Origin of the sequence: Paralimibaculum aggregatum (genome assembly GCF_030270585.1) — a bacterium.
In the GTDB taxonomy this organism is placed as follows: Bacteria; Pseudomonadota; Alphaproteobacteria; order Rhodobacterales; family Rhodobacteraceae; genus Thermohalobaculum; species Thermohalobaculum aggregatum.
On record NZ_BSYI01000008.1, the window covers coordinates 1 to 113,111 of the forward strand.

At 70.8% G+C, this 113,111-nt stretch carries 103 protein-coding genes (1 of these 103 running past the window's edge); 42 read left to right on the top strand and 61 right to left on the bottom strand.

The annotated features are described in order from the left end of the window. Positions 1–129: 129 nt before the first annotated feature. The 3 genes from QSJ97_RS06410 to QSJ97_RS06420 are packed head-to-tail and all read right to left on the bottom strand — an operon-like array spanning position 130 to position 5,047. Positions 130–1,254: an ABC transporter permease gene (locus QSJ97_RS06410; RefSeq protein WP_285670839.1), complete on the bottom strand. Its 1,125-nt coding sequence runs from the start codon at positions 1,252–1,254 to the stop codon at positions 130–132. Between the two features lie 7 nt (positions 1,255–1,261). Next, complete coding sequence (gene rbbA, locus QSJ97_RS06415) at positions 1,262–4,015, bottom strand: ribosome-associated ATPase/putative transporter RbbA (RefSeq protein ID WP_285670840.1); 2,754 nt, start codon at positions 4,013–4,015, stop codon at positions 1,262–1,264. A gap of 15 nt (positions 4,016–4,030) precedes the next feature. After that, positions 4,031–5,047 (bottom strand): HlyD family secretion protein, encoded by a 1,017-nt coding sequence (locus QSJ97_RS06420; RefSeq protein WP_285670841.1) that lies wholly within the window; start codon positions 5,045–5,047, stop codon positions 4,031–4,033. Positions 5,048–5,720: 673 nt separating this feature from the next. Between QSJ97_RS06420 and QSJ97_RS06425 the strand changes: the two genes are divergently transcribed. From QSJ97_RS06425 to QSJ97_RS06440, 5 genes are all read left to right on the top strand, one after another. Further along, complete coding sequence (locus tag QSJ97_RS06425) at positions 5,721–7,466, top strand: PHA/PHB synthase family protein (protein ID WP_285670989.1); 1,746 nt, start codon at positions 5,721–5,723, stop codon at positions 7,464–7,466. Positions 7,467–7,554: 88 nt separating this feature from the next. Continuing rightward, positions 7,555–7,791, top strand: a complete 237-nt coding sequence (locus QSJ97_RS24965; protein WP_434220893.1) for a Rossmann-fold NAD(P)-binding domain-containing protein — start codon at positions 7,555–7,557, stop codon at positions 7,789–7,791. Then, positions 7,791–8,078 carry a MaoC/PaaZ C-terminal domain-containing protein gene (locus tag QSJ97_RS06430; protein WP_285670842.1) on the top strand — a complete coding sequence of 96 codons (288 nt, stop codon included), beginning with the start codon at positions 7,791–7,793 and terminating at the stop codon, positions 8,076–8,078. The genes QSJ97_RS24965 and QSJ97_RS06430 overlap by 1 nt, the downstream gene beginning before the upstream one ends. Continuing rightward, entirely contained in the window at positions 8,075–8,698 is a 624-nt protein-coding gene (locus QSJ97_RS06435) for a hypothetical protein (RefSeq protein WP_285670843.1), read from the top strand. Before QSJ97_RS06430 ends, QSJ97_RS06435 begins: the two co-directional genes overlap by 4 nt. Further along, on the top strand, positions 8,695–9,060 hold the full coding sequence (locus QSJ97_RS06440) for a phosphate acyltransferase (RefSeq protein ID WP_285670844.1): 366 nt from the start codon (positions 8,695–8,697) through the stop codon (positions 9,058–9,060). Before QSJ97_RS06435 ends, QSJ97_RS06440 begins: the two co-directional genes overlap by 4 nt. A 59-nt stretch (positions 9,061–9,119) precedes the next feature. Here the strand turns inward: QSJ97_RS06440 and QSJ97_RS06445 are convergent, their stop codons facing one another. Then, positions 9,120–9,491 carry a hypothetical protein gene (locus tag QSJ97_RS06445; RefSeq protein WP_285670993.1) on the bottom strand — a complete coding sequence of 124 codons (372 nt, stop codon included), beginning with the start codon at positions 9,489–9,491 and terminating at the stop codon, positions 9,120–9,122. On the opposite strand from QSJ97_RS06445, the gene QSJ97_RS06450 reads away from it, so the two are divergent. Further along, positions 9,387–9,809, top strand: a complete 423-nt coding sequence (locus QSJ97_RS06450) for a hypothetical protein (protein WP_285670845.1) — start codon at positions 9,387–9,389, stop codon at positions 9,807–9,809. The genes QSJ97_RS06445 and QSJ97_RS06450 overlap by 105 nt on opposite strands. On the opposite strand, the gene QSJ97_RS06455 is transcribed toward QSJ97_RS06450, so the two are convergent. From QSJ97_RS06455 to QSJ97_RS06490, 8 genes are all read right to left on the bottom strand, one after another. Further along, the gene (locus QSJ97_RS06455; RefSeq protein ID WP_285670846.1) at positions 9,693–10,586 is read right to left on the bottom strand and encodes an IS3 family transposase; all 894 of its coding nucleotides are present in this window, start codon (positions 10,584–10,586) and stop codon (positions 9,693–9,695) included. The genes QSJ97_RS06450 and QSJ97_RS06455 overlap by 117 nt on opposite strands. Before the next feature lie 475 nt (positions 10,587–11,061). Continuing rightward, the gene (locus QSJ97_RS06460; protein WP_285670847.1) at positions 11,062–11,466 is read right to left on the bottom strand and encodes a Zn-ribbon domain-containing OB-fold protein; all 405 of its coding nucleotides are present in this window, start codon (positions 11,464–11,466) and stop codon (positions 11,062–11,064) included. Continuing rightward, complete coding sequence (locus QSJ97_RS06465) at positions 11,463–12,593, bottom strand: thiolase family protein (protein ID WP_285670849.1); 1,131 nt, start codon at positions 12,591–12,593, stop codon at positions 11,463–11,465. Before QSJ97_RS06465 ends, QSJ97_RS06460 begins: the two co-directional genes overlap by 4 nt. Positions 12,594–12,634: 41 nt before the next feature. Beyond that, complete coding sequence (locus QSJ97_RS06470; RefSeq protein ID WP_285670851.1) at positions 12,635–13,408, bottom strand: enoyl-CoA hydratase/isomerase family protein; 774 nt, start codon at positions 13,406–13,408, stop codon at positions 12,635–12,637. A 3-nt stretch (positions 13,409–13,411) separates the two neighbouring features. Further along, on the bottom strand, positions 13,412–14,584 hold the full coding sequence (locus QSJ97_RS06475; protein WP_285670852.1) for an acyl-CoA dehydrogenase family protein: 1,173 nt from the start codon (positions 14,582–14,584) through the stop codon (positions 13,412–13,414). Then, entirely contained in the window at positions 14,577–15,695 is a 1,119-nt protein-coding gene (locus QSJ97_RS06480; RefSeq protein WP_285670853.1) for an acyl-CoA dehydrogenase family protein, read from the bottom strand. The genes QSJ97_RS06475 and QSJ97_RS06480 overlap by 8 nt, the downstream gene beginning before the upstream one ends. A gap of 1 nt (position 15,696) precedes the next feature. Continuing rightward, entirely contained in the window at positions 15,697–16,857 is a 1,161-nt protein-coding gene (locus QSJ97_RS06485; protein WP_285670855.1) for an acyl-CoA dehydrogenase family protein, read from the bottom strand. A gap of 140 nt (positions 16,858–16,997) precedes the next feature. Beyond that, positions 16,998–17,768 (bottom strand): SDR family NAD(P)-dependent oxidoreductase, encoded by a 771-nt coding sequence (locus QSJ97_RS06490; protein ID WP_285670856.1) that lies wholly within the window; start codon positions 17,766–17,768, stop codon positions 16,998–17,000. A 378-nt stretch (positions 17,769–18,146) separates the two neighbouring features. Between QSJ97_RS06490 and QSJ97_RS06495 the strand changes: the two genes are divergently transcribed. From QSJ97_RS06495 to QSJ97_RS06535, 9 genes are all read left to right on the top strand, one after another. Beyond that, positions 18,147–19,298, top strand: a complete 1,152-nt coding sequence (locus tag QSJ97_RS06495; RefSeq protein WP_285670857.1) for a TAXI family TRAP transporter solute-binding subunit — start codon at positions 18,147–18,149, stop codon at positions 19,296–19,298. A 10-nt stretch (positions 19,299–19,308) separates the two neighbouring features. Further along, positions 19,309–21,312, top strand: coding sequence for a TRAP transporter permease (locus QSJ97_RS06500; RefSeq protein ID WP_285670858.1), 2,004 nt, complete (start codon positions 19,309–19,311; stop codon positions 21,310–21,312). Then, positions 21,299–21,781: a nuclear transport factor 2 family protein gene (locus QSJ97_RS06505; RefSeq protein WP_285670859.1), complete on the top strand. Its 483-nt coding sequence runs from the start codon at positions 21,299–21,301 to the stop codon at positions 21,779–21,781. Before QSJ97_RS06500 ends, QSJ97_RS06505 begins: the two co-directional genes overlap by 14 nt. 138 nt (positions 21,782–21,919) lie before the next feature. After that, complete coding sequence (locus tag QSJ97_RS06510; protein ID WP_285670861.1) at positions 21,920–22,732, top strand: enoyl-CoA hydratase/isomerase family protein; 813 nt, start codon at positions 21,920–21,922, stop codon at positions 22,730–22,732. Positions 22,733–22,773: 41 nt separating this feature from the next. After that, the gene (locus QSJ97_RS06515; protein WP_285670862.1) at positions 22,774–24,048 is read left to right on the top strand and encodes a CaiB/BaiF CoA transferase family protein; all 1,275 of its coding nucleotides are present in this window, start codon (positions 22,774–22,776) and stop codon (positions 24,046–24,048) included. A 1-nt stretch (position 24,049) separates the two neighbouring features. Continuing rightward, the gene (locus QSJ97_RS06520; RefSeq protein WP_285670863.1) at positions 24,050–24,823 is read left to right on the top strand and encodes an SDR family NAD(P)-dependent oxidoreductase; all 774 of its coding nucleotides are present in this window, start codon (positions 24,050–24,052) and stop codon (positions 24,821–24,823) included. A 100-nt stretch (positions 24,824–24,923) separates the two neighbouring features. Then, complete coding sequence (locus QSJ97_RS06525; RefSeq protein ID WP_285670864.1) at positions 24,924–26,015, top strand: NADH:flavin oxidoreductase; 1,092 nt, start codon at positions 24,924–24,926, stop codon at positions 26,013–26,015. Positions 26,016–26,045: 30 nt separating this feature from the next. Beyond that, positions 26,046–28,181: a 3-hydroxyacyl-CoA dehydrogenase NAD-binding domain-containing protein gene (locus tag QSJ97_RS06530; protein ID WP_285670865.1), complete on the top strand. Its 2,136-nt coding sequence runs from the start codon at positions 26,046–26,048 to the stop codon at positions 28,179–28,181. An 11-nt stretch (positions 28,182–28,192) separates the two neighbouring features. Then, positions 28,193–29,374 (top strand): acetyl-CoA C-acyltransferase, encoded by a 1,182-nt coding sequence (locus QSJ97_RS06535; protein ID WP_285670866.1) that lies wholly within the window; start codon positions 28,193–28,195, stop codon positions 29,372–29,374. Between the two features lie 17 nt (positions 29,375–29,391). On the opposite strand, the gene QSJ97_RS06540 is transcribed toward QSJ97_RS06535, so the two are convergent. Further along, the gene (locus QSJ97_RS06540) at positions 29,392–30,144 is read right to left on the bottom strand and encodes an IclR family transcriptional regulator (RefSeq protein ID WP_285670867.1); all 753 of its coding nucleotides are present in this window, start codon (positions 30,142–30,144) and stop codon (positions 29,392–29,394) included. 370 nt (positions 30,145–30,514) lie between these two features. Then, positions 30,515–30,904: a hypothetical protein gene (locus QSJ97_RS06545; protein WP_285670868.1), complete on the bottom strand. Its 390-nt coding sequence runs from the start codon at positions 30,902–30,904 to the stop codon at positions 30,515–30,517. A gap of 727 nt (positions 30,905–31,631) precedes the next feature. On the opposite strand from QSJ97_RS06545, the gene QSJ97_RS06550 reads away from it, so the two are divergent. Continuing rightward, positions 31,632–33,752: a hydantoinase/oxoprolinase family protein gene (locus tag QSJ97_RS06550; protein WP_285670869.1), complete on the top strand. Its 2,121-nt coding sequence runs from the start codon at positions 31,632–31,634 to the stop codon at positions 33,750–33,752. Then, positions 33,749–35,497, top strand: a complete 1,749-nt coding sequence (locus tag QSJ97_RS06555) for a hydantoinase B/oxoprolinase family protein (RefSeq protein WP_285670870.1) — start codon at positions 33,749–33,751, stop codon at positions 35,495–35,497. Before QSJ97_RS06550 ends, QSJ97_RS06555 begins: the two co-directional genes overlap by 4 nt. Before the next feature lie 992 nt (positions 35,498–36,489). Here the strand turns inward: QSJ97_RS06555 and QSJ97_RS06560 are convergent. The 3 genes from QSJ97_RS06560 to QSJ97_RS06570 form a co-directional block, all read right to left on the bottom strand. Then, positions 36,490–37,725, bottom strand: a complete 1,236-nt coding sequence (locus QSJ97_RS06560; protein WP_285670872.1) for a pyridoxal phosphate-dependent decarboxylase family protein — start codon at positions 37,723–37,725, stop codon at positions 36,490–36,492. 10 nt (positions 37,726–37,735) lie between these two features. Then, positions 37,736–38,440: a GntR family transcriptional regulator gene (locus QSJ97_RS06565; RefSeq protein ID WP_285670873.1), complete on the bottom strand. Its 705-nt coding sequence runs from the start codon at positions 38,438–38,440 to the stop codon at positions 37,736–37,738. Between the two features lie 87 nt (positions 38,441–38,527). Next, complete coding sequence (locus QSJ97_RS06570; RefSeq protein ID WP_285670874.1) at positions 38,528–39,520, bottom strand: TRAP transporter substrate-binding protein; 993 nt, start codon at positions 39,518–39,520, stop codon at positions 38,528–38,530. 171 nt (positions 39,521–39,691) lie between these two features. Here QSJ97_RS06570 and QSJ97_RS06575 point away from each other — a divergent pair, with 171 nt between their 5' ends. Both QSJ97_RS06575 and QSJ97_RS06580 read left to right on the top strand, forming a co-directional pair. Then, the gene (locus QSJ97_RS06575) at positions 39,692–40,162 is read left to right on the top strand and encodes a TRAP transporter small permease (protein WP_285670875.1); all 471 of its coding nucleotides are present in this window, start codon (positions 39,692–39,694) and stop codon (positions 40,160–40,162) included. Further along, a complete protein-coding gene (locus tag QSJ97_RS06580; protein WP_285670876.1) occupies positions 40,152–41,456 on the top strand; it encodes a TRAP transporter large permease in 1,305 nt (434 codons plus the stop codon). The genes QSJ97_RS06575 and QSJ97_RS06580 overlap by 11 nt, the downstream gene beginning before the upstream one ends. A 100-nt stretch (positions 41,457–41,556) precedes the next feature. On the opposite strand, the gene QSJ97_RS06585 is transcribed toward QSJ97_RS06580, so the two are convergent. From QSJ97_RS06585 to QSJ97_RS06595, 3 genes are read right to left on the bottom strand one after another with little or no spacing between them, the layout of a single operon-like run. Further along, entirely contained in the window at positions 41,557–43,239 is a 1,683-nt protein-coding gene (locus tag QSJ97_RS06585) for a thiamine pyrophosphate-binding protein (protein ID WP_285670877.1), read from the bottom strand. Beyond that, a complete protein-coding gene (locus QSJ97_RS06590; RefSeq protein ID WP_285670878.1) occupies positions 43,227–45,158 on the bottom strand; it encodes an oxidoreductase in 1,932 nt (643 codons plus the stop codon). The genes QSJ97_RS06585 and QSJ97_RS06590 overlap by 13 nt, the downstream gene beginning before the upstream one ends. Continuing rightward, positions 45,155–46,693, bottom strand: a complete 1,539-nt coding sequence (locus QSJ97_RS06595; protein WP_285670879.1) for a trimethylamine methyltransferase family protein — start codon at positions 46,691–46,693, stop codon at positions 45,155–45,157. Before QSJ97_RS06595 ends, QSJ97_RS06590 begins: the two co-directional genes overlap by 4 nt. A gap of 111 nt (positions 46,694–46,804) precedes the next feature. On the opposite strand from QSJ97_RS06595, the gene QSJ97_RS06600 reads away from it, so the two are divergent. Next, positions 46,805–47,728, top strand: coding sequence for a LysR substrate-binding domain-containing protein (locus QSJ97_RS06600; protein ID WP_285670880.1), 924 nt, complete (start codon positions 46,805–46,807; stop codon positions 47,726–47,728). Positions 47,729–47,813: 85 nt separating this feature from the next. Here QSJ97_RS06600 and QSJ97_RS06605 read toward each other — a convergent pair whose 3' ends face one another. The 7 genes from QSJ97_RS06605 to QSJ97_RS06635 all read right to left on the bottom strand — a co-directional run bounded on the left by QSJ97_RS06605 (position 47,814) and on the right by QSJ97_RS06635 (position 58,725). Further along, positions 47,814–48,443: an isochorismatase family protein gene (locus QSJ97_RS06605; RefSeq protein WP_285670882.1), complete on the bottom strand. Its 630-nt coding sequence runs from the start codon at positions 48,441–48,443 to the stop codon at positions 47,814–47,816. A gap of 291 nt (positions 48,444–48,734) precedes the next feature. Beyond that, positions 48,735–51,230, bottom strand: a complete 2,496-nt coding sequence (locus QSJ97_RS06610) for a hypothetical protein (protein ID WP_285670883.1) — start codon at positions 51,228–51,230, stop codon at positions 48,735–48,737. A gap of 3 nt (positions 51,231–51,233) precedes the next feature. Continuing rightward, the gene (locus QSJ97_RS06615) at positions 51,234–53,741 is read right to left on the bottom strand and encodes a hypothetical protein (RefSeq protein WP_285670884.1); all 2,508 of its coding nucleotides are present in this window, start codon (positions 53,739–53,741) and stop codon (positions 51,234–51,236) included. Positions 53,742–53,782: 41 nt separating this feature from the next. Next, positions 53,783–54,670, bottom strand: a complete 888-nt coding sequence (locus QSJ97_RS06620) for a hypothetical protein (protein ID WP_285670885.1) — start codon at positions 54,668–54,670, stop codon at positions 53,783–53,785. Between the two features lie 880 nt (positions 54,671–55,550). Further along, positions 55,551–56,510, bottom strand: coding sequence for a glycosyltransferase family 2 protein (locus tag QSJ97_RS06625; RefSeq protein WP_285670886.1), 960 nt, complete (start codon positions 56,508–56,510; stop codon positions 55,551–55,553). A 317-nt stretch (positions 56,511–56,827) separates the two neighbouring features. Then, a complete protein-coding gene (locus QSJ97_RS06630) occupies positions 56,828–57,958 on the bottom strand; it encodes an aromatic ring-hydroxylating oxygenase subunit alpha (protein WP_285670887.1) in 1,131 nt (376 codons plus the stop codon). 11 nt (positions 57,959–57,969) lie between these two features. Continuing rightward, entirely contained in the window at positions 57,970–58,725 is a 756-nt protein-coding gene (locus QSJ97_RS06635) for a class II aldolase and adducin N-terminal domain-containing protein (protein ID WP_285670888.1), read from the bottom strand. 112 nt (positions 58,726–58,837) lie between these two features. Here QSJ97_RS06635 and QSJ97_RS06640 point away from each other — a divergent pair, with 112 nt between their 5' ends. The 11 genes from QSJ97_RS06640 to QSJ97_RS06690 all read left to right on the top strand — a co-directional run bounded on the left by QSJ97_RS06640 (position 58,838) and on the right by QSJ97_RS06690 (position 70,965). Further along, the gene (locus tag QSJ97_RS06640; RefSeq protein ID WP_285670889.1) at positions 58,838–59,722 is read left to right on the top strand and encodes a LysR family transcriptional regulator; all 885 of its coding nucleotides are present in this window, start codon (positions 58,838–58,840) and stop codon (positions 59,720–59,722) included. A gap of 129 nt (positions 59,723–59,851) precedes the next feature. Further along, positions 59,852–60,904, top strand: a complete 1,053-nt coding sequence (locus QSJ97_RS06645) for a LacI family DNA-binding transcriptional regulator (RefSeq protein WP_285670890.1) — start codon at positions 59,852–59,854, stop codon at positions 60,902–60,904. Between the two features lie 98 nt (positions 60,905–61,002). Then, a complete protein-coding gene (locus QSJ97_RS06650; RefSeq protein ID WP_285670891.1) occupies positions 61,003–62,460 on the top strand; it encodes an FAD-binding oxidoreductase in 1,458 nt (485 codons plus the stop codon). Next, on the top strand, positions 62,453–63,949 hold the full coding sequence (locus tag QSJ97_RS06655; protein ID WP_285670892.1) for a xylulokinase: 1,497 nt from the start codon (positions 62,453–62,455) through the stop codon (positions 63,947–63,949). The genes QSJ97_RS06650 and QSJ97_RS06655 overlap by 8 nt, the downstream gene beginning before the upstream one ends. Continuing rightward, entirely contained in the window at positions 63,949–65,016 is a 1,068-nt protein-coding gene (locus QSJ97_RS06660) for an ABC transporter ATP-binding protein (protein ID WP_285670893.1), read from the top strand. The genes QSJ97_RS06655 and QSJ97_RS06660 overlap by 1 nt, the downstream gene beginning before the upstream one ends. Positions 65,017–65,072: 56 nt before the next feature. Then, complete coding sequence (locus QSJ97_RS06665; protein ID WP_285670894.1) at positions 65,073–66,401, top strand: ABC transporter substrate-binding protein; 1,329 nt, start codon at positions 65,073–65,075, stop codon at positions 66,399–66,401. A 54-nt stretch (positions 66,402–66,455) separates the two neighbouring features. Then, complete coding sequence (locus QSJ97_RS06670) at positions 66,456–67,316, top strand: carbohydrate ABC transporter permease (protein WP_285670895.1); 861 nt, start codon at positions 66,456–66,458, stop codon at positions 67,314–67,316. Continuing rightward, on the top strand, positions 67,313–68,155 hold the full coding sequence (locus tag QSJ97_RS06675) for a carbohydrate ABC transporter permease (RefSeq protein WP_285670897.1): 843 nt from the start codon (positions 67,313–67,315) through the stop codon (positions 68,153–68,155). The genes QSJ97_RS06670 and QSJ97_RS06675 overlap by 4 nt, the downstream gene beginning before the upstream one ends. Before the next feature lie 4 nt (positions 68,156–68,159). Beyond that, the gene (locus QSJ97_RS06680; protein WP_285670898.1) at positions 68,160–69,224 is read left to right on the top strand and encodes a glycerol dehydrogenase; all 1,065 of its coding nucleotides are present in this window, start codon (positions 68,160–68,162) and stop codon (positions 69,222–69,224) included. Then, on the top strand, positions 69,217–69,912 hold the full coding sequence (locus QSJ97_RS06685) for an SDR family NAD(P)-dependent oxidoreductase (protein WP_285670899.1): 696 nt from the start codon (positions 69,217–69,219) through the stop codon (positions 69,910–69,912). The genes QSJ97_RS06680 and QSJ97_RS06685 overlap by 8 nt, the downstream gene beginning before the upstream one ends. A 159-nt stretch (positions 69,913–70,071) precedes the next feature. Next, positions 70,072–70,965, top strand: coding sequence for a c-type cytochrome (locus QSJ97_RS06690; protein ID WP_285670900.1), 894 nt, complete (start codon positions 70,072–70,074; stop codon positions 70,963–70,965). A gap of 34 nt (positions 70,966–70,999) precedes the next feature. Here the strand turns inward: QSJ97_RS06690 and QSJ97_RS06695 are convergent, their stop codons facing one another. The 4 genes from QSJ97_RS06695 to zrgA are packed head-to-tail and all read right to left on the bottom strand — an operon-like array spanning position 71,000 to position 74,241. Then, the gene (locus QSJ97_RS06695; protein WP_285670901.1) at positions 71,000–71,518 is read right to left on the bottom strand and encodes a DUF3299 domain-containing protein; all 519 of its coding nucleotides are present in this window, start codon (positions 71,516–71,518) and stop codon (positions 71,000–71,002) included. Positions 71,519–71,525: 7 nt separating this feature from the next. Next, positions 71,526–72,776, bottom strand: a complete 1,251-nt coding sequence (locus QSJ97_RS06700; protein WP_285670990.1) for an ABC transporter permease — start codon at positions 72,774–72,776, stop codon at positions 71,526–71,528. Continuing rightward, positions 72,776–73,489, bottom strand: a complete 714-nt coding sequence (locus QSJ97_RS06705) for an ATP-binding cassette domain-containing protein (protein WP_285670902.1) — start codon at positions 73,487–73,489, stop codon at positions 72,776–72,778. The genes QSJ97_RS06700 and QSJ97_RS06705 overlap by 1 nt, the downstream gene beginning before the upstream one ends. 17 nt (positions 73,490–73,506) lie before the next feature. Further along, positions 73,507–74,241 (bottom strand): zinc uptake protein ZrgA, encoded by a 735-nt coding sequence (gene zrgA / locus QSJ97_RS06710; protein ID WP_285670903.1) that lies wholly within the window; start codon positions 74,239–74,241, stop codon positions 73,507–73,509. A gap of 163 nt (positions 74,242–74,404) precedes the next feature. On the opposite strand from zrgA, the gene QSJ97_RS06715 reads away from it, so the two are divergent. Beyond that, complete coding sequence (locus QSJ97_RS06715; RefSeq protein ID WP_285670904.1) at positions 74,405–75,289, top strand: nitrilase-related carbon-nitrogen hydrolase; 885 nt, start codon at positions 74,405–74,407, stop codon at positions 75,287–75,289. Positions 75,290–75,298: 9 nt separating this feature from the next. Here QSJ97_RS06715 and QSJ97_RS06720 read toward each other — a convergent pair whose 3' ends face one another. The 8 genes from QSJ97_RS06720 to pcaC all read right to left on the bottom strand — a co-directional run bounded on the left by QSJ97_RS06720 (position 75,299) and on the right by pcaC (position 82,266). Continuing rightward, entirely contained in the window at positions 75,299–76,102 is an 804-nt protein-coding gene (locus QSJ97_RS06720; protein WP_285670905.1) for a ferredoxin--NADP reductase, read from the bottom strand. 159 nt (positions 76,103–76,261) lie between these two features. Beyond that, on the bottom strand, positions 76,262–77,446 hold the full coding sequence (gene pobA, locus QSJ97_RS06725; RefSeq protein WP_285670906.1) for a 4-hydroxybenzoate 3-monooxygenase: 1,185 nt from the start codon (positions 77,444–77,446) through the stop codon (positions 76,262–76,264). A 25-nt stretch (positions 77,447–77,471) separates the two neighbouring features. After that, complete coding sequence (locus tag QSJ97_RS06730; protein WP_285670908.1) at positions 77,472–78,857, bottom strand: TRAP transporter large permease; 1,386 nt, start codon at positions 78,855–78,857, stop codon at positions 77,472–77,474. After that, positions 78,847–79,347 (bottom strand): TRAP transporter small permease, encoded by a 501-nt coding sequence (locus tag QSJ97_RS06735; RefSeq protein ID WP_285670909.1) that lies wholly within the window; start codon positions 79,345–79,347, stop codon positions 78,847–78,849. Before QSJ97_RS06735 ends, QSJ97_RS06730 begins: the two co-directional genes overlap by 11 nt. Before the next feature lie 33 nt (positions 79,348–79,380). Continuing rightward, positions 79,381–80,406: a TRAP transporter substrate-binding protein gene (locus QSJ97_RS06740; RefSeq protein WP_285670910.1), complete on the bottom strand. Its 1,026-nt coding sequence runs from the start codon at positions 80,404–80,406 to the stop codon at positions 79,381–79,383. A 120-nt stretch (positions 80,407–80,526) separates the two neighbouring features. Then, positions 80,527–81,144, bottom strand: a complete 618-nt coding sequence (pcaG, locus tag QSJ97_RS06745; protein ID WP_285670913.1) for a protocatechuate 3,4-dioxygenase subunit alpha — start codon at positions 81,142–81,144, stop codon at positions 80,527–80,529. A 1-nt stretch (position 81,145) separates the two neighbouring features. Further along, positions 81,146–81,874, bottom strand: coding sequence for a protocatechuate 3,4-dioxygenase subunit beta (pcaH, locus tag QSJ97_RS06750; RefSeq protein WP_285670914.1), 729 nt, complete (start codon positions 81,872–81,874; stop codon positions 81,146–81,148). Then, a complete protein-coding gene (gene pcaC / locus QSJ97_RS06755) occupies positions 81,871–82,266 on the bottom strand; it encodes a 4-carboxymuconolactone decarboxylase (protein WP_285670915.1) in 396 nt (131 codons plus the stop codon). Before pcaC ends, pcaH begins: the two co-directional genes overlap by 4 nt. A gap of 97 nt (positions 82,267–82,363) precedes the next feature. Between pcaC and pcaQ the strand changes: the two genes are divergently transcribed. The 6 genes from pcaQ to QSJ97_RS06785 all read left to right on the top strand — a co-directional run bounded on the left by pcaQ (position 82,364) and on the right by QSJ97_RS06785 (position 88,170). Next, complete coding sequence (pcaQ, locus tag QSJ97_RS06760) at positions 82,364–83,317, top strand: pca operon transcription factor PcaQ (RefSeq protein ID WP_285670916.1); 954 nt, start codon at positions 82,364–82,366, stop codon at positions 83,315–83,317. A 73-nt stretch (positions 83,318–83,390) separates the two neighbouring features. Beyond that, complete coding sequence (locus QSJ97_RS06765) at positions 83,391–83,675, top strand: acyl carrier protein (RefSeq protein WP_285670917.1); 285 nt, start codon at positions 83,391–83,393, stop codon at positions 83,673–83,675. 4 nt (positions 83,676–83,679) lie between these two features. Further along, positions 83,680–84,354, top strand: coding sequence for an SDR family NAD(P)-dependent oxidoreductase (locus QSJ97_RS06770; RefSeq protein ID WP_285670918.1), 675 nt, complete (start codon positions 83,680–83,682; stop codon positions 84,352–84,354). Beyond that, entirely contained in the window at positions 84,354–85,643 is a 1,290-nt protein-coding gene (locus QSJ97_RS06775) for a long-chain fatty acid--CoA ligase (protein WP_285670919.1), read from the top strand. Before QSJ97_RS06770 ends, QSJ97_RS06775 begins: the two co-directional genes overlap by 1 nt. After that, a complete protein-coding gene (locus QSJ97_RS06780; protein WP_285670920.1) occupies positions 85,618–86,511 on the top strand; it encodes a GNAT family N-acetyltransferase in 894 nt (297 codons plus the stop codon). Before QSJ97_RS06775 ends, QSJ97_RS06780 begins: the two co-directional genes overlap by 26 nt. A 99-nt stretch (positions 86,512–86,610) precedes the next feature. Continuing rightward, positions 86,611–88,170: a trimethylamine methyltransferase family protein gene (locus QSJ97_RS06785; RefSeq protein ID WP_285670921.1), complete on the top strand. Its 1,560-nt coding sequence runs from the start codon at positions 86,611–86,613 to the stop codon at positions 88,168–88,170. Positions 88,171–88,219: 49 nt separating this feature from the next. Here the strand turns inward: QSJ97_RS06785 and trpB are convergent, their stop codons facing one another. Next, entirely contained in the window at positions 88,220–89,440 is a 1,221-nt protein-coding gene (gene trpB / locus QSJ97_RS06790; protein WP_285670922.1) for a tryptophan synthase subunit beta, read from the bottom strand. A 134-nt stretch (positions 89,441–89,574) separates the two neighbouring features. Between trpB and QSJ97_RS06795 the strand changes: the two genes are divergently transcribed. Together QSJ97_RS06795 and QSJ97_RS06800 are read left to right on the top strand one after the other, a co-directional pair. Further along, positions 89,575–89,925, top strand: a complete 351-nt coding sequence (locus tag QSJ97_RS06795; RefSeq protein WP_285670923.1) for a hypothetical protein — start codon at positions 89,575–89,577, stop codon at positions 89,923–89,925. Continuing rightward, positions 89,922–90,323, top strand: a complete 402-nt coding sequence (locus QSJ97_RS06800; protein WP_285670924.1) for a phage holin family protein — start codon at positions 89,922–89,924, stop codon at positions 90,321–90,323. Before QSJ97_RS06795 ends, QSJ97_RS06800 begins: the two co-directional genes overlap by 4 nt. 45 nt (positions 90,324–90,368) lie before the next feature. Here the strand turns inward: QSJ97_RS06800 and QSJ97_RS06805 are convergent, their stop codons facing one another. Together QSJ97_RS06805 and QSJ97_RS06810 are read right to left on the bottom strand one after the other, a co-directional pair. Beyond that, positions 90,369–90,809, bottom strand: coding sequence for a GNAT family N-acetyltransferase (locus QSJ97_RS06805; protein ID WP_285670925.1), 441 nt, complete (start codon positions 90,807–90,809; stop codon positions 90,369–90,371). Continuing rightward, positions 90,806–92,023, bottom strand: coding sequence for an alpha/beta hydrolase (locus QSJ97_RS06810; protein ID WP_285670926.1), 1,218 nt, complete (start codon positions 92,021–92,023; stop codon positions 90,806–90,808). Before QSJ97_RS06810 ends, QSJ97_RS06805 begins: the two co-directional genes overlap by 4 nt. 139 nt (positions 92,024–92,162) lie before the next feature. On the opposite strand from QSJ97_RS06810, the gene QSJ97_RS06815 reads away from it, so the two are divergent. Then, complete coding sequence (locus QSJ97_RS06815) at positions 92,163–92,435, top strand: hypothetical protein (protein ID WP_285670927.1); 273 nt, start codon at positions 92,163–92,165, stop codon at positions 92,433–92,435. Here the strand turns inward: QSJ97_RS06815 and QSJ97_RS06820 are convergent. The 11 genes from QSJ97_RS06820 to trmB all read right to left on the bottom strand — a co-directional run bounded on the left by QSJ97_RS06820 (position 92,425) and on the right by trmB (position 104,032). Then, complete coding sequence (locus QSJ97_RS06820; protein WP_285670928.1) at positions 92,425–93,840, bottom strand: hypothetical protein; 1,416 nt, start codon at positions 93,838–93,840, stop codon at positions 92,425–92,427. The genes QSJ97_RS06815 and QSJ97_RS06820 overlap by 11 nt on opposite strands. Continuing rightward, positions 93,837–94,574, bottom strand: a complete 738-nt coding sequence (locus QSJ97_RS06825) for a phosphoribosylanthranilate isomerase (RefSeq protein WP_352231057.1) — start codon at positions 94,572–94,574, stop codon at positions 93,837–93,839. The genes QSJ97_RS06820 and QSJ97_RS06825 overlap by 4 nt, the downstream gene beginning before the upstream one ends. 68 nt (positions 94,575–94,642) lie before the next feature. After that, positions 94,643–94,996, bottom strand: a complete 354-nt coding sequence (locus tag QSJ97_RS06830) for a LapA family protein (protein WP_285670929.1) — start codon at positions 94,994–94,996, stop codon at positions 94,643–94,645. Positions 94,997–95,033: 37 nt separating this feature from the next. Continuing rightward, the gene (locus tag QSJ97_RS06835) at positions 95,034–95,315 is read right to left on the bottom strand and encodes an integration host factor subunit beta (protein ID WP_285670930.1); all 282 of its coding nucleotides are present in this window, start codon (positions 95,313–95,315) and stop codon (positions 95,034–95,036) included. 118 nt (positions 95,316–95,433) lie between these two features. Then, the gene (sppA, locus tag QSJ97_RS06840) at positions 95,434–96,348 is read right to left on the bottom strand and encodes a signal peptide peptidase SppA (RefSeq protein ID WP_285670931.1); all 915 of its coding nucleotides are present in this window, start codon (positions 96,346–96,348) and stop codon (positions 95,434–95,436) included. 788 nt (positions 96,349–97,136) lie between these two features. Next, complete coding sequence (gene rpsA / locus QSJ97_RS06845) at positions 97,137–98,819, bottom strand: 30S ribosomal protein S1 (RefSeq protein WP_285670932.1); 1,683 nt, start codon at positions 98,817–98,819, stop codon at positions 97,137–97,139. Positions 98,820–98,923: 104 nt separating this feature from the next. Beyond that, positions 98,924–99,562: a (d)CMP kinase gene (locus QSJ97_RS06850; RefSeq protein WP_285670933.1), complete on the bottom strand. Its 639-nt coding sequence runs from the start codon at positions 99,560–99,562 to the stop codon at positions 98,924–98,926. 79 nt (positions 99,563–99,641) lie between these two features. Next, positions 99,642–100,235: a DUF2726 domain-containing protein gene (locus QSJ97_RS06855; protein ID WP_285670934.1), complete on the bottom strand. Its 594-nt coding sequence runs from the start codon at positions 100,233–100,235 to the stop codon at positions 99,642–99,644. A 37-nt stretch (positions 100,236–100,272) separates the two neighbouring features. Next, complete coding sequence (gene aroA, locus QSJ97_RS06860) at positions 100,273–101,643, bottom strand: 3-phosphoshikimate 1-carboxyvinyltransferase (RefSeq protein ID WP_434220895.1); 1,371 nt, start codon at positions 101,641–101,643, stop codon at positions 100,273–100,275. 393 nt (positions 101,644–102,036) lie between these two features. Then, positions 102,037–103,287: an MFS transporter gene (locus QSJ97_RS06865; RefSeq protein WP_285670936.1), complete on the bottom strand. Its 1,251-nt coding sequence runs from the start codon at positions 103,285–103,287 to the stop codon at positions 102,037–102,039. A gap of 4 nt (positions 103,288–103,291) precedes the next feature. Then, a complete protein-coding gene (gene trmB, locus QSJ97_RS06870) occupies positions 103,292–104,032 on the bottom strand; it encodes a tRNA (guanosine(46)-N7)-methyltransferase TrmB (protein ID WP_285670937.1) in 741 nt (246 codons plus the stop codon). Positions 104,033–104,160: 128 nt separating this feature from the next. Here trmB and QSJ97_RS06875 point away from each other — a divergent pair, with 128 nt between their 5' ends. Continuing rightward, positions 104,161–104,742, top strand: a complete 582-nt coding sequence (locus QSJ97_RS06875; protein WP_285670938.1) for an NAD(P)H-dependent oxidoreductase — start codon at positions 104,161–104,163, stop codon at positions 104,740–104,742. A gap of 185 nt (positions 104,743–104,927) precedes the next feature. Here the strand turns inward: QSJ97_RS06875 and metK are convergent, their stop codons facing one another. From metK to miaB, 8 genes are all read right to left on the bottom strand, one after another. Beyond that, a complete protein-coding gene (gene metK, locus QSJ97_RS06880; RefSeq protein WP_285670939.1) occupies positions 104,928–106,118 on the bottom strand; it encodes a methionine adenosyltransferase in 1,191 nt (396 codons plus the stop codon). Between the two features lie 50 nt (positions 106,119–106,168). After that, on the bottom strand, positions 106,169–107,758 hold the full coding sequence (gene lnt, locus QSJ97_RS06885) for an apolipoprotein N-acyltransferase (RefSeq protein ID WP_285670940.1): 1,590 nt from the start codon (positions 107,756–107,758) through the stop codon (positions 106,169–106,171). A 16-nt stretch (positions 107,759–107,774) separates the two neighbouring features. Beyond that, the gene (locus QSJ97_RS06890; RefSeq protein ID WP_285670941.1) at positions 107,775–108,776 is read right to left on the bottom strand and encodes a hemolysin family protein; all 1,002 of its coding nucleotides are present in this window, start codon (positions 108,774–108,776) and stop codon (positions 107,775–107,777) included. Between the two features lie 2 nt (positions 108,777–108,778). Further along, positions 108,779–109,363, bottom strand: coding sequence for an rRNA maturation RNase YbeY (gene ybeY / locus QSJ97_RS06895; RefSeq protein WP_285670942.1), 585 nt, complete (start codon positions 109,361–109,363; stop codon positions 108,779–108,781). After that, positions 109,347–110,360, bottom strand: a complete 1,014-nt coding sequence (locus QSJ97_RS06900) for a PhoH family protein (RefSeq protein ID WP_434220894.1) — start codon at positions 110,358–110,360, stop codon at positions 109,347–109,349. Before QSJ97_RS06900 ends, ybeY begins: the two co-directional genes overlap by 17 nt. 204 nt (positions 110,361–110,564) lie before the next feature. Then, the gene (locus QSJ97_RS06905) at positions 110,565–111,113 is read right to left on the bottom strand and encodes an isochorismatase family protein (RefSeq protein WP_285670943.1); all 549 of its coding nucleotides are present in this window, start codon (positions 111,111–111,113) and stop codon (positions 110,565–110,567) included. Between the two features lie 66 nt (positions 111,114–111,179). Continuing rightward, a complete protein-coding gene (locus QSJ97_RS06910; protein ID WP_285670944.1) occupies positions 111,180–112,172 on the bottom strand; it encodes a hypothetical protein in 993 nt (330 codons plus the stop codon). A 195-nt stretch (positions 112,173–112,367) separates the two neighbouring features. Next, positions 112,368–113,111: the 3' portion of a tRNA (N6-isopentenyl adenosine(37)-C2)-methylthiotransferase MiaB gene (gene miaB, locus QSJ97_RS06915; RefSeq protein ID WP_285670945.1), read on the bottom strand. It continues 573 nt past the right edge of the window; only the last 744 of its 1,317 coding nucleotides appear in the window; its start codon lies beyond the right edge, outside the window; the stop codon is at positions 112,368–112,370.

Consider the following 113,111-nt stretch of genomic DNA (forward strand, 5'->3'; position numbering starts at 1 on the left):
GCAGGAAAACACGCTCAGACGCGCGCGCTCAGAGTGACCGGATACCCCGGAACGCCTGACCGGATGCTGTCGGAACGAGCAACCGGATGGCCCGGAATACGCACTGACAGGTCCGGTTTGCCTCAACCCTCATGTTCTCGTCGTTATCGATTGCCGGAACAGGGCGAGGCTGGACACGAGGAAGACGGCGCCGAGCCCCGCAACTGCCAGGAACTTCGGCCAGACAATGTCGAAGCCGGCGCCGCGGAAGACGACCGCCTGCGCGAAAGCCATGTAGTGGCGCGAGGGAAGCAGCCATGTGAGCGGCTGGACGATCTCCGGCTGGCTTTCGATCGGAGTCATCCCGCCGGACAGCATAGTCATCGGGATGATGGTCATCATGATCAGGAGAGAAAACTGCGCCATCGTGCGTGCGATCGTGCCGAGGAAAATGCCGATCGCCGCCGCGGCGAAGAGGTAGACAGTCGTCCCGCCGATGAGCAGCCAATGCGACCCTGCGACTGGCACCGCGAGAATCGTCTCCACGACGATGAGCAACGACAGCGTGAAGGCCGCGAGAATGACAAGCCCGTTGGCCCAGACCTTTGCCATAGCGATCTGGAACGATGTGAGCGGCATGACCAGGAGATGCTCGATCGTCCCATGCTCGCGCTCGCGGAGAAGCGCCGCACCGGTCAGGATGATCGTCAGCATCGAGAGCTGGTCCAGCAACGCCACAACGGCGCTGAACCACATGCCCATGCCATTCGGATTGAAGGCCCGACGCTCGACGAGCTCCACGGACACATCGGTCGTATCGTCCGAACGCATCACGAAGCGGTTCACTTCGTGGATGACGATGTTCTGGATGTAGCTCGCGCCAAGGCTTGCTTGCCCGACGGCGGTCGCGTCGATGTTCACCTGGACCTTGGGCTGGCGACCCTGGCGCACGTGCTTCTCGAAATCGGGCGGGATGACCACGACGAACATGAAGCGGTCCTGATCCATCCCGTGGTCGATCTCGCTGGCCGAGATCAGCTCCGGCTCCTTGAAATAGGGCGGGTAGAGCGCCGTTCCGATGACGCGGGACAGGGTCGAGCGATCCTCGTCGACGATTGCGACGGAGGCGTTGTTGACCGTCTCGCTGATCGCGGTCGCCTGGGAGTAGATCGAGAAGCTGAACGACCAGACGATGAGCGCGACAAGGATTGCGTCGCCCATGACGCTCCGAAGCTCCTTGGTGCCGAGCCAGAAGATGTTCTCCCAGGTCCTCATCGACCGCTCACGCCTCCTGCTTTCTGAGGAAGGCCGCCGCAGTGATGACGAAGACCGGGCCAAAGAGGGCAAGCGCGGCGAGGTCGAAGGTCAGGTCCGAGAAGTCGAGGCCCTTCGTGAAGGCCCCGACGCTCAGATGCATGTAGTAGGTAGCCGGCCACAGCGATCCGATCACGCGGCCGCCGCCTTCGAGGGTCGACGTTGGCTGCATGATCCCGGCGAACTGCATCGTCGGCAGCATCGACAAGATCGTTGTGGCGAAGACCGCGGCGACCTGCGACTTCGTGACCGATGAGATGAGCAGCCCGAAGCCCGTCGTTGCTATCACGTAGAGCGTGGCTCCGACGAACAACACGGACAGGCTTCCCTTCAGCGGCACCTGCAGCACGAATACGACGAGAACCGTAAGGATGAGGAAATTGACGATGCCGATGCCGATATAGGGCAACTGCTTGCCGATCAGATACTCGAGCCGGTTCGTCGGCGTCACGTAGAAGTTCGAAATCGTGCCGATCTCTTTCTCACGCGCCATGCTGACCGCCATCAGGATGGCGGGAAAAAGCAGCAACAGCAGCGCCGGGGTCTTGGGCCCGATCGAGAAGATCGTCTCGAACGAGGGATTGTATCGGTAGCGCGGTTCCACCGTCACGTTCGAAACCGCGCTCGCGTCGACCCCTGCCGTGTTGGCCAGTTCCACCAGGTAGGTGCTGTGGCCGCCCTCGACATAGCCTTCGATGATGGCAGCCCTGGTCGTGTTCGCGCCGTCGATCCAGGCAGAGACGCTCGGTGCCTCGCCCTTGTTCAGGTTTCGACCGAAGTCGGGCGGGATCTCGATTGCCAGCGTGATGTCGTTGGCGCGCAGTCGCTCTTCCAGCTCGTCTACGCTCTGGAGCGCAGGCTGTTCGAGAAAGTAGCGTGATCCCTCGAAACTGCGGAGATACCCGCGACTCTCGGCAGTCCGGTCGAGATCGAGCGCGGCGTAGGTCAGGTCTTCGACATCGAGCGACACGCCGAAGGAGATGACGATCAGCAGGATCGAACTCCCCAGAAACGCGAATGCAAGGCGCACCGGGTCGCGCATGATCTCCAGAACCTCCCGAGAGCTGTAGGCCAGGAGCCGGGAGAGGCGAAACCGGCTGCCTGCCTGGCGGTGCTCCGGCGCTGCGGCCGCAGCGGTCGGCGCGTCGACCAGCCCCGCCGCACCTGTCGTCTGGCCTTCGGTTTCACCGATGGCGTCTTCAATATAGCCGATGAACGCTTCCTCCAGGGTGTCGGCGCCCTTCGCTTCGACGAGATGCGCCGGCTCGTCGCAGGCGAGCACGCGCCCCGCATGCATCAGCGAGATGCGATCGCAGCGCAGCGCCTCGTTCATGAAATGCGTGGAGATGAAGATCGTGACCCTGTCCCGGCGCGACAGCTCCACGAGCAGCTCCCAGAATTCGTCGCGCGCGACCGGATCGACCCCCGAGGTCGGCTCGTCGAGTATGAGCATCTCCGGCTCATGGATGATCGCGACGGCGAGCGAGAGCCGTTGACGGATGCCTAGCGGCAGCGATGCCGCCAGCGAGCCCATATGCCCGTCGAGACCGAAGCGGCGCGAAAGCTCGCGGATCCGATCGTCCGCCCTGGCCCGGTCGACATGGAAGAGCTTGGCGTGCAGCGTGAGGTTCCGCTCTACCGTCAGCTCGCCATAGAGCGAGAACGCCTGGGACATGAAACCGACCCGTTTCCGGGTCTCGATCTCGTTCGCATCGACAGACCGTCCGAAGAGGAAGGCTTCGCCCTCGGAAGCCGGAAGAAGCCCGGTCAGCATCTTCATCGTCGTGGTCTTGCCGCAGCCGTTCGAGCCGAGAAAGCCGAAGATCTCGCCTTGCTGGATTTCGAAGCTGACCCGGTCAACCGCCGTGAAATCGCCAAATCGGCGCGTCAGTCCCCTGGCAACGATGGCGGGGTTGCCGTCTGTCTTCTCCAGGGGAGGGATCGTCAGGGTGCCGGCATCACGCTTCTGCCCGTCCGGCAGCAGGCGGACGAAGGCTGTCTCGAGATCAGCGGCCTCTGTCCTTCGCCGGAGCTCGGCCGGTGTTCCGGCGTCGAGAACGCGGCCTGCGTTCATCGCGACCAGCCAGTCGAAGCGCTCCGCCTCATCCATGTATGCGGTGGCGACCACGACGCTCAGGCCGGTTCGCTCTTCACGGATGGCGTCGATCAGCTCCCAGAACTGGCGGCGCGACAGCGGGTCGACCCCGGTCGTCGGCTCATCCAGGATGAGGAAGTCAGGGTCATGGATCAGCGAACAGCAGAGCCCGAGCTTCTGTTTCATGCCGCCGGAGAGTTTGCCGGCGGGGCGCGCGAGAAACGGATGGAGGCCGGTGGCCTTCGTCAGCCGGTCGATGCGCGCCCTGCGCTCGCTGCGGCCCTGTGCGAAGAGCTTGCCGAAGAAGTCCAGGTTCTCTTCGACACTGAGATCCGCATAGAGGTTCTTTCCGAGACCCTGCGGCATGTAGGCGATGCGTGGGCCGACGGCAGTCCGATGGCCGGCAGACGCCATGTCGTTGCCAAGAACCTCGATGCGGCCTTGCTGGATCCGCCGTGCGCCGGACAGGAGCCCCAGGAGCGTCGACTTTCCAACGCCATCCGGCCCGAGGAGGCCGATCATCCGGCCCATCGGCAGGTCTAGCGTGACGCCGTCGATGGCGCGCACGCCCCTGTACATGTGCGTGACGCCCCGAATCCGGGCGATCGGCCGATCCTCGCCAATCATGTCTCCGCGTCCCCGCTAGTTTCCACCGACGGCGGTTTGATCGGCGTCTGGCGGCGGCTTCCGAAGGAACTCCGGCCACGGCGATGCGTCTTCTTCTGGCTGAGGCGCCAGCCGGATGTAGGCGACGCCGCGCACGCCGGTCTTCACCTTGTCGATATGCGCCAGCACCAGTTCCTCCGGCACGCGGACCTTGACGCGGAACATCAGCTTCTCCCTTTCGCTGCGCGTCTCGACTTCCTTCGGCGTGAACTGGGACTCGGGCGAGACGAAACTCACCGTTGCTGGGACAAAGAAGTCGAAGATGTCGAGCATGATGCGTGCCTCGGCACCGAAAGAGGCGCGATGAGCCTGCGCCAGCGGCAGGAACACCTCCATGTAGATGTCCGAGAGGTCGACGAGGGTCAGCACCTTGCCACCGCTGGCCAGCACTTCGCCGGGCTCCGCCAGTCGGTAGAGCACCCGGCCGACCGTCGGGGCGACCAGCGTGGCGTCGTCGATATCCGTCTTGATCGCCGCCGCCGAGGCGTTCGCCGCATCGACGTCGCGTTCGCGCGAGAGGAGAGTCGCTTCGGCGGCAGCAACATTGGCGATGGCCGCGTCTCGCTGGCTGATGCGGATATCGAGAGCCTCCTGGGCCGCGTGCCCCCGCTCGACCAGGCGGGTGGCCCGCTTCAGCTCCTGCTCGGCAAGCACGAGCCGGGCATTGGCCTCTGCGATCGAGGCTCGGGCGGCGGCGACGTCGCTTTCGGCGCTGGCGATATCGGCCTTGGCAGCGAGATACCTTGCCTGCAAGGAAGCGGTGTCGATCGTGGCAACATGATCGCCTGGCTGCACGAGATCACCTTCGCGAACCAGGATCTCGGCGACGCGGCCGGCGGTCTTTGTGGCGATATCGATCTGCACGGCTTCGATCCGGCCGTTGCCGGAGGCGATGTCGTCCGGCAACGGGTCCGGGTTCAAGCCGAATATCAGATAGCCGGCACCGGCCAGCAAGGCAGCGGCGCCAAGCGCCAGTATCTGCTTCACCTGCATCTCATTCTTCCCGATTCTCCCGCCTGCCAATCGATTTCAGTTGCGAGTCCTGCGGCGCATTCGTCGCGACGGGCGTGCGTTGCAGTGGGAACATCGGCTCACCCATCATCCGCGCTTTCGAGAGCCGCCTTTGCGTCTTCGTGGGCCTCTGCGGTTTGTTCGAGGTGCTTGAAGGCCTCCGCGCCCTTCGCCGACATGTGCGGCGACGTCGCCGCTCACCCTGAGATCGCCTCCGCCCCACTCTTCGGTTTCGACCCCGAGATGATCCCACCCTCATCGGTCTCGACCCGCTGAACGGTGCCGCGCCTTCCGGCGGGCAGGCCGAGATCGGGTTTCCGGTCATGCAGCGTGTGCGACATGTTCGAACTCCGTCTGGTCGGTCCTGGGCAGGGCGAACTTTGTGCATCGCACTAGGTGGGCACGCGCCAATCGATCACCGACCGCGTTGGGTATCCCGAATCACCATAGCGGGTTTGCTGCGCTGCCATACTGCGCTGCATCAATTCGCGCCCCGTCGCGATGCGGTAGTGCTGAGTCGGAATGCCATCTGGAGGATCTGATGAGGCAGCAGACACCGGGCGACGCGAAGCTACGCAGATCCATCGCTCCGCAGAGTGTCGCTCCACAGGCCGTGGCGACCGGAACGGACACGCCGGCAGCCCTGCCGCCGACCATGGAGCAAGGCGATTCCTACTCGGCGACGGCGATGCGCGATGTTCTCGATCACGCTAGCCGCGCAATGCTCGCCCGGATGACCGGCGGCCTGTCGCCGGCGGGCCTCGGCGCCATGTGGGCGGATTGGGCCGTGCATCTGGCAACGTCGCCCGGCAAGCAGGGAGAGCTTTGGGAGAAGGCCTTGAGAAAGAGCCTGCGCTTTCGCCAGTACGCCCTGCAATGCGCCATGTCCGGCGGCACGGCGTCGAGCTGCATCGAGCCGCTGGCCCAGGACAGGCGGTTTCGCAACGAGGCCTGGCAGCAGCCGCCCTTCAACCTGCTCTATCAGGGCTTCCTGCTGACCCAACAATGGTGGTACAACGCCACCACCGATGTGCGCGGGGTCACCAGGGCGCATGAACGCGCGGTCCAGTTTGCCGCCCGCCAGGTGCTCGACGTGTTCTCGCCGTCGAACTTTCTGCCGACCAATCCGGAAGTCCTCGCGAGGACCCGCGACGAGATGGGCCAGAACCTGGTGCGCGGCGCACAGAACTTCTGGGAGGACTGGGAGCGCGCGATCGCCAGCAGGCCGCCCGCCGGCGTCGAGGATTTCCGCGTGGGAGAGACCCTGGCCGCGACCCCGGGCAAGGTGGTCTGCCGCAACCGGCTCATGGAGCTGATCCAGTATGAGCCGGCTACCAGCAAGGTTCGGCCCGAGCCGATCCTGATCACGCCGGCCTGGATCATGAAATACTACATCCTCGATCTGAGCCCGGAAAACTCGATGGTCAAGTATCTGACCGAGCAGGGCTTCACCGTGTTCATGATCTCGTGGAAGAACCCCGGTCCCGAGGATCGCGAGCTCAGCATGGACGACTATCGGCGCCTCGGCCCGATGGCAGCCCTCGATACAGTGGAAAGGATCACCGGCAGCGACAGGATCCACGCCGTCGGCTACTGCCTCGGCGGGACGCTGTTGTCGATCGCCGCGGCCGCAATGGCGCGCGACGGCGACGACCGGCTATCCAGCATCACCTACTTCGCCGCCCAGAGCGATTTCACCGAGGCAGGCGAGCTGATGATCTTCATCAGTGAGAGCGAGGTGACGTTCCTCGAGGACATGATGTGGGAGCAGGGTTTCCTCGATGCGAAGCAGATGGCCGGCGCATTCCAGATGTTGCGCTCCAACGACCTGGTCTGGTCCCGGATGCTGCGCACCTATCTGCTGGGCGAGCGCGATGTCGTGAATGACCTGATGGCCTGGAACGCCGACACCACCCGGATGCCCTACCGGATGCATTCGGAATATCTGCGCAAGCTCTTTCTCAACAACGAGCTTTCGACCGGCCGCTACGAGGTCGACGGACGCCCGGTCGCGCTCAGCGACATTCGCGCACCGATCTTCGCCGTCGGCACCGAGACGGACCACGTTGCGCCGTGGCGGTCCGCCTACAAGGTGCACATGCAGACCGATACCGACGTTACCTTCGTGTTGACCAAGGGCGGACACAACGCCGGGGTGGTCTCGGAGCCGGGGCATCCACGCCGGCACTACCGCGTCCATACCAGCCGCCACAGCGACACCTATCTGCCGCCGGACGCCTGGGTGGAGCGGGCCATGCTGAAAGACGGCTCATGGTGGCCGGAATGGGCGGCCTGGCTTGCGGAACGCTCCACCCAGCCCGCCGCCCCGCCGCCGATCGGTCTGCCTGGCAACGGGCAGACACTGCCGGATGCGCCCGGAAGCTACGTGATGGAAGGCTGATTCATGCCCATGCCAGGCGGACTTCCGGGCCGGAAATGACGGGCTGGCCGTCGGCATCGCCAACGAGCCCTCCATCGCCGCTGGCTGCGTGCACGCGTTCCACGAGGCGGGCGCCGCATTGGCCGTCACCTGCCTGAACGAACGGGCCCGGCGTCCTGTCGCGCCGACCGCCGATGCGGTCGAGGCGGAGATAGTCCGCCCGCCCGATGGCGAGGCCAGCGATGAGCTTGACGCTGGGCTCGCAAGAAATTGCGCGCCGCTGGGGGCTGCTTGGCCAAGATTACCCGCACGCTCTAGCACGACGATATCGAGCGCTTCGAGGTGATGTCGGGCGACGTGAATCCCGCTCATGTGGACGAGGCGTTCGCCAGATCCGACATGTTCCGCAAGGTGATCGCCCCCGACATTTGGGGCGGCGCGCTGATCCCCGCCGTGCTCGGCCCCGGGCTGTCGGGTCCGGCCACCATCCACCTCAACCAGTCGCTGAGCTTCCGCCGGCCGGTCGGACTCGGTGATACCGTGACAGTGCGGGTGACGGTGCACGAGAAGCGCGCTGAGGCCAGCGCCTGTTCCTCAATTGCGAATGCCTTAATCAGAATGGCGAAACGGTGACCAAGGGGGAGGCCAAGGTTATCGCGCCTGCCGTCAGGGTGCGGCGTCCAAGAACGATCCTGCCGGCGGTGCAACTGCACAAACGCGGCGCGCGCTACGGACGTCTCATCGAAACCACGCGCGATCTTGCGCCGATCCCGCCCGCCGTCCATCCGTGCGACCGGAAGGCACTCGAGGGTGCGATCGGAGCCGAGCGCGAGGTCCTGATCCTCCCCATTCTGGTCGGGCCGGAAGCGCGGATCCGCGCGGCCTCCGGCAAGACCGGCATCGAACTCGGAGAGGTCGAGATTGTCGATGCGCCGCGCAGCCATGCGGCCGCTGATCGGGCGGTTGAAGTGGTCCGCGCTGATGTGGGGCTCCCTCACACCGACGAAATCATGGCCGCCGCAATCTACAGGGTGACCGGTCTGCGCTTCGAGCGGCGGATCAGCCATGCCTTCGCGCTGGATGTGCCGACCTATCCGAAGCCACTCTTCGCGACCGATGGCGCAATCAACATCCAACCTGATATCGAGACCAAACGGGACATTGTCCAGAACGCCTTCGAGCCCGCACTGCGCTGGGCATCGAGCGGCCGAAGGTTGCGATCCCTTCCGCGGTCGAGACGGTCTATCCAATGATCGCCTCGAGGGTCGAAGCCGCGGCGCTGTGCAAGATGGCGGATCGTGGCCGCATCACCGGCGGACCGATTGAGGGACCGCCGGCATTCGACACCGCGATCTCCAGGCAGGCAGCCGAAGCGAAACCTATCGGTTCACCTGTGGCCGGCGATGCCGATATTCTCCTCGCACCGGATCTCGGAGCCGGCAACATGACCGCGAAACAGCCGATGTATCTGGCCGGCGCGGAGGCGGCAGGGATCGTGCTCGGCGCCCGGGTGCCGATCATGCTGACCAGCCGCGCAGACGGCACCCTGTCCCGCCGCGCCTCGGCAGCTCTGGCCCCGCTTTCTGTCCGCCGCAGTTCCTGCAGGGCGCCATGACCGAGGCAATCCTGATTCTGAGCGCGGGGTCCTCGTCGATCAAGTACGGTCTCTACTCCCTAGCGGATGACGGCGACTTCTAGCGAAAGGCGCAGATCGACCACATTGGCCTTGCGCTGGCGTCTTGATCTTCTCGGTCGTAGCAGGAGCCGGACCCCGCTGACGCTGGTGACGCTGGTGACGCCCACACGGCGCTGCTCACTCGCCTTCAATCGCGCATCCATCGCGAGATTGGCAGCGATACCGTCACCGCGGCCGGGCACCTCGTCGTCCATGGTGGCCGCGATATCGTCGCGCATCTGGGCCACGGCGCGAGCATGTGTGCAATGCGGGCGCGGACGAGCATCGCAAACAGAATGGGGGATGCCGCGCTCGATGATCTGGTGATGGTTGAGCGCTGCGGCGAGCCTGACCCAGGTGTGGTCCTGCATCTCATTCGCGACCGTGGCATGAGCGTTGAGGGGGGGCAGGAGCTTCTGGCTCGAGAATCTGGATTACTGGTCTTCTCCGGATTGAGCGACGACATGCGTGATTTTCTTGCGAGTATTGGACGAAGGCGCCCGCCTTCTACCTGCAGGCCTCCAGCATCGCCTGGCGGCGCGAGGTGTGCCAACATTGACCGTTCCCCTCGATCAGGGCCGCGCATAACTGGGGTTCTCCGGTTGATTGGTTGCGGCGAGCGTCGGCGCGGAGCGCACAACAGGCTCAGGCGACGGCGCGGCGTTGGTTGCCAGGAACTCCTTGGGTGACAAATGGCCGGGCGCCGAGTGGGGGCGCTCGGTGTTGTGGTGGTGGCGCCATGCCGTGATTTCCTCTCGGGCATGACGGAGCGAGCGAAACCAGTGTGGGTTGAGGCACGCGTCGCGGAGCTTGCCGTTGAAACGCTCCGCGAAGGCGTTCTGGACAGGCTTGCCGGGCTCGGTGAAGCGGAGCCGGGCACCGGAGCGCTCCGACCACTCGAAGATCGCCCGGCTGGTGCCCTCGGGGCCGTTGTCGAGGACGATCTCCCCGGGCAGCCCGAAGCGCCTGCCCGGCTCGTCGAGATATCGCGCCGCGCGAGCGCCGGAGACCGAGAGGTCAATGATCTGACCAGGGCAGACACGGCTGTGGTCGTCGATGACGTCGAGCACCCGGAACCGACGATGATCGGCGAGCTGGTCGCTCATGACGTCGGGAGACCAGCGCTGCATCGGCCGTTCCGGCACCCGGGGCGCAGTCCGGTCGCGACGGGGAAGCTTGCGCCGCTTCGTCGTCCTGACCTGCAGGCCTTCGGCGCAGCGGAGGCGCCAGGTCCGTTTGCGGTTCGTCACAGGCCCTTCCCGGCGCAGCATGGCGTGTGGGCGCAGAGAGCCATAGCGCCGGTTCTCCGAGGCCAAGGTCCGCATTCGCTCGAGGACATCACCGTCGTTGCGGGCGCCGGGGCGATACTGCTGCACGGAGCGTGAGAGCCCCACGATCCGGCAACTCCGCCGCTCGCTCAGGCCCAGTTCGTCCAACAGGAAGCCCACGGCTTTGCGCCTGGCCATGGGCGCCACCAGTCTTTTGCCAGGAGCTCCTTCATGGCGGACATGCCGAGCACCTGGTCGGCGACGATCCGCTTCAGCCGGGCATTCTCGGCTTCGAGGTCACGGAGCGTCCTCGCCTTTCACGCGGAGAAGGGCGCGCTCGAGAGGCCGTACCGGCGGCACATATCCGCGGTCTTTGCCCCCGCTTCCGGCGTGCGCAGGATCGCGATGACCCGCGCCTCGCTGACGTTGCGAAGCGGCGCGCGCGAAGCGTGGAGATCGCTTCATCCTCCGGTCCTCTCACTCGGCCGGGCTCCAGCATCAGATGGAGGAAATTGCAGGGGCAGAGCACCGGAGCCCAGACGGGCCGCCGGCGTCTAGGATCCGCGACCAACAAGTCCGGGTCAATGCCGCGAACGGCCCATCAGTGGTGGAGTGCGGCCGGTAGATAGAAAGCTCCGGGTGGCGCGAGCGCGCGCATGATGCCCGGCGGGTGTCAGCCATTTTCCAGCTCGAAGGTCGCCAGTGGCAGTCCCGCCTCGACCGTCACGCAGAGGCGCACCCTCGCGCCCTCCGCGAGAAGGCTTCGGTCCGCGAGGTTGACGATGTTGGTCAGCAGCCGCGGCCCTTCGTCGAGCGCGACGATCGCCACGTTGTAGGGTGTCCGGCCCTCGAGATGGGGCGCATAGGCGCGGTGATACCAGACCCAGGAGACGAGCCGCCCGCGCCCGCCGGTGTCGCGCCACGCCCGCCGGGGCGACAGGCAGGCCGGGCACTGCGCGCTCGCCGGAAGCCAGAGATGGCCGCAGTCGGCGCAGGCCTGGCAGCGCAGCACCCCTGCGGCGATGCCGTCCCAGTAGTGCCGGTTCAGATCGGTGATCTCGGGATGCGGAAAGCTCATGCCGGCTGCCCCAGGATGAGGGTGGCGTGGGTGTGCATGCTGCCGCCCTGGTTGGAGACGATGCCGGCCTTCGGTGCCTTCACCTGCAGCCGCGCATCGCCCCGCATCTGGCGCACGCCCTCGATGACGAGCTGGAGCCCCGGCGTGCCGGATTCCGCGAGCAGCCCGCCGGAGGTGTTGAGCGGCAGCGCGCCCTCCGGCCCGATCCCCTCGGCGAGCGCCAGCGCCCCGGCCTGGCCGCGGGGCGCAAGCCCGTAGTCCTCCAGCGTCTGCAGCACGGTGACGGTGAAGCAGTCGTAGATCTGCGCGACGCCGATATCCTCCGGCCCGACCCCGGCCATGCGATAGGCGGTGCGGGCAGATTCGGCGGCCATGGTGTCGAGCAGGTCGGGTCTGAGATGAACCTCCCAGCTCTCCTGGCCCTGGCCGAAACCGAGGATCGGAACGGGGCGGGGCAGCGCCAGCTCCTTCGCCCTGCGCGCGGAGCAGACGATCACGGCGGCGCCGCCGTCGGAGAGCAGGCAGCAGTCGTCGCGCCGCAGCGGTTCGACCACGAACGGGCTCGCGAGATAGGTGTCCATGTCCAGCGGCACGCGCAGATGGGCATGGGGGTTGCCGAGGGCATTGGCGCGGGCCTGCACCGCGATCGCGCCGAAATGCGTGTCCGGCGCGCCGTAGCGGTTGCGATAGGCCTGATGGATCATCGCGTAGCCGGCCGCGGTGGAATACCAGCCATAGGCGGCCTCCTCGCCGCGCGGGCGGTGATAGACCGCATGCGAGCCGGTGCGCGGCGTGTCGCCATAGCAGATCAGCGCCATCTCGATCATGCCGGCCTCGATGGCGAGCGCCGCGAAGGAGATCAGCGAGACATTCGCCGCGCCGCCCTGATCGAGCGCGCAGCCCATCCGCGGGCGCAGCCCGAGCGCCTGCGCGACCTGCTGGCCATAGAGGATCGACGGGGCGGAATTGGCCATCTTCACGAAGACCCCGTCGAGCATGTCCTTCTCGATGCCGGCATCGGCGATGGCGTTCCGCGCGGCCTCGACGATCAGCGCGACCCTGTCGCGGCCCGGATGCTTGCCGTAGCGGGTGTGCCCGACGCCGGCGATGACTGTCCTTCCCCGCATCCCGTCTCCCTCGCGGTGATCGATGGCGCCGGCCCGCGGGCTCAGCGGCCCCGGAACGTCGGTTCGCGTTTCTCGGCGAAGGCGGCCTTCGCGGCGGCGGTATCCTCGGAGCCGTGCAGGATGCCGTTGACGAGCTGCTCCATGCGCAGCCCCTCGGCGAGGGTCATGTCCTGGCCGCGCACGGCGAGCTCCTTGGCGGCGCGAACCGCCAGCGGCGCGTTGCGCCCGATCCGTTCCGCAAAGTCCCGCGCGGTCTCCATCAGCGCGGCCCGCGGCACGACGCGGTTGACCAGCCCCCAGCGCCCGGCGGCCTCGGCGTCGATCCGGTCGCCGAGCAGCAGCATCTCCATGGCGATGGCATAGGGCATCTGGCGCATGATCCGCTGGGTTCCGCCATTGGCGGCGATGATGCCGCGCCGCACCTCGGCGAGCGAGAAGAAGGCGCTGTCAGAGGCGACCCGCAGGTCGGTCGCCAGCATCAGGGTCATGCCGCCGCCGACGCAGGCGCCGTTGACCGCCGCGATCACCGGCTTCCACACCTCGAGGCCGCGGTTCAGCAGGCTGTCCTTCTGGGTGAGCCAGAGATCCGAGAGCGCCCGCTCCCCGCCGACGAAGGACTTGATGTCGGCGCCGGCGCAGAAAGCGGCCTCGCCCGCGCCGGTCACGATGGCGGTGCGGATGCGGTCGTCGTCGCGCACCTGCACCCAGGCCTCCGAGAGCAGCCGGTAGTGCTCCGCATCCAGCGCATTGCGCCGTTCGGGGCGATTGATCGTGATCGTGGCGATGCCGTCCTGCAGGTCGAGATCGATCGACATGGGCTACTCCCGCAGCAGTTCGCGCGAGAGGACCATGCGATGCACCTCCGATGGCCCCTCGCCGATCCGCTTGATCCGCAGCTCCCGGTACCAGCGCTCCAGCGGCAGCTCCCGGGCCACGCCCATGGCGCCGAGGATCTGGACGCAGCGGTCGATCACCCGGCCCGCGGTCTCGGTGGCATAGACCTTGGCGATCGAGGCGTCGGTCTTGATGTCGCGGCCGAGATCGCCGTTCCAGGCCGCCTGGTAGGTCAGCAGCCGGGCTGCGCGCAGCTCGATTTCGCTGTCGGCGATCATCCATTGCACGGCCTGCTTGTCGGCCAGCAGCGACTTGTGGACATGGCGGCCGCGCGCCCATTCGGTGGCGATCCTCAGCGCTTCCTGGGCCACGCCGATCACCCCGGCGGCATAGGGCACGCGGGCATGGACCAGCCATTTCTGGCAGATCTCGAAGCCCCTGCCTTCCTCGCCGAGCCGGTTCTCCACCGGCACGCGCACATCCTCGAGCACCATCTCGTAGGGCGAATAGGAGCGGATCACCCCGATCTCCCGCGCCGACATGCCCGGCGTTCCGGCGTCGAGGATGAAGGCGGTGATGCCGCCGCCCTTGCCGGCCTCGCCGGTGCGCGCGAACACGATGCCCCAATCCGCGTTTCCGGCGGCGGTGATCCACATCTTCGTGCCGTTCATCACGTAGTGGTCGCCGTCGCGCACCGCGCGGGTCTGGATCTTGCGGCCAGGATCGGAACCGCCTGCGGCCTCCGAGATCGCCACGAAGCATTTCTTGCCCCGTGCGATCCCCTCCACGCCGTATTTCTGCTTCTGCGCCTCGTTGCCGAGCCAGATCACGCTCGGCGGATCGATGCCGAGCGCCCCGCAGGCCGGCACATAGGCGCCCATCCGGCATTTCGCGGCTTCCTCGGCGACGACGACCTGCCCGAGCAGGTTGAGGCCGCCACCGCCATATTCAGCCGGCGAGGCCAGGCACCAGAGGCCGAGCGCCTTCGCCTTCGCCTGCAGCTGCCGGAGCGCGTCCTCGGGCAGCGCATAGGCGTCATGCGGCTGTCGCTCCTCCAGCGGGCGCACCTCGTCGGCCATGAAGCGGCGCACGGTCTCGCGGAGCAGCACGAACTCCTCCGGCAGCTCCCAGGCTCCGCTGGCGGTGTCGTCAAGCATGTGTTTCCCCTTCCTGCGGGCGAGCCGACAGGGCCCGGATGCGCCGGCGATGCTCGGCCCCGTTGCCGAGCCAGGCGGCGAGCGCGATGGCGCGGTAGACATAGGCGCCGAGCTCGTACTCGCTGGTGAAGCCGATCGCCCCGTGGAGCTGGATGCATTCGCGCGTGATGCGCAGCACGGCATCGCTGCAGCGGCTCTTGACCCGGCTCGCGAGCAGGCTGCGCTCCGCAGGCGGGCGGGCGCCCGATGCCAGCGCCTCCTGCAGCACGCCGGAAGCGATCTCCTTGAGGATGTAGAGATCCACCACCTTGTGCTGCAGCGCCTGGAAGCTGCCGATCGGCCGGTCGAACTGCACCCGGGTGCGCATGTAGTCGAGCGTGAGATCGAGCGTCGCCTCCATCACCCCCAGCATCTCGGCGGAGGCCACGATGCAGGCCATGTCGAGCGCCTCCGCGAGCGCGGTCTCCGCAGCCTCGCCCTCCGCCACCACGGTCGTCCATTCGGCGCCGTCGAGCGCGAGCCGGCCGAGGCATGTGCCGTCGGAGCGCCATTCGTATGACACGGCGAGGCCCTCGCTGCGGGCATCGACGAGATAGATGCCGAGCCCCGCGTCGCCGCGCGCGGCGACGAGGAAGCTGTCCGCGAGGCTCGCACCGGCGACGAAGCGGCTCTGGCCGGTGAGCCGTCCGTCCGCCGGGCGGACAGCGCTTCCGAGATCGTCGAGACTGCCGGCGGGCCCCTGGAACGCGAGGCAGGCCAGATGCTCTCCCGCCGCGAGGCCCGGCAGGAGCCGCGCCTTCAATGTGGTGTCCGGGCTGGCGGCAAGGATGCGCGCGCCTAGCACCGCGGTCGCGACCAGCGGCTCCGCCAGAAGCGCCTTACCGAGCTCCCGCACCACGGTGCCCATCTCGGGCAGACCGAGGCCGAGCCCGTCATGCTCCTCGGGCACCAGGATGCCCATCCAGCCGAGGTCCGCCATCTTGCGGAAGGCCGCCGGGTTGACGCCCGGCAGCCTGCCGAACTCCCGCTGATGGTAGAAGAGATCGCGCTCCCCGGCGGCGAAGCCGGCGGCGGAGTCGCGAAGCATGGCGAGTTCGGAAGGATCGGTCATCTCAGCTCGGCAGGTTCAGGACGGTTTTCGCGATGATGTTCCGCTGGATCTGGCTCGATCCGCCATAGATCGTCGGGGCGCGCGACTCGAAGAACGGTGCCGTCACGTCGAGGCTTTCGCCGCCGACCGGCACCTCGCCGGCCATGCCGCCGGCATCGCCCGCCGCCTCGAGGATCGCCTCGGTGATGCGCTGGCAGGTTTCAGTCGCCCAGATCTTCAGCACCGAGACCTCGGCCCCGAGTTCCTCGCCGTTGACCACCTTCTGCTGCACCAGTGCATAGGCCGAGCCGAGGTCGCGGGTGTCGAGCTCGAGCGCCTGGTACTTCTCCGCGAAGACCGGGTCGTCGAACCTGCCGAGCGCCTCGGCGACGCGCTTCAGATGGAACAGCGCGGAGAACGACTGGCGCGGCGAGCCGGACCAGATCCGCTCATGCCCGAGCAGGGTCTTGGAGATCCGCCAGCCGTCGTTCAGCGCACCGATCAGGTTCTCCCGCGGCGTGCGCACATTGTCGAAGAAGACCTCGCAGAGCTCCTCCTTGCCGGCGATGTTGCGGATCGTGCGGACGGTCACGCCGGGCTGCTCGAGCGGGATGATGAGGAAGCTGATGCCGGCCTGCTTGCGCACCGTCTTGTCGGTGCGGACGAGGGCGAAGATCATGTTCGCGTCCATCGCCATCGAGGTCCAGATCTTGCTGCCGTTGACGACGAACGCATCGCCGTCGAGCACCGCCTCGGTCTTCAGCGAGGCGAGGTCGGAGCCGGCATTGGGCTCGGAGTAGCCCTGGCACCAGATATGTTCGCCCGAGATCACCCTGGGCAGGTATTCCGCCTTCTGCGCCTCGGAGCCATGGGCGATCAGCAGGGGGCCGAGATTGATGATCCCCTGATCGAGCAGGCGCGGTGCGCCGAGGTTCTCCATCTCCTCGAGATAGACGAGCTGCTTTGCCGGGTTCAGCCCCATGCCGCCGTATTTCCGCGGCCAGGCCGGGCAGAGCAGGCCGGCTGCGCCGAGCGCCTTCTGCCAGCCATGCACCTCGGCGAGCCGCGGACGGTCCTTGAGATGGCGGAGCCGGGCCGGGCAGTTCTCCTCCACGAAGCGGGCGAGCCTTTCCCGGAAGGCGTCGTCCGTCATGGCGTTCCAGTCCTGGGCGTCCTCTGGCAAGCCTCCCCCTTCCCCTGGCGGGGTTCATGCGCCGAGCGCTGTTCTCGTTGCGGCGACCTTAGGCGGGGGCGGTCGGGATTGTCCAGCAGAAATTACATTTAATGGCATATCTTTCGTTTAATGACATTTGCGGAATATCCTCAGGCCCCGCGCAGGTCCGCAAAGGTCATCCCGCCGTCCACCAGCAGCGCCTGCCCGGTGATGAACTGGGCGTCTTCCCCGGCCAGGAAACAGGTGGCGCGCGCGACATCCTTCACCGTGCCGAGCCGGCCGAGCGGGGTCTGCGCCACGCGGGCCGCATCGCGATCCGCATTGCGCAGGCGCATCGTGCCTTCGGTCGGCACCGGGCCCGGACAGATCGCGTTGACCCGGATGCCGCTCGGGCCGAGCTCCGCCGCCGCGGCGCGGGTGAGGCCCAGCAGGCCGGCCTTGATGCCGGAATAGACCATGGAGCCCGGCGTCGAGCGAAACGCCTCGACCGACGCGATGTTGATGATCGTGCCGCGCCGTTCCGGGCGCATGACCTCGGCCGCGGACTGGATGCCCCAGATCACCGCCTTGAAGCTGATATCGACCATCCGGTCGACGGTCTCGGGCTGGATCGCCGGAACGCCCTGGTAGCGCACCCAGGCGGCATTGTTGACGAGGATGTCGAGATGCCCCCGGGCGCCGGCCACGGCCTCGATGGCGGCGCGCATGCCGTCGCGCGAGGCGATGTCCTGCGGCACGGCCATGGCGTGCCCGCCTCCGGCCGCGATCTCTTCGACCACGGCGGAAACCCGGTCCTCGCGCAGATCGTTGACCGCGACCACGGCACCTCGGGCGGCCAGTTCCAGCGCGATGGCGCGCCCGATACCGCTGGCGCTGCCGGTGACCAGGGCGACACGCCCGGCTAGCGAGAGCTCTGTCATGTTTGCAATCCTTCCGGTCGGTTGATCCCCAGCCAGGCCGGCCCGTGACCGCAGGGCGCGGCAGGGCGCCGGATGCGGGGGCGTGGCAGCGCGGGCGAGCCTAGGCGTGGCCAAGCGGGCTTGTCCATGGATATTCCATTTAATGGAATTTATGTTGTTTGTTGAAACACCATGCGACGGCTCCCGATCGAGGCGGATGTGCCCCTTGAGGGCATCCGGACGCTGTACGCCCGGACAGAAAATCCGCCAGCTGGGGGAGTTCAGGGTTTACAGTGAATTTCGTCTAGCGTAATTGATGTCATATAACAATATCTCGCCGGCCCTCCGAGGCGCCGGCAGCGGTGGTCGCCCTGCGGCGATGCAAAGGGAGGAAAGAACATGGGAATGTTGGCAAAGGCGCTCGGGTCCGCGGCGCTCGGGCTGTTCTGCCTGTCGGGGGCCGTGGCCGCACAGGAGCTGCCGAAGAAGCTCACCTGGATGGCCTATCAGACCACCTCGTCGGGCTATGCCCAGACGGTCGCCATCGGCAACATGCTGAAGCAGCGCCACGGCACCGCCGTCCGCGTGCTGCCGGGCAAGAACGATGTCTCGCGGATGGCGCCCCTGCGCGACCGCAAGGCCGAGTTTTGCAGCTGCGGCGCCACCGTGTGGATGGGGCAGGAAGGCGTCTACATGTTCGCCGACAAGGAGTGGGGCCCGCAGCCGCTGCGCATGCTGATGTCGGCCTTCGCCGACACCGCGCTCACGCTGATGGTCACCGAGTCCTCCGGCATCGAGACCTTCGCGGATATCCGCGGCAAGCGCGTCACCTTCGTGACGAACTCGGATTCCGTCAACTGGTCGTTCGGCGCGCTGCTGGCCTTCGGCGGCCTGACCTGGGACGACGTGGAGATCGTGCGGGTCTCCGGCACCGGGGCGGATTACGAAGCGGTGCTCAACGGCAAGGCCGACGTGGTCTTCGCCAGCACCGTCTCGCCGCTGACGCAGAAGGTCGCGGCCTCGTCCTATGGCCTGAAATGGCTGCGGATGCCGCATGACGACACCGAGGCCTGGGCCCGGCTGCAGAAGAAGGCGCCCTATTTCGTGCCGACCATGGCGACCGTCGGCACCCTGCTCTCAGAGGATGCGCCGCTGGAGAGCTCGAACTACCCCTATCCGATCCTCACGACCAATGCCGATCAGGATGCCGATATCGTCTATGCGCTCGTGAAGTCGATGAGCGAGAACCTCGACGATTACCGCACCGGGGCGAAGGGCGCCGATGGCTGGGCGGTGGAGAACCAGAGGCTGCAATGGGCGATCCCGTTCCACGAGGGCGCCGTGCGCTACTGGAAGGAGATCGGCGTCTGGACCGAGGCCGACCAGGCGCATAACGACCGGCTGATCGCGCGCCAGGAGGTGCTGCTGTCGGCCTGGGCCGAATACAGCGAGGCCGCGGCGGACCGGTCCGGCGAGGCATTCCGCGAGGGCTGGCTTGAGGCGCGCAAGGCGGCGCTGACGGCGGCAGGCCTTCCCGTGGTCTTCGACTGAGACCGCGGAGATGCAATCCGCCACACATGCAGACGACGAGCCGGCGGCCCCGCGGGGCCGTCATCGCCAGCTCGCCCCGCTCTGGCGGGCTGTCGTTCTCGTCATGTCGCTCCTCGCCACCGCGTTCGCGATCTATCGCTCGTTCAACTTCGGCGAGCTGACCGGCTACACGGTGATCGACAGCCAGTATTTCTACTTGATGCTGACGCTGCTGCTGCCGCTGGCCTTCCTGGTGTTTCCGGCCGTGCCGGCGGCCTCGGGCAGGATGGCATGGTATGATGTGATCTGCTTTGCCGCGTCCCTCGGCCTCGCTTCGGTGCTGGTGGTCAATGCCGAGCGGATCCTCAACAGCGGTTGGGAGTTCATCGCGCCCGACTGGATGCAGTATGTCTGCATCGCGTTCTGGCTGCTGGTCCTCGAGGCGACCCGGCGCGCCGGCGGCAACGTGGTGGCGGCGATCGTGGCGGTGGTCTCGGCCTATCCGCTGATCGCGGGCTCGCTGCCGGGCATCCTGCAGGGCAGCACCGAGACCATCGGGGACACCGCGGCCTATCACGTGCTCTCGACCGAGAGCGTGATCGGGATCCCGTTCCGGGCCTTCGCCTATCTCGTGCTCGGCTTCATGATCTTCGGCGTGGCGTTGCAGCACACCGGGGGCGGGCGCTTCTTCATCCGGCTGGCCTTCGCGCTGCTGGGCGGCGTGCGCGGCGGGCCGGCCAAGGTGGCGGTGATCTCCTCGGGGCTGATGGGCTCGATGAGCGGCAGTGTCATCACCAACGTGCTGACCACGGGGGCGCTGACCATTCCCGCCATGCGCCGGCACGGGATCAAGCCGCATGTGGCGGGCGGGATCGAGGCCTGCGCCTCCACCGGCGGGGTGCTGATGCCGCCCGTGATGGGCGCGACCGCCTTCATCATCGCGATCAATCTCGGGGTCTCGTATCGCGACGTGCTGATCGCGGCGGTGATCCCCTCGCTGCTCTACTTCTTCTCCCTGTTCATCCAGATCGACGCCTATGCCGCGCGCATGAAGCTGAAGGGCATCCCGCGCGAGCGGCTGGAGTCCCTCGGCGAGGTCCTGAAGGACGGCTGGTACTACCTCCTCGTCTTCGGGCTGCTGATCCATCTCCTGATCTTCGAGAACCGCGAGGCCCAGGCGCCCTACTACGCCACGGTGCTGCTGCTGGTCATCAACCAGGTGGTTCCGGGGCACCGCTTCACGCGGGCCTCGCTGCTGGCCTTCCTCGAAAGCGTCGGGCGGCTGCTGGTCGAGCTCGCGGGCCTGCTCGCCGGGGTCGGCCTGATCGTCGGCGCGCTGGCCTATCAGAGCAAGATCGGCACCTTCGCCTTCGAGCTGCTGGCGCTGGCGGACGGGCAGGTGTTCCTGCTGCTGCTGCTCGGCGCGCTGGTCAGCTTCGTCATGGGGATCGGCGTGACCGTGACGATCGCCTACATCATCCTCGCGATCACCATGGCGCCGGCGCTGTCGGAATCCGGCCTCAACCCGATGGGGGTGCATCTCTTCATGCTCTACTGGGGCATGCTCTCCTACATCACGCCGCCGGTCGCGCTGGGCGCCTTTGCGGCCTCGTCGATCGCCGGCGCGTCGCCGATGCGCACCGGCTTCGAGGCGATGCGGCTGGGCACGGTGATCTACTTCATCCCGTTCTTCTTCGTCGCCGACCCGGCGCTGCTGATGCAGGGCGAGGTGACGGACATCGTGCTCCTCACCGCCAAGGCGATGATCGGGATCGTCATCATCGCGATGGGGCTGCAGGGCTACCTCTTCGGTTCCGGCCGGATCTCCGGCAGCCTTCCGGTGCGCCTGCCGAAACAGCTCGTGCTGGTTGCCGGGGGGCTGGCCATGGCGATGCCGGGAGGGCCGATGACCGGCTTCGGCAATGTCGAGCTGACCGCGTTCGGGGCGGGCTGCGCGGCGGTCATCTACCTGATCGCCAGGATCGAGCGCGGCCTGTCCGGCCAGATGGAGAGCGGGGCCGATGAAACCGTCTGATCCGGGGGCAGAGGCGCCCCGGGGGGCCGTGAAGCCCGAGCATCTCGTCGAGATCGAGGCGCTGCGCATCCTCAAGGCGCGCTACTTCCGGCTCCTCGACACGCGCGCGCTGGATGCCTGGGCGGCGCTCTTTACCGAGGATGTCCATATCCGCTGGGAGAGCGGCGGCGACCGGGTGACGGAATATCGCGGCCGCGACGCCATGCTGAGCGGCGTCCGCGCCATGCTGGCGGCCAATGGCGGCACCACCCGCACGGCACATCAGGGCCATCTCGCCGAGCTGGAGATCCTGGACGCGGAACGGGCGCGGGGCATCTGGGGCATGTCGGACTGCGTGCAGACCGCGAGGATGACCCGCAGGGGCTTCGGCCACTATCACGAGCGCTACCGGAAGGACGGCGGGGAGTGGAGGATCGAGTGGCTCCACCTCACCCGCCTCTGGTGCGAATTCGGCCCACCGACGATCTGACCCGTGCTGTCCGCGCCGCACAGCGCGCGGGACATGTCACGCTTCCAATAAAATGAAATGCGTAACATCTGGTGAAATTTTGGTTGACTCAACCCACCGAATGCCCAACGCATAGGGAAACGGAGAGCTTGCGGAACCATGCAGATGAATACCTATGACAAGTACCAGAACCTGTCGGTCGAAAAGAGCGAGGGCATCGCGCGGCTCACCCTGAACCGCCCGGATTTCCGCAATGCGATCAGCCACGACACGCATTGCGAGCTCGAGCAGGTCTGGCTCGATCTGTCGAAGGACGACGAGGTGAAGGTCATCATCTTCACCGGCGCCGGAACGACCTTCTCGGCCGGCGGCGACGTCAAGAACATGGCCCGCCGGGCCGGAACCGTGGAGGGGCTGAAATTCGCCCTGCGCACGCCGGGCGACACCAAGCGCCTGTTCCAGAACCTGCTCGAGGTCCGCCAGCCGATCGTCGGGGCGATCAACGGCGACTGTGTCGGGCTCGGCGCCACCCTGGCGCTGTTCTGCGACATCGCGGTGATCGCCGAGACGGCGAAGTTTGGCGACACGCATGTCAAGGTGGGGCTTGTCGCCGGCGATGGCGGCGCGGTGATCTGGCCGATGCTGGTCGGCCCCGCGCGGGCCAAGGACTTCCTGATGCGCGGCCGGCTCATCAGCGGGGCCGAGGCGGCGGAGATGGGCCTCTTCAGCTATGCTGCGCCGGCGGAAGGCGTGATGGAGAAGGCGATCGACATCGCGGCCGATCTGGCGCGGCTGCCCGAGCACGCGGTGCAGTGGACCAAGCTCTCGGTCAACAAGGGGATCAAGGACAACCTGAACCTCATCCTCGACGCCTCGATCGCCTATGAAATGCTGACCCTGCAGACCCACGACCACAAGGAGGCCGCGACGGCATTTGCCGAGAAGCGGCGTCCGGTGTTCAACGGCTACTGAGTGCAGGCGAAGGCGCGGGCGCAGGGCGAGGGGGGAAACGGGTGATATCGGACGTGTTCAACAGCGGGGATGGCGGCAGCGACGGCCGCGCGCCCGGGCCGCTCGACGGGATGGTCGTGCTCGACATGAGCCGGGTCTTTGCCGGGCCCCTCGCCGGGCAGTGGCTCGCCGATCTCGGCGCCGACGTCATCAAGATCGAGCAGCCGGGCCGCGGCGACGATGCCCGCGGCCTCCCGCCCTTTGCCCAGGCCGGGGGGCAGGACCTGCCCGGCGCCTCCTCCGCGCATCTGAGCTACAACCGCAACAAGCGCTCGATCACCCTCGACTTCACAAAGCCTGCGGGCCATGCGGTGCTGCTCGACCTCGTCCGCAAGGCCGATGTGCTGATCGAGAACTTCAAGGCGGGCTCGCTCGCGAAATACCGGCTCGACCATGCCAGCCTCAGCGCGGTCAATCCCGGGCTGATCTACTGCTCGATCACCGGATACGGGCAGACCGGGCCATACCGCAACCGCCCGGGCTACGACATCATCTTCCAGGCCATGAGCGGGCTGATGAGCCTGACCGGCCATCACGACGACGAGCCGGGCGGCGGGCCGATGCGCGTCGGCTACAGCGCGGTGGACATCCTCACCGGCACCACTGCCGCCCTGGGGATCACGGCGGCCTTGATGCACCGGATGCGAACCGGCGAGAAGAAGGGCCAGCATATCGACCTCTCGCTGCTCGATACGCAGATCTTCAACCTCTCGCACATGGCGATGGCCTATCTGGTCAGCGGCGATATCCCGCCCCGCTGCGGCAACCGCTCCTATACCGGCTGCCCGGTGCAGCCCTTCGACTGCGCCGATTTCCAGGTCGTGGTCAGCGTCGGCAACAACATCCAGTGGCAGCGCTTCTGCAAGGTCATGGAGGTTCCGCACCTGATCGAGGACCCGCGCTTCGCCTCGAACAGCCTGCGGGTGCAGAACCGCGACGCGCTGATCCCGCTGCTTGCGCCGCTGTTCCTGGCGCGCAAGGCGGAGGAATGGGTCGCGCTGCTCGACGGCGCCGGCGTGCCGGTGGGCCCGCTCTACGATCTCGCGCAGGTCTTCGAGGACGAGCAGGTGCGCCATCGCGGGGTGCTGAAGCAGATCCCGCATCCGGTGGCCGGCGAGGTGCCGACGCTCGCCAATCCGCTGGTGTTCTCGGAGACGCCGGTGCGCTATGCCAGCCCGCCGCCACAGCAGGGCGAGCATACCGCCGAGGTCCTCGGCAGCCTGCTCGGCCTCTCCGAGGCGGAGATCGGCGAGCTCGCGCGGCAAGGGGCGATCTGACATGGAGAGTGCGGTGGTGCACCCGTCCTTCAGGGGGCAGGTCGCGGTGGTGTCGGGCGGCGCCTCGGGGATCGGCTCGGCCACCGTCCGCGGCTTTGCCGAGGAGGGCGCGAAGGTCGCGATCCTCGACCGGAACGAGCGGGCGGCACAGGCCCTCGCGGCCGACCTGCGGGATCAAGGCGCCGAGATTGCCGTGATCCCGGTAGATCTCGCCCGGGTCGAGCTGCTGGCCGGGGCCATCGACGAGGCCGTGCGGTGCCTCGGCCCGATCCGGTTCCTCGTCAACTGCGCCGGCGTCAACGACGGCGGCGGTTTCCTTGAGATGACGCCCGAGGTCTGGGACCGCATCATGGCGGTCAATCTCCGGGCGGCGATGTTTCTCTCGCAGGCGGTCGCCCGGCACATGATCGCGCAGGGCACGCCCGGCCGGATCGTCAACGTCGCCTCGGGACATGCGGTGCGGGCCGGTCTGCCGGTCGCCTATTGCTGCTCGAAGGCGGGGCTTGCGCATCTCACGCGGGTCAGCGCCCGCGCGTTGGGGCCGCACGGAATCAACGTCAACACGGTCGCTCCGGGCCTCACCGACACGCCAATGATCGCGGAAGGGATGGCGCGCTATCGCCGGCAGATCGAGCAGGGCGGCGAGCTCGGCAACATGCTCAACCGGATGTCGGAGCCCGAGGACGTCGCCGACGCGATCCTGTTCCTCTGCGCGCCGGGCAGCCGGCAGATCACCGCCCAGATCGTCCATACCGGGGCCGGCTCGGTCTACTGACCGCCTGCCCGGATGCCTGCGGCTGTCCGGAGCGAAATGCGGCTTGTTCGTTTCGAATGATGGCATTAGTTTCATTAAACGAAATCTTGCGGAGACCCGAATGACGCGCGCCCTTTCCCCACTCGCCTTTCCCGGCGGACCGGAGCTGCAGAACCGGCTGGTGCTCGCGCCGCTGACCAACGGCCAGAGCCAGGAGAACGGCGAGCTTGGCGAGGACGAGCTGCGCTGGATGTCGATGCGGGCGCGCGGCGGCTACGGCATGCTGTTCACCTGCGCCTCCCACGTGCAGGAGAACGGCAAGGCCTATTCCGGCCAGCTCGGCATCTGGGCCGACCGCCACGTTCCCGGGCTCACCCGGCTGGCGCGCGCGATGAAGGCGGAGGGCGGCGTCGCCATCGCGCAGCTCCATCACGGGGGCATGCGGGCGCTGAAGGAATGGTTCGACGGCGATCTCGTCTGCGCCTCCGACAATCCGCGGACCGGGGCCCGCGCGCTGACCGCGGCGGAGGTCGCGCAGTGCATCGAGGCTTTCATCGCCGCCGCGCGCCGCGCCGAGGCCGCCGGGTTCGACGGGGTCGAGCTCCACGCCGCGCATGGCTATCTGCTGCAGGAGTTCTTCAGCCCCTCGATCAATCGGCGCACCGACCGCTATGGCGGCGATCTCCAGGCGCGCTACCGGATCCTCTTCGAGATCCTCGACGGGGTCCGCGCGAGATGCCGCCCGGGCTTCCTCGTCGGGGTACGTCTCTCGCCGGAGCGTTTCGGCATGCTCCTCTCCGAGACCCTGGAGGTCGCGGAGCGGCTGATGCGGGAAGGGTGGGTGGACTTCCTCGACATGTCGCTCTGGGATGTCTTCAAGAAGCCGGAGCAGCCGGGCTTTGGCGCCACGCCGCTCATCGTGCACTGCACGCGGCTCAACCGCGGCCGGGCGCTGCTCGGCGTTGCCGGCAAGATCTACACGCCCGAGGATGCCGAGCGGGCGCTCGGCGCCGGCGCCGACTGGGTGATGCTGGGCCGCGCGGCCATCCTCAACCACGACTTCCCGAAACGCCATGCTGCGGATCCCGGCTACCGGCCCGTGCAGATGCCGACGACCGTGCGGCACCTGCGTGGCCAGGGGCTCTCCGACCGTTTCATCGACCGGATGAAGGTGACCTGGCCGGATTTCTTCGAGCCCGAGGAGGTTGGCTGAGCCTTCCCGCAGCCGATGAAAGGAGAAGCCATGCAAGGCGCGACCGAAACAGGGAGCGGGACAGGCGATGCGGTCTCGCTGGAGATGATCGGCGAGATCGCGGTCGTCACCGTCGACAGCCCCCCCGCCAACACTTTGAGCCACTCCGTCCGCAAGGGGCTGTTCGCGTGCGTCGGCGCGGCGCTCGCGGATCAGCATGCCCTGGCGGTGGTGGTGATCTGCGCCGGGCGGACCTTCATCGCGGGCGCCGAGATCTCGGAGTTCGGCAAGCCGCGGCAACCGCCGCCGACCGCCGAGGTCGTGGCGATGATCGAGGCCGCGGGCAAGCCGGTGATCGCCGCCATCCACGGCACGGCGCTGGGCGGCGGGCTGGAATTCGCCATGGGCTGCCACTACCGCGTCGCGCTGGCCGATGCGAAGCTCGGCCTGCCGGAGATCGATCTCGGCATCCTGCCGGGCGGCGGCGGCACGCAGCGCCTGCCGCGGCTGGTGGGAGCCGAGGCCGCGCTGGAGATGATGCTCACGGGGCGCCACGTGCCCGCCGCCGAGGCCGAGGCGATGGGGCTGATCGATGCGGTCTTTGCCGGGGGCGAGCAGCGTGCGGCGGGCCTCGCCTTCGCCCGCCGGGCGATCGCGGAGGGCCTGCCGCCGCGGCCGACCCGTGCGATGGTCGAGCGGATCACGCGGGAGCCGCTGTCCGGCGAGGCCGTCGAGCGCGCCCTCGCCCGCCATGCCAGGAAGCACCGCGGGCTCGCCGGCCCGCGGCACATCGCCGACTGCGTGAAGGCCGCGATGGAGTTGCCCTTCGAGGCGGGGCTGCGCATCGAGCGCGAGCGCTTCGAGGACTGCATGAAACGGCCCGAGCGGGCCGCGCTCATGCATGCCTTCCTCGCCGAGCGGAAGGCCCGCAAGATCCCCGACATCGCGGGCATCGAGGGGCGCCCGGTCCGGCGCGCCGGCGTCATCGGCGGCGGCACCATGGGCGCGGGGATCGCGGTCTCGCTGCTGGATGCCGGGATCGCGGTGACCCTGCTCGAGACGGACGCCGCGGCGCTCGACCGGGCCCGGGGGAACATCCGCCGGATCCATGACCGCGCGATCGCCAGGGGCCGGATGACCGAGGCCGGCCGCGAGGCCCTGCTGGCGGAGCGCTGCCGCCTCACGCTCGACCATGACGCGCTGGGCGAGGCGGATCTGGTCATCGAGGCGGCCTTCGAGGACATGGCGGTCAAGAAGGCGATCTTCGCCCGGCTCGATGCGGTCGCGCGGCCCGGCGCCGTGCTGGCCACCAACACCTCCCGGCTCGATGTCGACGAGATCGCGGCGGCGACGGCCCGCCCCGAGGACGTGATCGGGATGCATTTCTTCTCGCCCGCCCATGTCATGCGGCTCGTGGAGATCGTGGTCGGCCGCCGCACCGCGCCGGAGGTGATCGCCACGGCCTTCGATCTGGCGAAGCGGCTCGGCAAGGTCGGGGTGCGCTCGGGCGTCTGCGACGGCTTCATCGGCAACCGGATGCTCTCGAAATACAAGATCGCGGCGGACCGGCTGGTGGAGGACGGCGTCTCGCCCTTCGATCTCGACCGCGCGGTGGTGGGGTTCGGCTATCCCATGGGCCCCTACCAGATGGGCGATCTGGCCGGGCTCGACATCTCCTGGGCGGCCCGCAAGCGGCAGGCCGCCACCCGCGATCCGGCCGAGCGATACGTCGCGATCGCCGACCGGATCTGCGAGCGTGGCTGGTTCGGCCAGAAAACCGGCCGGGGCTACTACATCTACGACGACGCCTCGCCGCGCGGGCGACCCAACCCCGATGTCGCGGAGATCGTGGCCCGGGAGCGCGCCGCCAAGGGCATCGTGTCGCGCAGCGTGCCGGAGGCGGAGATCGTCGAGCAGCTGATGGCGGCGCTCGTCAACGAGGGGGCGCGGATCCTCGCCGACGGCATCGCGCTCCGCCCGCTCGACATCGATGTCACGCTGATGCTGGGCTACGGCTTTCCGCGATGGCGTGGCGGGCCGATGAAGCACGCCGACATGATCGGGCTGGAGACCGTGCTGGGCACGCTCCGCCGCAATGCCGCCTCGGACCCGGCGTTCTGGCGCCCCGCGCCGCTGCTCGAGCACCTCGTCGCCGAGGGACGCCCGTTCGAGAGCCTCAACCAGTGAGCCGCGCCGCCATGCGAGAAGCCGTCATCCTTTCCACCGCCCGCACGCCGCTGACCAAGTCCCATCGCGGCGAGCTCAACATCACGCATGGCGCCACCATGGGCGGGCATGTGGTGCGGCACGCGGTCGACCGGGCGGGGCTCGACCCGGCGCTGATCGAGGACGCGATCTTCGGCTGCGCGCATCCCTATGTCGCGACCGGCGGCAACATCGCCCGGCAGAGCGTGCTGCGCGCGGGCCTGCCGGTCAGCGTGCCGGGCGGCACCGTCAACCGTGCCTGCAGCTCCGGCCTGCATGCCATCGCCTCGGCCGCGCACCGGATCATCCTCGACGACGCCACCGCGATGATCGCCGGCGGGCTCGAGTCGATCTCGCTGCGCCAGACGGATATTGACCAGAGCCTCCGCTGCGAGAGCTGGCTGCAGGAGAATATCCCCGGCCTCTACATGGCGATGATCGACACGGCCGACATCGTGGCCGAGCGCTATGGCGTGAGCCGCGAGCGGCAGGACGCCTATGCCTTGCAGAGCCAGCAGCGCACCGCGCGGGCCAAGGCGGACGGGCGCTTCGACGACGAGATCGTGCCCTTTGCCACCGAGATGGCGGTGCGCGACAGGGAGACCGGCGCGGTCTCGCGCGTCGCGGTGACCGTCGCCGAGGATCGCTGCAACCGGCCGACGACGACGCTCGAGGGGCTCGCCGCGCTCGAGCCGGTGAAGGGGCCCGGCCGGTTCGTCACCGCCGGCAATGCCAGCCAGCTCGCCGACGGCGCCTCGGCCTGCGTGCTGATGGAGGCGAAGGCGGCCGAGCGGGCAGGGCTCGAGCCGCTCGGCGCATGGCGCGGCTTCACCGTTGCCGGATGCGAGCCCGACGAGATGGGCATCGGCCCGGTCTTCGCCGTGCCGCGCCTGCTGCGCCGCTTCGGCCTGACGGTCGACGATATCGACCTCTGGGAGCTCAACGAGGCCTTTGCCAGCCAGGTGCTGCATTGCCGCGACCGGCTCGGCATCGACGACGAGCGGATGAACGTGAACGGCGGGTCGATCTCCGTCGGGCATCCCTTCGGCATGACCGGCGCGCGCCTCGCCGGGCATGTCCTGATCGAGGGGCGCCGCCGCAGGGCGAAGCATGTGGTGGTGACGATGTGCGTCGGCGGTGGCATGGGAGCGGCGGGGCTCTTCGAGGTCTACTGAGCCCGGCGCCCGCGCGATCAGGCGGAGGCCGGGGTCAGCTCGCGCTCGGTAAATCCGTTCCGCTTCGAGATGAGCTTGGCGGAGCGGATCACCTCCTCGGTGAAGAAGGCCTCGTTCACCGAGAATCGCGATTCCGGGCAGGCCAGCGAGAGCGCGAACCTGACGCTTCCATCGGGTTCGAAGATCGGCGCGGCCACCGCCGCGTTGCCGCCCGTGACCTCGAAGCTGCTCTGGGCGAAGCCCTCCTCGCGGATCCGGGCGAGCACCTCCCTGAGCTTCGCCCGTTCCACCGCGTGGCTCTGCTCGAGCCGCTCCGCGGCCTCCTCGATGAGTTCCGGCGCCTGGTAGGCGAGGATCGCCTTGCCGCTGGCGCCGAGGCCCAGCGGTGCGCGGTCGCCCTGCCGGATCACCGCCTGCAGGCGGAGCTCGGAGTCGATGGCGTAGATGCAGATCCGCTCGAATCCGTCGAGCATGTAGAGCGCGACCGATTCCTTCGTCTTGGCGGCGAGATCGTGGTTCACGTCATAGGAGATCTCGCGGATGTCGAGCGTGCTCTTCACCGCCGCGGACAGGCGCAGGATCTTGGGCGACAGGCAGTATTCGTTGTTGGTCAATCTGATGAGATAGCCCAGTTCGACCAGCGCCTTGATGATGCGGAGCGTCGTCGGGCTGGTCAGCCCGACCCGCATGGCGATCTCGTGAAGCGGCAGGCTGTGCCGATCCCCCGCGAAGGCCTCGAGGATCGAGAAGGTGCGGTTCACTGTTCTCATCTATTGCACCAAGCTGTTTTTCCGGGTGGTTTCTCAGTGTGACCGGCTGCGCCGAAGATGGCAGCCGACGCCGGATGTGCCGCGGGTTTCGGCCCTCGGGCCGCTCTTGCGGTCCGTTATAGCGCCCCGCGAGCGGTTGGTCGATGTCACTCCATGAAACTCGTTGAATACACCGACATGACTGCCGCGCCAGAGGCCGCGCTCGGATGATGGGAGCGGGAGTCGGGCGGCGGGCGGCGTGGCTGATCTCCATCCGATGGCGCCGAGGCATCGATTTCCGCGCGAGCCAGGACAGCTGTCAGGGCCCGGAGAATGTGCGGCAGATGTGCATCGCGAAGCCGTCGCGCCCCCCCGGACAGGTCGATCGCAATCAGGGTGTGGCTGTGGCAGGCCTGCTCAGGAGGGCTCCCGAGACCGGCGCTGATCGGCGACGGCGGCACCGCGCGGTTGCCGAGGTAGAACCGCCCGCATGCAGGGGACAGCCGATCATCGGGCCGTCGGCGAGGCTTTCATCCAGGCGAGCGCAGGTCAGCTCGGCGGCGAAGAACACGATTGCGGTGCCGGAGAACGCCGAGGCACGGCCCTCGGCGATCGCCCGCGGCGCATGCCGATTGCCACGGATTCGAGGCGAGCGACACAGCAACATTCGCCGCCCGTCGCCCAGCGTCATGCAATCGCGCATGCCGTCCGCGATGCGCGGGGCGCCAGCATCAGTCGCCAGAGCGAGGCTGGTCTGCCCCGAAATGCGACGGATGGCCATAGTGATTCCCGCTGTCTTCCAAACCTGCCTGCGAGGACGAGAAGCCGCGCGCGCTGGCCGAACGCCCTGCGACAGGCTTCCACACCGTGGCCAGCCTGACCGTCAACCGGCATCCAAAAGGGTCTGGGCGCGGTCCGGTACGAGCCCAAGCCTGCTACCAGGGGCAGTCCATCGCCCTAGCTTAACGCCTTCAGCCGCTGAAGGAGCCGCCATGCCCTGCCAACTTGCCCTTGTCCTCGGAGACCAGCTCGTTCCCGGACCAGTGGCGCGGCATGGCCCCATGTCACCGTCACCGCCGGCATCACGATTCGGGCCCCCGACCACTTCGGCAGCATAGCCAACTCCAAAACCAGGGCGTTCCCGACCAGCCGGTGATCTCCCCATCGGGAGGCCCCCAGGCCTCGCTGATCCACGATTGAGCTTCGGGGTATCCCCTGACCTCCCGGCGCACGCCAGGTGCCCGTTCGAGATGGATGCTACGTTGCGATCGCATTGTCGTCGGTATGGCTGAGCGCGCCGTTGTCAGGCCGAGATCTTTCGAACCGGGCCGTATTCCGGTGGCGACGCGATGGCGGATCGCCGCGGGTCATGGGGTCGGGCGCGCATCTGTCGAGATCCGTGGTGCTGGCGCCAGGAACGCGGGCGGCTTTCCAGGTCCGTTGACAGGAATCTTTCATGTTATATCATCGAACACAGAAAATTTCCGGAGCAGTGGGGTCGGCTGGCGATGTCCTGGAACGATAAGGCAAGCAATGGCGCGGGCAGGGGGGCGGACGATGAGAGCCTCGGCAGGGAGTGGCGCATCGGCGTCGATATCGGCGGCACCTTCACCGATCTGGTGGCGATCGCGGAGACCGGGGCGCTGCGCATCGCCAAGGTGCCCTCGACGCCCGACCGGCCGGAACAGGCGGTGCTCGACGGTCTCGACGCGCTTGCCGCGGCGGCCGGCGAGACCGTCGCCGGGCTGCTGGCGGGGTGCCGGCTCTTCGTGCATGGCTCGACGGTCGCCACCAACACGGTGCTGGAGCACAAGGGCGCCCGCGTCGGCCTGATCGCCACCGAGGGCTTCCGCGACAGCCTCGAGATCCGCCGGGGCATTCGCCCGGATCCCTGGCGCCACCGCGAGCCATATCCGCCGGTCCTGGTGCCGCGCCATCGCCGGTTGCCCGTCGGCGGGCGCATCGGCGCCTCGGGCGAGGAGCTCGAACCGCTCGACCGCGAGGCGCTGGACCGGCAGATCGAGCGGCTGCTGGCCGAGGATGCCGAGGTCGTCGCCGTCAGCCTGTTCAACAGCATCTTTGCGGACGGCCAGGAGCGGGCCGCGGCCGCGGCCGTGCGGGAGGCCGGGCTGCCGGTCTTCGTGTCGTCCGAGATCGCGCCGGTGCTTGGCGAGTACGAGCGGACCTCCACGGTCGCGCTCAATGCCTATGTCGGGCCGCGCACCGCGCGCTATGTCTCCGAGCTCTCGGACGCGCTCGCGGCGCGCGGGCTCGCGGTGCCGATGCTGCTCACCCAGAACAACGGCGGCATGATAACCCCGGCGCAGGTCGCGGCGCGGCCGGCCTCGCTGCTGCTCTCGGGGCCGGCAGCGGCGGTGGGCGCGCTGCGCCACCATTGCGATACCATCGGCTCGGACAATCTCATCTCGATGGAGATCGGCGGCACCAGCTGCGACGTGCTGGTGATGGCGGACGGCGAGGTGGCGCTGACCGATGCGCTCGATATCGGCGGGCATTTCCTGGCGATGCCCTCGGTCGACATCCACACCATCGGCGCCGGCGGCGGCACCATCGCGCGGGTCGATGCCGGCGGGATGCTGGCCGTGGGGCCCGAGGGCGCCGGCGCGATGCCCGGGCCGGCGGCCTATGGCCGCGGCGGGCAGGAGGCCACCGCGACCGATGCGCAGCTCGTGCTCGGGCGGCTCGCGCCCGGCCCCTATGCGGGCGGCGCGGTGAGCCTCGATGCCGATCTCGCCGAGGCGGCGATCCGCCGGTGCATCGCCGAGCCGCTCGGCATCGGTGTCGAGGCGGCGGCGCAGGGCATGATCCGGCTGCTGGAGCAGAAGCTGCTGCACGCGCTCGAGCATCTCAGCGTCGAGCAGGGGCACGATCCGCGCCGTTTCACGCTGGTCGCGGGCGGCGGCGCCGGGGCGCTGCATGGCGCGGCCGTGGCGCGGCGGCTCGGCTGCCGGCGGGTCTATGTCCCGCGTCTCGCCGGCGCGTTCTGCGCCTTCGGGATGCTGCATTCCGACATCCGTCACGACACCAGCCGGGTGCATATCAGCCCGCTCGACAGCGCCGACGGAGCGGCGATCGCGTCGCGGCTGGCCGAGATGCGGGCCGAGCTGGCCGCGGCGCTGGCCGAGGCGGGCTTTGCCGAGCCGGTCTGGCAGTATGGCTGCGACCTGCGCTACCAGGGCCAGCAATGGGACGTGACGGTGCCGCTCGGCGCCAGCTTCGATCTCGCGCGGCTGCGCGAGGGGTTCGAGCAGCGCCATCGGCAGCTCTTCGGCCATGTCCAGCCGCGCGGCACGATCGAGATCACGCGGCTGCGGCTTGCCGGGGTCGGGCCGGTGGCCGGCGCTGCGCCGGCGGGCCCCGCCCCGGCACAGGGCGATCCGGTTGCGCGGTCGCACCGGCCGGTCTGGATCGACGCGGCGCGCGGGCGCTGCATGGCGCCGATCTATGAAGGCGCCGATCTCGCCCCCGGCCATGCCATCGCCGGACCGGCCATCGTCAACGAGCAGACCACGACGGTGCTGGTCGGTGCCGGCGACCGGCTCGAGGTCGATGCCCATGGCAACTACGCGATCACTCTCGACGCGGATGCAGCGGAGGACAAACGATGACCGACACCCCGGCCGCCCCGGCGCTCGACCCCGTCGCGCTGGCGCTCCTGCAGAACCGGCTCGACCATATCGCCCGGCACATGGGCTGGGTGATGACCCGCACCGCGCGGAGCCCGATCTTCAACCAGTCGCATGACTTCTCCTGCTTCATCACCGACCGCAACGGCCAGCTGCTCTCGCAGGCCGACGGCATCCCGATTCACACCGGCGGCGGCGGCTTCTCGGTGCGGGCGCTGATCGCGGCATTCGACGGGCGCTTCCGGCCGGGCGATGCCTATCTCTCCAACGATCCCTATGTCGCCGGCGGCAACCACCTGCCGGACTGGGTGATCGCGCGGCCGGTCTTCGTCGATGGCACGCTGGTCGCCTTCGCCTGCAACCGGGCGCACCAGTCGGATATCGGCGGCGGCGCGGCCGGCACCTACAACCCGACCGCCACCGAGATCTTCCACGAGGGCATCCGGCTCCCGCCGCTCCGGCTCGTCGAAGAAGGGGTGATGCGCGACGATCTCTGGGCGCTGCTGATGGCCAACACGCGCACCCCGCAGCTGCTCGACGGCGATCTCGGCGCGATGCTCGGCTCGACCGAGATCGGTGCGCAGAAGATCGCCGAAACCATTACCGGCCTGCCGCGGGACGAGGCGACCGCCTATCTCGACGGGATGCTCGACTACGGCGAGCGGCGCTTCACCGAGGCGATCGCGGCGCTCGGCGACGGCGTCTTCGAGGCCGAGGAGCGCTTCGACAACGACTGCTTCGGCCCGGCCGACATCCGCATCCGGGTGCGCATATCGCTCGAGGGCGGCCGCGCCCGCGTGGATTTCACCGGCACCAGCCCGCAGATCCGCGGCTTCAAGAACTCCTCGCTGGCCAACACCCATTCCGGGGTCTACGCGGCCTTCGGCAGCTTTCTCGATGCCGATCTTCCGCGCAACGAGGGCAGCTTCCGCGCCATAGAGGTCATCGCGCCGGAGGGCTCGCTGCTCAATCCGCGGGCGCCTGCGCCGGTGACCATGTGCACGGTGTTCCCGGCCTACGAGATCATCCATGCCTGCTGGTGGGCGCTCGGACAGGCGGCGCCGGAGCGGGCCTGCGCCGGCTGGGGCAAGAACTCCTTCCCCAACAGCTCCGGCACGCGCGACGGCAAGACCTGGGTGATGTATCACTGGGGCGGGCTTTCGGGCGGCGGTGCGGTGGCAGGGCGCGACGGCTTCGCCCAGATCGGGCCGCTGGTCACGCTTGGCGGGCTGACGCTGCCCAATGCCGAGGTCTACGAGCAGCTCTATCCGGTGCGGGTGCTGCGCCAGGAGCTTGTCTGCGACGGCGGCGGCGCCGGCGCGTTCCGGGGCGGGACCGGGGTGCACTACGAGTGCGATGTGCTGACGGCGGCGGAATACTCGTTCCGTGCCGAGGGCACCAGCCGGCCGACCGGCCTCGGCGTCGAGGGCGGCTCCGACGGCGCCCGCGGCCGCGTTGCGCTTCGCGAAGGTGCGGAGGGCGAAGCGCGCCCGATGCCGGACTATGCGCTCTCGCGCTTCGGGCCGGCGCGGCTCTCGATGACCTCGCCCGGCGGCGGCGGCTATGGCGACCCCTTCGATCGGGCGCCGGAGGCGGTCTGCCGCGACGTCCGCGACGGCCTGGTGAGCCCGGCCGCGGCGCGCGCGGTCTATGGCGTCGCGGTTGCCGATGACGGGCGCAGCCATGACGGGGCAGAGACCGCCCGGCTGCGCACATCGCCGGGCTAGCACAGCGTCTCGTCCCGCGGGCTCGCGGCCGGCCGCAGTACAGCCGCTGCGGCATTCGCGAGGGACAGGCTGCGCGCGTCGTGCCTGCGGCGTTCTGGGGGACGCCGTGGACAGGGGCGGCGGCCTCTCGAAGAAGCCCTGTGCTTGGCGACCCCGCTCGACCGGATCGAAGCCAGGGCCGTAGGGCGGCGGAAGCGGCGCCCTGCGCCGGCCGCCCCGGTGGCCCCACCCTTGTGGCAGCCGAGGTTGACCAAGATCACGCTGTCGCCGGTGCGGAGCGTCGGCACGAGACCCTGCCGGACATCGGCGAGGAAGCTCATGCCGTCGACCGGTCCGGCGACGGCCATCGGACGTCGACCCCAGTGAGCCTCGGAGCCGCGAAGATCAGCGTGCGCCAGTGCCAGCGCGCAATCGGGAATCTCAGACACTCACCGCGCGGCGTCCGTCCGTGCAGGCGCGCCATCTAGGTGCAGGTCTCGCCTGTGGAGGCGCGCAGCCCGGGGCCCAGCCCCGGCTGCGCCTCGCACCACGCCTCGCGCGCGTAGAGGTCGGCAGGCGCCTGCTCGGCGGCATGAACCGGCCTTCCCTGCCCGCCGAGCCGGAGCCGCGGAAGCCGCGGTGCATGGTGGAGAGCGCGAGCCTCTCGCCATCCCGGGCCACGGGGCGCAGGACGATCTCGGCGAGCGTGTTGCGCATGGCATTCCAGAGCATTGCGGCGGCGGCAGGATCGAGGGCCCCGATCCGGCCCGTGCGCTTGTCGCCGCCCACCGGTCGGGGGGCGACAGGGCCTGTCTCCCCGCCAGCGCCGGTGTCATGTCACCACCGCCGCTCGGTGGTTCCGGCGGGGCACGATTGCGTCCGCGGTGCGCTGCCCGAGAGCGAGGGAAAGAGGTTCGGTCATGGAAGCCGGCCGTCTTGCCGGCCCCCATGACGGATCGCGCCTGCGCGGGAACGGGAACCCCTCCCAACGCCTCCGCGAGCTTGCGAATGCCCTAGTAGCTCGCGCTGATCCCGGCCGAGGCGCTGCCGCGCGCGGCCTCGACCGCCGAGGCCAGATCCGCCAGATAGCGCTCGCGCGCAGGCGCGTGCAGCATCGACAGCATCGCGTGCATGCCCTTGGGGCGCTGGGTCAGCCCCGGCACCCAGCCGCGCTCGGCCATGCGCTCGGCGACGGCGAAGATGTCGCCCTCTTCCCAGCCCCAGTTGAGGATGGCGAGCTCGGGCTCGGCATGCAGGGCAAGGCCGGGGATCGCCCGGATGCCCGCGGCATAGCCGTCGACCATCGCGAAGAGATCGCGTGCCACCTGCTCGTAGCCGGACCGGCCGAGATGGCGCAGCACGGCCCAGGCGCCGGCGATCGCGCCGCCGGGCCGGGTGCCGGTCATGGTGCGCGTGAGGTAGTTGCCGTTGGGCCAGTCGTCGAAGGCGAAGGCGTTGCGCTCCATGTCCTCGATCCGGCGGAAGAAGACGGTGGAGGCGGGCTTCGGCGTGAAGCCGTACTTGTGCAGGTCGGCCGAGAGCGAGGCGACCCCGGGCAGCGCGAGGTCGAACTCCGGAACCGGCCGGCCGATGGCGCGGGCGAAGGGCGTCAGGTAGCCGCCGACGCAGGCGTCCACATGCAGCCATGTCCCGGTGCTTGCGGCCAGGGCCGAGAGCGCGGCGAGCGGGTCGAAGATGCCGTGCGGAAAGCAGGGCGCCGAGCCGAGGATCAGCACGGTCTGTCCGTCGACGACCCGCGCCATCGCCTCGACATCGGCGCGCAGATCGCTGCCGAGCGGCACCCGGCGGACCTCGATGTCCATCACCTGCGCCGCCTTGTCGAAGGCCGGATGGCCGCTCGCGGGCAGCACCATGTTGAGGGCGGTCCGGCCGCCATGCCGGGCGCGGTGATGCTCCCGTGCCGCCTTGACGGCGAGGAAGATGCTCTCGCTGCCGCCGCTGGTCATGTGCCCGGCGGCGCCGTCGGGGGCGTTGAAGAGATCGAGCGCCATGGCGACGACCTCCTCCTCCATGCGCTTGAGGCTGCCGAAGGCGCGCCGCGCGCCGAGCGCGTTCTCGGAAAAGAAGCGGTTGTAGGCGTTGCGGCCGATCTCGGAGACCGTGTCGTTGGCATGGAAGACATAGAGCGGCACCCGCCCCGCGCGCCAGTCGGCATCCGCGCCCGTCGCCGTGTCGAATTCTTGCGACAGGTCCGCCCAGGACGTGCCGTGCTCAGGAAAGGCCGTCATTTCGTCTCCTTCATGCCGGCAGCAGCGGCTCAAGCGCTGTCATGCCGTCGCGCAGGTCTGCTTCGATGGCGGCTCGGAGCGCCGCCGGGTCCCGTGCCCTGGCCGCCTCGATCGCGGCGCGGTGATGGGCGAGGCCCCGCTGGCTGCGCTGATAGGCCGGGGTCAGCAGCGACAGCGAAGGGCCGACCTGCAGCCACAATGTCTCGATGATCGAGGTCAGCGTCGGGATTCCCGCGGCGCGATAGATCCCGAAATGGAAGGCCGCGTTCAGTTCGAGCGCGCGCTTGCTCTCGGCGCGGTCGACAGTCTCGCTCATCGCCGCCCAGTTCGCCTCGAGCGCGGCGACGGTCTCGTCGGTCATCTGGCCGGCGGCGATCTCGGCGGCGTGGCCCTCGAGCAGGAGGCGGATGCCCACCAGCTCGCGGTAGCGCGCGCGCGTGAGCACCGGCACGCTGACCGAGTGATTGGGCCGCAGATCGAGCGCCCGCTCGGCGGTGAGCCGGGCGAGCGCCTCGCGCGCCGGGCTGAGGCTGACCCCGAACGCCTCGGCGACGCCGCGCACCGTCACCTTCTCGCCCGGCGCGAGCTGGCCGGTCAGCAAGGCGTGCCAGAGCCGCTTGTAGGTCTGTTCCGCCAGCGTGCCGGTGCGCTCGATCGTGCCGAGGTCGGACAGTTTCGATTGCGCTCCCGCCCCCGCAGGGCCTGCGCCGCCCATGTTCACGTCGGTCTCCTCCCCGGTCGCAACGCGGCGCGCAGGCCGCGCGCCGCATTCGGTGCCGTTCAACTGTTGCCCGACCGGCGCTCAGCAACCGCTCTGTGCGGCCTGGATCCGGTCGAGCAGCGCCTGGCCGAAGAGCTCGGCGGCCTCGTCGAAGACCGGCTGCACCTTCTCACGGAACTGGGCGATGTCGGGCTCGACGATCGCCACGCCGTTCTCGGCGAGGAAGGCCCGTGCATCCCTGGTCGCCGCCTCCTCGGTGGTGCGGTTGACCTCCGCCGATTCGCTGCCGGCCTCGATCACGAGCTGCTGCAGATCCTCCGGCAGGGCCGAAAACGCCTGTTCGCTCACCAGGAAGGGCGAGAGCCCCGCCGCCGTGTTGGAGATCGTGACATGGGGCACGACCTCATACCACTTGAAGGCCTTGAGCGTGATCAGCGGATTGTCCGCACCGTCGATGACTCCCTGCTGCAGGGCATTGAACATCTCGTTGAAGCCCATCGGGACCGGGTTGGCTCCGAGCGCCTTGTAGGCGGCCTCGGCCATCTTGTCGGCCGGCACGCGGAAGACAAGCCCCGACATGTCGTCCGGCGTCTCGATCGGGCGCTCGGTGTTGAACAGCTGGCGCATCCCGAAAGTATACCAGCCGAGCACGCGCATCCCGGCACCTTCGCGCAGGCCCGCCGCCATCTCCTGGCCGACCTCGCCGTCGAGCACCTTGAAGGCACAGGACAGGCTCTTGAAGGAATAGGGCACGCCGAAGACCTCGAGCTCCTTGTAGAAGGGGCTGGCGTTGCTCGTCGAGATGATCGTCATCTCGAGCGTGCCGAGCTGCAGGTTCTTGGCCGATTCCACCTCGTCGCCAAGCTGGCCGGAGGGGAACACCGTGATCCCGATCCGCCCGTCGCTGCCTTCCTCGACGCGTTTCTTGAACGCGGCGAGCGCGACATTGTAGGGGTGCCCCTCCGGGGTCACCACCGATACGCGCCAGTTGTGGTCTGCCGCGCCAGCCCAGCCCGGGGTCGCCAGTGCCGCCATCGCGGCCAAGATCCCGAGCGCCTTTCCGGTCCACCTCATCGCCACCTCCTCTGCCTGTCGTGCTTGTTTCACTTGCCGTGGGGTCGTCCTGCGCGTCGCGGGGAAGCGCAGTCGTCAAAGAATCGATGTTGTATCATATTACATCCTTGCCTCGCCCCGCAACCGCGTCTAGCGTCGGGGCAGCAGGAACCGACCGGAGGGCGAGCAAGGATGAAGCATCTCGATCGTGCGGAGGAGTATGCGGCCGTCCTGCTGCTCTTCGTGATGACCGGGCTCGTGCTCGCCCAGGTCGGGCTGCGCTTCCTGTTCGGTCTCGGCTATGGCTGGATCGACGAGCTGGCCCGGCTCGCCTTCATCTGGCTGGTGTTCCTCGGCGCGGTGGTGGGGATGCGCCGCGGCCTGCACATCCGGGTGACGCTGTTCATCGACCTGCTGCCGCCCGCCGTTCGGCTGCCGCTGACGCTGTTCGGAGAGCTGGTGCTGGGCGCCTTCTGCCTCGTCATGGCTTGGCACGGCGTCGAGCTCGTGCTCTCGACGCTGAAGTTCAGCTTCGAGCTGCCCTCCACCGGGCTCTCGATGTTCTGGGCCTACATGATCATTCCGCTGAGCTTCGGGCTGCAGGCGCTGCGCCTCGCCCTGCGGATGGGCCGCGGCGACCGGGAGGCCGATCATGTTGGCTGACTGGCTCGCCGGAATCGACCTGACGACGCTGCTCTTCGTCGCCTTCGTGTTCCTGATGATGATCGGCGTGCCGATCGCCTATGCGCTGGGCGCGGCGACGCTGCTCGTGGTTCATGCGCAGGGGATGCCCGGCGTCTTCATGCCGCAGACGACCTACAATGCCACCGACAGCTTTCCGCTGATGGCGGTGCCGTTCTTCGTCTTTGCCGGCTATCTGATGGAGTTCGGCGGGCTGTCGCGCCGGCTGGTGAACTTCGCCGAATCGCTGATCGGGCATATCCGCGGCGGGCACGGCGCGGTGACGATCCTGGCCTGCATCTTCTTCTCGGCGATCTCCGGCTCGGGGCCGGCCACGGTGGCCGCGGTCGGCGCCATCATGATCCCGGCGATGATCCGCGCCGGCTACGGGCCGGCCTTCTCCGGCGCGGTCGCCTCGACCGGCGGCACCATCGGCATCATGATCCCGCCGAGCAACCCGATGATCATCTATGGCGTGGTCGGCAACGTCTCGATCACCGGCTTGTTCATCGCCGGGATCGTGCCCGGGCTGCTGACCGGCGCATTCCTGATCCTGGTGGTCTGGTGGCTCTGCCTGCGCCGCGGCATTCCCGGCACCGGGAAGCGGCACGGGCCGGCCGACATCTGGCGCGCCTTCGTGTCCGCCTTCTGGGCGCTGCTCGCCCCGGTCATCGTGCTCGGCGGCATCTATGCCGGGGTCTTCACGCCGACCGAGGCATCGGTCGTCGCGGTCGCCTACGGCCTCTTTGCCGGCACGGCGATCTATCGCGAGCTGAACTGGGAGCGGCTCTACCGTGCCGCGCTCTTTGCCGTGGTGGTCTGCGGCACGGTGACGATCATGGTCGGGCTCGCCGGCGCCTTCGGCCGCCTGCTCACCACCTTCCAGGTGCCGCAGCAGATCGGCGCCTTCATCCTCGATCTCTCCGGCAACTGGATCGTCGTGATGCTGGCGATTTCGGCCCTGCTGATCGTCGTCGGCACCTTCATGGAGACGCTCGCCACGATCATCATCCTGACGCCGATCCTGCTGCCGGTGGTCACCAAGCTGGGCGTCGATCCGATCCATTTCGGGATCATCCTGGTGGTTACCTCGGAGATCGGCTTCCTCACCCCGCCGCTCGGCGCCAACCTCTTCGTGGCGATGCAGATCGCGCGCACCAGCATCGAGGCGATCTCGCGCGCGGTGCTGCCGCTGATCCTCGCGCTGATCGTGCTGACCGTGGCGCTTGTGCTGCTGCCGGAGCTGAGCCTGTTCCTGCCGCGCCTGCTGCAATAGGGGCCAGAACCCCGGCCGCTGCATCCGCCCGCCCTCCCGCGCGGCCGGGCTCCGGCGGCAGATGGCGGGGATCGCCGGATCCTCCCCGGGCAGGCGCCGGTCAGCTCTTGGCCTGGGCTCCGAAGAGATCCTTGCGCAGCGTGGAGAGCGCGTCGGGGTCGATGCGGGTATGGATCACCGCCGGCCGGCCGCTCGCCAGCGCCGCCCGGAGCGCCTCCGCAAGCGCTTCCGGCGTCTCGGCGCGGAACCCGAGCGCGCCGCAGAGCCGGGCGACCTCCTCGTAGGGCGGGCTGGCGATCTCGGCGCCGAGCAGGCGGCCGCCGAAGAACTCCTGCTGATAGGCCTTCTCGGCACCCCATGCCCCGTTGTCGAGCACCACCGCGACCACGCCAAGCCCGTGGGCCACCGCGGTCGTGATCTCCGCCAGCGTGAAGCCGAAGCCGCCATCGCCGATCACGGCGAGCACCGGGCGCTCCGGCGCCGCCGCCTTGGCGCCGAGCGCCGCGGCATAGCCGAAGCCGACCAGCCCGAAGTCGAGCGGGGTCACGAGGCCCGGCGCCCGGTAGTGCGCGAGCCGGTCGGCGGCCTGCAGGCAGGCGTTCCCGGTGTCGAGCGTGACGATGGCGTCCTCGGGAAGCGCCGCGCGGATCTCGGCGAGCGCCCGGCGCGGATGCATCGGCAGCGCCGGGTCGGCGGCCTCCGCCGCGCGCTCGGCCCGAAGGCTGGCCATGTCCTCCGCGAAGCCTGCGCGCCAGGCCTGCCATCCATCGCTGGGGAGCCTCGCGCATCGCGCCGCCAGCGCCTCGGCGGTTGCCCGCGCATCGGCCTGCAGGGCGAGCTCGGCGGGGAAATGGCGCCCGGCGGCGGCGGCCTCGATCTCCACATGCACGATCCTTGCGGCCGCGGAGACATAGTCGTGGCTCAGGAAGGTCGAGTTGAAGGCGAGACGCGCGCCGAGCACCAGGAGGAGGTCGGCCTCCCGCGTCAGCCGGCTCGCCACGCGGTTGCCGCGCGGCCCGCCCTGGCCGGCGAAGAGCGGATGGCCGTGCGGCATCACGTCGGCATGGCCGGTCGAGGCGACGACCGGGATCTCCAGCGCCTCGGCAAGGCCGCGCAGCGCCGCCGTGCCGCCGGACCACTTGAAGCCGCCGCCGGCCACGATCACCGGCGCCCGTGCGCCCGCCAGCATCCCGGCGATGGCGTCGAGATCGGCCGGCGCCGGCGGGCCGGCCCGCGCGACCCGCACCGGCCCCGGCGGCGGCGCAGAGACCTGCGCCGCGAAGATGTCGCGCGGCACATGCAGCACCACCGGGCCGCGGCGCCCGCTCATGGCGAGGCGGATCGCGTCCCTCAGCATCTCGGCGAGCCGCGCCGGCTCGGTCACCAGCACCGAGCGCTTGCAGATCGGCGCGAAGAGCGCGACCTGGTCGATCTCCTGGAAGGTGTCCTTGCCGAGATCGCGCCGGCTGATCGCGCCGGCGATCACCACGAGGGGGGAATAGGCGAGATGCGCCTCGGCCACCGCGGTGGCGAGGTTGACGACGCCCGGCCCGGCCTGCGCGCCGAGCACGATGCCGGGGCCGCCGGTGATCCGCGCATGGGCATCGGCCATGTGCCCGGCGGCGCGCTCGTCGCGCGCGCCGACATAGCGGATCGCGCCGCCCCGGTGCATCGCGTCGTAGAGCTCGAGCATCGAGCCGCCGAGCAGGCCGAAGACCGTCCCGACCCCCTGATCCGCCAGCACCCTGTAGACGGCCTCGCCGCCCGTGATCAGATCCGCCATCCGAGTTCCAAACCCTCCAGAACCGCCTCCTCCGCCGTGCGCGGGGCGACACAGTCACCGATCATGTGGAGCTCGGGGCCGAGGCCCGCGAGCGCCGCGGCAAGCCCGTCTTCCGCCCGGTGCCCGAGCGACAGGACGAGCGTGTCGATGCCCTCCAGCGTCACGGCCTCGTCCGAGAGCGTGTTCTGGAGCCACACCGTGTTGCCATCGGCGCCGAACAGCCGCATGTGCGGGCGGATCTCGACGCCGAGCCGGTAGAGGCGCGCCACCATGTGGCTGCGTGCGTAGAGCTGGAGCGTCTCGCCCGCCATCTGGCCGTTGACCGCGAGCGTGACATGGCTCCCGGCCAGCGCCAGCCGCTCGGCGATGCCGATGCCGATCCAGTCGCAGCGCCAGTCCGCAACGACGACGCGGGCGCCGGTGCGGGCGCCCTCGAGCACCTGCCAGGCGGTCAGCACGTTCGGCGCGTCGAGCCCGTCGCGCGGCGGCACGAAGGGCAGCGCGCCGGTTGCGAGGATCACGGCGTCGGGCGCCTCCGCGGCCACCAGCTCCGGCGTGACGGCGGTGCGGCGGCGAACCGCGACGCCGGCCGCCGCCATCTCCCGCTCGAGATTGCCGACGATGCCGCCGAACTCGTCGCGCCCGGGCAGCCGGCCGGCGAGGAGCGCCTGCCCGCCGAGCTGCGCCGCGCCTTCGCAGAGCATCACCGCATGACCGCGCATGGCGGCCACGGCGGCCGCCTTCATGCCGGCCGGGCCGCCGCCGGCAACCAGCAGGCGCTTGCGCCGCGCGATCGCTGGAGGGGCGGCAAACGCCGTCTCGCGGCCGGTCTCCGGGTGCTGGATGCAGGAGATGCCGAGCCCCTTGTGGGCGCGGCCGATGCAGGCCTGGTTGCAGCCGATGCAGGCGCGGATGTCGTCGAGCCGGCCCGCCGCGGTCTTGCGCGGCAGTTCCGGGTCGCAGATCAGCGCCCGGGTCATGCCGCAGAGATCGGCATCGCCGCGGGCAAGGATCGCCTCGGCCACCTGGGGCTGGCCGATCCGGCCGGCCGCGATCACCGGGAGCCCGGTGGCGCGGCGGATCGCGCCGGCGAGCGGCGCGGCATAGCCCTGCTCGATGCCCATCGGCGGCGTGATGTGGACCGAGCCGCCGAGGCTCGCGGAGGTGCCCGCCGTGACGCTCAGATAGTCGAGCGCGGGGGCGAGCGCCGTGCAGGCGGCAAGCACTTCCTCCCCGGTCAGCCCGTCGGCATCGAGCTCGGCGCCGGAGATCCGCAGCCCCAGCACCCTGCCGGGGGCGGCGTTGCGGATCGCCGAGATCACCTCCCGGAGAAACAGCGTCCCTTCGCCCCAGGCATCGTCGCGGAGGTTGACCCGCGGGTTGAGAAACTGCGCCGGCAGGTAGCCGTGGCTGGCGACGATCTCGAAACCGTCGAGCCCCGCCTCGGCGAGCCGCCCGGCCGCGCGGCCGAAACCGGCGACGATGTCGCGGATCAGGGCATCCGGCATCGGCCGGGGCATGATGTGGAAACGTTCGTTCGGAACCGCCGAGGGCGCCCAGGCCGCCGGCAGCATGCCGCCCGCTGCCGCGAGGATCTCCCGCCCCGGATGGAAGAGCTGGGCGAAGAGCGCGGCGCCGTGGCGGCGGCAGGTTCCGGCGAGCCGGCGATAGGCCTCGACCGCGCCCTCGGCATCGGCGGTAAGGAGATCGCGCGAGAAGCCCGCCGTCCCGTGCACCGCGACGATCTCGGAGACGATGAGCCCGGCGCCGCCGCGCGCCCGCGCCTCGTGATAGGCAATCAGGCGCTCGCCGGGAACGCGGTCGGCGAGATAGGTGTGATGGCCGGTCGAGACGATGCGGTTTCGCAGCCAGCAATTGCCGAGGGAAAGTTCCGACAGGAGGTTCGGAAAGCCGGTCATGCCGTGCCGACCTCCTCCGGCGACAGCAGGATGGCATGGCGCGCGCGGATCGCCCGGTCCGCCTCGGCGCCGACATGCTGCGGGTGGTGCCCGGCCAGGATCTCGCGGGCGCGCTGCCGGGCCCGCGCGCGCAGGTCGAGCCCGCCCTCCGCCTCCCAGTCGCGCGGGCTGCGCCGGTCGCCGATCGCGGGGTAGACATAATCCGACTTCATGCGGGCATAGGTCTGGGGATGCGCGAGGAAATGCCCCTCGCCGCGGCAGACCTCGGCGATGGCGGCCAGCCCGAGGGTTTCCTCCGTCACCTCCACGCCCCGGATCGTGCGCAGGATCGCCCCGAGCATGTCGTTGTCGGCGACATAGCTCTCGAGCGAGACGCCGAGGAGGCTGGCCTGCATGCCGCAGGACTGGGTGATCAGGTTGGACCCGGCATGCGCCGCCAGCGCCACCGCCAGCGCCTTCTCGGCGCCGTGCTGCGCGTCCGGCACCTTGGCGTCGGTGATCCCGGCGATGGAGCTCGTCGGCAGGTCGTAGAAGCGGCCCATCTGCGCCGCGCCCGCCATCAGGATCGCCTGCTCGCCGCCGCCGCCGCACATGGCGCCGGTGCGCAGGTCCGCCACCAGCGGCTTCGGCGCGAAGATGGCGCGGGCGGCCGGATCGACGAGGCGGACGAAGACGAGCCCGGCGAGCGTCTCCGCCACCGCCTGCACCAGGGAGCCGGCGATGCTCGCAGGGCTCGTCGCGCCGGCCTGGCCCGCCGAGATGATCTGCACCGGAAAGCCCGCCAGCACCGCCGCCTCGAGGGTCGCGCAGGCCTCCGAGGCGAAGCGCATCGGCGGCACGACATGGCAGACCATCGCGGTCAGGAACGGCCGCTCGCGGAAGGCGCGCTCGCCGCCCGCGATGAGATGGCACATCTCCGCGATGGCCGGCACGTGGCCGGGCTCGGAGATCGAGACGCTCACATGCTTGGCGGTGCCGCGCAGGCATGCATAGGCGGTGTTGACATCCATCGCGAGCGGGTCCGGGGCGTCGCGTGCGACCAGCGAGCGCGAGAAGTGGTGGATGTGCTCGAGCGCATCGACCAGCCGCGCGGCGTCGTAGAGATCGCGCGTCGTCGCGTCGCGGTAGCGGCCGGTCTCGATATCGACGATCGCGGGCGAGGCGCCGCCTGAGCTCATGTGGATGCGCGCGCCGGAGAGGTCGATCTCGAGTCCGTCGCGCCGCCCGTGGAGCACGACGTCGCGCCGCGCCCCGGCGATGCAGTCCTCCACGAGGGCGCGGGGGAAGAGCAGGCGGCCATCCGCCGTCTGGCGCCCGCCGGCCGCGGTGACGCGCGCCACCATCGAGGGGATCGCCTGCGACAGGCCGAGCGTCTCGAGCAGGCTGAGCGCGCCCTCGTGCACCGCGCGCTGCTCGCCGGCGTCGAGGGGCAGGAACCGTCCGCCGGGAAGGCCCGGCCAGACTGCGCGGACCGGGGCGTCGCTGCCGCGCGCCTCCCGTCCCCGGCGCGATCGCGTCCGCTCGAGCTCCGCCATGTCCCGACTCCGAAAACCCTGTTCAACTCGTTTGACGCTAGGCTTTCGAGAAATGGGTGACAAACGAGATCGCTTCCCCCTATAGATGAATGAAATTCATCCGGAGTGACCATGCGGAGACTGCCCGCCTTTGCCGCGCTCCGCGCCTTCGAGGCCGCCGCGCGTCATGCCAGCTTCAAGGACGCGGCGGCCGAGCTTGGCCTGACGCCGACGGCGATCAGCCACCAGGTGCGCCAGCTCGAGGAAGCCTGCGGCCGCGCGTTGTTCCACCGGAAGGTGCGTCAGGTCGAGCTCACCGCGGAAGGGGCGGCGCTCGCGGAATCCGCGGGCACCGCGCTCGATGCCCTCGGCGCCGCCTGGTCGCGGCTTCTCGAGGGCGAGGACCGGGCCAACGTGACCATCGCCGCAGGGCCGATCTTCGCGACCCGCTGGCTGGTGCCGCGGCTGCCGCGCTTCTGGCAGGCACATCCGGGGATCGACCTCGTGCTGCACCATTCGCCGCTCGCGGTCTGGCGACAGGCCGCACGGTTCGACATCGCGCTGGCCTGGGGGACGGGGGACTGGCAGGGCCTCGAATGCCGTCGGCTCCTCGGGATCCGCGTCTCGCCCATGATGGCGCCCGCGCTGGCGGGGCGGCCCGGGCAGCCGGCCTCCCCGGCCGATCTGCGACACCTGCCACTCCTGCACCACCGGAGCGAATCGGCGTGGTGCGAATGGCTGGAGGCCGCGGGCGCCCCGGTTCACGGCAAGCTGGGCGGCGTGATCTTCGAGGACGCGAACGTGCTGCTTCAGGCCACGCTCGCCGGGCATGGCGTCTCGCTCGGGATCACGGATTTCGTGCGCGACGAGCTGCTCTCCGGCAGGCTGGTGCAGCCCTTCGCCCTGACGATCGAGCCGCGCAGCGCCTATCACCTGATCACGGCGCCGCGCGCGCGAAACCGGGCCGAGGTGGCGGCGACCTGCGCCTGGCTGTTGTCGGAGGCCCGCGCCGAACCGCCCGGCGCGCTCTCGCCGGCTTCGGACAGCCGGGGCTGAGCCCGGTGCCGCCCGCGCGGCCCGGCTGACCGGCCCGCGCGGCAATCCTCCGCCCCTTGCCCGGCGGTGCCGCGGCGGGCGGCGCCTAGCGCGGCGCCGCGGCGACCAGCGCCGACACCGCTTCGCTGCCGGTCAGAAGGTCGGCATATTTCTGGCCCATGTCGAACAGGTTGGCCTCGTGCGGCCCCCTGGCGCGGTCGCCGACGCAGTCCGACAGCACGACCGTGCGATAGTTGTGGCTCATCGCGTCGATCACGGTGGCGCGGACACAGCCGCTGGTGGTCGCGCCCGCCACGACGACGCCGTCCGCCCCCCGTGCCACCAGCCAGGGCGCGAGATCGGTGCCGAAGAAGGCCGATGCCTGGGTCTTGCGCAGAACGTATTCGCCGGGCCGCGGGGCGAGCCTGTCGACGACCCGGGAGGTCTCGGCGGCTTCCGTCAGGCCGCGCAGCGCCGGGACCTTCTCGCACCAGAGGCCGGCATCGGAGCCGTCATCGGCATAGACGATCCGGGTGAAGGCGATGGGCAGGCCCGCCGCCCGCGCCGCCGCCAGCACGGGAACGGTCGCTTCCACCGCCTCGGCGATGTTGCCGCCGCCGAACACCGCCGGATCGACGAAACCGTTGACGAAATCGACGATCAGCAGCGCCGGGCGCGCCGGCCAGCCGAGGCTGTGCCCGAAGCCCTGCTGGCGATAGATGTCTGCGTCGGTCATTCGGCAAACTCCCATTCAACCGGGCGCGAGCCTAGCCTTCTCCGCCTGGCACCGAAACGTCTCGATGTCGGGCGATGGTTGCCGCTGCGGCTCCGGAACCGCCTGCCGGCCGCCTCCGGTCGGGCAGGGCGGCGGCTCTCGGCGCCATGGAGGGCCGCCGCCCGAACCGCGATGCCGATGGACGGATCGACCGACCGAAGCGCCAGATCCGCGTTCGCGGCAGACATGGCCTGCGCGAGGCGGGAGCGCTCGCAGCACCCCCCATGCAGGCCGACGCCATCGCTGATGCCCTCAGAAAACCTCGATCACGTTGTGAAGATTGGCCGTGATCTCGAAGGCATTGCCGCCCCATTCCGTCCTCAGGAGCGCATCGCCCTCGATCACCTCGAAGAAGGTGGAGGAGAGCCGCTCGAAGATCTCCGCATCGGTGAGATCGCGCCCGAGCTCGCGGGACCTGCGGAGCTTGGCCGCGTCGAACACCCAGCGCAGGTTGGGCAGGCCATGGAAACGGGTGTCGCGGATCAGCTGCTGGCGGAAGCCGAAGGGGTTGGCCGCGCTGCGCGCGACGGTGGCCGGCTGCCACGACTTGATCTCGACATTGAGATTGCGGATCTCGCCCGAGGCGCCGGCCCCCTCGATCACCAGATCGACGCGCCGCGCCGGCAGCTCGCGCCCCATCGTGATGCCGACCGGCACCTCGAACCGCACCGCCCTGGGGTCGAGCCCCTTGTCCACGCAGTATTTCATCACGAAGCGCGCGCCGGACTGGTAGCTCGCCCGCCGGCTCTTCGAGAGCGCCTCCCAGGCCTGCGCCCGGGCGTTCCACTGATGGCGCTGCGCCCAGCTCAGGAGCACCTGCTCGAAGCCCGGCGCGGCGTGGAAGCGGTTGACGAAGCCCTGGAGATCCCCGCCCACGCGGCCCGAGAGGCTGCGCGCGAGCCCCGCGAGATCGTCGGGGTGGACCCCGGCCTCGGCAAGCTCCTCGATGGTGAGGCCGGCGATCCGCTCGCGCGCCGCCCGGCTGTATTTCCCGGTCCAGGGCCGGGTGTCGTCGAGCAGCGCCTGCGCCAGCCTGGCATGCGCCTTCTCGAGCGCGGCGACCTCGACCGGGGGGCGCGGATCGGGCGGCAGCGACGCCTTGCCCTTGCCGCGGGCCCTGCCCGGCGCCTTGGCGGGCGGGCGCGGCACGTCGAAATCCGCCACCCGGTTGCCGGTGAGCCGGTCTCTGGCTGGGCGCCCGGCGGGGCGGGCGCCTTCGGTGCCGCGCTTTCCGACCGGGCCGGCGAGCGGCGCCCGGCGCCGGCCGCGCACGATCTCGGTGGCGCTGTCGACCGCCTCGACGGTGGCGACGGCGCTGCGCCGGCCGACGGAACGGATCCGGGCGGCGATCTCGAGCGCCTCGTCTGCTGCCGAGGCCGCCGGCGCCGCCACCACCAGGCTGTCGCTCGGGCTCACGCCCAGTTCCTCGCCGGTGATCAGCTCGACGAGGACCTCGGTGCCCACCACCACCGTCTCGTTGATCTGCAGCGCGTTGCCGACATAGCTCTGATAGGCCGAGCGCCCGAGATAGGCCGCCGAGCCGAGCGAGATGCCATGCAGCCGGATCGTCACCGCGGTGTGCCGGGCGGCGGCCAGCGGGACCCGCGCGATCCGGGAGATCGCCGGCGCCGCCCGCACCAGGCCCGAGGTGCCCTTGTAGACCAGGCTGCGCACCGCATTGACCCCGCCCGCCGCCGGAATGACCGTGGCCGTCCCGACCAGCAGGCGCTGGCCGAAGGCTTCGTCGGAATACCAGTGCAGGATGGTGGGCGTCAGCTGGCCGTCGAGGCGCGGCAGGCCGAGCATCCAGCGGTGCTCCTGGCCGACCGTGTCGATCTCCGGGAGGCCGCGATAGGCCCCGGCCTCCGGCCGGTACTGCGCGAACGGCACCAGACGCCCGCTCTTCCGGTGCCGGCGGTAGTAGAGCTCCTGGATCTCGCCGCTGGCATAGGTCTCGTGCAGCCTCGCGGTCTTGAAGTCGATATAGCCGGTGGGAATCCTCAGCGCGGCGCCGCGCGCGTAGCGCAGGATCACCGTGCCGTCGTCCTGGTCGATCCCGGTCAGCTCGGCCTCGATGTGCTCGCCGGGGTCGCTGGTGTCGCCGTATTGCGCGATGCCGTCCTCGAAATCCCCGATCAGGTCGATCGGCTGGCGCCGCGCCCATTGCCGGAGCGCGCCGAGCTGACGGCCCGGGCGCAGCCTGGCATCGCGGTCGAGGCGCCGGCGCTCCAGCTCGATCCGGTAGTGCAGCTCCTGGCGCACCACGTCCTCGAGGAGCTCGGCCTCGGTGATCGGGCGCGGGCGCCCGCCGAGCCCTTCGAGCGCCAGCAGGTAGTGCCGGATATAGGTCCAGCGATGCGCGTCCGAGGCCCAGTGCTGCGACAGGAGCTGCGGCTGCAGCGGCCTTGCCCGGCTGACCGCGGCGCGGGCCAGGGAGGCGAGGCCGGGATCGGCCACCGCCCAGCCGGCGCGGATGTCGCGCGCCACCGGGATCGTGCGCTCCCGCGGCACGGTGAAGCGCGTGCCCCGCAGCGCCGTGTTCCGCGCGACGAGACGGACCGGCTCGGGCCCCGCGGGCCGGGCCCGGGCGCGCACCCGCTCGGTCTCGCGCAGCTCGCGCTGCCATTCGGAGAGCAGCTCGTAGACCTCGGAGAACGGCGTCTTCGGACCGACCGGCGTGCCCCGCGCCGCGGCCCATTTGCGGAAGGCCGGCTCCATCTCGGGCGTGAGCTGCGGCGGCGACGACATCCGTCAGCTGTCGTCCTCGACGAGACCGCCCGCCACGTCGCTCTCGGTCACGTCGTCCCCGACGACCACCACCTTGGCGATGTCCGGATCGAAGGCACCGCTGGAGCCCTTCAGGAGATCGCGGCGGAGGTTCTTCAGCCGCTCGGCGCGGTGCTCCTCCTGCGCCTTCAGCACGTCGATATAGCGATGCGCCTGCTTGAACGCCTCGAGCGCCGTGCCCGCGCCGCGATGGATGCCGACATAGAGGTTGTTGGAATCCACCAGGAAGCGCCGCGTGCCGTTCTTGCGGTGCAGATAGCGCCCGAAGGTCTCGGCCGGGATCGGATTGACAAGCTTGCCGTCCGGCAGCCGGCGCACGCCGGCGGCGTCGACCAGCGCCGGCGCCTCGTCCGGCAGGAGCGAGACGAGATCCTGCACCACCGCATCGCCCGGGGCCTCGTAGGCGAGGCTCGCGAGCGGCTCGCCGGCCTTGTCCTCGCGCCGGCGGATCAGCGCCTCGGCCTCGCGCAGGAAGAGACCGAGCGCCGGGTCGCGCAGCCCTTCCTCTCCGGCATAGGGCGCCCGCAGCACCTGGTCCAGCACCTCCTGGAGCGGCAGGGTCACGGTGATCGGGTCGCCGCTGTCATCCACCGCGATCTCGGCCTCGACCAGCGCGGGATCGGCCTGGCGCAGCGGAAACACGATGTAGTTGCCGCTGAAGCCGATCGGCCCGGTGGGATCGAGCAGGTCGCCGAGCGGCACGGTCACCCCGTTGGGGGCCAGGTCGGAGAAGCTCTCGGCCCCCTGGCCGGCGGCGATCAGGTTGCCCGACCACTGCACCGGCGCGGTCCGCCCCTCCTTGCGATAGCGCAGCAGCCGCTGATCGGCGTCCTCGGCCGCCCAGATCGCGCGGCAGTAGTGCAGGATGTTGTCGCGGATATGGTCGTAGAGCCGCGTCCGCCGGATCTCGCGGAGCCGGTTCGCCCGCGCGCGCTGCGCCGTCTCGCGGAGATACCGGTCGAGCTGTCGCTGCGGCTCGGAATAGATGTCGGGAATGCTGAGCCCGCCCTGGCCGGCACCGCCGCCCTGGGTGGTGAACGCGGCGAAGGAACCGTGCGCGGCATCCATCATGCGCTCATAGGGGCTCTCCGCCACCTCGGCCAGCGGATCGGTTTCCTCGGCATCGGTGATCAGCTCGTTCAGCACCGCGGAGAAGGAGGGGTCCTTGAGCGCGCGCAGCAGGATCCAGTCGTGCCGGCGCACCCAGGCGGCATTGATCTCCATCGGCGCCGGCACCCGCTCGGCCACGAAGACGACGTTGCGCACCTCGGCGAGCTGGGTGTGCACCTCGTACTGGTGCTGCAGCTTGTGGTAGTAGTAGGTCAGCGCCACCTCGTCGTTGGGGTTCCTGATCTCCGAGGCGGTCTCCTCCTCGAAGCCGGTTTCGGTCTCCGTCACGATCGAGGTCTTGGACTGGCGGCGCAGCTTGCTGGCGGTCTTCTTCATCACCTCGCTGAGGTTCGAGGCGGTGTCCTTGCTGCCGGCTTCCTGCGAGTTCTCGTAGCCGGCGGAGACCGAGGCTCCGAAGCCGAAGCCGCCATAGCTCGCCTCCGCGCTCACGTTCCAGCTCTGCGCGGCCGAGGCCTCGGCAATGATCTCGGAGCTGTCCTTGGTGGTGTCGCTCTCCTCTGTCGTGGTCTCCGACTCGCTCTCGCTCTCCACAGTCCGGGTCGTCTTGGCCTTGCGGGTGATCTTGATCGAGACCTTCTGGCTCTGGCCGGGGCCGAGCGGGATGGTGCGCACCACCTCGCCGGGCTGGATGCCGAGCGGCTTCCAGCGCTGGCGAAAGACCAGCGCGATCCCGACATTGGTGGTGTTGGCCGGGAAGATCTCGAAGGGATAGGCGAGCTGTGCGGGGCTGGCGGAGCCGTCCGGCACGCCGAAGTCCAGCGCCGCCCAGGCAAAGGCCGGCGTGGCCGAGACATGCCCGTCCGGCGATGCCATCACGCCGCCCGAGAACGCCTTGTGGATCCTGCCCGCCTCGCGCAGGAAGGTCGGCAGGACATGGTCCCAGAGGAAGCCCGGGACCTTGCCATACTGGTCCACCAGCTCCCAGATCATCCGCCGCTCGGGGCCGTAGAGCCTCTGGAGCACCTTGCGCGCGCTGTCCCGCGGGGCATTGAAGGTGGGCCGCAGATCCTGCGGAAACCGGCCGTAGCTCGTGGTCGGGATCGCCTCGTCGAAGGCGCGCAGCACCACCGCCTCGAGCGCTGTCAGAAAGCCCGCGAGATACTCCAGCGCCTCGAAGCTCGCGCCGGTGTCCTCGAGCTCGTCGAGATAGGCGCAGGCCTGCGCCGTGAGGCCGCCGAGCGCGATCGCCCGGGTATCGGCCGGTTCGAGCAGATAGCGGTAGGTCACGAAGTCCTGGTCCACCACATTGGCGATGGTGCGCTCGCTCACCGGCGCGGCGGGCCGGGTCTCCATCTGGGCCAGGAGCCCCGCGGCCAGCTGTTCGAGGGTCTCGTCGCTCATGCTTGGGCTCCCTTCATGGTCCGGCCCCCGCGGCGTGCGCGCTAGGCGCCCGGCAGCGGCGGTTCGGGGTCGTCGCGGGCATCCTCGAGGCTCAGGCGGTCCGGCACCCGGGCGAGCCGCAGCTGGAAGGCACCGCTGCGCTCGTCGATCTCCAGCAGCGCGGGCCGGCCGGAGGCGCCAGCCGGCGACCGGCGGAGCCCCGCATAGGCGAGGGGGGTCACGTCACCGCCGGCGGGGCGCAGCAGGCCGAGGGCGCCCGAGGCCGGGTCCCGCGTCACCGAGACATCCTCGCCGAGCACGCAGCCCTGCGTGCAGCCGGCCGCGATCCCGAGCGCGAACCCGCCTGCGCGTGCCGGTGCCTGTCCGCGCGCCGCCATCTCCGCAAGCGCGGCCTCGTGCCGGCGCGCATGAAAGAGGGAGTAGCGGGTGCCTCCGAGCGCCGGCGCCGGCGCCGCGGCAGCCGCCTTGTCGAGCAGGGCGAAGAGCCGGCCCGGCGCGGCGCCGTGGCGCTCGGCCGAGGAGGCCGGCCCGAAGGCGCCGAACCGATGCAGCCGCCGCGCGGAGACCGGCAGCACCATATGTTCGCGCGCGGCCGGCTCGGTCCGCACCTCGCAGCACACGCCGACCACGCGCGGGCAGGGCTGCGCCGCGGTCAGGTCCGGCGCGGTGGCGGCGAGCCAGAGATGCGCCCGCGCCACCGTTTCCGCCTCATAGCCCAGCCGGAAGCGCCCGACCCCGTCGCTGGCCGCCGAGCCGACGCGGCTGAGCTCGAAACCCTTCCACCCGGCGCCAGAAAGCTCGTCCCATTGCGACTCGTCGAGAACATGGGCCGGCACCGCCCGTTCCGGCGTGGCATAGACATGGACCGTGAGCGACGGCAGGCCGGCCTGCCCGCCCGCAAGCACGATCTGCCCGGAGACCTCGTTCATCCTGCCCCCCGCGAAATTCCGTCCGGCCCCGAGCCTAGCACATCTTTCCGTTGCGGCAGCGAGTTCGATCGCGCGGATGGCCTCCGATCCGCATGGCCGGTAGGGTGCCGCCGTTGGCGCCAGATCGCGAACCGGCCGGCCGGTCCCGATGCCATTCCGGGATATCTCCCGACCTTCCGAGAAAGGGCGAGACGGCGCCGACATTGCCGATTATCCCGTCGTTCGCCGCACCCGCAAGGATATCCGGCCCCGCGGCAATGCTCCCTTGAGCAGGCGGGACGGCATCTGTCGGGCTGCCGGCAGGATTGGCGCCCGGCGGCTCATTGGGGTCGCCACTCGTATCCGCTGCGGACGGGGAGGTGCCCATCGTTGCTCCCGGTAGGACTGCCTCCGGTTCCGCAACGAATCTGTTGAGGTCTTGATGGCGCGCGCTGTCGTTGGAACCACAGGCGCCATGCCCGCGGATCAGCCGATCGATTCCTGCCGCCAGCAATGCGGAGACCATCGTGTCGCGACGTCCAGTTCCGCGCCCGCATCAATCAGGGAAGGGATCGTCTTCTGCCCGCCCGTGCGGACAGCTTCCTGCGGGCCGCCGGTGCTTGGCGGAGCGGCAGGACGGGCGGGAGGCGTTGCCAGCAGGTCGCCGGGGAACGGGCAGGGCGAGGGCATGTATCGCAAAGACACGCAGGGGCCTTCGCTTCCGGCCGCACGATCCAGCCTGCTCTCGGGTCGGAGCGGTGCGTCTCCCGATGTGACCCGGGCAAATCGCCGGGGATCGCGATCCTCGGGACCCGCCGCGCGTGGCGGTTCCGGGGCGCCCGGCCCGATCACCCTGCGCGAGATCGTCCGCCGAGCGGCGGAGCGATCCGCCGGGGGCCGGTCAGATCGTCACGGTAAAGGCCAGGTCGAAGACCCTGTGGCCGGTCTGCACGCCATGGCGCCAGAGGAAACGCTTCCGCGCCAGGAAGGGCAGCTGCTTGATCCTCGCGAAGTCGCTGCAGAAGCGCGTGGCGGGGCTGTCCGGATCCCCCGGGAACCGCTCCAGCAGTGCGGCGGCCTGGCGCGCGCGGTCGATCACGGTCCGCTGGAGCCCCATCAGCATCTTCGGCTTGGTCACCAGCAGGCCGAACGCCCGGTTCATCGTCACCGAGCCGGGCGAGCCGAGCGCATTGCCGCCGTGCTGCCGATAGAGCACGGTTGCCCTGTCGGTCTCGACGATGTGCCCGGTGCGCCAGGCGACGGCGCCGCACCACCAGTCATGCATCATCGCGCTGTCGGGGATCGGCAGGGCCGCCGAGCGGAGCGCCGCGTTCCCGATCATCGCGCAGCCGGTGACGCAGTTCCTGATCAGCAGGCCACCGGTTCGCCCGAGCTGCGCCGAGGCGATCTGCTGGCGGGCCCAGAACGAGGGCGCGATCGGCGCGAGCGCCTCGTCCACCACCCGGAGATCGCTGTGCACGAGGAGAGGGGTCTGCGTGCCGCGTGCCCCCTCGGCCTCCTGCATCAGCGCGAGCAAATGGGAGATCTTGTCGGGCAGCCAGACATCGTCCTGGTCGCAGAACAGGAAATAGGGGGCGTCGGAGGCCGCCAGCAGCGCCGCGAAGCTGCCGGCCGCGCCGAGATTGGACCCGCCGGGATCGATCGCCAGAAACGCTTCCGGGCGCCCCGCCGCCCAGCCCTCGACGAGCTCGCGCGAGCCGTCGCTCGAGCCGTCGTCGCGCAGGATCAGCCGCCAGCGCCGATGGCTCTGGGCCGCGAGCGATTCCAGGAGCTCCGGCAGGAAGCGCGCGCCGTTATAGGTCGCGAGCAGGATGTCCACGGGCGCGTCGGATGCCGTCATTGCCGTCCGGGCGCAGATGTGCCGCCACCCATGTCGTCCCTCCCTCGCCGCGGGCGATGGCCGGACAAGACCACAGGCCGACGGCCTTCGCAAGCCATCGGGGTGCGCCTGGCTGCGGAATGCAGGCGCCGGGTCATGGGGCTGGCCTCCGCGCGCGGCGATCGGCGTGCGGTCTCTCCCGCCCCGCTCGTGAAACGGTGGTGGCGGAGGCATGCCGGTGCAGATGCCGAGGCGCCCGCCTTGCCGCGTGCCGCTCGCCCTGCGGCCGATTACCGGGCAGCGCGGGCGATCATCCGCGGTGCCTGCCGGATGCGGCGTCAGGCTTCGGCGTATCGCGCGATGGCATCGAGATAGCGACTGTGGAAGTGGCGCATGGCATGTTCGGAGAGACCGTGCGCCTCCGGGTCGGTGACATACCAGCCCCGCTCGAAGCCCATCGAGCGCATGCCGCGCTGGACGCTCTCGCAGAGGCTCCGGTCCTCCCGGCTGACGACATTGACCGACCAGTCCGACCGGGCGCGGTGGCGCTCCATCATGCCGGCATCGGTCGGCTCCGCCACGATCAGCGACAGCGTGCGGCGCTCGGTGCGGTCCGGCGTCACCGGATCGAGGCGCGAGGCGTAGAAGCCGGGCACGCCGGGGAACTGCCCGAGCACCGTGTTGGGGAACAGCCACCAGAAATGGCCCACCGTCACGTCGTGCTCGAGATCGAGCGGGAAGGCCGCGTTGTCGGCCTTCATCGCGGTCGGTGCGACCTGGAAGGTGTGGTTGGGGAAGAGCGCGAAGCGCGACCCGGAGATGCGCATCAGGTCGTCGAAGGAGCGGTGCGCCGGGCCGCAATGGTGGCATTCGAGGTAGTTGTCAAGCAGAACCTTCCAGTTGGCCTCGCAGCGATAGCTGTGGCCGAGGGCGGGCCCGTCCTCCGGCACCATCGCGGCAAGCCCCGGCACATGGGCGCGAATCTGCGCCTCCAGCCCCGGTGCATGCTCGGCGAGCGCCGGCGCCTGGCCGGAAAGGTTGACGAAGAGGAACCCCGCGAGCCGGTCGAGGCGGATCTCGGCCAGCCCGATCGCGGCGCGTGCCGGTGCCTCGGTGGTGCGCGTCCGCCGCATGCCGCGCAGGGTGCCGTCGAGGCCGAAGCTCCAGGCGTGATAGGGGCAGGTCAGCACGCGGCGGTTGCCGTCCTCGGCGACGAGGCGGTGGCCGCGATGCGGGCAGACGTTGAAGAAGGCCCGGATCGCGCCGTCATGGCCATGGACCAGCACGATGTCTTGCCCGCCGACCTCGGTGGTGAGCAGATCCCCCGGCGCCGGAAGCTGCGCCGCATGGCCGGCAAGCTGCCAGCTGTCGAGGAGGAGCCGGCGTTCGGCCTCCAGCACCGCCTCGTCGGTGTAGTATCGCGCGGGCAGCGTGCGCTGCGTGGCCTCCGGCGACAGGGGGGTGTTCATGTTGCGGCCTCTCAGCCTGCGTAGTCGCATCCCTCGTGGTCGAGGATTTCCTTGAGCTCGGTGAAATGGCGCTCGCCCTGGCCGGGATAGGATTCGAGCTCCTGCGCGGTCTTCTCGGCGATCTCGTGCGACAGCACGCGCAGCGGGCGCCCGGTCTGCAGCGCGCGGATATAGGTCTCGGCGGCGCGCTCGAAGTAGTAGAGCCGGTTGAAGGTGTCGGCGACGCTCGAGCCGATCACCAGCACGCCGTGATTGCCCATGATCATCACCTTGACCTTCGGGTCGGTGAGCAGCGCGGCGCAGCGCTTGCCCTCGTCCTCGAAGGCCAGGCCGCCATAGGCGTCGTCGACCACGTGGCGCCCGTAGAACGTGGCGCAGTTCTGGTCGATCGGCGGCAGCGAGCTGTCCTCGAGGCAGGCCAGCACGGTGGCGTGGATCGAGTGCACATGCATCACGCAGCGGGCATGCGGGCAGAGCCGGTGGATCGAGGCATGCAGGCCCCAGGCGGTCGGGTCGGGGGCGTCCGGCGCCTCCATCGCGCGCGCGTCGTTGGCGTCGAGCAGCAACAGCTCGGAAGCCTTTATCCGGCTGAAATGCCGCTGGTTCGGGTTCATCAGGAAGCGGGTGCCGTCCTCGTTGACGGCGAGGCTGAAATGGTTCGCCACCGCCTCGTGCATGTCGAGCCTGGCGGCCCAGCGGAAGGCGGCGGCCATGTCCACCCGCTCGTCCCAGTGGGTCAGGTTGGCGGTGTCTTTCGCGTCGAGCATCTCGTGTCCTCCAATCAGCCTGCCCCTTGCGTGCCATGTTGCCCGCGGACTGACAAACAATGGAATCCGCGTTATGGCATTAATCAGACTTATGCATCGGTAATGAGCACCCATGTCCGCCGACGGCCTGCCCCCGCTGACCTGGCTGCGCGCCTTCGAGGCGAGCGCACGGCACCTCTCCTTCACCCGCGCGGCGGCGGAGCTCAACCTCACCCAGTCGGCCATCAGCCAGCATGTCCGCAGCCTCGAGGCCTTCCTCGGGCACGAGCTCTTCACCCGCCGCACCCGCGCCATCGCGCTGACCGAGGCGGGGGGCAGCTACCTGCCGGTGGTGCGCGAGGCCTTCGACCTGCTGGCGGCGGGCACGCTGGCCTTCACCGGCGGCGGGCAGGGGCGCAACCTCGTGCTCCAGTGCAACATGGGCTTCTCGGTGCTGTGGCTGGCGCCGCGGCTGCACCGGCTGCATGCCCGCCACCCCTGGCTCGTGCTCAACATCGTCACGCCGATCTGGGACCCCGACCGCCATGCGGCGAAGGCCGCCGTTGAGATCCGGTTCGGCCGCGAGGCCGAGATGTCGGCCAGCGCCGAGCGGCTGTCGCAGGAGCGCTTCTACCCGGTCTGCCGCCCGGATTTCCAAGCCGGCAGGCCGGATCCCGAGACCGCCCGGCTGCTCGACTGCGCCGGGCTGACGGGCACCTGGAGCGCCTGGTTCCGCAGCCAGGGATGGCCCTTCGCCCGCGATGGCGAGGTCACGCTCACCTCCACCTTCGTGATCGCGATCCAGGCGGCGCTGCACGGCGCCGGCATGGCCATGGCGCATGACATGCTGGTGGCCGACCTCCTGCGCGAGGGCAGGCTGATTCGCCCGTTCGGGCACGCGCCGCCGATGGCGGAGGCCTATTACCTGATGCCGCCGCCGAGCCATGCCGCGACGCCGGCCTCGGTCGCCTTCGTCGAGTGGCTGCGGGAGGAGATCGCGGATCGTCTGCCGCCCTGAGCCGGCGGCGTGACAACGCGGGGGAAAGGGTGCCAGTATGCGCGCCCCTGCGCCTGACCCGGCGGGAGACGCCCGAGAGGCCAGGGATGGAAACGGTCGCGGCGGGCAGCAAGGAACCGGGGCAGAGGATTGGCAACGAAGCGACATGGCGCCCCCGTCACCCTGCGAGACGTCGCCCGCGCGGTCGGCGTCGACGTCTCCACCGTCTCGCGGGTGCTGCAGAACAAGGGCCGGGTCGCCGACGACACCCGCAAGCGGATCCTCGAGACCGCCGAGCGCCTCGGCTATCAGGGCAACCCGGTGGCGCGGGCGCTCAAGACCGCGCGCTCCTCGACCATCCTGATGGTGGTGCCGCAGATCGAGAACCCGATCTTCGCCTCCGCCATCATCGCCGCCGAGATCGAGGCCCGGCGCGCCGGCTATGCCCTGCTGGTGGCCTATGACCAGGGCGGCATGGGCAGCGAGATCATCGAGGACATCTCGCGCCACAGCATGATCGAGGGCGTGATCATCGCCAGCTTCGACGAGGACGACCCGCTCCGCCAGACGCTGGCGAGCACCAATCGCCCGCATGTCATCATCAACCGCGTGCTGGCCGGGGACCCGGACTGCATCGCCATGGACACCCGCACCGCGGCGCGGATCGGCGTCGAGCACCTGGTGCGCCTCGGCCACCGGCGGATCGGCCATCTCGCGGGCCGGCTCGGCCGCTTCAACGGCGAGGCGCGGCGGCAGGGCTGGGCCGATGCGATGGCGGCGGCGGGCCTGCCGCCTGCCGCGGAGCTGGTGGCGGAGGCGGGCTATTACCCCGACCGTGTGCCCGATGCGGTCGACCGCCTGCTGGCGGCCGGCGTCACGGCGATCCATGCCGCGACGCTGCTGACCGGGGCGGCGGCGATCGCGCGCCTGCATGTCCGCGGTGTCCGGGTGCCGGACGAGGTTTCGGTGGTGACGATGCATGACGACCTGCTGGCCCGCGTCGCCTATCCCGCGATCACCACCGTGGAGCTGCCCACCGAGGAGATGGGCCGGGCCGCGGTGCGCCGGCTGGTCGGGCTCGTCGATGCCGCGCGCGGGCGGCGCAAGGCCGAGGGAGATCCCGAAGGGACTGGCGGCGGCGTGCTGCTGCTGCCGCCGGGCCAGCTCGTCGAACGCGACTCGACCGCCGCCCCGCCTGCCTGACTGGGTGCTTGACAGCCTCCTCGCGACCTGTTTCAACGGCGTTGAGCAAACGTTTGCGCAAGCAGATGGCGCCGAGAATGGATGGGAGGAACCGCACCTTGAACGATCACGACCTCGCCGCTGAATTCGCCGGGCTGATCGGCGCGGAGCATGTCCTCACCGAGGAGGAGGCGCGCGCGGGCTATGCCCACGACCGGCTGCCCTATGCCAATTTCCGGGCGCGGGAGGGGGCGCGGGTCGGAACCCTGCCGGCGCTGGTGGTACGCCCCGCCACGGCGGAGCAGGTGGCGGCGATCGTGCGCCTCGCCGCCGAGCGGGACGCGCCGGTGATCCCCTATGGCAGCGGCTCGGGCGTGCTCGGCGGCACCATCCCGCTCGGCAACGAGCTGATGCTCGACATGCAGCGCATGGACCGGATCACGGCGATCGACACCGAGAACAACCTCGTCACCGTGCAGGCGGGGATGAATGGCGGCGCCTTCGAGGCGGCGCTCAACGAGAAGGGCTATACCGCGGGCCACCTGCCGCAGTCGCTCACCATCTCGACCACCGGCGGCTGGGCCGCCTGCCGCGGCGGCGGTCAGGAATCGAGCCGCTTCGGCAAGATCGAGAACATCGTCGTCGGCCTCAAGGCGGTGCTGCCGGACGGCCGGGTGATGGAGGTCCGGCCGCTGCCGAAGCGCGCCACCGGGCCGTCGGTGCTCGACCTCATCGTCGGCAACGAGGGCACGCTGGCGATCATCACCGAGCTGACGCTGCGGATCTGGAAGCTGCCGGAGGCCGAGGAGCGGCTGGTCTTCGCGATGCCGGCGCGCGCCGCGGCGCTGGAGCTGGCCAAGCGCATCATGCAGGCCGGGCTGCACCCGCGGATCGTGCGGCTCTACGACGAGAAGGAGACCGCCGGCCGCACCAAGGGCATCGCCGCCTTCGGGACGCGCCCGGTGATGGCCAACATCGTGATGTGCGGCGAGCCCTCCATCGCCGCGGCCGAGGCCGAGCTGGTGCGGCGCCTCGCGGCGGAGGCGGATGCCGTGGAGACCGAGACCCGGCCCTTCGACGAATGGCGCGAGAACCGCTACCACTCGATCACCAAGCAGTGGCTCGACAAGGGCTACTACAACGACACGGTCGAGGTGACCGTGAACTGGTCGCAGGCCGCGGCGCTCTACGACACCATCGCGGCGCAGGTCGCCGGGCTGCACCCGGAGGCGCATTTCAGCGCGCACTGGTCGCATGTCTATCCGGAGGGGGTCTGTCAGTACATGACCTTCCGCCTGCCGCCGATGGCGCAGTCGGAGGCGTTGCCAATCCATGCCAGGATGTGGGAGATCGCCGAGGGCGAGACGCTGGCCCATGGCGGATCCATCGCGCATCACCACGGCAGCGGCCTCTTCCGCGGCCCCTGGATGGATGGCGAGCACGGCGTCGGCATGGACCTGCTGCGCCGGATCAAGGCGGCCATCGACCCGCAGAACCTGTTCAACCCGGGCAAGCTCGGCTTCGCCCCGCGCGACGGCGCGGTGGACCCCTATCGCGACCGGAGTGCCAATGTCTGAGGATCTGCTGCTCGGGATAGACCTTGGCGCGGGCTCGCTGAAATCGACGGCGATCGCGCTCGATGGCCGGGTCGTCGCGACCGCCTCGGCGCCGGTGGAGACGCTGGTGCCCCGCCCCGGCCATAGCGAGCAGGACCCGGAGGGCTGGTGGCAGGCGGTGCTGGCCTCGCTGGCCGAGCTGCGCGGCAAGGGCATGGATGCCGACCGGATGCTTGCGGTTTCGGTGACCGCGGGGGCGCATACCCATGTGCTGGAGGATGCCTCCGGCCGCGCGCTGCGCCCGGCGATCATGTGGAACGACCAGCGCTCCGGCCCGCAGTCGGCGCGGGAGCGGGCGGCCCGCGGCGCGGAGATCCTCGCGCTTTCCGGCAACCGCATCAGCCCGACCTGGACGCTGCCGCAGCTCCTGTGGTTGCGCGACGAGGAGCCGGAGAACCACGCCCGCATCGCCCGCATCCGCCCGGCGAAGGACTGGCTGCGCCGCCGGCTCGACGGCTCGGACGCCACCGACATCACCGATGCCTGGGGGATGATGCTGGCCGATGCGCAGGGCGATGGCTGGTCGGCGGCGCTCTGCGAGATCGCCGGGATCGCGCCGGCGGTGCTGCCGCCGATCCGCGGCTCCGCCGAGGTCACCGGCGAGATCACGGCGCAGGCCGCGGCCGAGACCGGGCTGCGCGCCGGCACGCCGGTGGTCTGCGGCACCTCCGACACCAATGCCGAGACCTTCTCCGCCGGCATGACCCGCCCCGGCATCGGCGCGATCAAGCTCGCCACCGCCGGCACCGTCTCGACGCTGACGCCGGCCCCGGTGTTCTCGGAGGACGTGATCCACTACCCGCACCTCGTGGCGGGGCACGCCTATGCGATCCTCGGCACCAATTCCTGCGCCTCGGCGCATCGCTGGCTGCGGGATGCGCTGTTTGCCGGGATCGGCTTCGACGGCATGGATGCCGAGGCATGCAAGGCGCCGGCGGGGTCGGAGGGGCTGCTCTTCCACCCCTATCTCAACGGCGAGCGCAGCCCCTACTGGGACCCGGAGCTGCGGGCCTCCTTCGTCGGGCTCGGCTTCAACCACGGCGCGCCGCACATGTGCCGGGCGCTCTACGAGGGCATCGCCTTCACCCTGCGGGACTGCCTCGCGGTGCTGGAGGCCCGCGGCATGGGGTTCGACACCGCGCGGCTGGTCGGCGGCGGCACCCGCAGCGCGCTCTGGCGGCAGATCATCGCCGATGTCACCGGGCTGGTGATCGAGGTGCCGGAGCAGGGGGATGCCTCCTTCGGCGCGGCGCTGATCGCCGGCATCGGCGCCGGCGTGCTCTCCGGCACCGAGGCGGCGGCCGGGCTGATCCGGGTGGCCGAGACGCTGGAGCCCGAGCCGGGCACGGCCGAGGTCTATGCCACCGGCTTCGCCGCCTTCCGCGCGGCCAAGGAGGCGCTGACCCCGGTCAACCACGACATCGTAAGGGCGACGAGGGAGGCAGGCTGATGGCCGAGGTCAGTATCCGCAAGATGCGCAAGACCTTCGGCAAGGTCGTCGCGGTCGAGGGCGTGGACCTCGAGGTCGCCAGGGGCGAGCTGATCGTGCTGCTCGGCCCCTCGGGCTGCGGCAAGTCCACAACGCTGCGCATGGTGGCCGGGCTCGAGACGATCAGCGCCGGCGAGCTCCGTATCGGCGGGCGCGACGTCACCCGGCTCGAGCCGAAGGACCGGGACATCGCCATGGTGTTCCAGAACTACGCGCTCTACCCGCACAAGACGATCCGCGGGAACATGGCCTTCGGGCTGAAGATGCGCGGCATGGAGCCGGGCGAGATCGACCGCCGGGTGAGCGATGCGGCGGAGATGCTCGACATCACCCACCTGCTCGAGCGCAAGCCCGGCCAGCTCTCCGGCGGGCAGATGCAGCGGGTGGCGCTCGGCCGGGCGCTGGTGCGCGACCCGGCGGTGTTCCTGCTCGACGAGCCGCTCTCCAACCTCGATGCCAAGCTGCGCGCCCGGATGCGCGAGGAGATCGCGCTCCTGCAGCGGCGCATCGGCAAGGCGATGCTCTATGTCACCCACGACCAGACCGAGGCGATGACGCTGGCCGACCGCATCGTGATCATGCGCGACGGGCGGGTGCAGCAGATCGGCTCGCCGCTCGAGGTCTATGACCGCCCGGCGAACGCCTTCGTCGCGGGCTTCATCGGCTCGCCGGAGATGAACCTGGCGCCGGCGGAGATCGCCGGCGGCCGGCTGGTGCTCGGCGAGGGCGTCTCGCTGCCGGCTCCGGAGGGCGCGCGCCCGGGCCCGGTGACGGCGGGGATCCGCCCGGAGGCGCTGGCCCCGGTGCCGGCGGAGGAGGGGGCGCCCCTCCTCGTCAACGGCATCGAGCAGCTCGGTTCGCAGACGCTCTTCATCGGCGATCTCGGCGGGCATCGTGTGCGGGTGATGACCGGCCGGCGCGACGACATCCGCATCGACGACCGGATCGCGGTCGCGGCCCCGCAGGCGGCGATCCACCTGTTCGACCGCGACAGCGGCGAACGGCTCGCGGCAGCCGGAGAGGGCTGAGCGGGGCACAGGCAGACGACCGCGGCAGACGCGGCATTTGGGAGGAAGGAAAGACAATGACGGACAACAAGTTCCTGACCGGACCGATAACCCGGCGCAAGGCGCTGAAGGGCGCCGGCGGCCTCGGCCTCGGCCTCGCGCTCTCGGGCCTGGCGGCGCCCGCGGTGCATGCGGCGGGCGGTGCGCCGATCCGGTTCCTCAACTGCGAGACCGGCAAGGGCACGCTGGCCTTCTTCTCGAAGGCGGCGGCGGAATACGAGGAGAAGACCGGCCGCGAGGTGGTGGTCGACAGCGTGCCGCTCGGCGAGGCCTTCACCAAGATCACCAACGGCATCCGCTCGGGCAATCCCTATCACGTGGCCAATGTCGGCTTCATCGGCCATGTGCTGCTGCTCGCGGAGGAGGGCCAGATCGTCCCGCTCAACGAGCTGACCGACGAGTACCAGTGGGGCAACAACATCCTCTTCCCGGTGGACGGCAAGGTCTACTGGTACCCCTTCGACTACAACCTCGCGCTGATCTACTACCGCAAGGATCTCTACGAGAAGCACGGGCTCGAGGTGCCGGCCACCTGGGACGGCTTCGCCGGCAACTGCGAGGCTCTGGTGGAGGGCCGCCGCAAGGGCTGCCTGTTCCCGATCGGCTCGAACGGTGCATCCAACTGGATGTCCTTCGCCTTCATGTGGGCCGAGGGCGTGAAGATCTTCGACGATCAGTGGAACGTGGTGCTCGACAGCCCGGAGATGAAGCCGAAGGCGGCGGCCTATCTCGACTTCATGGCGCGGCTCTATCCGACCATGCCGCCGGGCTCGCTGCAGGCGAGCTATGCCGACGTGCTCTCCAACCTCGTCGCCGGCACCGTGGCGCATGGCGCCTATGCCGGGCGGGTGATCGAGTCGGCCGAGCGCGACAACCCGGCGATGGCCGAGCAGCTCGGCATCATGCCCTACATGGACAGTGCCGGCACCCGGAAGGCGGCGAGCCACGGCTATGACGGCTGGGTCGTGCTCGACACCGACAACACCGGGCCCTCGATGGAGTTCATGCGCTGGCTGACCACCGCGAAGATGGTCGACTTCCTGCACACCGCCCCGGTGCATTTCCAGCCCGCGCGCCTCGACATCTATGACGACCCGCGCTGGCGCGACAATGCGATGATCCGCAAATACGCGACCGAGATCGAGACCATGCGCGAGCTCGTCACCGACGATTCGGTGGTGGTGACCTCGATCGACACCCAGGGTCCGGTGCCGGATGTGCGCCCGGGCAAGGTCTTCGAGTCCTTCGCGATGCCGGAGATGCTGCAGGACAAGATCCTGCGCGGCACCGACTCGGCGGAAGCGGTGGAGACCACCGCCGCCCGCATCCGCGAGCTCGTCGGCTGATCCCCTCGCGGGGGGCGCAGCCCGCCCCCCGCGGCCACAGAACGGGAGACCCCCATGACCCGCTGGTTGCTGCCGGGCTTTCTCGCCGTCGGCGTCATCGCGACGCTGGTGCTGATCGTCGGCCCGGCGCTCTATGCCGTCTCGCTGAGCTTCTACGAGATCCGCTCGCTGACCTCCGCCCCGGAATGGGCGGGGCTGGCGAACTATGCCGCGGTGCTGGCCAGCGGCGAGTTCTGGAACGCGCTCTGGAACGGCATCGTCTATGCCGGGCTCGCCATCGTGCTGCAGGTGGTGCTCGGGATCGGCTTCGCGCTGCTGCTCAACCAGCCCTTCGTCGGCCGGCCGATCCTGCGCGGCATCGCCTTCCTGCCCTATCTGCTGCCCACGGTGATCGCGGTGCTCACCTTCAAGTGGATGGTCGATGGCTCGCTGGGGATCGTGACGATCCTGATGGACGATCTCGGCCTGCCGCCGATCTACTGGTTCGAGACGGAAACCGCCTCGATGGTCTCGGTGATCCTGATCTCGGTCTGGCTCTGGACGCCTTTCGTCACCACCACATTCCTGGCCGGGCTGCAGACCGTGCCGCCCCAGCTCTACGAGGCGGCGCGGGTCGACGGCGCCGGGCCGGTGCGGCGCTTCTTCCACGTCACGCTGCCCTCGCTGCGGCCGATCCTCACCGTGATCATCCTCCTGCGCGGGGTCTGGATGTTCAACAAGTTCGACGTGATCTGGCTGACCACCGGCGGCGGCCCGCTGGGCGCCACCGAGCACCTGCCGGTGCTCTCCTACCGCATGGCCTTCACGCTCTACGACATCGGCAGCGGCGCCGCGGTGGCCACCCTGTCGTTCTTCGTGCTGATGGCCGCGGTGACGCTGTATTTCCGGTTCTTTCCGATCGAGGGGGGAAAATGACCGCTCAATCCGGCTCGAGACCGCTGCCGGCGCGGATCGCCATCTATGTGGCGGCGCTGATCCTGGCGGTCTACAGCGCCTTCCCGATCTACTGGATGGTGGCATCCTCGCTGCGCCCGACGCAGGAGATGCTGGTCGACCCGACGCTGCTGCCGCGCTCGCTGACGCTCGACTACTACTACAGCCTGCTGTCGCAGACCGACTATCCGCGGCAGTTCCTCAACAGCCTGATCGTGGCGCTCACCACCGTGGCGCTGACCATGGTGCTGTCGATCATGATCGCCTATGGCGTGACGCGCCAGCGCATCCGCGGCAAGCAGATGATCATCGCGGGGATGCTCTATGCCTATATGTTCCCGCCGCTGCTGCTGGCGATCCCGCTCTATGCGATGTTCACCTCGGTCGGGCTCGACGGCACGCTGCTCTCGCTGGTGATCTCGCATCTCACCATCACCATGCCGCTCGGGGTCTGGTTCCTCTGGGGCTTCTTCAAGACCATGCCCTTCGAGCTCGAGGAGGCGGCGATGGTGGATGGCTGCACCCGGCTCGGCGCCTTCCTGCGGGTGGTGCTGCCGCTCTCGGTGCCGGGGCTGGTGACGGTGGCGATCTTCGCCTTCCTGCTGTCCTGGACCGACTACACCTTCGCCCTCGTGATGATCACCTCGGACGCGAACAAGACCGTGCCGCTCGGCCTCGCCTCGATGATCGGCGCCTTCGACCTGCGCTGGGGCGACGTGATGGCCGGCTCGACGCTGATCGCCATGCCGCTCTTCGCGGCCTTCGTGATGCTGTCGCGCTATTTCGTGCAGGGCCTGACGGCCGGTGCGGTGAAGGGATAGAGCCATGACCATGCGGATACTCGGGGCGCCGCTGCGCTATGTGCAGGGGCCGGGGGCGGTGGACCGTCTCGGGCAGGAAGTGGAGATCGCCGGCGGCGGGCCGGTCGCGGTGGTGATCGACCCGGTGGCGCGCGAGCTTGTCGGCGCGCGGGTGGCGGCGCAGCTGCCCGGCGCCCGGCTGCTCGATTTCGGCGGCGAATGCACCGGTGCGGAGATCGCGGCCCGCGCCGCGGAGCTCGGCGATGCGCGGCTGGTGCTCGGCATCGGCGGCGGCAAGGCGATCGACACGGCCAAGGGCGCCGCCATCGAGCGCGGCCTGCCGGTGGCCATCGCGCCGACCATCGCCTCCAATGACAGCCCGACCAGCCATATCGCGGTGGTCTATACCGAGGATCACGCCATCGAGGGGGTGCGCCGGATGCGCAGCAACCCGGTGCTGGTGCTGGTCGACACCGCGGTGATCGCCGGCGCGCCGCGGCGGTTCCTGGCGGCGGGGATCGGCGATGCGATGTCGAAACCGCACGAGCTGGCCGGCGCGCTGGCCGGCGGCGGGGCCAACTTCTTCGGCGGCGCGCCCACCGAACTAACCCAGGCCATCGTCGGCCGGGCTGAGGAGATCCTGCTCCGCGACGGCGAGGCGGCGATGCGCTGCGGGCCGGCGCCCGATGCCGCCTTCGAGCGGGTGGTGGAGGCGGCGATCCTGCTGAGCGGGCTGGCCTTCGAGAGCGGCGGGCTCTCCATCGCACATTCCATGACCCGCGGTTTCGCGGTGATGCCGCAGCTCGCGGGGCTCCTGCATGGCGAGATGGTGGCGCTGGGCACGCTCACGCAGCTCGCCGCGGGGCAGGGCAGCCGGGCCGAGATCGCCGCGCTGGCCGGCTTCTTACGGCGAATCGGGCTGCCGGTGAGCTTCCGCGCGCATGGCATCACCGAGACGGCCGATTTCCGCCGCATGGCCGAGCTGGCGCTCACCGCGCCCTATGCGGGGAACTATCTCCGCCCGCTGACGGCGGAGGATCTGGTGGCGGCGATGCGCTCGCTCGATGCCGGAGGAGAGGGCGATGGATGAGCGCCATGTGATCGTCACCGGCGGCGGCACCGGGATCGGCCTCGCCACCGCCTGCCTGCTGGCGGCGCGCGGCTGGCGGGTGACCGCGGCGGGGCTCGAGCGCGACGATGCCTTCCCGGAGGCCCTGCGGTTCGTCGAATGCGACGTCACCGATGCCGCGGCCCGCGCCCGGCTGCTCGGCGAGGCCGGGGCGCTCGGCGGGCTGGTCACCTGCGCCGGGGTGATCCGCTTCGCCGAGGAGTGGAAGCCCGAGGTCTTCGAGCGGGTCATGGCGGTCAACGTCACCGCGGCGATGGCGATCGCCACCGAGGCGCTGCCGGCGCTGGAGCGGGGCGGCGGCGCGGTGGTCAACATCGCCTCGATGTGGAGCTGGTTCGGCAACCCGGTCGCCCCGGCCTATGGGACCAGCAAGGGCGCGGTGGCGGCGCTTACCCGCTCGCTCGCGGTGGCCTGGGGCGGGCGCGGCGTGCGGGTCAATGCGGTGGCGCCGGGCTGGGTGGAGACGCGGATCTCCGAGGGCGCGCGCAACGACCCCGAGCGCCGGGCGCGGATCGATGCCCGGATCCCCATGGGCCGCTGGGCGCAGACCGGGGAGATCGCCAAGGCGGTGGCCTTCCTGCTGTCGGACGAGGCCTCCTATGTCCACGGCGCGATCCTGCCGGTGGATGGCGGCTACCTCGCCGCCTGACGGGGCAGGGGGACGGGGCAGGGGCGTCCGCCATGCGGTGGACGCTTCCGGTCCATGCAAAATCGCAATGGCTCGGCCGGCTGCCCTGCGGTAATCTTCGCGCCGCGGCCGGCGGCCGGAACTGCGCCGCGCGGCCGATAACTCCCGAAGGAGGGTCGGATGCGATTAAGCCGTGACGTATGCCCACGCCTTCCCCTGCCCATCCCGCTGCTGCTGGCCGCCGCGCTGGCGCCGTCCCCCGGCGCAGCCGCCGATCCCGGCGCGGACGATGCCGCCGCGCTGCTCGAACGCGGCACCTATCTGGTGACCTCGATCGTCGCCTGCGGCAACTGCCACACGCCGCAGGGGCCGGAGGGCCCGCTGCCGGGCCTCGAGCTCGCCGGCATGGAGAACTTCTTCGAGACGCCGGACTTCCTCGTCCACTCGCCCAACATCACGCAGGACCCGGAGACCGGGATCGGCGCCTGGAGCGATGCCGAGATTGCCACGGCGATTCGCGAGGGGCGCCGCCCCGACGGCACGATCATCGGCCCGCCGATGCCCATCGTGCAGTACCGGAACCTCTCCGACCGCGACGTCGCGGCGATCGTCGCCTATCTGCGAACCGTGCCGCCGGTGCGCCGGGAGATCCCGGCCTCGGACTACCGCATCCCCCTGCCGCCCGCCTATGGTCCGCCGGTGGTGACGGTGGCCGAGGTTCCGGCCGACGACCCGCTCGCCCGCGGCGCCTATCTCGCCGGGCCGGCGGGGCACTGCGTCGAGTGCCACTCGCCGATGGGGGAGAACGGCGCGCCGGATATCGAGCACCGGCTCGGCGCCGGGGGCTTCGAGTTCCCCGGCCCCTGGGGGCTGAGCGTCTCGCCCGACATCACGCCGACGGGGCTCGCCGACTATACCGATGACGAGCTCCGCCGGATGATCACCCAGGGCGTGCGGCCGGACGGCTCGGCGATGCTGCCGCCGATGCCCTTTGCCTATTATGCGCGGATGACGCCGGAGGATCTCGACGCGGTGATCCTCTATCTACGCAGCCTGCCGCCCAGCGCGGGCTGACGCCTCGCGCCCCCCCGCCCGGGGGGCGCCTCGCTCAGTCGTAGGGCTCCACCTCCGCCTCGGCGATCTCGTAGCCGATCTCGGCAAGCGCGGTGGCGGTGGCCATGGTGCCGATCACCCCGGTGACGAGGACCGCATCGAAATAGCCCTCGATCTCGAAGGGCTCGGCCGCGCGGACATAGACGATCTGGTTCGGCGGCGGCGGCGGCACGTGGATGCAGGCGCCGACATAGGGCACCAGCAGGAAGTTGGTGACCCTGGTCCCCTCGAAATCCAGCGGCACCACGAAGCCCGGAAGCCGCACCCGCTTGCCGTTGTAGGCTTCGGTGACGGCGGCATCGCGCTCCTGCTCGAAGCCGGTGGAGAGCTCGCCATGTTCGATGATCCCGCGGGCCTGGCGCAGCGCCTCGATGTCGATCCCCTGGGCCTCCGGGGGGATCAGGTCCGCCCAGTCGAGCTCGAGCGGCGTTTCGGCGGCCCGCCCCGGCAGGCCCGCCGCGGCGAGAAGCGCGGCGCTGCCGCGTATCAGGTGCCGTCTGGTGATCCGGTCCATCTGGTCCTCACTGCATCACTGTCATGCCGTCGGCGAGCGACATCCGATAGGCCCGCCAGGCCGGGATCAGCCCCGCCGCCGTGCCGGCCGCGACCACGGCGGCCAGCACGCCCAGCTCCCCCGCCCCCGGCGCCTCGATGGGAATATAGAGGCCCCAGGCGCTGTCGAGAAACGGTTGCGCGATGGCCAGCCCGCCATAGACCGTGCCGAGCCCGAGCGCCGCGCCGGCGGCGCTGATCAGGCCGGCCTCGAGCAGCAGCAGCCCCACCACGACCCGCGGCCGCGCCCCCACCGCGCGCAGGATCGCCATCTCGCGGCGCCGCTCGTTGAGCCCGGCGAGGATCATCGCCGCCATGCCGAGCAGCGCGGTCGCCACCACCATGGCGCTGACCCCGGCCAGCGCGGTCTCGGCGACGCCGACCACCGACCAGAGCTCCTGCAGCGCGACGCCGGGCAGCACCGCCAGCAGCGGCTCCTCGGGGTAGTCGTTGATCGCCCGCTGCAGGCGGAACACCCCGAGCCGCGAATCGAGGCCGACGAGCGCGGCGGTAATCGCCTGCGGCCGCAGCTCCAGCTGCCGCACCGCGTCGGGGTCGAGCCGCGCGCCCGAGGCCCGCGCGCCGCTCTGCCAGTCGATATGGATCGCCTCGATGGCGGCGAGGCTGACATGCACCGTGCGGTCCACCGGCGTGCCGGTCTTCTCGAGGATGCCGGCGACGCGGAACGGCGCGTCGTCGTGCAGGCTGAACGAGGCGAGCCCGTGCGCCACCACCAGCGGGTCGCCGAGGCGGTAGCCGAGCGCCGCCGCCACATCCGCCCCGATCACCGCGTCGAAGAGATCGTCGAAGCGCCCGCCGGCGGCGAAGGCGAGGGGCTGCCCGCCGCGATAGCGGTAGCGGGTGAAATACTCCCGCGTGGTGCCGAGCACGCGAAAGCCGCGATGGCTGTCGCCGAGCGAGAGCGGCACGATCCAGTCCACCCCCTGCATCGCCGCGATGTCCTCGTAGCTCTCCCAGGTGATGTTGTTGGTGGCATTGCCGATGCGGAACACCGAGTAGAGCAGGAGCTGCACCGGGCCCGAGCGCGCGCCGACGATGAGATCGACCCCCGAGACGGTGTCGGCGAAGCTGCTGCGGGCGCCGGTGCGGACCTTCTCCACCCCGAGGAACAGCCCGACGCTGAGCGCGGTGGCGAAGATCGTCAGCGCCACGGTGAGCCGCCGGTTGAGCAGCGAGCGGAGGGCGAGCCGCAGCAGGATCATGCCGCGGCCTCCGTGCGGGCGATCCGGTCGAGCGCCAGGCTGCGGTCGAAGCGCGCCGCGAGGCCGGCATCGTGGCTGACCATCAGGAGCGTCGCGCCGGCCGCGGCGACCTGCGCGAAGAGCAGGTCCATGAAGGCCGCCCGCGTGCCGGCATCGAGCGCCGAGGTCGGCTCGTCGGCCACCACGATCTCCGGCCCGCCGATCAGCGCGCGCGCCACCGCCACGCGCTGCTGCTGGCCGACCGAGAGCCGCGCCGCACTGGCCGCGGCGAGCGCCGCCTCCGGCAACCCGAGCGCGGCGAGCAGGCGGCGGGCCTCGGCGCGCCGGTCGGGGCCGACCCGCCGCGCCCGCTCCGGCGCGAAGGCGAGCGGCAGCAGCACGTTGTCGAGCACCGAGGCATAGGGCAGCAGGTTGAACATCTGGAAAACGATGCCGAGGCGCTCGGCCCGCATCCGGTCGCGCCGCGCGGCCGAGAGCGCCGAGAAGGGCGCGCCGGCCAGCCGGATCTCGCCGGCCTGCGGCGCCAGGATGCCGCAGATCAGCGCCAGCAGCGTCGATTTCCCGGAACCGCTGGGGCCGTGCAGGAAGACCCGCTCGCCGCGGGCGATCGCCAGTTCCCCGACGGCGAGCGCGAAACCCGCGCCCCGGCGCCCCGCCGGCCAGGCGAAGCGCAGCCCGGAGATCTCGAGCGCGGGCGGCGGGGCGGGCATGGCGGGGCCGCCGGGGCTCAGAGGATCCCGGGCAGTGTCAGCGCGGGCGCCGCGCGGCTCACTTCCGCGGCGGTGGCGCCGCCGGCGCCGACCATCTGCACCTCGAGCGTCTCTGCCCCGGGGAAGGCGTCGAAATAGGCGAAGCCGATGCGGTCGATCCGCGCCGGGTCGGCGCAGCGGAGCAGATAGGCGGCGCGGAACTCGCTGTGGCTGGCCTCGGCCGGCTCGTGCGCGTCGTGGTCCTCGCCGTCGTGGTCGTCGTCGTGGCCCGCGGAATGCGCCGCGTCGTCGCCACCATGCCCGTGCGCATGGTCGTGCGTGTCGCCATGATCGCGGTGACCGGCGTCCTCGCCGTGGTCATGGGCCTCGCCCTCGCCCTCGCCCTCGTGATGTTCGGGCGTCTCGGCGTGGTCGTCATGGTCGCCGCCATCGACGAAATGCGCCACCTGCGCCTCGACCAGCTGGCAGCCCGCCGCTTCCGGCAGCACGAAGAGAGAGAGCGGGTCGGCCAGCCGGGCTTTCGCCTCGTCCAGCGCGGCGCGGTCCGCGTCGCTTCCGGCGGCATGCTCGAAGCCGACGATGTCGGCGCCCGGCGCTTCCAGCTCCATGGCGATCGCGGTGCCGTCGAAGGCGATGTCGAGCTTGCCCTCGCCGTGCTGGTGGGCGCCGAGGCCGCGGGTCTCCTGCGCGCTCGCGGGCGCCGCGAGGGCGAGGCCGAGAAGCAGGGCTGCGGAAAGGGGGAGGGGGCGCATGGGGAGGCTCCTTCTGCAGATCAGATCCAGCGCGCTATAGCAGGAGAAGGGCTTCCGTTACAATATAACATTTGGCTTGTGGCGCGTCCGGCGCGATGCCGAATCGGTGATGCGCCGTGCTAGGTTGGCCGCGTTGGCGGGCTGGCGGCGGGAAAGGTGTCGGATGGCGCGGGAGATCACGGTCGCGGCGGTGCAGACCCGGCATGGCTGGGATGCGGAGGACAATATCCGGCGGGTGCTCGCCATGGCCGAGCGGGCGGCGGATGCCGGCGCCGGGCTGGTGCTGCCCTCGGAGCTTTTCGAGACGCCGTATTTCTGCAAGACGCCCGATCCGCGCCACCGCGCGCTGGCGCGCCCGGCCGAGGGGCACCCCGTCATCGCGCGGTTTGCCGAGTTTGCGGCGCGGCGCGGCGTGGTGGTGCCGGTCTCGTTCTACGAGCGGGCGGGCGAGGCGCTCTACAATTCCGTGGCGGTGATCGACGCCGATGGCAGCCTGCTCGGGATCTACCGCAAATGCCACATCCCGGCCTTCGAGGCCTATCACGAGGATGCCTTCTTTGCGCCGAGCCCGGAGGGGCCGAAGGTCTGGCAGACCCGGATCGGGCGGCTCGGCGTCGGCATCTGCTGGGACCAGTGGTTCCCCGAGCTGGCGCGGGCCATGGCGCTGATGGGGGCGGAGCTGATCGTCTATCCCACCGCCATCGGCAGCGAGACCTTCGATCCCGGCTGGGACAGCGCCGGGCAGTGGCAGGCGGTGATGCGGGGGCATGCCGCGGCCAATCTGGTGCCGGTGCTCGCCGCCAACCGCATCGGCCGCGAGACCGATGACGGCGTGACGCTGGAGTTCTACGGCTGCTCCTTCGCGGCGGACCACCGGGCGCGCATGGTGGCCGAGGCGCCGAGGGGCGAGGAGGCGCTGCTGCTCTCCCGCCTCGATCTCGATGCCGCGGCGCGGGACCGGAAGCAGTGGGGCACCTTCCAGACCCGCCAGCCGCAGCACTATGCCGCCGTGGTCTCGGTGCCCGCGGGCCCGCCACCCGCCGGCTGAGCGTGCCCGTCAGTCGACGAAGGCGCGCTCCACCACGAACTCGGCGGGCTTGTTGTTGGCGCCCTCGTAGAGGCCGGCCTGCTCGAGCAGCGCCTTGACGTCCTTGAGCATGGCCATCGAGCCGCAGATCATGCCGCGGTCGGTCTCGGGGTTCAGCGGCGGCACGCCGAGCTCCTCGTAGAGCCTGCCGCTGGTCATCAGGTCGGTGATCCGGCCCATCTTCGGGCCCTCCTCGCGGGTGGTGGTGGCGTAGTGCACCAGCTGGTCCGCGAACTCGCCGATCAGCTCGTCCGCCTTCAGCGCCGCCACGAGGTCGCGGCCATACTGCAGCTCGGCATCGAGCCGGCAGGTGTGGCAGAGGATGATCTGCTCGAACTTCTCATAGGTCTCGGGATCGCGAATCAGCGAGGCGAAGGGCGCGATCCCGGTGCCGGTGGAGAACATGTAGAGCCGCTTGCCCGGCAGCAGCGCGTCGTTGACCAGCGTGCCGGTGGGCTTCTTGCGCATCAGCACCGTGTCGCCGGGCTGGATCTTCTGGAGATGCTCGGTGAGCGGGCCGTCCGGCACCTTGATCGAGTAGAACTCGAGCTCCTCGTCCCAGGCCGGCGAGCAGATCGAATAGGCACGAAACACCGGCTTCACCGCGTTCGGCAGGCCGATCATCACGAACTCGCCGGAGCGGAAGCGGAAGCTCTGCGGCCGGGTCATGCGGAAGCGGAACAGCCGGTCGGTGTAGTGCTGGACCTCGGTCACGGTCTCGGCGAAGACGCCGGCGGGAATCGCGTATTCGGTGGTCGCGGTGCTGCTCGTCATGGCTCGGCGGTCTCCGGTGTCGGTCTCGTGGCAGACGGAAAGGGGCTTCCGCTCCGGGAGTGGAAGCGCGCACCCTTCCGCAATCTCGTGTGCGGTGCAAGATAGGCAAGCGGCGGCCCTGCGCCAAGGGGCAGCCTGCCCTTGCGGCAAAGGCCGGCGCTATTCGTAGGGCAGGCCGACATAGTTCTCCGCCAGCGCGGTCATCGCCGCCTCGGAGGAGAAGATGTAGTCGAGCTCGGCGCGCTGCAGGCGCTGGTCGAAGCCGCTGCTCTCGGGGAAGCGGTGCATCAGCGTCGTCATGTGCCAGGAGAAGCGCTCGGCCTTCCAGATCCGCGCCAGCGCCTTCGCGGAATAGTCCTTCAGCCCGCTCTCGTCGTCGCTCGCGAAGAACCGCGCCAGCCCGCGATGCAGGAAATGGATGTCCGAGGCCGCGAGGTTGAGCCCCTTGGCCCCGGTCGGCGGCACGATGTGCCCGGCATCGCCGGCGATGAAGAGCCGACCGTGCGAGAGCGGCTCGGCGACGAAGCTGCGCAGCGGCGCGATCGACTTCTCGATCGAGGGGCCGGTCACCAGCCGCGCCGCGGTCTCCGCCGGCAGCCGGGCCCTGAGCGCCGCCCAGAAGCGCTCGTCCGGCCAGTCCTGCACCCGGTCGGTGATCGGCACCTGGATATAGTAGCGGCTGAGCACCCGCGAGCGCATCGAGCAGAGCGCGAAACCCTCCGCGTGGTTGGCATAGATCAGCTCGTCGTTCACCGGCGGCGTGCGCGCCAGCACCCCGAGCCAGCCGAAGGGATAGACCTTCTCGTAGGTCCGCAGCACGTCCCCCGGCATGGTCTGGCGCGAGATGCCGTGGAAGCCGTCGCAGCCGGCGATGAAGGCACAGTCGAGCCGGTGCACCTCGTCGCCCCGGCGCCAGGTGACATGCGGGCCGGTGCTGTCGATGCCGTGCAGCGCGACATCCTCCACCTCGTGCAGCACCGGGGCGCCGGCGGCGTCGAGCGCGGCATAGAGGTCCTTGGTCATCTCGGTCTGGCCATAGACCGTGACATGGGCGCCGGTGAGGCGGGCGAGGTCGAGCCGGTGGCGGGCGCCGCCGAAGGCCAGCTCGACCCCGTCATGCAGCTCGCCCTCGGCCTCCATCCGCTGCGCCACGCCGGCTTGGCGCAGCATGTCGGTGGTGCCGCGCTCCAGCACCCCGGCGCGGATCCGGCCGAGCACGTGCCCGCGCGAGCGGCGCTCCAGCACCACGTTGTCGATGCCGTCGAGATGCAGCAGCCGCGACAGCAGCAGGCCGGCGGGGCCGCCGCCGATGATCGCGACCTGGGTACGAGACGGGATGGTCATGGCGCAGGCTCCTCCCTGAAACGCGTCAGCCGCCGATCAGCCGCGGCACCGCCAGCGCGATCGCCGGCACCGCGAGGATCAGCGCCACCCGGATGATCTCCGCGCCGAAGAAGGGCATCACGCCGCGGAAGGTCTCGGACATCGGGGTGCCGCGGGCGAGCGCGCTGATGATGAAGACGTTGAGCCCGACCGGCGGCGTGATCAGCCCGAGCTCCACCACCACGAGGGCGAGGATGCCGAACCAGATCTTCAGCTCCTCCGGCCCGAGCCCGTAGGCCGCGGTGGCGGCGGTGGCATAGTCGCCGCCATTGAGCTCGGCCAGCGTCGGCCAGAAGAACGGCACGATCACCAGGATCATCGCCAGGCTCTCCATCACGCAGCCGAGCAGCACCAGGATCAGCAGCATCAGGATCAGGACCGACCAGGGGTCCATGCCGCTGGTCGCCGCCCAGTCCGACAGCGCCGCAGGCAGGTTGGCCCGCGCGAAGAAGCCCTTGATGACCTCGGCCCCGAACAGGATGAAATAGATCATCCCGGCCGTCACCGCGGTGTCGAGCAGCGAGGCGCGGATCTTCGCCCAGGTCAGCCCGGCGCCAAAGAGGTTGAGCAGCAGCCCGTAGGCGAGGATCACCATCACCCCGACCGCGGCGGCCGGGGTCGGCGTGAAGAGCCCGAGCCCGAGACCGAGGATGATCGCGCCGAAGATCGTCAGCACCGGGATCAGGCGCAGCAGCGCGCGGCGGCGCTCGGCCCCCTCGATGCGCGCGGCCTGCGGCGCCAGCGACGGCTTCAGCCGCACCTGGATCGCGATCACCGCGATGAAGAACGCCACCGCCAACAGCCCCGGCAGCACCGCCGCCTGGAACATCTTCAGGATCGAGGCCTCGACGATGATCGCATAGATCACCAGCGCCACCGAGGGCGGGATCAGGATGCCCAGCGTGCCGCCCGCCGCCAGCGCGCCGGTGGCGAGCCGCGGGTCGTAGTTCAGCCGCTTGAGCTCCGGCAGCGCCACCCGGCCCATGGTCGAGGCGGTGGCGAGCGAGGAGCCGCAGACCGCGCCGAAACCGGCGCAGGCCCCGATCGCCGCGATCGCGACGCCGCCGCGCAGCCGCCCGACCAGCGCGTTGATGCCCTGGAAGAGATCGCGCGAGAGGTTGGCATGGCTCGCCAGAAACCCCATCAGCACGAACAGCGGCACCACCGAGAGGTCGTAATTCGCCATGTTCGACCAGGTCAGCGTCTTGAAGCTCTTGAGATAGGGCTCGAAGCGCAGGAACGGCGCAGCGATTGAGAGCGCGTAGTTGCCCGCGATCCCGACCCCCAGCATGGCGAGCCCCACCGGCACCCGCAGCGCCAGCAGCACGAAGAACACCGCGAGCCCCGCGAGGCCGACGAGCTCACGCTCCATGGCCGGTCTCCTCCGCGGCGGCCTCGCCGCACTGCACCGCCGCGATGGCGGCCCAGAGCGCGAGCGAGATCACGCCGGGCGCGTAGAACGGCCATTCCGGCCAGCCGAGGATGCTCGAAGCGGTGCGGTCGGCGCGGGTCTCGAGGAGCCCGATCACCATCCAGTAGCCGAGGAACAGCGCCGCCGCCGCGGTCGCCGCCAGCCAGAGCCGGTCGAGCCCGCGGCGCAGGCCGCCCGGCAGCGCGCGCACGAAGAGGTCCACCGCCACATGGCCGCGCCGGAGCTGGCAGAGCGGGAAGAACATCAGCGCCGCGGCGCTCACCATCAGCCGCACCGCGTCCTCGTAGCCCGGCAGGCCCTGGGTGCCGAGGCCGAGCCAGCTCAGCAGGAAGGCGCCGGCGTTCCAGCTCGTGACGGCGACGATGGCGAGCAGCAGCAGCCCGCCGCCGAGCGCCCACCATTCGGCGAGCCGTGCCAGTGTCCCGTGCATGGGGGCGCTCCTCTCGTGGCGGCCGGGCCGGGGTCACTCGCTCCGAGCGGCGACCGCGGCGCGGGCGGCCTCGACCAGCGCCTGCCCGTCAAAGCCCTTGTCCGCGGTCTCGGCGATCCAGCGCGCGACGATCTCGGCCCCCAGCGCGTCGAACTCCGCCTTGGCGGCCGGGTCGAGCTCGACGATCTCGCCGCCGCTGTCGCGCTGCATCGCCTTGCCGGGGGCCTCCACGGCGTCCCAGACCGCGCCCATCTCGGCGGCGATGGCGGCGTTCGAGTTGGCGTCGATCACCGCCTTCAGATCATCCGGCAGGCTCTCATAGCGCTCCTTGTTCATCGCCAGCAGGAACACCGCGGCGCCGAACCGGCTGCCATCGGCGCCCTCCACCGAATACGCGGTGATTTCGTGCAGCTTGAGCGGCGGGAAGATCTCGAAGGGCACCAGCGCGCCGTCCACCGTGCCCTTGGAGAGCGCCTGCGGCAGCGCCGGCACCGGCATGCCGACGGGCTCGGCACCCCAGGCCTCGATCATCCAGGCGCCGGTGCGCGAGGGGGTGCGCAGCTTCAGCCCCTTCACGTCGGCCACCCCGCCCACCTTCTGCGTGCGCAGATGCAGCGCGTTGCCGGCATGGACATGCACCAGCAGCGGGTGCACATCCGCGAAATCCGGCGCGATCATCTCCCAGACATCCTGGATCGCGAGATTGGTCGCGGTGGCCGAGCCGAGATGCACGGTGGGCAGCTCGAAGACCTCCGAGCGCGGGAACACGTTGGGGGTGTAGCCCGGCAGGGTCCAGACGATGTCGGCAAAGCCGTCGCGCACCTGGCGATAGAGCTCGGGCGGCTTGCCGCCCATCGCCATCGAGGGGAAGATCTCCACCGCGATGCGCCCGCCGGACTGCGCCTCGACGCGTTCCGCCCAGGGCTCGATCAGCCGGGTGTGGGCCGGCGATTTCGGCCCGAGGAAATGGTGCACGGTCAGCGTCACATCGGCGGCGGGGGCGGCGCCGGCGAGGCCGAGGGCGGTCGCCGTGGCGGCGAGCAGCGTGAGCGGTTTCATGGGGTCCTCCGGTTCTTGTCGTTGTCGTTGTGTCTCGGCGGCTCCGGAGGCGGCGCGGCGGATCTCCTGCCACTCCGGAGCCATGCATTGTCGGTGCGCCCCGCTTCGGGCGCTTCGGGCTCAGATGTCGAAGAAGACGGTCTCCCGCTCCCCTTGCAGATGCACATCGAAGCGGTAGGCGCCGGGGCCGGCCGGCTCCGCCAGCAGCGTCTCGCGGCGATGCGCCTGCTCGATCAGGCCGAGCACCGGGCAGGCCGCATTGGCCTCCGGCTCGTCGGCAAAGCAGATCCGCGTCTGCAGCCCCAGATTGATGCCCCGCGCGACGATCCACAGCGAGATGTGCGGCGCCATCGGGCGCCCGCCGGGGCCCGCGACGGCGCCGGGCTTCACCGTCTCGATGACGAAGCGGCCGGTCTCGAAATCCGAGACCACGCGGCCCCAGCCGCGGAAGCCGGGCTCGACCTCGCCGTGGCGCGGATCGGCGGGATGCGCGTGGATGCCCGCGGCATTGGCCTGCCAGGTCTCGATCAGCACGTCCTTCACCGCGGTGCCGGTTCCGTCCAGCACCCGGCCTTCGATGGAGATCCGCTCCCCGGCGGCATCCGGTCCGGCGATGTCGGCGCCGAGCTGGTTGTGGAAGATCTCGAAGCCCGCGGCGCCGGGCGCGAGGCCGATATGGACATAGGGCCCCGCGGTCTGCGAGGGCGTCTCCTTCAGGTAGTCGAGCGGCTGCGGCATCTCAGTTCCCCTCGGGGCGGTTCTCGAAGAAGGTCGAGCGGCGCCCCCTCAGCACGATGTCGAAGCGGTAGGCGAGGCTGTCGAAGGGCACCGCGGCGTTCATGTCGAGCGGCGCCACGAGGGCCTCGATGGCGGCCGGGTCGGGCAGGGTCTGCACGATCGGGCAGCGGGCGATCAGCGGGTCGCCCTCGAAATACATCTGGGTGATCAGGCGCTGGGCGAAGCCGGTGCCGAAGACCGAGATGTGGATATGCGCCGGGCGCCAGTCGTTCGCGCCATTGCGCCAGGGATAGGCGCCGGGCTTCACGGTGCGGAACGCATAGGCCCCGGTCTCGTCGGTGAGGCAGCGCCCGCAGCCGCCGAAATTCGGGTCGATCGGCGCGAGGTGGCGGTCATTGCGGTGGCGGTAGCGGCCGCCCGCATTGGCCTGCCAGACCTCGAGCAGGGTGTGCGGCACGCCGCGGCCGCGCTCGTCGACCACCCGGCCATGCACGATGATGCGCTCGCCCACCGGGTCGCCGGTGCTGGCGAAGTTGCGGATCAGGTCGTTGTCGAGCGGGCCGAGATCGCCATGGCCGAAGACCGGCCCGGTGATCTCCGACATCGTGCTGCCGAGCGACAGCAGCGGCAGCCGCGGCGAGCGCGCCACGCTGGTCTTGTAGCTCGGGCTGAGCGCCGGCGGATGGCGCCGCCGGTCCCGCATGAAGAACGCCCCGGTTTCCACCGTCATGCCCCTGCCTCCCGGTCGATGGCCGTCTCGCCCAGCGTCTCCTTGACGATCTTCAGCGCATGGTTCGCCGCCGGCACGCCGGCATAGACCGCCACATGCAGCATCGCCTCGCGGATCTCCTCCGCCGTCGCGCCGGTATTGGCGGTGGCGCGGACATGCATGGCAAACTCCTCCCAGTGGCCGAGCCCGGCCAGCAGGGCGAGCGTGATCAGCGAGCGGTCGCGATGGCTGAGCCCCTCGCGCGCCCAGACCGAGCCCCAGGCGCCCTCGGTGATGAAGGCCTGGAAGGGCGCGTCGAAGGCGGTGGTCGCGGCGCCCGCCCGGTCGACATGCGCTTCGCCGAGCACGGCGCGCCGCACCGCCATGCCCCGCTCGAGCCGGTCCTGCCCCATGCGCAAACTCTCCTTCCCGTGGTGACGTGGGGATGAGTGTGCCAGCCCGGAAATTCATGTAAATTGAAATCTTGCCGTCTCAAATTAACCGGAAGGAATGGATAAGGTGAACCGGCGGATCAAGCTGCGCCATCTGCGCTGCTTCCACGCGGTGGCCCGGCAGGGCAGCCTGGCCGGCGCCGCCGCGGCGCTGGCGCTGACCCAGCCGGCGGTGACCAAGACGCTGCAGGATCTCGAGGCGATCCTCGGCGTGCGGCTGGTGGAGCGCGGCCGCAAGGGGGCCGAGCTGACCGCCCATGGCCGGGTCTTCCTGCCCCGCGCGGCGGCCTGCCTCGGCGAGCTCGAGCGGGCGGTGACCAGCGTCTCGCGCAGCCGCGAGCGGGCGGAATGGACGGTGCGGATCGGCGCGTTGCCGACCGTGGCGGCGGGCTTCGTGCCGGTGGCGATCCGGGCGTTTCGCGCCGAGGGCGCCACCGCGCCGGTGCGGGTGGTGGCCGGGCCCAACCTGCATCTGCTCGGCGAGCTCCGCGAGGACCGGCTCGATCTGGTGGTGGGCCGGCTCGCGGCGCCCGAGGCGATGGGAGACCTCGCCTTCCTGCATCTCTATTCCGAGCCGGTGCGCCTCGTGGTGCGGGCCGGGCATCCGCTGCTGGCGCAGGTGCCGCTCGAGCCCGGCCGCATCGCCGACTATCCGGTGATCCTGCCCGATGCCGATGCGGTGATCCGGCCGAGCGTCGAGCGGCTGCTGATCGCCCATGGCATCGGCGAGCTGCCGGAGCGGATCGAGTCGGTCTCCACCAGCTTCGGCCGCGCCGTGGTGCTCGACAGCGAGGCGGTCTGGATCATCTCCGAGGGGGTGGTGGCGCGGGACCTGGCCGACGGCACCTTCGTCGCGCTCGCCATCGACACCGCCGATACCTCCGGCCCGGTGGGGCTGACCACCCGGCCCGACCTGCCGCTGCGGCCCGGCGTCGAGCTGATGATCGACGCGATCCGCCGGGTGGCGCGCCGGGGGCCGCGGGGCCGCGCGGGCCGGGGCGCGCCCGATTGAGGCTGGAAAAGCCGCCCCGATCCGGATAACGCTCGATGCCGCACCGCACACCCGCCACGAGGGGAGCCCGCCGATGCCCGAGCCGATGATCCAGACCGTGATCGCGGAGATCCGCGCCATCCTCGACGACGAGGCCGCCGAGATCACCGCCGAGACCCGGCTGATCGGCGAGGCCGGGCGGCTCGACAGCATGGGACTGGTCTCGCTCTGCATCCGGCTCGAGGAGATCGCCGAGGAGGCGGGCTTCGAGTTCGACTGGACCTCGGAGACCGCGATGTCGCAGTCGCGCAGCGTGTTCCGCAATGTCGGCAGCCTCGCCGCCGAGTTCGAGGCCCAGCGCGCCCGGGCCGCGGCGTGAGCGGATGATCGTCGTCAGCGGCGCATCGCGGGGGCTCGGCGCGGCGATCCGCGCGGGGCTGATCGCCGATGGCGAGGAGGTCGTGGGCCTCGCGCGCAGCGCCGATCCGGCGGCCGACATCCTCGCCTGCGACGTCTCCGACCACGGCGCGGTGAAGGCGGCGATGCGCGCGATCAAGGCCCGCAAGCGCCCGGTGACGGCGCTGGTCAACGCCGCCGGCATCGCCTCGATGAACCTCGTGCTGACGACGCCCGAGGCGGTGATGCGCCGGGTGGTGGAGACCAACCTCCTCGGCACCATGTTCCTCAACCAGCAGGTGGCGCCGCTGCTGATCCGCGCCGGCGGCGGCAGCATCGTCAACTTCTCCACCATCGCGGTGACGCTCGGCCTGCGCGGCGAGGCGGCCTATGTCGCCTCCAAGGCCGGGGTCGAGGGCTTCTCCCGCGCCTTCGCCCGCGAGGTGGCGGATTTCGGCGTGCGGGTGAACTGCATCGCGCCGGGGCCGATCCGCACCGATCTGCTGAAGGGCATCACCGATGCGCAGATCGCCGCGATCACCGAGCAGCAGGTGATCCGCCGCGCCCATGAGCCGGAGGAGGTGGTGGACCTCGTGCGCACGCTTCTGGCACCGGGCTCGCGCGCGATCACCGGGCAGGTGATCCATGTGGGGGGCGCGTGATGGGGGCCTTCGACGCGCTTGCCGAGCGCTGGGCGGGCATCGACGCGCCCTGCCTTGTGGGCGATGGCGAGGCGATCCGCTTCGCCGAGATCCGCGCCGCGGCGGCCGATCTCTCCGCGGTGCGCGCCGGCGACGTGGTGGCGCTGATCGGGGATTTCGACCCGGTCTCCATCGCCTCCTTCCTGCAGCTGGTCGACCGCGCCGCCATCGTCGTGCCGCTGACCGCGGAGACCCGTGCCAGCCATGACGCCTTCTTCGAGGCCGCCGGGGTGGACCTGGTGGTCGAGGGCGGCACGCTCCGCCGCCTGCGCGAGAGCCGGGACCCGCACCCGCTGCTCGCCGAGCTGCGCCGGCGCGGCCATCCCGGGCTGGTGCTGTTCTCCAGCGGCACCACCGGCGCGCCGAAGGCGATCCTGCACGACTTCTCCGCCTTCCTCGCGCGCTACCACACCCCGCGGCCGACCCTGCGCACGCTGAGCTTCCTGCTGTTCGACCATATCGGCGGGATCAACACCCTGCTGCACACGCTGTTCAATGGCGGCACGGTGATCTCGACGCGCGACCGCTCCATCGCCAACGTGCTGGAGATGCTCGCCGCGCATGCGGTGGAGCTGCTGCCCACCACGCCGACCTTCCTGCGCATGATGCTGCTCTCGGGCATGGTGCCGGAGCGGGTGCCGGACTGCCTGCGCATCGTCACCTACGGCACCGAGCGGATGGACCAGCCGACGCTCTCCGCGCTCTGCGCGGCGCTGCCGGCGGTGGATTTCCGCCAGACCTACGGGATGTCGGAGCTCGGCATCGTGCGGGTGAAGTCCGAGGCCCGCGACAGCCTCTTCATGAAGGTCGGCGGCGAGGGCATCGAGACCCGGGTCGAGGACGGCATCCTGAAGATCCGCTCGGCCAACCGGATGCTCGGCTATCTCAACGCGCCCTCGCCCTTCGACGCCGAGGGCTGGTACGACACCAGGGACCGGGTCGAGGTGAAGGGGGACCATCTCCGCATCACCGGGCGCGACAGCGACGTGATCAATGTCGGCGGGCTGAAGTTCATGGCGGCGGATGTCGAGCGCGCGGCGCTGGAGATCCCCGGCGTGCGATTCGCGAAGGCGGTGGCGCGGGCCAACCCGATCACCGGCCAGCATGTCGTGCTCGAGGTCGAGCCCGAGCGCGAGCTCGCGGCGGCCGAGGTGAAGGCGGCGCTGAAGGCCGCGCTGCCGGCGCATATGGTGCCGAGCCGCGTGCGCATCGCGAAGGTCGGCTATGGCCACCGTTTCAAGCGGCTCTGAGGCGCCCGCCACCGGGCCGATCGCCGAGGGCGACTGGCCGGGCTATGTGCGTCTCGCCGAGGCGATGTTCCCGGGAGGCTACCAGGCGCGGCGCGGCCATGCCGAGTGGCTCGCGGCCTGCCCCGGCGGCGGCGGCATCGTGCTGGCCCGCGCCGGGGGACGGGTCGTCGGCTGCCATCACCATTTCACCGGCCTCGTCGAGGCGGAGGGGGGGGCGCGCCCCGTCACCGCCTTCTACAACCTCGCGGTGGAGGCGGCGGCGCGCGGGCTCGCGGGGTTCGACCTGATCCGCCGGGGGCTGGTGGCGGGCAAGGGCGCGCGCTTCGTGCCCGGCGTCGCGGTGCCGGAGCTGATCGCGAGCTATGGCAAGCTCGGCGGTGCGGCGGTGCCGAGCCTCTGGGGGCGCCGGCTGGAGCCGCTCGGCGCGCTCGGCCGGGTGCTGCCGCGGGCGCGCGGGGTGGAGATCGCCCCGGTGGATGCCGGAACGGTCGCGGCGCTGGCGGCCTCGGCCGAGGCCCGGGCCTTCCTCGACTGGCGGCTGCGGCATCCGCTGGCGCCGCCCGCCTTCCGCGTCGAGACCGTGGCCGGCGCGGCGATCGTCAGCCTCGGGCGGCGGCGCGGCCTGCGCTTCGTGCGGGCGATCCACCGCCTCGGCGAACGCTGGCCGGACTGGGCGCGCCTCGCCCGCGCCACCGGCTCCGAGGTGGTGCTGCTCTCGGCGCTGGGCGAGGATACGCTGCCGCCGGGCTTCCGCCCCTATCCCGCGCCGCCGAGGAGCTTCCTCTTCGACCGGCGCCGCACGGTGGACCCGGCCCGCCTCACCGCCTTCCACGGCGATATCGGTTTCGACTACCGCCGCCTGCCCTGAACCCGATGTCGGGATTTGCACGGAGATTTCGGAATCCGTGTCGCCGCGCCCGCGTCCCCGGCCCATGCTGGCCGCATCAGGACATGGAGGGACCGGGCAATGGCCGAAGCCGAAGCCGCAACCAGGGCCCGCGCACGCGGCGGGCGCCGGGCGCGCCAGGCGCTGCGCAGCGCGCCGCAATTCGACATGCTGCCGGGGCTCGAGCGCAACCTGCCGCTCTGCGAGCCGATGAGCGAGGAACAGATCCGCCGGATCGACGATGCCTCGATGGCGATCCTCGAGGAGGTCGGCTGCGTCTTCCGCGACCCGATCGCGCTGGCGGACTGGCGCCGCGCCGGGGCGGATGTGCGCGGCGATCGGGTGCATCTGGACCGCGGCCTGGTGCGCGACCTGATCGCGACGATCCCCGAGCGGTTCACCTATCTGGCGCGCGACCCGGCGAAATCGGTGGCGCTCGGCGGGCGCAGCGCGATCTTCGTGCCGATGACCGGGGCACCCTATCTGCGCGATCTCGAGGACCGGCGCCGGCTGCCGACGCTCGAGGATCTCGCGATGTTCCACAAGCTCGCGCACATGGCGCCGGCGCTGCATTCCTCGGCGCATCACATCGTCGAGCCGATGGACATCCCGGTCAGCCATCGCCACCTGCACATCACCTATTCCTCGATCCGGCACTCCGACAAGACCTTCATGGGCATGACCACCAGCCCGAAGAATGCCGAGGACGTGCTCGACATGGCGGCGATCCTGTTCGGCGCCGACACGCTGGAGCGCCAGCCGGTGATCACCGGCAACTGCAACGGCAACTCGCCGCTGGTCTGGGACGAGACCATGCTCGGCGCCATGCGCGCCTTCTGCCGGCGCAACCAGCCGGTGCTGTGCTCGCCCTTCGTGCTCGGCGGCGCCAACACGCCGGCCTCGATGGTGCCGACGGTGGTGCAGCTCAATGCCGAGGCGCTGGCCGGGCTGGCCTATACCCAGGTGATCCGCAAGGGCTGCCCGGCGGTCTACGGGCACTACCTCGCCACCGTCTCGATGGCCTCCGGCGCGCCGATGGCCGGAACGCCGGAGATCTCCCTGATGAACTTCATGATCGGGCAGATGGCGCGGTTCTACGGCGTGCCCTGGCGGACCTCGAACACCCTCGGCGGCGCCAAGGTGCTGGATGCCCAGGCCGGCTACGAGAGCGCCGCGACGCTCTCGGCGGTGCTGCATGCCGGGGCCAACTACATCTGGCATTCGGCGGGCTGGAACGAGGCCGGGATGCACTGCTCGGTGGCCAAGTTCATGGTGGATGCCGAGCAATGCGCGATGGGCCACCGGATGGCCTCGGGCCTGCGCTGGGACGATTTCGACGAGGCGCTGGCGGCGGTGCGCGATGTTGGCCCCGGCGGGCACTATCTCGGCCACCCGCACACCCAGGCGAATTTCCAGCGCGCCTTCTTCATGCCGAAGCTCTTCGACAACAACGCCGTCGAGCAGTGGCAGGCGGAGGGCGCCATCGAGACCCCGGAGCGGGCGCTCAGGCTGGCGCGCAAATGGCTGGGGGACTACGAGGCCCCACCGCTCGACGAGGCCATCGACGAGGCGCTGAAGGACTACATCGCCCGCCGCTCGCGCGAGATCCCGGCGGTGGACGAGCTCAACCAGCAGCACTGAGCGCGGCGGCGCCCCGGGCCTCTCCCCGGGGCGCCCGCCTCACATCGCCTCACATCGTCTCGCCGAGCGCGTCGGCCACGGTGAAGATGTCCTTGTCGCCGCGGCCGCACATGTTCATCACCAGGAGCGTGTCCTTCGAGAGCGTCGGCGCCAGCTTGGCGACATGGGCCAGCGCATGGGCAGGCTCGAGCGCCGGGATGATCCCCTCGGTGCGGCAGGAGAGCTTGAACGCCTCCAGCGCCTCGGCATCGGTCACCGAGACGTATTCCACCCGCTCCATGTCGTGCAGCCAGGCATGTTCCGGCCCGATGCCGGGATAGTCGAGCCCGGCGGAGATCGAGTGGCCCTCGAGGATCTGCCCGTCGGCATCCTGCAGCAGATAGGTCCGGTTGCCGTGCAGCACCCCCGGCCGGCCGCCGGTCAGCGAGGCGGCGTGCTCGTTGCGCTCGTCCACCCCGTGGCCGCCGGCCTCGACGCCGACGATGCGCACCTCCTTGTCGTCGAGGAAGGGGTGGAACAGCCCCATGGCGTTGGAGCCGCCGCCGATGCAGGCGACCAGCACGTCCGGCAGCCGGCCCTCGGCGGCCATCATCTGCTCGCGGGTCTCCTTGCCGATGATCGACTGGAAGTCGCGCACCATCGCCGGATAGGGGTGCGGCCCCGCCACCGTGCCGATGCAGTAGAAGGTCTCCGAGACATTGGTCACCCAGTCGCGCAGCGCCTCGTTCATCGCGTCCTTCAGCGTGGCGCGGCCGGAGGTCACCGGCACCACCTCGGCGCCCAGCAGGCGCATGCGGAAGACATTGGGCTTCTGCCGCTCGACATCGGTGGCGCCCATGAACACGACGCATTTCAGCCCGAAGCGGGCGCAGACGGTGGCGGTCGCCACCCCGTGCTGGCCGGCGCCGGTCTCGGCGATGATCCGGGTCTTGCCCATGCGGCGGGCGAGCAGGATCTGGCCCAGCACGTTGTTGATCTTGTGCGCGCCGGTGTGGTTCAGCTCGTCGCGCTTCAGGTAGATCTTCGCCCCGCCCAGCTCCTCGGTCAGCCGCGGCGCGAAATAGAGCGGGCTCGGCCGGCCGACATAATGCTTCCAGAGATCGTCCATCTCGGCCCAGAAGGCGGCGTCCTCCCTGGCGCGGTCATACTCGGCCTCGAGCTCGAGGATCAGCGGCATCAGCGTCTCGGCGACGAAGCGCCCGCCATAGATGCCGAAGCGGCCCTGCTCGTCGGGTCCGTTGCGGAAGCTGTTCGGTGCGGTCTCGTTCATGTCTGTCTCCTGGCGTTCCCCATCGGAAATAGCGCGGGACGGCGCGCACGTCGATGGGCATGGGGTGGACCTTTGGCCTCTGCGCGGTATGTCTTTCCGGAAGACTGACCGAGCCGCAGCAACAGGAGGAGCGCATGGCGACCACCAGAGGCAGGGCATCCGAGGACAAGGCCGAGGACGGCCCGGGGCTCGAGGAGCTGAAGGCGCAGATCGAGGCGCTGCGCAAGGATGTCGAGGGGCTGGCCGAGATCGCCCGCGATGCGGCCTCGGCGCAGGGCCGGCGCGGCGCGGCCGCGGCGCGCGACAGGGTCGAGGAGCTCTCGGAGAGCGCCAGGGAGGCGTATCGCGCGGCGCGCGACGATCTCGGCCAGCGCGGCGAGGCGGCGATCGACGAGACCCAGGAGATGATCCGCCGCAACCCGCTGGCGGCGATCGGGATCGCGCTGGCCGCAGGCTGGCTCATCGGCAAGCTGTCCTCGCGATGAGGCGGAGCGCCGCCCTCGCCGCCGATCTGGCGCGTCAGGCCGAATACCGCGCCCGGCTGCGCGCCGAGCACGGGCTGCAGCGCTGGGCGCTGGCGGCGACGGCCGGGGTGCTGGCCTTCGGCGCGCTGGTCTTCGCCTCGGTGGGGCTGGTGCTGCTGCTCGGCCCGGTGATGGGCGTCGGGCTGGCGGCGCTGCTGGTGGCGGTGCTCTGGCTGCTGGCCGCGGTCGGGGTGCTGATCGCGCTCCTGCAGGCCTGGCGGCGCAAGGAGCCCTCGATGCTGCCCGACGATGCGCCGGACCGGATCGTGACCGCCCTCGGCGCCGATCTCGGGGCCAATGCCCCGCTGGTCACGCTGGCCGCCTTCGTCGCCGGGATCCTGGCCGGCCGGCAGCGCTGAGCGCCCGCCGGCCACGGGCAGGGCGCGCGGCCACGGGCAGCGCGCTCAGAGGCTGAGTTTCATCCCCTGATGCGTCGCCTCGAAGCCGAGCCGCTCGTAGAAGCGGTGGGCGTCGGCGCGGCGCAGGTCGGTGGTGAGCTGCACCAGCCCGCAGCCGGCCTCGCGGGCGCGGCCGATGGCCGCCTGCATCAGCGCCTCGCCGACGCGCTGCCCGCGCGCCGCGGCGGCGACGCGCACCCCCTCGATCTGCGCCCGCGTCAGGCCGCGCCGCGACAGGCCGGGGATCAGCGTGACCTGCAGGCAGCCGATCAGCGCGCCGTCGCGCTCCGCCACGAGATAGACATTGCCCGGCATCGCCTGCATCGCCGCGAAGGCCCGGGCATAGGCCGGGTCTCCCGGCGCCTCGCGGCCCCTGCCCAGCCCGTCATCGGCGAGCAGCGCCACGATCGCCGGAACATCGGCCGCAACCGCCTCGCGAATCCTCATGGTCGCTCCTCCGCCAAGAACCGCGCGATCGCCGCCGCCAGCCGCGGCCAGGCCGGCTCGCTCTCCAGCACCACGTGGTTGGGGCTGTCGAGCGCCAGGAAGCGCGCCCCGGGGATCGCCGCGGCAAGCCGGCGTCCGGCCTCGAAGGGCACGATCTGATCGCCCCGGCAATGCGTCACCAGCACCGGCAGGTCGAGCCGCGGCAGCGAGTCGCGCACGTCGATGTCGCCGAAGGCATCGAGGATCCGCCGCGCGGCTTCCGGCGTGGCGGAGATCTGCTGCAGCCGGTTGAACCAGCCATGCAGCGCCGCGTCGCCCTCGGGGAAGAACAGCGAGGAATAGAGCTGGCGCCAGGCCGGCAGCTCGGAGCCCCAGCCCACCGTCACGAGATCGAGCAGCGCCTCGCGCTGCGCCGCCCAGTCGGTCTCGCCGATCCGCCGCCAGCCCGCCGCATAGCCGCCATGGAGCACCATGCGGCTCACCCGCTCCGGGTGCCGGCGGGCATATTCGATGGCGATCGCCGCGCCCTGGCTGATGCCGAGCAGCGCCACCCGGTCGAGGCCCAGCCCGTCGATCACCGTCTCGAGATCGGAGACGAAGGCCTCGAAGGTGATCGCCTCCGCCCCGCGGTCCGACAGGCCGTTGCCGCGCTGGTCGTAGCGGACATAGCGGTTCCGCGCCGCGAGCGCCGCCACCCAGTGCCGCCAGACCGGGCTCTCGAGGTCGTGCTCGAGATGGGTGAGGAAGGACGTGGTCTTGACGATCACCGGCCCCTCGCCGAGCGAGGCATGGGCCAGATGCACCCCGTCCGGCGCGGCGAGATAGCGGATCTCGGCCGGTGTGGCGGGGGCGGCCGGTGCGGCGGCGGCAGCCGCAGGGGGCAGGCCTCCGGCCGCCTCCACCTGCCCGAGAAAGCGGAAGCCCCGGCGCGGCACGGTGCGGATGATCCGCTGCGCGCGGCCGTCGTCGCCGAGGGCGGTGCGGGCGGCGTTGATGCGCGAGGCGATCGCCGCATCCGAGACGATGCGCCCGCGCCAGACCGCCTCGATCAGCTCGTCGCGGGAGATCAGGCGGTCCGGGTTCGCGGCAAGGAAGCGGATCAGCGTGAAGACCTGCGGCTCCACCGGCACCACGCCGTCGGGGCCGAGCAGCTCGCCGGTGCCCGGGCAGAGGCGATATCCTTCGAAACGGAGCTCGTCGGGGTCTCCGGTCATCGCGCGCCACCTGCCGGAAGGGAAATCTCAAGGAAAACACAAGCGGATCCGAAGCGAAGGGTCAAGCGGGCCGGCGCCGGCGGCGGTAGCTCTCGGGGGCAGGGAGCACGGTGCTCCCGCCAGAGAGAGGAGAGCCGAGATGACCGAGATCCAGACCCGCCCCGCCCGGACTGCCGAGATCGCCGGGACGCCGGAGAGTTTCTTCCTTGCCGATGGCCGGATCGACTATCCCCGCGCGCTGGCCGCCGGGCGGCGCTGCCGCTCCGCCGCGGTCTGCGCCGCCGGGGCCGGGGCGGTCCGGGGAGCCCGGCAGGCCGCCGACGCCGCGGCATCGCAGGGTGCCGAGACCGGCCGGAGCCTGCTCGGCCGGCTCGCCCGGTTCTGGCTGTCGCCCAGCCCCGTCATCCGGTGAGCGGGCCCGAGGCGGCATCGTCGGGCCCGGCCCGGCGCGCGCCTCCGGCCGAGGCCCGGTCGCAGCAACCGGTCAGCAGCAGGTCGGCCGCCGCCACGATGGTGAACATGCCGATGGCAAGATAGGGCAGCAGGTGCTTCTCGAACTCGAAATACCCGTCGGCGACCACGATGAACACCGGCGAGACGATCAGCGGCAGCAGCAGCGCCGCCGGCACCGCCCGGCGCGCCGCCGCCGCCGCCACGAAGAGCCCCACCCCGAGGCTCAGCACATGGCCGAGCCGGGCCAGCAGCCAGGCCCAGACCTCGGCCAGCGGCCCGGGATAGAGATAGTGCAGCCGGTAGTCCGCCCGCAGCGCGGTCAGCCAGCTCTCGCGGGCCACCGCCAGCGCCAGCGCGGGATCGCGCAGCAGCGTGCCGAGATAGGCCGGCAGCCGCCCGTGCACGGCCAGCGCGCGCTGCTCCTCGCGCGGCAGGGCGGTCATCTCGGGCCAGTAGGGGCTGCCCCAGTGATGCGCCACGCTCTCGGGCAGGCCGGTATCGGCGAATCCGGTGCGGCCGAGGCGGTCCTGCTGCACGCCGCGGCGGGCGAGGAAATCCCGCTCCGGCCAGGTCGAGACCGCGGCCGAGGACAGCGCCAGCCCGTCGAACACGCGGTTGTAGGCGTTCGGCACGCCATAGCGGATCTGGTTGCGCATGACGCCGAGCCCGACCACCACGACGAGAAAGCCGAGCATCAGCACCCGCGCCCGCGGCGGCTCGCGCCACAGCACCAGCGCCACCGGCAGCAGCATCAGCACCATCGAGGGCTTGGCATAGATCAGCAGCGTCGTCGCCAGCACCAGCCAGATCGGCGGGATGCGGCGCCGCACGGTCCCGAGCAGCAGCGCCGTCCAGCCCGGAGCCAGCGCCAGCACCGCCGCCTCCTCGAAGGGCGAGTTGAAATAGCCGACCAGCACCGGGCAGAGCAGGATCGCCGCGATCGCCACCGCGGCGGCGAGCTTGCCGCCGCGGCTCGGCAGCGCCCGCATCAGCAGCAGCACGCCGCCGAGGAACAGCGCGAGATAGGCCGCGGTCAGCCAGGCGATGTCGAATCGCGCCGCGCCGAGGGCCTTCGCCGCCAGCGCCGCGCCCTGGGCGATCAGCGCCGAGAAGCTGTCCGGTACCAGCCGGCGGAGCTCGTTCTCGCCGATCTCCGCCATCGGATAGGTGCGGCCCGGCGCCGGGTCCCCGATGCTCGCGGCACGCGGGACGAAGGCCTTGTCGAGCACGCGGTAGCCGTCGCCGTTGTCGGCGAGGCCGATCCCCTGCCCCTCGATCAGCAGCAGCGCGCCGCACCAGCCGAGCAGCAGGAGCAGGCCGGCGATCGCAGCGCGCCGCAGCAGGCTTGCATCTCCCGCGCTCACCCGCGTCGCCCGTGCCCGTGTCGCGGCCCCTGCCCGGAATCGTGGCCGGAATCGTCTCCGGCATCACGGCCGGGCGCCGGCCCGCGCAGGTTTGCCGGGGCACCGGCGCGGCCCGCCGCGGCCAGGAAGGCGCGGATCCTGTCCGGGTCCTTCACGCCGGGGGCGCTCTCGACGCCGGAGGAGACGTCGAGCTGCGCCGCCCCGGTCACCGCCACCGCCTCGGAGACGTTCTCCGGGGTCAGCCCGCCGGCCAGCATCCAGGGCCGCGGCCAGCGCCGCCCGGCGAGCAGCCGCCAGTCGACAGCGAGCGCATTGCCGCCGGGGCGGGTCGCGCCCTTCGGCGGCTTGGCATCGATCAGCAGCTGGTCGGCCACCGGGGCATAGCGCGCCACCGCCTCGAGATCCGCCGCCTCGCGGACGCCGATCGCCTTCATTGCCGGCAGCCCGGTGCGCGCCCGGATCGCGGCGACCCGGTCCGGCGGCTCCTGCCCGTGCAGCTGCACCATGTCGATCGGCAGCCCGGCGAGCAGCTCGACCAGCGCATCGTCCGGGTCCACCGCCAGCGCCACCTTGACGACGCCCGGCGGCGCCGCGAGGGCCAGCGCGCGCACCGCCTCGGCGCCGAGACTGCGCGGGCTCGGCGGGAACATCACGAAGCCCAGATAGGCCGCCCCCGCATCGGCCGCCGCGGCCACCGCGGCCGGGTCCATCAGCCCGCAGATCTTCACGCGCACCGCAGCGCCTCCCCGCCGTCCGTCCATCGGAAATCCGCCCCGCTCGGCGCCCGGCCCGGGCGCCCCGTTCACCCCGGACGCCGGCGCCGCGCCGGCAGCGCGGGCATCTCGTCCTCGCCCTCGCCGAGCCGCAGCGAGAGCCGCTTGATCTCCTTGCGCAGGCGCCAGACCTCCTCGGTCTTCTCTTCCACCTGCCGGCGATGCTTGGCCTCGCGCACCCATTCCATCACCTGGCCCACCACGATGCCCACCAGCACCGCCGCGAAGATCACCGCCGCCAGCGGCACCCCGCGCAGCTCGGCCTCCGGCAGGCCGAGTCCCTGCGGCAGAAGGAATACATCGACAGGGGCCCGGTTGGCCACACCCACGACCACGAGCCCGAGCCCGAGCACGCTCAGCACGCCAAGCCTGACTATCCGCATCGGCAGCCTCCGCCCGGAGGGGCCGCAGCCCCCAGGGTCAATCCGAGTTCATGCGCTCGCGCAGTTCCTTGCCGGCCTTGAAGAAGGGCACGGTCTTCTCCGGCACCTCCACCGCCTCGCCGGTGCGCGGGTTGCGCCCGGTGCGGGCGTCGCGATTCTTGACCGAGAAGGCGCCGAAGCCGCGCAGCTCGACCCGGTCGCCGCGGGCCAGGGCCTCGGTGATCTCGTCGAACACCGTGGAGACGATGCGCTCGACATCGCGCAGATAGAGATGCGGGTTGTCCTCCGCGATCTGCTGGACCAGCTCGGATTTGATCATGCGACCCCCCCGTTACACGGCAAGACCCTGTAGGTTCAGGGTTTTTACATTCGGCCAAGGGTTGCACGCGATCTCCCCTGCGTCAACGGCAATGCCGCTCGACTGCATGCGGGCGGCATCAGCCGGTCCAGATCGCGAGCAGCTGCGGCCCGGGCGCGAACTGCACCGGCGCGGCCGGCAGCCAGGCGCGCATCCGCTCCTCGATATCGCCGAAGGGGAAGGGCAGGTCGGTCTTGTCCCAGCGATAGTCGCGCTGGCGCAGCTCGGCGGAGATGTCGTGCGTCTCGGCCAGCCAGTCCCGCGCCGCGCTCTCGTCGCCGAGCGCATCCACCAGCCCCAGCGCCGCGGCCTGGGCGCCGGAGAAGACCCGCCCGTCGGCGACCTCGGCGAGCCGCGGCCCCTCGAGCCCGCGGCGCTCCGAGACCAGCCCGGTGAACCAGCCATAGGCGTCGAGCACCAGCGCCTCCATGGCGGCGATCTGCTCCGGCGTGTGCGGGCTCACCGGGTTGGGCGCGGCCTTCAGCGGGCTCGACTTGATCTCGGTGAAGGAGACGCCGAGGCGCTCCAGCAGCCGGGTCGCGTCGGGCACCGAGCTGACCACGCCGATCGAGCCGGTGATGGTGTTGCGCCGGGCGAAGATCCGGTCCGCGCCCATTGCGGCGACATAGCCGCCGGAGGCCGCCACCTCGCCGAGCACCGCCACCACCGGCTTCTCCGCGGCGACGGCGCGCAGCCCGTCGAACAGCGCCTCGGAGCCCACCACGGTGCCGCCGGGGCTGGAGATCGAGACGATCAGCGCCTTCACGTCGTCGTCCTCGGCGATGCGCTTCAGCGCCGCCTGCCGGTCGCGGTCGGAAACGATCACGCCGTTGATCTCGATCCGCGCGACATGCGCGCCGCCGCCCTTCGCCGCGCGCCAGGGCACCAGCGCCACCACCACCGCGAGGATGGCGAGAATCGCGAGGATGCGCCAGAAGGCGAGGCGCTTGCGCAGGCGGCGGCGTTCGATGATGGCATCGGCAGTGGCGGGCATGGGCTGTCTCCGGTTCCCGATCCGTGTGCAAAGGGGTAGGGCGGCGCGGCCCGTCTGGCAAGGGCGGAGCGGGCGGTTGGCCGCGCGCCGGCCCGGCCCGGCGCGCCCTGCCGCCGAGGAGCGCCGCATTGTTGGAGAGCGCCGCCAGGGGCCCGGCGAGGCGCAGGGTGCCGGCCATTGCGACGGCAGCCGCGACCGGCGGAGCCTCCCGGCGCGATGCGCCCGCGGCGGCATCGCGATCCGCGACTCGGTGGTGGCCCCGCCCTTCTCCCGGTCGTTCAGGCCGGCGGTTCCACCAGCCTCGACACGGGTGCCCGCGCCGATCCGGTGAACGCCGCGCGGGCCGGTAGCCATTCCCCGGGGGATGGCCCCACCCTTCGCCGTCGCCCTCCTGGTCGTTCAGGCCGGCGGTTCCACATGCCTCAATCCGGGGGGCTGCGCCGGTGCGGTGATTGCCGCGCGGGCCGGAAGCCAATCGCCGGGCGATGCCTTCGGTAAGCGGCCGGGCAAGGCACGGGATGCCTTCGGGACGGACTTCCGCCGCAGGGCGCGAGGGGAGCCGGACGCTTCCGGCTGCGCGACCGGATGCAGGCCCGCAAGCTCTCGGCGGCGCGCCGGCCGAACGGCGCCGCCGCGCGCCTGGCCGAGCCGTCGGCGCAGGGCCCGTGCGCGGCCGTGAAAGGCGCGCCGGGCGACCGGCCGATTGCCGGCGGCGGCGGTGCCAGAACGCGAGAAGGGCGCGGGGGTGGCCCCGCGCCCTTCGGTTCCGCTGGCGATGCGGGCGAGGATTACTCGCCGCGATCCTTCAGCGCGGCGCCGAGGATATCGCCGAGCGAGGCGCCCGAATCGGAGGAGCCGTACTGCTGCACCGCCTCCTTCTCGTCGTCGATCTCGCGCGCCTTGATCGAGAGCGAGATGCGCCGCTGCGCCTTGTCGAGATTGGTGATCTTGGCGTCGATGCGGTCGCCCACCGAGAAGCGGTCCGGCCGCTGCTCGGCGCGGTCGCGCGACAGGTCGGAGCGGCGGATGAAGGCCTTCATGCCGTCATGCTCGACCTCGATGCCGCCATCCTCGATCGCCGTCACGATCACGGTCACCACCGAGCCGCGCTTGACGCCCTTGGTGGCCTCCTGGAACGGATCGCCGCCGAGCTGCTTCACGCCGAGCGAGATGCGCTCCTTCTCGGTATCGACATCGAGCACCACGGCACGGACGAGATCGCCCTTCTTGTACTCGGCCATCGCCTCCTCGCCGGAGCGGTTCCAGTCGAGGTCCGAGAGGTGCACCATGCCGTCGATATCGCCGTCGAGACCGATGAACAGGCCGAACTCGGTGATGTTCTTGACCTCGCCCTCGACCTCGGAGCCCGCCGGGTTGTTCTCGAGGAACGCCTCCCAGGGGTTCTGCAGGCACTGCTTGAGGCCGAGCGAGACGCGGCGCTTGGAGGGATCGACATCCAGGACCATGACCTCGACCTCCTGGGAGGTGGAGACGATCTTGCCGGGATGCACGTTCTTCTTGGTCCAGGACATCTCGGAGACGTGCACCAGGCCCTCGACACCGGCCTCCAGCTCCACGAAGGCGCCGTAGTCGGTGATGTTGGTGACGCGGCCGGTCCATTTCGAGCCGATCGGGTACTTGGTCTCGACCGAATCCCAGGGATCCGCCATCAGCTGCTTCATGCCGAGGCTGATGCGCTGGGTCTCCTTGTTGACCTTGATGACCTGCACCTTGAGGGTCTCGCCGATGGAGACGATCTCGGAGGGGTGGTTGACGCGGCGCCAGGCCATGTCGGTCACGTGCAGCAGGCCGTCGACGCCGCCGAGATCCACGAAGGCACCGTAGTCGGTGACGTTCTTGACCACGCCGTCGACCACATCGCCCTCTTTCAGCTTGGCGACGATCTCGGCGCGCTGCTCGGCGCGGCTCTCCTCGAGCACGGCGCGGCGCGACACGACGATGTTGCCGCGGCGGCGGTCCATCTTGAGGATCTGGAAGGGCTGCGGAACGCCCATCAGCGGGCCAACGTCGCGCACCGGGCGCACGTCGATCTGGCTGCCGGGCAGGAAGGCCACGGCGCCGCCGAGATCGACGGTGAAGCCGCCCTTGACGCGGCCGAAGATCGCGCCCTCGACGCGCTCGCCCTTGTCGTTGGCGGCCTCGAGACGGTCCCAGGCCTCCTCGCGGCGGGCCTTCTCGCGGCTGATCGCGGCCTCGCCGCGCGCGTTCTCGACGCGCTCCAGGAACACCTCGACGGTGTCTCCCGGCTTGAGCTCGGCCGGCTTGCCGTGCGCGCTGAATTCCTTGAGGTCGACCCGACCCTCGGCCTTGAAGCCGACATCGATGACCGCCTGACCGTTCTCGATCGCGATCACCGTCCCCTTGACGACCGAGCCTTCGTCCGGGGTCTCCTTCTCGAGGCTTTCGTTCAGCAGGGCCTCGAATTCGTCCATAGTGGCAGTTGACGCCATGTGCGTTAGGTCTCCTGAATAGATTTACCGGCCGGCCGGTTGGTTCCGGCGGTCTTTCCTGATCCTGGGTCGGGAGCGGCACGAACACGCCGGCATGCGAGCCCTCAGCGGACCCGCGCCAGCGCCTGCTCGATGATGTCGACCGCACGTTCGACGGCCTGCTCTATAGTCAAATCGGTGGTATCTATCAAGTGTGCATCGACCGGTTTCGTCAGCGGCGCATCGGCGCGGGAGGCGTCGCGGCTGTCGCGCTCCTCGATTTCGCGGCGCACCGCATCGAGGCTGCCGGCGGCGCCGCCGGCGGCCATTTCCTCGTGCCGGCGCCGCGCCCGGGCGTCGAGGCTGGCGTCGAGATAGAGCTTGACCTCGGCCTGCGGGCAGATCACCGAGCCGATGTCGCGCCCGTCGAGCACCGCGCCGCCCTCGCGCCGGGCGAAATCGCGCTGGAACGCCACCAGCGCCTTGCGCACCCCGGCCATGGCGGCGACCTTGGAGGCCGCCCGCGAGGCCAGCGCGCCGCGCAGGTCGTCGCGCGCGAGGTCCGGCGGCGTCAGCTCGCGCGCCACCAGCTCGGCCAGCCCCTCGTCGAGCGTGCCGCGGCCCTGGTCGAGCGCCTTGCGCCCCACCGCGCGGTAGAGCAGCCCGGTGTCGAGATGGGCGAAGCCGAAGCGTGCCGCCACCGCCTTCGCCAGCGTGCCCTTGCCGGCCCCTGCCGGTCCGTCGATCGCCACCGTGAACTGCACGCCCGTCCCCGTCCCGTGTTTCCCCGCGGGGCAGGGTTAGGCCATAGGCCGGACGGAGACAAGCGCTCGCGGGCGGCGCTCAGCGCATCGCCCGCAGGCCGCGGGGGCGCGGCGGCGGCGGCTCCGGCGCGGCGAGATGCCGGGCGATCTCGCGCAGGCGCGGGGCGAGATCCTCGCGGTGGTCGATCTCCACCAGCGCCAGCCCGGCGCGGCGGCAGGCAGTGCGCTTGATGCGGTCGCGGCTCGCATGGCCGTTGCCGCGGTGGCCGGCGCCGTGGAACTCCACCGCCACCAGCGGCCGGCCGGCGGCGTCGACCACGAGAAAATCGAAGCGCTTGGCGGCGATGCTGCGGAAGGCGGCGAGCGATGCCGGGGCCGGGCCATCGGTGCCGAACACCGCGCCGAGCGCCACCTGCGCATGCAGGCTGGCGCCGCGCCCGGCCGCCCCGGTCTCCTCCAGCAGCCGCAGCAGGTCGCCGCGCAGCCGCCCCTCGGAGCGGTTCCAGATCGGTGCCGGGGTGACCGTGACGGCCGGGTCGGCGATGGGCTCGGCCGGGCGCCGCGCGGCCCGCAGCAGCCGCACCGCGGCGAGCGCGGCGGCGGCGAGGAGCAGCGGCCAGAGCAGGCCCTGCAGCCCCGCCAGCAGGTCGGGAACCGCGTCGATGCCGGTCATGCCCGAATCGCTCCGGCCAGCCCGAGGGCGGCGCCGGTCAGCCGGCCGGCTGGATGCGCGCGCCGAGCCCGGCCATCAGGGTGCGGAAATCGGGGAAGGAGGTGGCGATCGGCCGGGCGTCGTCGACCGTCACCGGGGCCCTGGCGCCGAGCCCCATCACCAGGAAGGCCATGGCGATGCGGTGGTCGAGATGGGTCGCGACCAGCCCGCCGCCGGGCACCGAGCCCGGGCCGCGGCCGTGCACGGTCATGCCGTCCTCGTGCTCATCGACCGCGACGCCGTTGGCGCGCAGCCCGGCCACCGTGGCGGCGATGCGGTCGCTCTCCTTGACGCGCAGCTCCGCGATGCCGCGCATCACCGTCGGCCCCTCGGCGGAGGCGGCGAGGCAGGCCAGCATCGGGTATTCGTCGATCATCGAGGGCGCGCGCTCGGGCGGCACCTCGACGCCGGCCAGCGCGGAGAAGCGGACGCGCAGGTCCGCCACCGGCTCGCCGCCCTCCTCGCGCGGGTTCTCGTGGGCGATCTCCGCGCCCATCTCGGCCAGCGTGGTGTAGAAGCCGGCCCGCGTCGGGTTGAGGCAGATGCCCGGCACCAGCACCTCGGCGCCCTCGGAGACCAGCGCCGCGGCCACCGGGAAGGCGGCCGAGGAGGGGTCGCGCGGCACCGCCACGGTCAGCGGGCGCAGCTCGGGCCGGCCGGTCAGCGCAATGGCATGGCCCTCCGGCGTCTCGCTCACCGAGACCTCGGCGCCGGCCGCCATCAGCATCCGCTCGGTATGGTCGCGGGTCGCCTCGCGCTCGATCACCACGGTCTCGCCGGGGGCGTTGAGCCCGGCCAGCAGCACCGCCGACTTCACCTGCGCCGAGGCCATCGGCGTCGCGTAGCGCACCGGCACCGGCGCCTCGGCGCCGACCAGCGTCAGCGGCAGCAGCCCGCCGCGGCGCCCCACCGCCCGCGCGCCGAACAGCGCCAGCGGGTCGAGCACGCGGCCCATCGGCCGGTGCCGCAGCGAGCCGTCGCCGGTGAAGGTGGCGGAGATCGGGCAGGTCGCCATCATCCCCATGATCAGCCGCACCCCGGTGCCGGAATTGCCGCAGTCGATCACGTCCGCGGGCTCGGCCAGCGCGCCGGTGCCGACCCCCTGCACGCGCCAGGCGCCGGGCCCGTCGCGGGTGACGGCGGCGCCGAAGGCGCGCATCGCGCGGGCGGTGTCGAGCACGTCCTCGCCTTCCAGGAGGCCGGTGATCCGGGTCTCGCCCACCGCCAGGGTGCCGAAGATCAGCGCCCGGTGCGAGACCGACTTGTCGCCGGGGATCGTCGCGGTGCCGGAGAGCCCGGGCGAGGCATGGGCGGCCAGACGCAGCGGGGCGTCCTCGCCGCGCGGCTCGTCGGCGGGCGCCGCCGTCATGTCGGTGGTGGATGAAGGCATCGGCACGTCTCCCGCTCGCTTGCGCGGGGATATAGCGCCGGGTGGGGCCGCAGGTCCAGTCCGGTGAGCTCGCCGGCCCGGCAAGATACCGGGCCGGCACGACGCTGGCACATGCGCCACCCATGCACGCAAGGCTACCCCCGCACACATATGCAAGCGCCCTCGCTCACCGCAGAGATCCCGCCGCATGCGACGGCCGGCAGCTCGGCCGTCTTGCGGGACCCCTGCGGCCCCACGCAAGATGTCTGCCAGCCGATCGCGGCCTGCGTGAGGCCGGCTCTGCCTTGGTTTCGCCCAATGTTGGGAGGTCTCGCCCAGCTTGGCCCGGAATCGGGCAGGATGCCGGGGGCCCGGCCCGTGCCCGAACCCTGGTCAGACGGTGCCGCGCCCGGCCCCCGCGCCAGGCTCCAGCGCGAGCCCCCGTGCCGCGAGCGCCAGGCCGCCGAGGCAGGCCAGCCCGGCCAGCGCATAGGCCGAGAGCAGCGCGGCGATCTCGCTGTGGCTCATCGCGGCGCCGCCCGGCGCGGCCTCGGCGGCGAGCAGCAGCGTCGCCGCGAACAGCAGCCGCCCGAAGAAGCTCTGGATCGAGAGATAGCTCGCCCGGCCGGCATCGCCGAGCAGCGGCTGGATGCGCGCCAGCACGAAGGGGCGGGACAGCGCGTCCGGCACCATGCGCAGCAGCAGCAGCCCGATGGCCAGCGCCGAATCGGTCAGCGCCATGAGCCCCGAGAGCGCGATCTGGAGCGCGAAGGCCGCCAGCAGGATCGCCGCCAGCCCGAAGCGCCGCCTGAGCCCCGGCGCCGCCAGCGAGGCCGCCAGCGAGACCGCCATCATCGCCGCCGTGACCGCACCGCTGACCAGCGGCGCCGCGCTCGCCAGCCCGAGCCCGGCCAGCGCGTCGAGGATGAAGGGCTGGCCGAAGACGAAGGGCACATGGCTCATCACGTACATCAGCACGCTCAGCGCCATCAGCCAGCGCAGCACCGGCTGCCCGAAGGCGGCGCGCAGCCCGGCGCGGTGCAGCAGCTCGGCCCCCTGCGGCGTGGCGGAGGGCAGGCGCTCGTGCGGCGGCTCGGCGAAGCGCAGCGCGATCGCCAGCGACGCCGCGAAGGCCAGCGCCCCGGCGAGGAACGGCAGCACCGCGTGCCCCGCCGCCATCGCGCCGCCGGTCAGCGCCGAGACCGCCAGCGCCGCGAAGGAGGCCCGCCAGGCGCGCAGCTCGTGGCGCTCGATCTCCTCGCCCCGGCCCTCCGCCGCCAGCGATTCGTAGAGCAGCGCGCTGTCGGTGCCCGAGGCGAAGGCCATGCCGGCGCCGATCAGCACCTGCCCGGCCGCCAGCGCCCAGAAGCCGGTGCCGGCCGCGAGCAGCAGCGCCCCGGCGAGGCTCGCCGCGGCGGAGGCGATCAGCGTGCGCCGGCGGCCGATCCGGTCCGACATCCAGCCCGAGGGCACCTCGAGCGCCGTGGTCGCGACATCGTAGACCGCGGCGAGCAGGATCGCCTCGGCGGGCGACAGCCGGCCCTGGAAATAGAGGAACCACACCGCCTGCCAGAACAGCAGGTTCTGCGCCGCCCGGAACCAGGGATAGAGCTCAATGTTGCGGGCGGTGCCGGGGGCCTGCACGGGCTCAGCGCCGGCGGAAGGTCAGGTAGTGCGGCCGCCGCCCCTCGCGCAGCGCCTTGCCCTCGTAGCGGGTGCCGGGCCAGTCCTCCCAGGGCTCGCGCCAGTCGGCGGGGCGCCCGGCGGTCCACTCGAATTCGGGATGCCGGCGCACCTGCTCGAGGCTGTGCCGGACATAGTCCTCGATATCGGTCGCCACCCGCAGCACCGCGCCGGGCGCCATCGCGCGGGCGAGCTGGTCGAGATTGTCCTGGCTGACGAAGCGCCGCTTCCAGTGCCGCTTCTTCGGCCAGGGGTCGGGATAGAGCAGGAAGGCGCGCTGCACCGAGCCCGCCGGCAGCACGTCGAGCAGGTCGCGCGCATCGCCGGGATGGATCGCGAGGTTCGAGACCCCGGCCGCCTCCACCGCCGAGAGCAGCATCGCCACGCCGTTGATGAAGGGCTCGCAGCCGATGATTCCGACATCCGGGTTGCCGCTCGCCTGGTGGATCATGTGCTCGCCGCCGCCGAAGCCGATCTCCAGCCAGACCGCGCGCTTGCCGGGAAACAGCGCCGCCAGGTCCATCGGGTCGCGTGCCGGGTTCTCCTCCCACGAGACGCCGGGCGGCGCGAGATCCTCGAGCCGGGTCTCCAGCAGCGCCTGCTGGCCCTTGCGCAGCTTCTTGCCGTGGCGCCGGCCGTGGAAGTTGCGCCAGGGGCGCGCGCCGGGGGCCGGAGGGGCGTCGGGGGTGTCGTCGGTGTCGCTCATGGCCGCCCTCTAGCGCGGGCGGCGCCGGCGCGAAACCCCCCGGGGCAGCCGGGCCGGGTTTGACCGAGGTCAGCGCGGCCGCCGGCGGCGCCGGCTAGGCTCGCGGACGATCTGATCGGAGCATGCCCATGACCCAGCGCATCTGCCTTCTGCTCGGCCACCCGGACGGGCAATCGGAGCATTTCTGCCACGCCCTCGCCGCGGCCTATGCGCGGGGTGCCGAAGCGGCGGGCCACCGGGTCGCGCGGCTGGACCTCGCCGCGCTGCAGCCCGAACCGCTGGGCTCGGCGGCGGAGTTCGAGACCGCGCCGGCCGGGCCGATGGCCGAGGCCCGCGCCGCGCTGGCGGATGCGACGCATCTGGTGGAGATCTTCCCGCTCTGGCTCGGCGGCATGCCGGCGCGGCTGAAGGCCTTCTTCGAGCAGCTCGCGCGGGCCGGCTTCGCCCTCGGCATCAGTGAGCGCGGCTGGCCGGAGGGCCGGCTGAAGGGCCGCTCGGCGCGGGTGGTGGTGACCATGGGGATGCCGGCGCTGGCCTACCGGATCTGGTTCCTCAACGCCGGCGTCGGGGTGCTGAAGCGGATGATCCTCGGCATGGCCGGCATCGCCCCGGTGCGCCAGACGACGATCGGCGGGGTCGAGGCGATGTCCGATGCCGCACGGGCGCGCTGGCTGGCGCGCGTCGAGGCGCTGGGCCGGGCGGCGCGCTAGGGCGCCGGGACTGCCGCGGGACGTTTCCGCGCCGGGCGAACCCCTGTTCCGCCCGGAGGTTCCCCCGGCAGCGCCGTGCGGAAGCGCCGCGGGGAAGGTTCGCTGCGAACATTCCGGCAGGGGTTCGGTCCGGGCACGGAAAAGGGGCGCCGGAACGCCCCTTCACCCGTGCCGGTCCGGCTGGCTCAGACCGCCGCCTTCAGCGCCTCGGCGAGATCGGTGCGCTCCCAGGCGAAGCCGCCATCGGCCTCCGGCGCGCGGCCGAAATGGCCATAGGCGGCGGTGCGCTGGTAGATCGGCCGGTTCAGCCCGAGATGCGTGCGGATGCCGCGCGGCGTCAGGCTCATGCTCTCGCGGATCGCCTTCTCGATCTTCGCCGGATCGACCTCGGCGGTGCCGTTGGTGTCGACATAGACCGCGAGCGGCTCGGCAACGCCGATGGCATAGGAGAGCTGGATCAGGCAGCGCTTGGCGAGCCCCGCCGCCACCACGTTCTTGGCCAGGTAGCGCGCGGCATAGGCGGCCGAGCGGTCGACCTTGGTCGGGTCCTTGCCGCTGAACGCGCCGCCGCCATGCGGCGCGGCGCCGCCATAGGTATCGACGATGATCTTGCGCCCGGTGAGCCCGGCGTCGCCGTCCGGCCCGCCGATCACGAAGCGCCCGGTCGGGTTCACGTGCCAGACGGTGCGCGCGTCGATGAAGCCCTCGGGCAGCGCCGCCTGCACGAAGGGGGTGACGATCTCGCGCACAGCGTCGGAGGTCAGCTCGGCCCCGGCGGCATCGCGCGCGGTGTGCTGGGTCGAGACCACGATGGTGTCGGCGCGCACCGGCACGCCGCCGCGGTACTCCATGGTGACCTGGCTCTTGGCATCGGGCTGCAGCAGCGGCGCGGCGCCGGAATGCCTGGCCTCGGCCATCAGCCGCAGGATGCGGTGGGCATAGAGGATCGGCGCCGGCATCAGCTCCGGGGTCTCGTCGGTGGCATAGCCGAACATGATGCCCTGGTCGCCGGCGCCCTCGTCCTTGTTCTCGGCGGCATCGACGCCCTGGGCGATGTCGGCGGACTGCTCGTGGATGTAGCTGTCGATCGAGCAGGTGCGGAAGTGGAAGCCCTTCTGCGCATAGCCGATCTTGCGGATCGTGTCGCGCGCCACGGCGCAGATCTCCTCGGGCGTCACCGCGCTGTCCTCGGAGATCTTCACCTCGCCCATCAGCACCACCTTGTTGGTGGTGGCAGCGGTCTCGATGGCGGTGCGCGCCTCGGGCTCGCGGGCGAGGATGTAGTCGACCACCGCGTCGGAGATCTGGTCGCAGACCTTGTCGGGATGGCCCTCGGAAACCGACTCGGAGGTGAAGAGGTAATTCTCGAGGCTCATGGGTCCGCTCCCTTTTCCAGACGGATGCGCGGAGGTCTGTGGCACGCGCTCTAGCGCCTGGTCAAGCGCCAGCCGGCGAAGCCGCACCAGATCAGCGACAGCAGCAGGAGCGCCGGCGCATCGCCGGTGCGGGCATAGAGCGTCGGCGGCGCCGGCTGCGGCAGGCGGGCATCGAGATACCCGTCGGTGCCGAGGGGCAGCGATGCCAGCACCCGGCCATGCGGGTCGATCACCGCGGAGATGCCGGTATTGGCGGCGCGCACCACCGGCAGGCCCTGCTCGATGGCGCGGATCCGGGCCTGCGCCAGATGCTGCTGCGGGCCGGCGAAGCTGCCGAACCAGGCGTCGTTGGTCAGGTGCAGGATCCAGCCCGGGCGCGGGCCCTCGGGGACGATCCCGTCGGCGAAGATCATCTCGTAGCAGATCGCCGGGGCGAAGGCCGGCAGGCCCGGCAGGTCGAGCACCCGTGGCCCCGGGCCCGGCACGAAGCCGGCGCCGCCCATGCCGGCGATGGCGTCGAGGCCGAGGCGCTCGAGCAGCCAGCGGAACGGCACGTATTCGCCCCAGGGCACCAGGTGGTGCTTGTCGTAGCGCGCGGCGATCGCGCCCTGCGGCGTCACCATCATCAGCGAGTTCGACCAGCGCCGCTCGCCGCTCTCGGTCCAGTCGTAGAACATCGCGCCGGTGATCAGCGGCGCGCCGCCGGCGGAGGCGGCGATCCCGGCCACCGCGGCCGGCGCGTCCTGCGGCAGGAAGGTGATCGCGGTCTCCGGCCAGATCACCGCGGCGGGCGGGCCGAGCGGCCCCGGCGCGGCCCCGGAATGGGCGCGCAGGCGGGCGGCGAAGATCTCGCGGTGGCCGGCCTTCCACTTGAGGTGCTGCACCGCGTTGGGCTGCACGATGCGCAGCACCGGCCCGGGCGGGCCGGCCGGCGGCACCGGCGCCGCGAGGCGGGTCATGCCACCGGCCCAGAGCGCGCCGAGGGCGACCAGCGCCGCCCAGCCGGCGATCCGCCGCGGCCCGGCCACCCCCGGCAGGGCGGCCAGCACCAGCGTCAGAAGGGTCATGCCGAAGGGCCCGGCCCAGGCGGCGGCCTGCATCACCGGGGTCTCGACCCAGGCATAGCCCGGCAGGCCCCAGGGCAGCCCGGTGAACAGCGTCGCCCGGGCGGTCTCGGCGGCGGCGATGGCGGCGGCGAGCAGCAGCGCCCGGCTCCAGTGCCCCGCCGGCCAGAGCCGCCGGGCCAGCCAGAACGCGGCGCCCCAGAACAGGCCGAGCGCCGCCGGCAGCAGGGTGATCGCGAAGGGCAGCATCCAGAGGAAGCGCTCGGCATCCACCAGGAAGGAATGGCCGATCCAGTGCAGGCCGGTGAGCAGCATGCCGAAGCCGGCGCACCAGCCGGTGAGGAAGGCGGCGCGCGGCGTCGGCGCCGCATCGGTCAGCCAGACCAGCGCCGGCAGCGCGACGAACAGCGCCAGCGGCAGCGAGATCGGCGGCTGGCCGAGGGTGATCGCGGCGCCGGCGGCAATCGCCATCAGCGCGCGCAGCACCCGGCCGCGGCGCGCCATCCAGGCGGCCGGACCGGCCCCGGCCCCGCCGCCGGGGGGCGGCGCGATATGGTCGGCGGCAGCGCCGGTCATGCGCGGGGGCTCGGCCCTATTCCGCGGCCTGCCGCGCCGGCGGGCGGGTGGCCTGGGGCAGCGCATCGCGGAGCGTCAGCCGCATCCGGCGGATGCGGCGGGGGTCGGCGTCGATCACCTCGAACTCGTGGCCCATCGGATGCGCGATCACCTCGCCGCGGGTCGGCACCCGGCCGGTGAGCATGAAGACCAGCCCGCCCAGCGTGTCGACCTCCTCCTCCCAGTCCTCGGGCAGCAGCTCGACCCCCTCGGCCTGGCAGAACTCCTGGATGTCGGCGCGGGCGTTCACCTGGTAGACCCCCGGCGCCTCGCTGCGCCAGAGCGCGTGCTCCTCGGTGTCGTGCTCGTCCTCGATGTCGCCGACGATCTGCTCGACCAGATCCTCGATGGTCACCAGCCCGTCGACCCCGCCGAACTCGTCGATCACCAGCGCCATGTGCACCCGGCTGGCCTGCATCCGCTGCATCAGCGCGGCGATCCGCATCGAGGGCGGCACGAAGAGCGCCTGGCGCAGATGCTCGCGCAGGTCGAACTCGCCGTTCTGGTTGGTGCAGCCGACGCCGTAGGTCAGCGCCAGATCCTTGAGGTGGACGAAGCCGAGCGGGTCGTCCAGCGTCTCCTGGTAGACCGGCACGCGCGACAGCGAGCCGCGCGAGAGCGCCGCCATCACATCGTCGAGCGTGGCATCCACCGGCACGGCGACGATGTCGGCCCGCGGCGTCATCACGTCCTCGACGCGCAGCTCGCGCAGGCGGATGATGTTCATCACCATGGCAAGCTCGGCCGGGCTCGAGGCCTCGAAGGCCGGTCCGAGCGCGTCGTCCGACTCCCAGCCGTTCTCGCCCTGATCGGGCGGGCGGCCGAGGCCCGTGGCACGCTTCAGCAGCGTCTTGATCAGCGATGTCCGGCGACGCGGTTGCGGGGTCTTGCCCGACGAACCGTCCTCGCCATCGGACCCGGCGTCCTGCCCGGGCTCCTGCCCCCCCTCGGGGGGCGTGGGACTGTGACTGGCGTCCATGCCTACTCTTCCGGGAGCGGCCGCGCCGCCCCCCTCTCTCCGTATGGATCGGGGAGCCCCGCACGCGCCATCGCGTTGCGCTCGAGCCCCTCCATCCGCTCAGCGTCCTGCGCCGTCTGGTGATCATAACCCAGAAGATGCAGGCACCCATGTAAGATCAGGTGCAAGACCCGTTCTTTCAAGGGAATTGCGTGCTCCTCGGCAATCTCCCGGATGGTCTCGAGGGCAATCGCGACGTCACCGAGGGGCGTTCGTGGCCCCGGCGCCTCAGGTAAGGCGTCGAATGCGGGCCATGAGAGCACATCCGTCGGCCGGTCCTTGCCGCGGAACGCGGCGTTCAGCGCGGCGATTCGCGCGTCCGAGCAGGCCAGCAGCGCGATCTGCCAGCGGCCGGGGTCCTGCCCGGTCTCGCGCAGCGCCAGCTCGGCGGCCTGCGCCGCGATCCCGGCCAGCTCCGGCAGCGCCGCCTCCCAGGCTGGCTCCTCGACCAGGAGCTCGACCAGCGGCTCGTCCGCGTCCCCGGCCGCCGGATCCGGCCCCAGTTCCGGCCTCGGTTCCGGGGGCCCGGTTTCAGCCGGCGCGGTCATAGGCTTCGATGATGCGCGCGACCAGCGGGTGGCGCACCACGTCGCTCGAGGTGAAGCGCACCATGCCGATCCCCTTCACCCCCTCGAGGATCGAGAGCGCCTGAACGAGGCCCGAGGTCACCCCGCGCGGCAGGTCGATCTGGCTCGGATCGCCGGTCACCGCCATGTGGCTGCCCTCGCCCATCCGGGTCAGGAACATCTTCATCTGCATCTCGGTGGTGTTCTGCGCCTCGTCGAGCACCACGAAGGCATTGGCCAGCGTGCGCCCGCGCATGAAGGCGAGCGGCGCGATCTCGATCTTGCCCTCCTCCATCAGCTTGGCGATCTGCTTGCCCGGCAGCATGTCCTGCAGCGCGTCGTAGAGCGGGCGCATGTAGGGGTCCATCTTCTCCTTCTCGGTGCCGGGCAGGAAGCCGAGCCGCTCGCCCGCCTCCACCGCCGGGCGCGAGAGGACGATCCGCTCGACCTGCCCCTCGTTGTACATCGAGACCGCGGCCGCCACCGCGAGATAGGTCTTGCCGGTGCCGGCCGGGCCGATGCCGAACACCAGCTCGCGGCTGAACAGCGCCGCGACATAGGCGCGCTGCGCCGGGGTGCGCGGCTCGATCACCTTCTTGCGGGTGCGGATCTCGAGCCGGCCGTCGGGGAACATGTCGAGCTGGCGCGCCGTCTCCGGGCGCTCTTCGGGCTCCGGTACCTCGCCCATGCGGATCGCCGCCGAGACATCGCCCGGCTCCACCGCGCGGCCCTGCTCGAGCCGGCGATAGAGCGCCCCGAGCGCCTCCGCCGCCTGCGCGCGGCTGTCGTCCGGCCCGTGCAGCGCCAGCTGGTTGCCGCGCCGCAGGATGACGATGTCGAAGCCTTCCTCGATGGCCGCGAGGTTGCGGTCGAACTGCCCGCAGAGATCGATCAGCAGCCGGTTGTCGGCAAATTCCACGACGGTTTCCACCGCTTCGCCCGCGGCGGTGCCGGGCGGCGTCTCGATCACGCGCACCAAGAACGGTCCCCCGTGCGGCGGCGAAACGGGGCGGGGCAGAGGGGTTGGCTCAGGCGCAACCGGCGTCTCCGGATACTGGCAGTCACCCCCCGAATCTGCGGCAGCCGGCGCCGGAGCGCAAGCGCTTTTCGCATCCGCGGCGAGCGCGGGCGGGCATGACGGGGGCGCGGCACGGGCATGACGGGGGCAGGACGGGCCCCGGCGCTACTTGATCAGCGGCAGCAGCGCCTTGAAGGCCGGGGTGCCGGCCTGGCCGAGCCATTCGAAGACCACCATCTCGGTGGTCACGATGCCGGCGCCGGCGGCCTGCAGCCGGTCGAGGCAGGCCTGCTCGCTGGCCAGGGTGCGCGAGGCGGTGGCGTCGGTCACCACGAAGACCTCGTGGCCCGCCTGCATCAGCTGCGCCGCGGTCTGCATCACGCAGATATGCGCCTCCATGCCGGCGATCACCGCCTGGCGGCGCCCGGTGGCGGCGAAGGCGGCGGCGAAGGCCGGCTCGTTCATGCTGGAGAAATGCAGCTTCTCGATCACCTGCGCCTTGGCCGCCGCCACCGCCGGGCCGAGCTCCGGCACCGTGCGCCCGAGGCCCCTGGGATACTGCTCCGTCACCAGCGCCGGCACGCCGAGCTCGGCCGCCGCGGTCAGCAGGATGCGGGCGTTCTTCACCGTCTCCGCCGGCGCCTGCATGGCCGCCGCGAGGCGCTGCTGGATGTCGATGACGATCAGGCAGGAGGTGTCGGCTTCGATCAGCATGGCGCGCGGCTCCTTTTGGACTCTGGTATACCAGCAGCGCGGCGCGGTTCCAAGCCCCGTCCCGTGTCAGAGATCCAGCCGCCAGAACACCGGCCGCCCGCCCGCCCGCAGCCGCTTCAGCGCGCCCTCGCGCCGCGCGAGGAGCCGCGGCACCGCGCGCACCGGCCGGAAGCGGAAGCGCTTCGGCAGCCGCGTGTAGAGCGAGGCCGGCGGCAGCACCCCGCGGATGCGCTTGAGCAGGCGCCCGGTCTCCGGGCGGTGCAGCCAGACCCGCCGCGCCCCGAGCTCGCGCCGCGCGAAGATCAGCACCGCCAGCATCAGCGCCCGGTCCCAGTCGCGGGCATAGGGCCGCAGCACCGTCCGCTCATAGGCGCGCAGCGCGGCAAGCTCGCGCCCGGCCGGCGCCACCAGCGCGAGACGGGCGATCCGCGCCGCCACCATGCGGAACCAGTCGGATTGCAGCTCCTCGATCAGCACCTCGTCGCCCCAGGGGTCGAGATCGAGCCGTGCCCAGGCCATGGTGATCGGCCCGCTGCGCCGCACCGGGTGGTGCCCGACCTCGAGCAGCTTGCGCAGGCCCGGTGTCACCCGGCGCGCGAAATCGGCCTGGTGCGTCTGCGGAAAGTTGAGCTGCAGCACGAGGTTGCCGCCGGGGCGGGAGAGCTGCAGCGCATGCCAGGAGTGGTCGCCGAGATCCGGCCCCCATTGCGTGAAGCTGATCGAGCAGGCGCGCCATTCGGCCGCGGCGGCGAGGCGCGCGGCATGGGCCGCGGCCGCGGTCGCCGGGGCGGGGGCATCGGCGGCCAGTGCCGCCTCGGGCTCGGCCAGCGGCGCAAGATCACCGGGCCGCAGACAGCCATCGCCGCAGCCGGCCACGAGGCGGGAGACCAGCGGACGGTCGAGCAGGGCGGCATGTTCCGAGCGGCGCAGGCTGGCGAGCCGTGCCGGCGCGTCGAGCCGGCGGGCGAGGAGCCAGGGCGATTCGCGGTCCTCGAAATAGACGAAGCCTTCGTCGTCGGGCAGGAGGGCGAGCAGTTCGCGGAGGTCGGGGGGATGCATGGCGGCGGTCCGGGGCGGGCAGGGGCGCGCCCTGGCCGCGCGGCCGGGCGTCAGGTCGGGGCGTCAGGCGGGCGGGCGGCGGGCGGATGCATCGGGGCTCCATGATGGCGGGCGGTCATGCCGACCGGCTGCGCCCCGCAATGGCGGGGGCAGGCCGGGTTTCGCATCGGTGCGGGACGGCGGCGGCGGCCGGCCTCAGGCGCGGCGGCCGGCCAGCGAGTTGGGCCCGGCGCCGGTGATCTCGACCTCGAGGATCTGCCCGGTCTCCTCCGCCGCCGCCTCGAGATGCACCGCCTGCAGATAGGGCGAGCGGCCGACCATCTGCCCGGCATGGCGGCCGGGCTTCTCCACCAGCACCGGCAGGCGGCGGCCGAGCTGCGCCGCGTTGAAGGCCGCCTGCTGCTCGGAGAGCAGCGCCTGCAGCCGGGCCAGCCGGTCGGCCTTCTCGTCCTCCGGCACCTGCTCGGCGCCGGCCGCCGGGGTGCCGGGGCGCGGCGAATACTTGAAGGAATAGGCCTGCGCATAGCCGGTCTCGCGCACCAGCGCGAGCGTCTCCCGGAAATCCGCCTCGGTCTCGCCCGGGAAGCCGACGATGAAATCGCCGGAGAGCGCGATGTCGGGCCGGGCCGCGCGGATGCGCTCGATCAGCCGCAGATAGCCGGCCGCGCTGTGCTTGCGGTTCATCGCCTTCAGCACCCGGTCCGAGCCCGCCTGCACCGGCAGATGCAGATAGGGCATGAGCTGGCCGATCTCGCGATGCGCGGCGATCAGGTCGTCGTCCATGTCGTTGGGATGCGAAGTGGTGTAGCGGATCCGTGCCAGCCCCTCGATCCCGGCGAAGGCGCGAATCAGCCGCCCAAGGCCCCATTCCGTGCCGTCCGGCCCGGCGCCGTGGAAGGCGTTGACGTTCTGCCCGAGCAGCGTGATCTCCACCACCCC

Coding starts and splice junctions, on each gene's coding strand:
- QSJ97_RS06410 (WP_285670839.1), bottom strand. CDS start 1,254: ATGAGGACCTGGGAGAACATCTTCTGGCTCGGCACCAAGGAGCTTCGG.
- rbbA (WP_285670840.1), bottom strand. CDS start 4,015: ATGATTGGCGAGGATCGGCCGATCGCCCGGATTCGGGGCGTCACGCAC.
- QSJ97_RS06420 (WP_285670841.1), bottom strand. CDS start 5,047: ATGCAGGTGAAGCAGATACTGGCGCTTGGCGCCGCTGCCTTGCTGGCC.
- QSJ97_RS06425 (WP_285670989.1), top strand. CDS start 5,721: ATGGAGCAAGGCGATTCCTACTCGGCGACGGCGATGCGCGATGTTCTC.
- QSJ97_RS06430 (WP_285670842.1), top strand. CDS start 7,791: ATGTCGGGCGACGTGAATCCCGCTCATGTGGACGAGGCGTTCGCCAGA.
- QSJ97_RS06440 (WP_285670844.1), top strand. CDS start 8,695: ATGATCGCCTCGAGGGTCGAAGCCGCGGCGCTGTGCAAGATGGCGGAT.
- QSJ97_RS06450 (WP_285670845.1), top strand. CDS start 9,387: ATGCGGGCGCGGACGAGCATCGCAAACAGAATGGGGGATGCCGCGCTC.
- QSJ97_RS06445 (WP_285670993.1), bottom strand. CDS start 9,491: ATGCAGGACCACACCTGGGTCAGGCTCGCCGCAGCGCTCAACCATCAC.
- QSJ97_RS06455 (WP_285670846.1), bottom strand. CDS start 10,586: ATGGCCAGGCGCAAAGCCGTGGGCTTCCTGTTGGACGAACTGGGCCTG.
- QSJ97_RS06460 (WP_285670847.1), bottom strand. CDS start 11,466: ATGAGCTTTCCGCATCCCGAGATCACCGATCTGAACCGGCACTACTGG.
- QSJ97_RS06465 (WP_285670849.1), bottom strand. CDS start 12,593: ATGCGGGGAAGGACAGTCATCGCCGGCGTCGGGCACACCCGCTACGGC.
- QSJ97_RS06470 (WP_285670851.1), bottom strand. CDS start 13,408: ATGTCGATCGATCTCGACCTGCAGGACGGCATCGCCACGATCACGATC.
- QSJ97_RS06475 (WP_285670852.1), bottom strand. CDS start 14,584: ATGCTTGACGACACCGCCAGCGGAGCCTGGGAGCTGCCGGAGGAGTTC.
- QSJ97_RS06480 (WP_285670853.1), bottom strand. CDS start 15,695: ATGACCGATCCTTCCGAACTCGCCATGCTTCGCGACTCCGCCGCCGGC.
- QSJ97_RS06490 (WP_285670856.1), bottom strand. CDS start 17,768: ATGACAGAGCTCTCGCTAGCCGGGCGTGTCGCCCTGGTCACCGGCAGC.
- QSJ97_RS06495 (WP_285670857.1), top strand. CDS start 18,147: ATGGGAATGTTGGCAAAGGCGCTCGGGTCCGCGGCGCTCGGGCTGTTC.
- QSJ97_RS06500 (WP_285670858.1), top strand. CDS start 19,309: ATGCAATCCGCCACACATGCAGACGACGAGCCGGCGGCCCCGCGGGGC.
- QSJ97_RS06505 (WP_285670859.1), top strand. CDS start 21,299: ATGAAACCGTCTGATCCGGGGGCAGAGGCGCCCCGGGGGGCCGTGAAG.
- QSJ97_RS06510 (WP_285670861.1), top strand. CDS start 21,920: ATGCAGATGAATACCTATGACAAGTACCAGAACCTGTCGGTCGAAAAG.
- QSJ97_RS06520 (WP_285670863.1), top strand. CDS start 24,050: ATGGAGAGTGCGGTGGTGCACCCGTCCTTCAGGGGGCAGGTCGCGGTG.
- QSJ97_RS06525 (WP_285670864.1), top strand. CDS start 24,924: ATGACGCGCGCCCTTTCCCCACTCGCCTTTCCCGGCGGACCGGAGCTG.
- QSJ97_RS06530 (WP_285670865.1), top strand. CDS start 26,046: ATGCAAGGCGCGACCGAAACAGGGAGCGGGACAGGCGATGCGGTCTCG.
- QSJ97_RS06535 (WP_285670866.1), top strand. CDS start 28,193: ATGCGAGAAGCCGTCATCCTTTCCACCGCCCGCACGCCGCTGACCAAG.
- QSJ97_RS06540 (WP_285670867.1), bottom strand. CDS start 30,144: ATGAGAACAGTGAACCGCACCTTCTCGATCCTCGAGGCCTTCGCGGGG.
- QSJ97_RS06545 (WP_285670868.1), bottom strand. CDS start 30,904: ATGGCCATCCGTCGCATTTCGGGGCAGACCAGCCTCGCTCTGGCGACT.
- QSJ97_RS06550 (WP_285670869.1), top strand. CDS start 31,632: ATGTCCTGGAACGATAAGGCAAGCAATGGCGCGGGCAGGGGGGCGGAC.
- QSJ97_RS06555 (WP_285670870.1), top strand. CDS start 33,749: ATGACCGACACCCCGGCCGCCCCGGCGCTCGACCCCGTCGCGCTGGCG.
- QSJ97_RS06560 (WP_285670872.1), bottom strand. CDS start 37,725: ATGACGGCCTTTCCTGAGCACGGCACGTCCTGGGCGGACCTGTCGCAA.
- QSJ97_RS06565 (WP_285670873.1), bottom strand. CDS start 38,440: ATGGGCGGCGCAGGCCCTGCGGGGGCGGGAGCGCAATCGAAACTGTCC.
- QSJ97_RS06570 (WP_285670874.1), bottom strand. CDS start 39,520: ATGAGGTGGACCGGAAAGGCGCTCGGGATCTTGGCCGCGATGGCGGCA.
- QSJ97_RS06575 (WP_285670875.1), top strand. CDS start 39,692: ATGAAGCATCTCGATCGTGCGGAGGAGTATGCGGCCGTCCTGCTGCTC.
- QSJ97_RS06580 (WP_285670876.1), top strand. CDS start 40,152: ATGTTGGCTGACTGGCTCGCCGGAATCGACCTGACGACGCTGCTCTTC.
- QSJ97_RS06585 (WP_285670877.1), bottom strand. CDS start 43,239: ATGGCGGATCTGATCACGGGCGGCGAGGCCGTCTACAGGGTGCTGGCG.
- QSJ97_RS06590 (WP_285670878.1), bottom strand. CDS start 45,158: ATGACCGGCTTTCCGAACCTCCTGTCGGAACTTTCCCTCGGCAATTGC.
- QSJ97_RS06595 (WP_285670879.1), bottom strand. CDS start 46,693: ATGGCGGAGCTCGAGCGGACGCGATCGCGCCGGGGACGGGAGGCGCGC.
- QSJ97_RS06600 (WP_285670880.1), top strand. CDS start 46,805: ATGCGGAGACTGCCCGCCTTTGCCGCGCTCCGCGCCTTCGAGGCCGCC.
- QSJ97_RS06605 (WP_285670882.1), bottom strand. CDS start 48,443: ATGACCGACGCAGACATCTATCGCCAGCAGGGCTTCGGGCACAGCCTC.
- QSJ97_RS06610 (WP_285670883.1), bottom strand. CDS start 51,230: ATGTCGTCGCCGCCGCAGCTCACGCCCGAGATGGAGCCGGCCTTCCGC.
- QSJ97_RS06615 (WP_285670884.1), bottom strand. CDS start 53,741: ATGAGCGACGAGACCCTCGAACAGCTGGCCGCGGGGCTCCTGGCCCAG.
- QSJ97_RS06620 (WP_285670885.1), bottom strand. CDS start 54,670: ATGAACGAGGTCTCCGGGCAGATCGTGCTTGCGGGCGGGCAGGCCGGC.
- QSJ97_RS06625 (WP_285670886.1), bottom strand. CDS start 56,510: ATGACGGCATCCGACGCGCCCGTGGACATCCTGCTCGCGACCTATAAC.
- QSJ97_RS06630 (WP_285670887.1), bottom strand. CDS start 57,958: ATGAACACCCCCCTGTCGCCGGAGGCCACGCAGCGCACGCTGCCCGCG.
- QSJ97_RS06635 (WP_285670888.1), bottom strand. CDS start 58,725: ATGCTCGACGCGAAAGACACCGCCAACCTGACCCACTGGGACGAGCGG.
- QSJ97_RS06640 (WP_285670889.1), top strand. CDS start 58,838: ATGTCCGCCGACGGCCTGCCCCCGCTGACCTGGCTGCGCGCCTTCGAG.
- QSJ97_RS06655 (WP_285670892.1), top strand. CDS start 62,453: ATGTCTGAGGATCTGCTGCTCGGGATAGACCTTGGCGCGGGCTCGCTG.
- QSJ97_RS06660 (WP_285670893.1), top strand. CDS start 63,949: ATGGCCGAGGTCAGTATCCGCAAGATGCGCAAGACCTTCGGCAAGGTC.
- QSJ97_RS06665 (WP_285670894.1), top strand. CDS start 65,073: ATGACGGACAACAAGTTCCTGACCGGACCGATAACCCGGCGCAAGGCG.
- QSJ97_RS06670 (WP_285670895.1), top strand. CDS start 66,456: ATGACCCGCTGGTTGCTGCCGGGCTTTCTCGCCGTCGGCGTCATCGCG.
- QSJ97_RS06675 (WP_285670897.1), top strand. CDS start 67,313: ATGACCGCTCAATCCGGCTCGAGACCGCTGCCGGCGCGGATCGCCATC.
- QSJ97_RS06680 (WP_285670898.1), top strand. CDS start 68,160: ATGACCATGCGGATACTCGGGGCGCCGCTGCGCTATGTGCAGGGGCCG.
- QSJ97_RS06685 (WP_285670899.1), top strand. CDS start 69,217: ATGGATGAGCGCCATGTGATCGTCACCGGCGGCGGCACCGGGATCGGC.
- QSJ97_RS06690 (WP_285670900.1), top strand. CDS start 70,072: ATGCGATTAAGCCGTGACGTATGCCCACGCCTTCCCCTGCCCATCCCG.
- QSJ97_RS06695 (WP_285670901.1), bottom strand. CDS start 71,518: ATGGACCGGATCACCAGACGGCACCTGATACGCGGCAGCGCCGCGCTT.
- QSJ97_RS06705 (WP_285670902.1), bottom strand. CDS start 73,489: ATGCCCGCCCCGCCGCCCGCGCTCGAGATCTCCGGGCTGCGCTTCGCC.
- zrgA (WP_285670903.1), bottom strand. CDS start 74,241: ATGCGCCCCCTCCCCCTTTCCGCAGCCCTGCTTCTCGGCCTCGCCCTC.
- QSJ97_RS06715 (WP_285670904.1), top strand. CDS start 74,405: ATGGCGCGGGAGATCACGGTCGCGGCGGTGCAGACCCGGCATGGCTGG.
- QSJ97_RS06720 (WP_285670905.1), bottom strand. CDS start 76,102: ATGACGAGCAGCACCGCGACCACCGAATACGCGATTCCCGCCGGCGTC.
- pobA (WP_285670906.1), bottom strand. CDS start 77,446: ATGACCATCCCGTCTCGTACCCAGGTCGCGATCATCGGCGGCGGCCCC.
- QSJ97_RS06730 (WP_285670908.1), bottom strand. CDS start 78,857: ATGGAGCGTGAGCTCGTCGGCCTCGCGGGGCTCGCGGTGTTCTTCGTG.
- QSJ97_RS06735 (WP_285670909.1), bottom strand. CDS start 79,347: ATGCACGGGACACTGGCACGGCTCGCCGAATGGTGGGCGCTCGGCGGC.
- QSJ97_RS06740 (WP_285670910.1), bottom strand. CDS start 80,406: ATGAAACCGCTCACGCTGCTCGCCGCCACGGCGACCGCCCTCGGCCTC.
- pcaG (WP_285670913.1), bottom strand. CDS start 81,144: ATGCCGCAGCCGCTCGACTACCTGAAGGAGACGCCCTCGCAGACCGCG.
- pcaH (WP_285670914.1), bottom strand. CDS start 81,874: ATGACGGTGGAAACCGGGGCGTTCTTCATGCGGGACCGGCGGCGCCAT.
- pcaC (WP_285670915.1), bottom strand. CDS start 82,266: ATGGGGCAGGACCGGCTCGAGCGGGGCATGGCGGTGCGGCGCGCCGTG.
- pcaQ (WP_285670916.1), top strand. CDS start 82,364: ATGGATAAGGTGAACCGGCGGATCAAGCTGCGCCATCTGCGCTGCTTC.
- QSJ97_RS06765 (WP_285670917.1), top strand. CDS start 83,391: ATGCCCGAGCCGATGATCCAGACCGTGATCGCGGAGATCCGCGCCATC.
- QSJ97_RS06770 (WP_285670918.1), top strand. CDS start 83,680: ATGATCGTCGTCAGCGGCGCATCGCGGGGGCTCGGCGCGGCGATCCGC.
- QSJ97_RS06775 (WP_285670919.1), top strand. CDS start 84,354: ATGGGGGCCTTCGACGCGCTTGCCGAGCGCTGGGCGGGCATCGACGCG.
- QSJ97_RS06780 (WP_285670920.1), top strand. CDS start 85,618: ATGGCCACCGTTTCAAGCGGCTCTGAGGCGCCCGCCACCGGGCCGATC.
- QSJ97_RS06785 (WP_285670921.1), top strand. CDS start 86,611: ATGGCCGAAGCCGAAGCCGCAACCAGGGCCCGCGCACGCGGCGGGCGC.
- trpB (WP_285670922.1), bottom strand. CDS start 89,440: ATGAACGAGACCGCACCGAACAGCTTCCGCAACGGACCCGACGAGCAG.
- QSJ97_RS06795 (WP_285670923.1), top strand. CDS start 89,575: ATGGCGACCACCAGAGGCAGGGCATCCGAGGACAAGGCCGAGGACGGC.
- QSJ97_RS06800 (WP_285670924.1), top strand. CDS start 89,922: ATGAGGCGGAGCGCCGCCCTCGCCGCCGATCTGGCGCGTCAGGCCGAA.
- QSJ97_RS06805 (WP_285670925.1), bottom strand. CDS start 90,809: ATGAGGATTCGCGAGGCGGTTGCGGCCGATGTTCCGGCGATCGTGGCG.
- QSJ97_RS06810 (WP_285670926.1), bottom strand. CDS start 92,023: ATGACCGGAGACCCCGACGAGCTCCGTTTCGAAGGATATCGCCTCTGC.
- QSJ97_RS06815 (WP_285670927.1), top strand. CDS start 92,163: ATGACCGAGATCCAGACCCGCCCCGCCCGGACTGCCGAGATCGCCGGG.
- QSJ97_RS06830 (WP_285670929.1), bottom strand. CDS start 94,996: ATGCGGATAGTCAGGCTTGGCGTGCTGAGCGTGCTCGGGCTCGGGCTC.
- QSJ97_RS06835 (WP_285670930.1), bottom strand. CDS start 95,315: ATGATCAAATCCGAGCTGGTCCAGCAGATCGCGGAGGACAACCCGCAT.
- sppA (WP_285670931.1), bottom strand. CDS start 96,348: ATGCCCGCCACTGCCGATGCCATCATCGAACGCCGCCGCCTGCGCAAG.
- rpsA (WP_285670932.1), bottom strand. CDS start 98,819: ATGGCGTCAACTGCCACTATGGACGAATTCGAGGCCCTGCTGAACGAA.
- QSJ97_RS06855 (WP_285670934.1), bottom strand. CDS start 100,235: ATGACCGGCATCGACGCGGTTCCCGACCTGCTGGCGGGGCTGCAGGGC.
- aroA (WP_434220895.1), bottom strand. CDS start 101,643: ATGACGGCGGCGCCCGCCGACGAGCCGCGCGGCGAGGACGCCCCGCTG.
- trmB (WP_285670937.1), bottom strand. CDS start 104,032: ATGAGCGACACCGACGACACCCCCGACGCCCCTCCGGCCCCCGGCGCG.
- QSJ97_RS06875 (WP_285670938.1), top strand. CDS start 104,161: ATGACCCAGCGCATCTGCCTTCTGCTCGGCCACCCGGACGGGCAATCG.
- metK (WP_285670939.1), bottom strand. CDS start 106,118: ATGAGCCTCGAGAATTACCTCTTCACCTCCGAGTCGGTTTCCGAGGGC.
- lnt (WP_285670940.1), bottom strand. CDS start 107,758: ATGACCGGCGCTGCCGCCGACCATATCGCGCCGCCCCCCGGCGGCGGG.
- QSJ97_RS06890 (WP_285670941.1), bottom strand. CDS start 108,776: ATGGACGCCAGTCACAGTCCCACGCCCCCCGAGGGGGGGCAGGAGCCC.
- ybeY (WP_285670942.1), bottom strand. CDS start 109,363: ATGACCGCGCCGGCTGAAACCGGGCCCCCGGAACCGAGGCCGGAACTG.
- QSJ97_RS06905 (WP_285670943.1), bottom strand. CDS start 111,113: ATGCTGATCGAAGCCGACACCTCCTGCCTGATCGTCATCGACATCCAG.
- QSJ97_RS06910 (WP_285670944.1), bottom strand. CDS start 112,172: ATGCATCCCCCCGACCTCCGCGAACTGCTCGCCCTCCTGCCCGACGAC.